The 114,843-nt window shown below is 60.2% G+C and carries 106 protein-coding genes (1 of these 106 cut by a window edge); 66 read left to right on the forward strand and 40 right to left on the reverse strand.

The features are described from left to right. The 7 genes from PL640_RS19430 to PL640_RS19460 all read left to right on the forward strand — a co-directional run. A protein-coding gene (locus tag PL640_RS19430) for an ABC transporter substrate-binding protein (protein WP_271363124.1) crosses the window boundary here: on the forward strand, positions 1–1,227 show its 3' portion. It extends 339 nt beyond the left edge of the window; only the last 1,227 of its 1,566 coding nucleotides appear in the window; its start codon lies beyond the left edge, outside the window; it ends in the stop codon at positions 1,225–1,227. Between the two features lie 261 nt (positions 1,228–1,488). Next, a complete protein-coding gene (locus tag PL640_RS19435) occupies positions 1,489–2,457 on the forward strand; it encodes an ABC transporter permease (protein WP_046801232.1) in 969 nt (322 codons plus the stop codon). 18 nt (positions 2,458–2,475) lie between these two features. Next, a complete protein-coding gene (locus tag PL640_RS19440; protein WP_271363126.1) occupies positions 2,476–3,423 on the forward strand; it encodes an ABC transporter permease in 948 nt (315 codons plus the stop codon). Positions 3,424–3,428: 5 nt separating this feature from the next. Continuing rightward, complete coding sequence (locus PL640_RS19445; RefSeq protein WP_271363127.1) at positions 3,429–4,622, forward strand: amidohydrolase family protein; 1,194 nt, start codon at positions 3,429–3,431, stop codon at positions 4,620–4,622. Continuing rightward, positions 4,622–6,115, forward strand: coding sequence for an amidohydrolase family protein (locus PL640_RS19450; RefSeq protein ID WP_271363128.1), 1,494 nt, complete (start codon positions 4,622–4,624; stop codon positions 6,113–6,115). Before PL640_RS19445 ends, PL640_RS19450 begins: the two co-directional genes overlap by 1 nt. Next, the gene (locus tag PL640_RS19455) at positions 6,108–7,091 is read left to right on the forward strand and encodes an ABC transporter ATP-binding protein (RefSeq protein WP_142841972.1); all 984 of its coding nucleotides are present in this window, start codon (positions 6,108–6,110) and stop codon (positions 7,089–7,091) included. Before PL640_RS19450 ends, PL640_RS19455 begins: the two co-directional genes overlap by 8 nt. Then, the gene (locus PL640_RS19460) at positions 7,088–8,095 is read left to right on the forward strand and encodes an ABC transporter ATP-binding protein (protein WP_262517246.1); all 1,008 of its coding nucleotides are present in this window, start codon (positions 7,088–7,090) and stop codon (positions 8,093–8,095) included. Before PL640_RS19455 ends, PL640_RS19460 begins: the two co-directional genes overlap by 4 nt. Before the next feature lie 9 nt (positions 8,096–8,104). On the opposite strand, the gene PL640_RS19465 is transcribed toward PL640_RS19460, so the two are convergent. Continuing rightward, entirely contained in the window at positions 8,105–8,782 is a 678-nt protein-coding gene (locus PL640_RS19465; RefSeq protein WP_065116831.1) for a GntR family transcriptional regulator, read from the reverse strand. A gap of 130 nt (positions 8,783–8,912) precedes the next feature. On the opposite strand from PL640_RS19465, the gene PL640_RS19470 reads away from it, so the two are divergent. Continuing rightward, positions 8,913–9,542 (forward strand): flavin reductase family protein, encoded by a 630-nt coding sequence (locus PL640_RS19470; protein WP_110759564.1) that lies wholly within the window; start codon positions 8,913–8,915, stop codon positions 9,540–9,542. A gap of 22 nt (positions 9,543–9,564) precedes the next feature. After that, a complete protein-coding gene (locus PL640_RS19475) occupies positions 9,565–10,281 on the forward strand; it encodes an aspartate/glutamate racemase family protein (protein WP_271363130.1) in 717 nt (238 codons plus the stop codon). Between the two features lie 65 nt (positions 10,282–10,346). Here the strand turns inward: PL640_RS19475 and PL640_RS19480 are convergent, their stop codons facing one another. From PL640_RS19480 to PL640_RS19495, 4 genes are all read right to left on the reverse strand, one after another. Next, on the reverse strand, positions 10,347–10,853 hold the full coding sequence (locus PL640_RS19480) for a DUF992 domain-containing protein (protein ID WP_271363131.1): 507 nt from the start codon (positions 10,851–10,853) through the stop codon (positions 10,347–10,349). After that, on the reverse strand, positions 10,850–11,197 hold the full coding sequence (locus PL640_RS19485) for a BON domain-containing protein (RefSeq protein ID WP_271363132.1): 348 nt from the start codon (positions 11,195–11,197) through the stop codon (positions 10,850–10,852). Before PL640_RS19485 ends, PL640_RS19480 begins: the two co-directional genes overlap by 4 nt. A 7-nt stretch (positions 11,198–11,204) precedes the next feature. Continuing rightward, on the reverse strand, positions 11,205–11,384 hold the full coding sequence (locus tag PL640_RS19490) for a CsbD family protein (RefSeq protein WP_271363133.1): 180 nt from the start codon (positions 11,382–11,384) through the stop codon (positions 11,205–11,207). 140 nt (positions 11,385–11,524) lie between these two features. Then, positions 11,525–13,003, reverse strand: a complete 1,479-nt coding sequence (locus tag PL640_RS19495; RefSeq protein WP_271363134.1) for a helix-turn-helix transcriptional regulator — start codon at positions 13,001–13,003, stop codon at positions 11,525–11,527. 190 nt (positions 13,004–13,193) lie between these two features. On the opposite strand from PL640_RS19495, the gene PL640_RS19500 reads away from it, so the two are divergent. From PL640_RS19500 to PL640_RS19555, 12 genes are all read left to right on the forward strand, one after another. Next, a complete protein-coding gene (locus PL640_RS19500; protein ID WP_271363135.1) occupies positions 13,194–14,129 on the forward strand; it encodes a LysR family transcriptional regulator in 936 nt (311 codons plus the stop codon). Between the two features lie 103 nt (positions 14,130–14,232). Further along, positions 14,233–14,712: a formate dehydrogenase subunit gamma gene (locus PL640_RS19505; RefSeq protein ID WP_271363136.1), complete on the forward strand. Its 480-nt coding sequence runs from the start codon at positions 14,233–14,235 to the stop codon at positions 14,710–14,712. Continuing rightward, positions 14,709–16,265 (forward strand): formate dehydrogenase beta subunit, encoded by a 1,557-nt coding sequence (locus tag PL640_RS19510; RefSeq protein ID WP_271363137.1) that lies wholly within the window; start codon positions 14,709–14,711, stop codon positions 16,263–16,265. The genes PL640_RS19505 and PL640_RS19510 overlap by 4 nt, the downstream gene beginning before the upstream one ends. A gap of 4 nt (positions 16,266–16,269) precedes the next feature. After that, complete coding sequence (fdhF, locus tag PL640_RS19515; RefSeq protein ID WP_271363138.1) at positions 16,270–19,152, forward strand: formate dehydrogenase subunit alpha; 2,883 nt, start codon at positions 16,270–16,272, stop codon at positions 19,150–19,152. Between the two features lie 68 nt (positions 19,153–19,220). Then, on the forward strand, positions 19,221–19,562 hold the full coding sequence (locus PL640_RS19520) for a formate dehydrogenase subunit delta (RefSeq protein ID WP_142841982.1): 342 nt from the start codon (positions 19,221–19,223) through the stop codon (positions 19,560–19,562). 114 nt (positions 19,563–19,676) lie between these two features. After that, a complete protein-coding gene (locus PL640_RS19525) occupies positions 19,677–21,329 on the forward strand; it encodes an OFA family MFS transporter (RefSeq protein WP_142841983.1) in 1,653 nt (550 codons plus the stop codon). A gap of 656 nt (positions 21,330–21,985) precedes the next feature. Continuing rightward, positions 21,986–23,011: a LacI family DNA-binding transcriptional regulator gene (locus tag PL640_RS19530; protein WP_269700066.1), complete on the forward strand. Its 1,026-nt coding sequence runs from the start codon at positions 21,986–21,988 to the stop codon at positions 23,009–23,011. A 34-nt stretch (positions 23,012–23,045) separates the two neighbouring features. Further along, a complete protein-coding gene (locus PL640_RS19535) occupies positions 23,046–23,999 on the forward strand; it encodes an ABC transporter substrate-binding protein (RefSeq protein ID WP_271363139.1) in 954 nt (317 codons plus the stop codon). Next, a complete protein-coding gene (locus tag PL640_RS19540) occupies positions 23,996–24,799 on the forward strand; it encodes an ATP-binding cassette domain-containing protein (protein ID WP_142841985.1) in 804 nt (267 codons plus the stop codon). The genes PL640_RS19535 and PL640_RS19540 overlap by 4 nt, the downstream gene beginning before the upstream one ends. Continuing rightward, entirely contained in the window at positions 24,796–25,800 is a 1,005-nt protein-coding gene (locus tag PL640_RS19545; RefSeq protein WP_269699981.1) for an ABC transporter permease, read from the forward strand. The genes PL640_RS19540 and PL640_RS19545 overlap by 4 nt, the downstream gene beginning before the upstream one ends. A gap of 4 nt (positions 25,801–25,804) precedes the next feature. Beyond that, a complete protein-coding gene (locus tag PL640_RS19550) occupies positions 25,805–26,872 on the forward strand; it encodes a phosphotriesterase family protein (RefSeq protein ID WP_271363140.1) in 1,068 nt (355 codons plus the stop codon). A 24-nt stretch (positions 26,873–26,896) separates the two neighbouring features. Next, a complete protein-coding gene (locus tag PL640_RS19555) occupies positions 26,897–27,667 on the forward strand; it encodes a glutamine amidotransferase (RefSeq protein ID WP_271363141.1) in 771 nt (256 codons plus the stop codon). 9 nt (positions 27,668–27,676) lie between these two features. Here PL640_RS19555 and PL640_RS19560 read toward each other — a convergent pair whose 3' ends face one another. Then, positions 27,677–28,573 carry a ribokinase gene (locus PL640_RS19560; protein ID WP_271363142.1) on the reverse strand — a complete coding sequence of 299 codons (897 nt, stop codon included), beginning with the start codon at positions 28,571–28,573 and terminating at the stop codon, positions 27,677–27,679. A 24-nt stretch (positions 28,574–28,597) separates the two neighbouring features. Between PL640_RS19560 and PL640_RS19565 the strand changes: the two genes are divergently transcribed. Together PL640_RS19565 and PL640_RS19570 are read left to right on the forward strand one after the other, a co-directional pair. Continuing rightward, positions 28,598–29,443: a BtpA/SgcQ family protein gene (locus PL640_RS19565; RefSeq protein ID WP_271363143.1), complete on the forward strand. Its 846-nt coding sequence runs from the start codon at positions 28,598–28,600 to the stop codon at positions 29,441–29,443. Positions 29,444–29,453: 10 nt separating this feature from the next. Continuing rightward, on the forward strand, positions 29,454–30,713 hold the full coding sequence (locus PL640_RS19570) for a Zn-dependent hydrolase (RefSeq protein ID WP_271363144.1): 1,260 nt from the start codon (positions 29,454–29,456) through the stop codon (positions 30,711–30,713). A 120-nt stretch (positions 30,714–30,833) separates the two neighbouring features. Here PL640_RS19570 and PL640_RS19575 read toward each other — a convergent pair whose 3' ends face one another. From PL640_RS19575 to PL640_RS19585, 3 genes are read right to left on the reverse strand one after another with little or no spacing between them, the layout of a single operon-like run. Continuing rightward, positions 30,834–31,730 carry a dihydrodipicolinate synthase family protein gene (locus PL640_RS19575; protein ID WP_142841992.1) on the reverse strand — a complete coding sequence of 299 codons (897 nt, stop codon included), beginning with the start codon at positions 31,728–31,730 and terminating at the stop codon, positions 30,834–30,836. A gap of 29 nt (positions 31,731–31,759) precedes the next feature. Beyond that, positions 31,760–32,641, reverse strand: a complete 882-nt coding sequence (locus tag PL640_RS19580) for an SMP-30/gluconolactonase/LRE family protein (RefSeq protein WP_271363145.1) — start codon at positions 32,639–32,641, stop codon at positions 31,760–31,762. A 55-nt stretch (positions 32,642–32,696) separates the two neighbouring features. Continuing rightward, positions 32,697–33,416: a FadR/GntR family transcriptional regulator gene (locus PL640_RS19585; protein WP_046801252.1), complete on the reverse strand. Its 720-nt coding sequence runs from the start codon at positions 33,414–33,416 to the stop codon at positions 32,697–32,699. Positions 33,417–33,718: 302 nt separating this feature from the next. On the opposite strand from PL640_RS19585, the gene PL640_RS19590 reads away from it, so the two are divergent. The 13 genes from PL640_RS19590 (at position 33,719) to PL640_RS19650 (ending at position 50,509) form a co-directional block, all read left to right on the forward strand. Further along, positions 33,719–35,668: an ABC transporter substrate-binding protein gene (locus PL640_RS19590; RefSeq protein WP_271363146.1), complete on the forward strand. Its 1,950-nt coding sequence runs from the start codon at positions 33,719–33,721 to the stop codon at positions 35,666–35,668. A gap of 122 nt (positions 35,669–35,790) precedes the next feature. Beyond that, positions 35,791–36,777 (forward strand): ABC transporter permease, encoded by a 987-nt coding sequence (locus PL640_RS19595; protein ID WP_142841996.1) that lies wholly within the window; start codon positions 35,791–35,793, stop codon positions 36,775–36,777. Positions 36,778–36,786: 9 nt separating this feature from the next. Then, positions 36,787–37,911, forward strand: a complete 1,125-nt coding sequence (locus PL640_RS19600) for an ABC transporter permease (protein WP_271363147.1) — start codon at positions 36,787–36,789, stop codon at positions 37,909–37,911. Between the two features lie 8 nt (positions 37,912–37,919). Continuing rightward, positions 37,920–39,644 (forward strand): ABC transporter ATP-binding protein, encoded by a 1,725-nt coding sequence (locus tag PL640_RS19605; RefSeq protein WP_271363148.1) that lies wholly within the window; start codon positions 37,920–37,922, stop codon positions 39,642–39,644. A gap of 44 nt (positions 39,645–39,688) precedes the next feature. Continuing rightward, entirely contained in the window at positions 39,689–40,876 is a 1,188-nt protein-coding gene (locus PL640_RS19610; protein ID WP_142857958.1) for a galactarate dehydratase, read from the forward strand. Then, complete coding sequence (locus PL640_RS19615) at positions 40,863–41,729, forward strand: aldose epimerase family protein (protein ID WP_271363149.1); 867 nt, start codon at positions 40,863–40,865, stop codon at positions 41,727–41,729. Before PL640_RS19610 ends, PL640_RS19615 begins: the two co-directional genes overlap by 14 nt. Positions 41,730–41,864: 135 nt before the next feature. Continuing rightward, entirely contained in the window at positions 41,865–42,665 is an 801-nt protein-coding gene (locus PL640_RS19620; protein ID WP_271363150.1) for a FadR/GntR family transcriptional regulator, read from the forward strand. A 78-nt stretch (positions 42,666–42,743) separates the two neighbouring features. After that, a complete protein-coding gene (locus tag PL640_RS19625; protein WP_174033654.1) occupies positions 42,744–44,252 on the forward strand; it encodes an ABC transporter substrate-binding protein in 1,509 nt (502 codons plus the stop codon). 67 nt (positions 44,253–44,319) lie between these two features. Next, positions 44,320–45,267 (forward strand): ABC transporter permease, encoded by a 948-nt coding sequence (locus tag PL640_RS19630; RefSeq protein WP_006311351.1) that lies wholly within the window; start codon positions 44,320–44,322, stop codon positions 45,265–45,267. Between the two features lie 10 nt (positions 45,268–45,277). Next, positions 45,278–46,150: an ABC transporter permease gene (locus PL640_RS19635; RefSeq protein ID WP_174030041.1), complete on the forward strand. Its 873-nt coding sequence runs from the start codon at positions 45,278–45,280 to the stop codon at positions 46,148–46,150. Positions 46,151–46,171: 21 nt separating this feature from the next. Next, positions 46,172–47,956 (forward strand): gamma-glutamyltransferase family protein, encoded by a 1,785-nt coding sequence (locus tag PL640_RS19640; RefSeq protein ID WP_271363153.1) that lies wholly within the window; start codon positions 46,172–46,174, stop codon positions 47,954–47,956. Between the two features lie 4 nt (positions 47,957–47,960). Next, positions 47,961–49,772, forward strand: coding sequence for an ABC transporter ATP-binding protein (locus PL640_RS19645; protein ID WP_271363154.1), 1,812 nt, complete (start codon positions 47,961–47,963; stop codon positions 49,770–49,772). A 125-nt stretch (positions 49,773–49,897) separates the two neighbouring features. Further along, positions 49,898–50,509 carry an ankyrin repeat domain-containing protein gene (locus PL640_RS19650; protein WP_271363155.1) on the forward strand — a complete coding sequence of 204 codons (612 nt, stop codon included), beginning with the start codon at positions 49,898–49,900 and terminating at the stop codon, positions 50,507–50,509. A 30-nt stretch (positions 50,510–50,539) separates the two neighbouring features. Here the strand turns inward: PL640_RS19650 and PL640_RS19655 are convergent, their stop codons facing one another. Beyond that, positions 50,540–52,657: a sensor histidine kinase gene (locus PL640_RS19655; RefSeq protein ID WP_142842005.1), complete on the reverse strand. Its 2,118-nt coding sequence runs from the start codon at positions 52,655–52,657 to the stop codon at positions 50,540–50,542. Then, entirely contained in the window at positions 52,654–53,400 is a 747-nt protein-coding gene (locus tag PL640_RS19660) for a response regulator transcription factor (protein ID WP_142842006.1), read from the reverse strand. Before PL640_RS19660 ends, PL640_RS19655 begins: the two co-directional genes overlap by 4 nt. A 240-nt stretch (positions 53,401–53,640) precedes the next feature. Here PL640_RS19660 and PL640_RS19665 point away from each other — a divergent pair, with 240 nt between their 5' ends. From PL640_RS19665 to PL640_RS19680, 4 genes are all read left to right on the forward strand, one after another. Then, a complete protein-coding gene (locus PL640_RS19665) occupies positions 53,641–54,639 on the forward strand; it encodes an ABC transporter substrate-binding protein (RefSeq protein WP_065116807.1) in 999 nt (332 codons plus the stop codon). A 115-nt stretch (positions 54,640–54,754) separates the two neighbouring features. Beyond that, positions 54,755–55,780 carry an ABC transporter substrate-binding protein gene (locus PL640_RS19670; RefSeq protein ID WP_046801267.1) on the forward strand — a complete coding sequence of 342 codons (1,026 nt, stop codon included), beginning with the start codon at positions 54,755–54,757 and terminating at the stop codon, positions 55,778–55,780. Positions 55,781–55,865: 85 nt separating this feature from the next. Further along, the gene (locus PL640_RS19675; protein WP_174033661.1) at positions 55,866–58,097 is read left to right on the forward strand and encodes an ABC transporter permease; all 2,232 of its coding nucleotides are present in this window, start codon (positions 55,866–55,868) and stop codon (positions 58,095–58,097) included. After that, positions 58,094–59,155 carry an ABC transporter ATP-binding protein gene (locus tag PL640_RS19680; RefSeq protein WP_065116804.1) on the forward strand — a complete coding sequence of 354 codons (1,062 nt, stop codon included), beginning with the start codon at positions 58,094–58,096 and terminating at the stop codon, positions 59,153–59,155. The genes PL640_RS19675 and PL640_RS19680 overlap by 4 nt, the downstream gene beginning before the upstream one ends. A gap of 6 nt (positions 59,156–59,161) precedes the next feature. Here PL640_RS19680 and PL640_RS19685 read toward each other — a convergent pair whose 3' ends face one another. Next, positions 59,162–59,362 (reverse strand): hypothetical protein, encoded by a 201-nt coding sequence (locus PL640_RS19685; protein ID WP_269700002.1) that lies wholly within the window; start codon positions 59,360–59,362, stop codon positions 59,162–59,164. Between the two features lie 185 nt (positions 59,363–59,547). On the opposite strand from PL640_RS19685, the gene PL640_RS19690 reads away from it, so the two are divergent. From PL640_RS19690 to PL640_RS19705, 4 genes are all read left to right on the forward strand, one after another. Further along, entirely contained in the window at positions 59,548–59,886 is a 339-nt protein-coding gene (locus PL640_RS19690; RefSeq protein WP_046801270.1) for a GCG_CRPN prefix-to-repeats domain-containing protein, read from the forward strand. A gap of 175 nt (positions 59,887–60,061) precedes the next feature. Beyond that, positions 60,062–61,051: a Bug family tripartite tricarboxylate transporter substrate binding protein gene (locus PL640_RS19695; protein ID WP_405049199.1), complete on the forward strand. Its 990-nt coding sequence runs from the start codon at positions 60,062–60,064 to the stop codon at positions 61,049–61,051. Between the two features lie 463 nt (positions 61,052–61,514). Continuing rightward, complete coding sequence (locus PL640_RS19700) at positions 61,515–63,305, forward strand: ABC transporter ATP-binding protein (protein ID WP_271363156.1); 1,791 nt, start codon at positions 61,515–61,517, stop codon at positions 63,303–63,305. Between the two features lie 180 nt (positions 63,306–63,485). Continuing rightward, positions 63,486–65,072, forward strand: coding sequence for an ABC-F family ATP-binding cassette domain-containing protein (locus PL640_RS19705; RefSeq protein WP_271363157.1), 1,587 nt, complete (start codon positions 63,486–63,488; stop codon positions 65,070–65,072). On the opposite strand, the gene PL640_RS19710 is transcribed toward PL640_RS19705, so the two are convergent. Both PL640_RS19710 and PL640_RS19715 read right to left on the reverse strand, forming a co-directional pair. Beyond that, a complete protein-coding gene (locus PL640_RS19710) occupies positions 65,053–65,382 on the reverse strand; it encodes a tetratricopeptide repeat protein (RefSeq protein ID WP_271363158.1) in 330 nt (109 codons plus the stop codon). The two genes, PL640_RS19705 and PL640_RS19710, sit on opposite strands and share 20 nt — an antisense overlap. Before the next feature lie 117 nt (positions 65,383–65,499). Then, the gene (locus PL640_RS19715) at positions 65,500–66,579 is read right to left on the reverse strand and encodes a LacI family DNA-binding transcriptional regulator (RefSeq protein ID WP_271363159.1); all 1,080 of its coding nucleotides are present in this window, start codon (positions 66,577–66,579) and stop codon (positions 65,500–65,502) included. A 237-nt stretch (positions 66,580–66,816) separates the two neighbouring features. On the opposite strand from PL640_RS19715, the gene PL640_RS19720 reads away from it, so the two are divergent. The 8 genes from PL640_RS19720 (at position 66,817) to PL640_RS19755 (ending at position 75,062) form a co-directional block, all read left to right on the forward strand. Then, positions 66,817–67,794, forward strand: coding sequence for a substrate-binding domain-containing protein (locus PL640_RS19720; protein ID WP_046801275.1), 978 nt, complete (start codon positions 66,817–66,819; stop codon positions 67,792–67,794). A 118-nt stretch (positions 67,795–67,912) separates the two neighbouring features. Beyond that, positions 67,913–69,403 carry a sugar ABC transporter ATP-binding protein gene (locus PL640_RS19725; RefSeq protein WP_271363161.1) on the forward strand — a complete coding sequence of 497 codons (1,491 nt, stop codon included), beginning with the start codon at positions 67,913–67,915 and terminating at the stop codon, positions 69,401–69,403. Continuing rightward, the gene (locus PL640_RS19730) at positions 69,396–70,412 is read left to right on the forward strand and encodes an ABC transporter permease (RefSeq protein ID WP_142842016.1); all 1,017 of its coding nucleotides are present in this window, start codon (positions 69,396–69,398) and stop codon (positions 70,410–70,412) included. Before PL640_RS19725 ends, PL640_RS19730 begins: the two co-directional genes overlap by 8 nt. After that, positions 70,409–71,404, forward strand: a complete 996-nt coding sequence (locus tag PL640_RS19735) for an ABC transporter permease (RefSeq protein ID WP_046801277.1) — start codon at positions 70,409–70,411, stop codon at positions 71,402–71,404. The genes PL640_RS19730 and PL640_RS19735 overlap by 4 nt, the downstream gene beginning before the upstream one ends. A 1-nt stretch (position 71,405) precedes the next feature. After that, positions 71,406–72,254, forward strand: a complete 849-nt coding sequence (locus PL640_RS19740; protein WP_271363162.1) for a sugar phosphate isomerase/epimerase family protein — start codon at positions 71,406–71,408, stop codon at positions 72,252–72,254. 29 nt (positions 72,255–72,283) lie between these two features. Next, positions 72,284–72,949 (forward strand): nucleoside triphosphate hydrolase, encoded by a 666-nt coding sequence (locus PL640_RS19745; RefSeq protein WP_271363163.1) that lies wholly within the window; start codon positions 72,284–72,286, stop codon positions 72,947–72,949. Between the two features lie 64 nt (positions 72,950–73,013). Beyond that, entirely contained in the window at positions 73,014–73,883 is an 870-nt protein-coding gene (locus PL640_RS19750; RefSeq protein ID WP_142842020.1) for a D-psicose 3-epimerase, read from the forward strand. A gap of 183 nt (positions 73,884–74,066) precedes the next feature. After that, entirely contained in the window at positions 74,067–75,062 is a 996-nt protein-coding gene (locus PL640_RS19755; RefSeq protein ID WP_271363165.1) for a hypothetical protein, read from the forward strand. Between the two features lie 95 nt (positions 75,063–75,157). Here the strand turns inward: PL640_RS19755 and PL640_RS19760 are convergent, their stop codons facing one another. The 3 genes from PL640_RS19760 to PL640_RS19770 all read right to left on the reverse strand — a co-directional run bounded on the left by PL640_RS19760 (position 75,158) and on the right by PL640_RS19770 (position 76,823). Beyond that, on the reverse strand, positions 75,158–75,556 hold the full coding sequence (locus PL640_RS19760; protein WP_271363166.1) for a hypothetical protein: 399 nt from the start codon (positions 75,554–75,556) through the stop codon (positions 75,158–75,160). A 214-nt stretch (positions 75,557–75,770) separates the two neighbouring features. Continuing rightward, complete coding sequence (locus PL640_RS19765; RefSeq protein ID WP_309578123.1) at positions 75,771–76,049, reverse strand: Atu4866 domain-containing protein; 279 nt, start codon at positions 76,047–76,049, stop codon at positions 75,771–75,773. Between the two features lie 51 nt (positions 76,050–76,100). Then, positions 76,101–76,823, reverse strand: a complete 723-nt coding sequence (locus tag PL640_RS19770) for an SDR family oxidoreductase (RefSeq protein ID WP_271363222.1) — start codon at positions 76,821–76,823, stop codon at positions 76,101–76,103. A gap of 116 nt (positions 76,824–76,939) precedes the next feature. Here PL640_RS19770 and PL640_RS19775 point away from each other — a divergent pair, with 116 nt between their 5' ends. Then, on the forward strand, positions 76,940–77,848 hold the full coding sequence (locus PL640_RS19775) for a LysR family transcriptional regulator (RefSeq protein WP_271363168.1): 909 nt from the start codon (positions 76,940–76,942) through the stop codon (positions 77,846–77,848). 33 nt (positions 77,849–77,881) lie between these two features. Here PL640_RS19775 and ehuA read toward each other — a convergent pair whose 3' ends face one another. The 11 genes from ehuA to PL640_RS19830 all read right to left on the reverse strand — a co-directional run bounded on the left by ehuA (position 77,882) and on the right by PL640_RS19830 (position 89,809). After that, entirely contained in the window at positions 77,882–78,661 is a 780-nt protein-coding gene (gene ehuA, locus PL640_RS19780) for an ectoine/hydroxyectoine ABC transporter ATP-binding protein EhuA (protein ID WP_271363169.1), read from the reverse strand. After that, positions 78,658–79,350, reverse strand: coding sequence for an ectoine/hydroxyectoine ABC transporter permease subunit EhuD (ehuD, locus tag PL640_RS19785; protein ID WP_046801285.1), 693 nt, complete (start codon positions 79,348–79,350; stop codon positions 78,658–78,660). The genes ehuA and ehuD overlap by 4 nt, the downstream gene beginning before the upstream one ends. Positions 79,351–79,362: 12 nt before the next feature. Next, positions 79,363–80,028, reverse strand: coding sequence for an ectoine/hydroxyectoine ABC transporter permease subunit EhuC (ehuC, locus tag PL640_RS19790; protein WP_271363170.1), 666 nt, complete (start codon positions 80,026–80,028; stop codon positions 79,363–79,365). A gap of 60 nt (positions 80,029–80,088) precedes the next feature. Then, positions 80,089–80,940 carry an ectoine/hydroxyectoine ABC transporter substrate-binding protein EhuB gene (ehuB, locus tag PL640_RS19795; RefSeq protein WP_142842029.1) on the reverse strand — a complete coding sequence of 284 codons (852 nt, stop codon included), beginning with the start codon at positions 80,938–80,940 and terminating at the stop codon, positions 80,089–80,091. 61 nt (positions 80,941–81,001) lie between these two features. Beyond that, positions 81,002–82,015, reverse strand: coding sequence for a N(2)-acetyl-L-2,4-diaminobutanoate deacetylase DoeB (gene doeB, locus PL640_RS19800; protein WP_271363223.1), 1,014 nt, complete (start codon positions 82,013–82,015; stop codon positions 81,002–81,004). A 4-nt stretch (positions 82,016–82,019) separates the two neighbouring features. Further along, positions 82,020–83,198 (reverse strand): ectoine hydrolase DoeA, encoded by a 1,179-nt coding sequence (gene doeA, locus PL640_RS19805; RefSeq protein WP_271363171.1) that lies wholly within the window; start codon positions 83,196–83,198, stop codon positions 82,020–82,022. Next, on the reverse strand, positions 83,195–84,208 hold the full coding sequence (eutC, locus tag PL640_RS19810) for an ectoine utilization protein EutC (RefSeq protein ID WP_271363172.1): 1,014 nt from the start codon (positions 84,206–84,208) through the stop codon (positions 83,195–83,197). Before eutC ends, doeA begins: the two co-directional genes overlap by 4 nt. Continuing rightward, complete coding sequence (eutB, locus tag PL640_RS19815; protein ID WP_271363173.1) at positions 84,205–85,224, reverse strand: hydroxyectoine utilization dehydratase EutB; 1,020 nt, start codon at positions 85,222–85,224, stop codon at positions 84,205–84,207. The genes eutC and eutB overlap by 4 nt, the downstream gene beginning before the upstream one ends. Before the next feature lie 70 nt (positions 85,225–85,294). Then, a complete protein-coding gene (gene ehuR, locus PL640_RS19820; protein WP_271363175.1) occupies positions 85,295–86,743 on the reverse strand; it encodes a MocR-like ectoine utilization transcription factor EhuR in 1,449 nt (482 codons plus the stop codon). 169 nt (positions 86,744–86,912) lie between these two features. Continuing rightward, positions 86,913–88,316 carry an aspartate aminotransferase family protein gene (locus PL640_RS19825; protein ID WP_271363176.1) on the reverse strand — a complete coding sequence of 468 codons (1,404 nt, stop codon included), beginning with the start codon at positions 88,314–88,316 and terminating at the stop codon, positions 86,913–86,915. Between the two features lie 14 nt (positions 88,317–88,330). Then, positions 88,331–89,809 (reverse strand): NAD-dependent succinate-semialdehyde dehydrogenase, encoded by a 1,479-nt coding sequence (locus tag PL640_RS19830; RefSeq protein WP_271363177.1) that lies wholly within the window; start codon positions 89,807–89,809, stop codon positions 88,331–88,333. Between the two features lie 121 nt (positions 89,810–89,930). On the opposite strand from PL640_RS19830, the gene PL640_RS19835 reads away from it, so the two are divergent. Continuing rightward, positions 89,931–90,398 carry an Lrp/AsnC family transcriptional regulator gene (locus PL640_RS19835; RefSeq protein ID WP_271363178.1) on the forward strand — a complete coding sequence of 156 codons (468 nt, stop codon included), beginning with the start codon at positions 89,931–89,933 and terminating at the stop codon, positions 90,396–90,398. A gap of 157 nt (positions 90,399–90,555) precedes the next feature. Here the strand turns inward: PL640_RS19835 and PL640_RS19840 are convergent, their stop codons facing one another. Together PL640_RS19840 and PL640_RS19845 are read right to left on the reverse strand one after the other, a co-directional pair. After that, positions 90,556–91,764 carry an MFS transporter gene (locus PL640_RS19840; RefSeq protein WP_271363179.1) on the reverse strand — a complete coding sequence of 403 codons (1,209 nt, stop codon included), beginning with the start codon at positions 91,762–91,764 and terminating at the stop codon, positions 90,556–90,558. A 137-nt stretch (positions 91,765–91,901) separates the two neighbouring features. Continuing rightward, positions 91,902–92,315: a tautomerase family protein gene (locus tag PL640_RS19845; RefSeq protein WP_271363180.1), complete on the reverse strand. Its 414-nt coding sequence runs from the start codon at positions 92,313–92,315 to the stop codon at positions 91,902–91,904. An 89-nt stretch (positions 92,316–92,404) separates the two neighbouring features. Here PL640_RS19845 and PL640_RS19850 point away from each other — a divergent pair, with 89 nt between their 5' ends. The 3 genes from PL640_RS19850 to PL640_RS19860 all read left to right on the forward strand — a co-directional run bounded on the left by PL640_RS19850 (position 92,405) and on the right by PL640_RS19860 (position 94,965). After that, the gene (locus PL640_RS19850) at positions 92,405–93,247 is read left to right on the forward strand and encodes a LysR family transcriptional regulator (protein WP_271363182.1); all 843 of its coding nucleotides are present in this window, start codon (positions 92,405–92,407) and stop codon (positions 93,245–93,247) included. Between the two features lie 192 nt (positions 93,248–93,439). After that, positions 93,440–93,643 (forward strand): CsbD family protein, encoded by a 204-nt coding sequence (locus tag PL640_RS19855; protein WP_142842040.1) that lies wholly within the window; start codon positions 93,440–93,442, stop codon positions 93,641–93,643. A 239-nt stretch (positions 93,644–93,882) separates the two neighbouring features. Then, positions 93,883–94,965, forward strand: coding sequence for a hypothetical protein (locus PL640_RS19860; protein ID WP_271363183.1), 1,083 nt, complete (start codon positions 93,883–93,885; stop codon positions 94,963–94,965). A gap of 56 nt (positions 94,966–95,021) precedes the next feature. Here PL640_RS19860 and PL640_RS19865 read toward each other — a convergent pair whose 3' ends face one another. Further along, entirely contained in the window at positions 95,022–96,791 is a 1,770-nt protein-coding gene (locus tag PL640_RS19865) for a diguanylate cyclase (RefSeq protein ID WP_271363184.1), read from the reverse strand. A 286-nt stretch (positions 96,792–97,077) separates the two neighbouring features. After that, a complete protein-coding gene (locus PL640_RS19870; RefSeq protein WP_271363185.1) occupies positions 97,078–97,929 on the reverse strand; it encodes a ferritin-like domain-containing protein in 852 nt (283 codons plus the stop codon). Positions 97,930–98,106: 177 nt separating this feature from the next. On the opposite strand from PL640_RS19870, the gene PL640_RS19875 reads away from it, so the two are divergent. The 7 genes from PL640_RS19875 to PL640_RS19905 are packed head-to-tail and all read left to right on the forward strand — an operon-like array spanning position 98,107 to position 106,934. Continuing rightward, a complete protein-coding gene (locus PL640_RS19875; RefSeq protein WP_271363187.1) occupies positions 98,107–100,380 on the forward strand; it encodes a NosR/NirI family protein in 2,274 nt (757 codons plus the stop codon). A 23-nt stretch (positions 100,381–100,403) separates the two neighbouring features. After that, a complete protein-coding gene (gene nosZ, locus PL640_RS19880; protein ID WP_046801298.1) occupies positions 100,404–102,317 on the forward strand; it encodes a TAT-dependent nitrous-oxide reductase in 1,914 nt (637 codons plus the stop codon). Beyond that, the gene (locus PL640_RS19885; protein ID WP_271363188.1) at positions 102,314–103,693 is read left to right on the forward strand and encodes a nitrous oxide reductase family maturation protein NosD; all 1,380 of its coding nucleotides are present in this window, start codon (positions 102,314–102,316) and stop codon (positions 103,691–103,693) included. The genes nosZ and PL640_RS19885 overlap by 4 nt, the downstream gene beginning before the upstream one ends. Continuing rightward, entirely contained in the window at positions 103,690–104,610 is a 921-nt protein-coding gene (locus tag PL640_RS19890; RefSeq protein WP_271363189.1) for an ABC transporter ATP-binding protein, read from the forward strand. The genes PL640_RS19885 and PL640_RS19890 overlap by 4 nt, the downstream gene beginning before the upstream one ends. Further along, positions 104,607–105,434, forward strand: coding sequence for an ABC transporter permease (locus PL640_RS19895; RefSeq protein ID WP_271363190.1), 828 nt, complete (start codon positions 104,607–104,609; stop codon positions 105,432–105,434). The genes PL640_RS19890 and PL640_RS19895 overlap by 4 nt, the downstream gene beginning before the upstream one ends. After that, a complete protein-coding gene (locus PL640_RS19900) occupies positions 105,431–105,979 on the forward strand; it encodes a nitrous oxide reductase accessory protein NosL (protein ID WP_137087952.1) in 549 nt (182 codons plus the stop codon). Before PL640_RS19895 ends, PL640_RS19900 begins: the two co-directional genes overlap by 4 nt. Continuing rightward, positions 105,972–106,934, forward strand: coding sequence for an FAD:protein FMN transferase (locus PL640_RS19905; RefSeq protein WP_271363191.1), 963 nt, complete (start codon positions 105,972–105,974; stop codon positions 106,932–106,934). Before PL640_RS19900 ends, PL640_RS19905 begins: the two co-directional genes overlap by 8 nt. Positions 106,935–106,945: 11 nt before the next feature. Here the strand turns inward: PL640_RS19905 and PL640_RS19910 are convergent, their stop codons facing one another. Together PL640_RS19910 and PL640_RS19915 are read right to left on the reverse strand one after the other, a co-directional pair. Continuing rightward, a complete protein-coding gene (locus PL640_RS19910; protein ID WP_271363192.1) occupies positions 106,946–107,215 on the reverse strand; it encodes a hypothetical protein in 270 nt (89 codons plus the stop codon). A 98-nt stretch (positions 107,216–107,313) separates the two neighbouring features. After that, a complete protein-coding gene (locus tag PL640_RS19915) occupies positions 107,314–107,709 on the reverse strand; it encodes a hypothetical protein (protein WP_271363194.1) in 396 nt (131 codons plus the stop codon). A gap of 391 nt (positions 107,710–108,100) precedes the next feature. Between PL640_RS19915 and catB the strand changes: the two genes are divergently transcribed. Beyond that, complete coding sequence (gene catB / locus PL640_RS19920) at positions 108,101–108,730, forward strand: type B chloramphenicol O-acetyltransferase (RefSeq protein WP_271363195.1); 630 nt, start codon at positions 108,101–108,103, stop codon at positions 108,728–108,730. Positions 108,731–108,826: 96 nt separating this feature from the next. Here catB and gstA read toward each other — a convergent pair whose 3' ends face one another. After that, on the reverse strand, positions 108,827–109,462 hold the full coding sequence (gstA, locus tag PL640_RS19925) for a glutathione transferase GstA (protein WP_269700037.1): 636 nt from the start codon (positions 109,460–109,462) through the stop codon (positions 108,827–108,829). A gap of 150 nt (positions 109,463–109,612) precedes the next feature. Between gstA and PL640_RS19930 the strand changes: the two genes are divergently transcribed. Continuing rightward, complete coding sequence (locus tag PL640_RS19930; RefSeq protein WP_161991371.1) at positions 109,613–109,942, forward strand: winged helix-turn-helix transcriptional regulator; 330 nt, start codon at positions 109,613–109,615, stop codon at positions 109,940–109,942. A gap of 92 nt (positions 109,943–110,034) precedes the next feature. Here PL640_RS19930 and PL640_RS19935 read toward each other — a convergent pair whose 3' ends face one another. The 5 genes from PL640_RS19935 to PL640_RS19955 all read right to left on the reverse strand — a co-directional run bounded on the left by PL640_RS19935 (position 110,035) and on the right by PL640_RS19955 (position 114,745). Further along, positions 110,035–111,282 (reverse strand): oxalate decarboxylase family bicupin, encoded by a 1,248-nt coding sequence (locus tag PL640_RS19935; protein WP_271363196.1) that lies wholly within the window; start codon positions 111,280–111,282, stop codon positions 110,035–110,037. Position 111,283: 1 nt separating this feature from the next. After that, complete coding sequence (locus PL640_RS19940; protein ID WP_271363197.1) at positions 111,284–111,763, reverse strand: hypothetical protein; 480 nt, start codon at positions 111,761–111,763, stop codon at positions 111,284–111,286. Positions 111,764–112,074: 311 nt separating this feature from the next. Continuing rightward, positions 112,075–112,449 (reverse strand): response regulator transcription factor, encoded by a 375-nt coding sequence (locus PL640_RS19945; RefSeq protein ID WP_142842055.1) that lies wholly within the window; start codon positions 112,447–112,449, stop codon positions 112,075–112,077. 66 nt (positions 112,450–112,515) lie between these two features. Beyond that, a complete protein-coding gene (locus PL640_RS19950; RefSeq protein ID WP_142842056.1) occupies positions 112,516–113,172 on the reverse strand; it encodes a response regulator transcription factor in 657 nt (218 codons plus the stop codon). Then, positions 113,165–114,745 (reverse strand): PAS domain-containing sensor histidine kinase, encoded by a 1,581-nt coding sequence (locus PL640_RS19955; RefSeq protein WP_271363198.1) that lies wholly within the window; start codon positions 114,743–114,745, stop codon positions 113,165–113,167. Before PL640_RS19955 ends, PL640_RS19950 begins: the two co-directional genes overlap by 8 nt. Positions 114,746–114,843 lie beyond the last annotated feature (98 nt).

Consider the following 114,843-nt stretch of genomic DNA (forward strand, 5'->3'; position numbering starts at 1 on the left):
GCCACCTCGCCATTGCGCGGCAATATTCCGGTTTTTGCCGGTGTGAAGAAGGTCGATGATTACACTGTTGATCTCGACGTCACCGCACCGACCTCGCTTTTCCTGAACGACATCACCAATATCTTCATTTTCAACGCCAAGTGGTTGAAAGATAACAATAGCGAGAAGCCGACCGACTTCGCCTCCAAGGTCGACGGTTATACGACGATGCACACCAATGGCACCGGGCCGTTCAAGCTCGAAAGCCGCGTGCCCGATAGCAAGACGGTTCTTGTTGCCAATGACGGCTGGTGGGATCAGAAAAAACACAATCTCGACCGTATCGAATTCGTACCGATCGCCTCTGCCGCGACACGTGTTGCAGCGCTGCTTTCCGGCGAAATCGACCTGATCGATTCCGCGCCGATCCAGGATCTGCCGCGGCTTGAATCCTCAGCCAATATCACGGTGAAGAAGCGCACCGAACTGCGCACGCTGTTCATCGGTTTCAACCGTCGTGAAAAGCTGGAAGACGGTAAGCCTAACCCGTTTAATGACCTGCGTGTGCGTCAGGCATTTGAGGCGTCGCTTGATCGCGATCTCATCAACAAGAAGGTCATGCGCGGCCTTGCAAGACCTTCAGGCTCGCTCATCGCGCCTGAAATCGCCGGTTATGCCAAGTCGCTCGATACCTATGAGCCTGCCGATCCGGCAAAAGCGCAGAAGCTGCTTGCCGATGCGGGCATGAAGAGCCTCGCTTTCACCTATACCTGCATGAATGATGAAAGCATCAATGAGGAAGATATCTGCTCCGGCGTTGCCAACATGCTGAAGCGCGGCGGTTTCCAGCCGACGATCGACATTGCACCGCGTTCCGTACAATCGCCCAAGCGCAATGGCGGCAAGGCCGATGTCTTCAACCTCAGCTGGGCGAACGAGCCGACGCTCGATGCCTTCTCGTTCCTGTCGCAGATCCTGTCGACCCGCAAGGGTGCGATGGGCGTCTCCAATTATGGCGGCTGGTCGAACCCCGAGATCGACAAGCTGGTCGATCAGGCAGCGCAGGAACAGGACAACACCAAACGCCTGGCGCTTGAAGAAGCCGCGTTGAAAATCGCCAAGGATGAAACCATGCTTGTCCCGCTGCATCAGCAGCCCATTGCATGGGCCATGCTCGGAAAGGTCAAGAGCGTCGATTTCCGTGCCGATAACAAGCCGCGTCACTGGCTGACACAGCTCGACAAATAATGCAGGACGCTGGAAGGGCGTCGGCCTGTCGCCGAACGTCTTTCCAGCCTTTCCGGCGCAGTTCGCCTCAGCCGTTGAAACCGTGATGCTCGCGGACAGGGACGGCCGAAATGCGATCCTCCGCCGGTGCAATTGTCGACAATGTGACGGGTTCAGGCGCGAGGCATCGTCGCATCGTTGCGAAAGCTCTACCCTGTCTCTGGAAGAGAATGGTCGAACCTGGCACGCCTTGTGGCGCGGGTTCGCATCCGAGAGGTAACCATGCTGGTTTTCATCATCAAGCGTTTGGGAAATGCCGTGCTCGTCATGCTTTCCGTCGCGCTTATCGCATTTCTGATTTTCCGGCTCGCGGGTGATCCCGTTGAGCTGATGGTCGGCGAACAGACCTCGCAGGAGGATCGGGCGGCCCTGCGTGAGCGCCTCGGCCTCAATGACAGCCTGCCGACGCAATATCTGCGGTTTGTGAAAGATGCGGCAGAGGGCAATTTTGGCGTTTCCTATCGCAACGGCCAGCAGGTGCTGCCGCTGATAGCGGAGAGGTTTCCGGCAACGCTGGAGCTTGTTCTTGTCGCCACTGTCCTTTCGCTGGTCGTCGGTCTGCCGCTTGGGGTGCTGACGGCAATCAGGCGCGGCAAGTGGTATACGGAGGGCCTGCAGTTCCTGTCGATCGTCGGCGTCTCCCTGCCAAGTTTCGTGGTCGGCATTCTGCTCATTCTCGTCTTTTCGGTGTCTCTCGGTTGGGCGCCGGCCTTCGGTCGCGGAGATGTGGTGCAGATCGGCTGGTGGTCCACCGGGTTGCTGACCTCATCAGGGCGTGCGGCCATCATTTTGCCGGCCATTGCGCTTTCGCTTTATCAAATCACGCTTGTCATGCGTCTGGTTCGCGCCGAGATGCTGGAAGTGTTGCGCTCCGATTTCGTGAAGTTTGCGCGGGCCCGTGGCATTCCCCGCTGGCGCATCTACTTCCGCCATGCGCTTCGCAACTGTCTCATGCCTGTCGTGACGCTGACGACGATGAATGTCGGCTCGCTCATCGCCTTTGCGCTGATCACGGAAACGGTGTTCCAGTGGCCAGGCATGGGCATGCTGTTCATACAGGCGGTGACGTTTCTCGATATTCCCGTCATGGCGGCCTATCTCTGCATCATTTCCTTCATCTTCGTTGTTCTCAACACGTTCGTCGACATTGCCTATGCGGTGATCGATCCGCGTCTGCGCACCGCGCGTTAACCGAAGGGAGCCGGTTTCATGACAGACCTTCCACAAATGGCAAAACCCGCCCGCCGGTCGCTTTTCAGCCGTATGCGCGACAGCGATCTCTACTGGTCCTTCAGCCACAGCAAATCGGCGAAGATCAGTGCGCTGGTCCTCTCGATCCTGATCCTCGCTGCCATATTCGCGCCGCTGATCGCGCCGCAAAACCCCTATGACGGCGCTTCACTGGACATGTGGAAGGCCGAGTTGCCGCCGGTGTGGCAGGAGGGCGGCGAATGGCCCTATCTGCTCGGCACCGATACGCAGGGGCGGGACATGCTCTCCGCCATTCTTTACGGCACCCGCATATCGATCGTGATTGGTGTCGCCTCCGTGGCGTTGTCGCTGGTCATCGGCATGACGGCCGGACTGGTCGCGGGTTATTTCGGCGGCTTTGCCGATAATCTCCTGATGCGGATCGGCGATATCACGCTCTCCATCCCGACAATTCTGGTGGCCATCCTCGTCTCGACAGTGGTGCGGCAGATGTTGCCGGACAGTCTGCGCGAGGTGGGGGCATCCGCCGTGCTCATTTTCGCCATCGCCCTTTCCGCCTGGGTGCAATATGCGCGCACCGTGCGCGCCCAGGCCATTGTCGAAACCGGCAAGGATTATGTGCAGGCGGCCAAACTCATCGGCGTTCCCGCCCGTCGCATCATGGCCAACCATATCCTGCCCAATACGCTCACACCGATCATGGTTGCCGCCACGCTCAATTTCGGCATGGCGATCCTCACCGAAGCGACGCTGTCCTTCCTCGGCATCGGCATGCCGCCCAGCCAGCCTTCGCTCGGAACGCTGATCCGTATCGGCAACCAGTTCCTGTTCTCGGGTTCGTGGTGGATCGTCTTGTTTCCCGTTTTCCAGCTCTGTCTACTCGTCGTCACCGTCAACCTTCTGGGTGACTGGCTGCGCGATGCGCTCAATCCGAAACTGAGGTGAGTTCCATGCACGATCTTCTGCTCCGCAACATCAGGCCCATGGCGGGCGATACCTGCGACATTCTGATCAGGCAGGGAAAGATAGCCGGTTTCGGAAAGTTCGAGGCCGAGCCGGGCATGCCGGTCGAGGAGGGGAATGGCGCGATTGCCGTTCCAGGCCTTATCGATGCCCATACCCATCTCGACAAGACGACATGGGGCATGCCCTGGCATGTCAATAATCGCGCCGCGATCCTGCGCCAGCGGATCGACTTTGAACGCGAAAACCGGACACAGATCGGCATCGATCCGCACCGCCAGTCCATGCGCCACGCCATCGGCCTTGCGGCGAACGGCGGCACCCATATTCGCAGCCACGTGGATATCGACCCGACCCATGGCCTCGCGCTTGTGGAGGGCATCTGGGAGACCCGCGAGAAACTGAAGGGCATCATCGACATCGAAGTCGTCGCCTTCCCGCAATCCGGCGTCATGGTCATGCCCGGCACCGTGGAGCTTCTGGATGAGGCCTTGAAACAGGGCTGCGAAGTGCTTGGCGGCATCGATCCCTGCGGCATTGACCGCGATCCGAAAGGCCAGCTGGATATTCTCTTTGCGCTTGCGGTCAAGCATGGCGTGCCGATCGACATCCATCTGCATGAGGCCGCCGATCTCGGCGCCTTCACCATGGAGCTGATCTTCGAGCGTATCCGGGCCAATGGCATGGAAGGCAAGGTTGCAATCAGCCATGCCTTTGCACTTGGCATGAATGATTACCTGCGGGTCGGCAAGCTGATCGAAGAGATTGCAAGGCTCGACGTAGCGATCCTGACGACCGGTGCGCCTTCGGCAAATGTGCCGTCGATCATGCGGCTGAAGGAAGCGGGTGTGCGTGTCGGCGGCGGTTGCGATGGCATTCGCGATACCTGGGGGCCATGGGGTCAGCCGGATATGCTCGACCGGGCGAAGATCATCGGCATGAAGAACGGCCTGCGCTCGGATATCGAGCTTGCCCATGTGCTGCATGTGGTTTCGCAGGGCGGAGCCGATGTCATGGGGCTCCATGATTATGGCCTGCGGCAAGGCTGCGCCGCGGATTTCACGCTGCTTACGGGCGAAACGCTTGCCCATGCCGTTGTCGATATCGCGCCCCGGCCTCTCGTCGTCAAAGGCGGCCGCGTTACCGCCAGAAACGGCAAAGCCATCGTGGAGGCGCCGTGATGAGTGCTGGTTTGCAATCTCTCGCACTTGGCGAACGTCCGTCGGGTCGCACGCTGCTCACCGCACGCTGGGTTGTCGGACACAAGGACGGATCACACCGGCTCTTGAAAAACGGCGAGGTGGTCTTTGAGAATGGTGAAATTCTGTTCGTCGGGCACGGTTTTCCCGGCGAGGTCGCCCGTCGCGTCGATTTCGGCAACGCCCTCATCAGCCCCGGCCTGATCGATCTCGACGCGCTTTCCGATCTCGATACGACGATCCTGGGGATCGATCACTACCCCGGCTGGGCCAAGGGCCGGGTCTGGCCGCGATCCTATGTCGAGGCTGGTCCTTACGAGATGTATTCCGAGGAGGAACTGGCCTTCCAGAAGCGTTTCGCTTTCGGCCAGCTGCTTCTCAACGGCATCACCACGGCAGCGCCCATCGCTTCCCTGTTCTACCGGCAATGGGGCGAAACCGTCGCCGAATTCGAGGCTGCGGCCGATGCTGCCGGCGAACTTGGCCTGCGCGTCTATCTCAGCCCCGCATACCGCTCCGGCGGCATGGTGCTGGAAGAGCCGGGACGCATGGTGCCTGTCTTTGACGAAGAGCGCGGCTTTCAGGGGCTGAAGGATGCGGTGTCCTTCATCGAAAAACAGAGCGGACGGCATGGTGATCTCGTGCGCGGCATGCTCGCGCCGGATCGGGTCGAGACATCGACACTCGCCCTGTTGCAAAGAACCGATGCGGCCGCTCGTGATCTTGGATGCAAGTTCCGTCTGCACATGGCGCAGGGCACGATGGAGGTCGATACCGTCCGCAGCCTTCATGGCTCCACGGCGCCCGTGTGGCTGGCCAAGGCCGGTCTCCTCAGCGACCGCCTTGTCGCGCCGCACGCCACCAATGCGACGGACGAAGATCTGACACTCTACGCTGAAAATGGCGTTTCCATCGTCCACTGTCCGCTGGTGTCGGCCAGAGGCGGCAGCAAGCTGTCGTCGTTTTCGTCGTGCCGGCAGCGTGGCATCAACGTCGCGATGGGCACGGACACGGCGCCGGCCGACATGCTGATGAACCTTCTGGTCGGGCTTATCACCTGCCGCATCAGTGATGGCGTGCCCGACAGGGTCCGTTCGGCCGATCTGTTCGACGCCGCCACGATCGGTGGCGCAAGGGCACTGGGCCGTGCCGATCTCGGACATCTCTCAAAGGGTGCCCGCGCCGATATCGCGGTCTTTGACCTCGATGATACCGTCATGGCGCCGAGCGTCGATCCCATCACGACCATCGTTACCGGCGGTTCGGGCAAGATCACGCGTGCGGTCTTCGTTGATGGCCGCCTGTCGATGCGCTCAAGGCAGGTCGCGAATATCGACATGGAGCAAGCTCGCTTTCAGGCGCAGGCACAGTTCGACGGGCTGATCGCGAAATATCCCGAACGAAGCTGGGCCAATCCGCCCGTTTCGGAAATTTTCCCCCCGAGCTACCCGGTGGAGGTTGACGCCAATGGATAACATGAACCAGTCGGTTATCGATGTTCGTAATCTGAAAGTCGAGTTTCCGGGACGCAGAGGCACGGTGACGGCCCTTTCGGATGTCAGCCTGTCGATCCGCCCCGGCGAAATCCTCGGTGTTGTCGGCGAATCCGGTGCCGGAAAATCCATGACCGGGCTTGCGATACAGGGCTTGCTGGAAAAACCTGGCCGCATCGCCGAGGGCGAGATATGGCTCGGGTCGCGCCGTATCGACAAGTTGGACGACAGGGCGATGGAAGGCATTCGCGGCCGCGAGATCGGTGCGATTTTCCAGGATCCGCTTACCTCGCTCAACCCGCTCTTTACGGTTGGCGCGCAGCTGGTCGAAACGATCCGCCAGCATCTGCCGCTCTCCAGGAAAGAAGCGCGGGGGCGGGCGGTTCAACTCCTGAAAGATGTCGGCATTCCGTCTCCGGAAGATCGCGTCGATCATTATCCGCACCAGTTCTCCGGCGGCATGCGCCAGCGTGTCGTCATCGCATTGGCGCTGGCAGCCTCGCCAAAGCTCATCATCGCCGACGAGCCGACCACGGCGCTTGACGTGTCGATCCAGGCGCAGATCATTTCGCTGCTGCGCAGGCTGTGCAAGGAGAAGCAGACGGCGGTCATGCTGGTCACGCATGATATGGGCGTCATCGCCGAAGCCGCCGATCGTGTTGCCGTGCTTTATGCCGGCAGGCTGATCGAGGTCGGGCCGGTCGAGCAGGTTCTGCATGCCCCGAAACATCCCTATACGCAGGGCCTGATGGCCTCCATCCCTTCGCTCGGCGCGCGGGTGGAGCGGCTCAACCAGATCGACGGGGCGATGCCGCGTCTTGATGCGATCCCGCCGGGCTGCGCCTTCAATCCGCGCTGTGGCTTTGCCGGCCCCCGCTGTCTTCGCGAGCGCCCGGAACTGGAAACGCAGGGCAACAGCGCAAGCGCCTGCTGGATGAATGCAGGAGGAACAGCATGAAAACCTCGGTGACAAAAACACCCGCACTGACGGTGAAGGGTCTGACCAAGACCTTCGATGTTTCCGCCCCGTGGCTCAACCGCGTCATCGAGCGCAAGCCCCGTCAGTTCGTGCAGGCCGTCAACGACATCGATTTCACGGTGCCAGCCGGTGGCTGTCTCAGCATTGTCGGCGAAAGCGGCTGCGGCAAGTCCACCGTCGCGCGGCTGGTGACGGGGCTGTTCCGTCCAAGCGCCGGTGACTTTCGTTTTGCCAAAGGGCGGAAGGATGCACCGCTTTCGGCGCAGATGATCTTTCAGGATCCCTATGCCTCGCTCAATCCGCGCTGGCGGGTGAAGAACATCATCGCAGAGCCGATCCGCGAGCTGAAACTGCGCGCCACCCGCGCAGAGACAATGGAGCGGGTGGAAGAACTGCTGCGAACGGTCGGCCTCTCTGCCTCCGACGGCGAGAAATTCCCGCACGAATTTTCCGGCGGCCAGCGCCAGCGTATTTCGATTGCCCGCGCCCTGGCAAGCGAGCCGGAGTTTCTGGTCTGTGACGAACCGACATCCGCGCTTGATGTATCGGTGCAGGCGCAGGTGCTGAACCTGATGCGGCGGCTGCAGGACGAGCTGGGGCTGACTTATCTGTTCATCAGCCATGATATGAGCGTGGTTCGCCACATGTCGGACCGTATCGCTGTGATGTATCTCGGTCGCATCGTGGAGGAGGGCGATACGGAGGAGCTGTTCGCCCGCCCGCGTCACCCCTATACGCAGCTTCTGCTGCAGACCATTCCCAATATCGAGGCCCCGCGCCGCGACCGGGAACTGGTGGCAGGCGAAGTCCCAAGCCCGCTCAGGCCGCCCTCGGGCTGCACCTTCCATCCGCGCTGCCCGCTTGCAACGGCGCGCTGTTCGGCGGAAGTGCCGCAGGTGCGCACGCTTGCCGGCGGCACACGCGTTGCATGTCATCTGGTGGAGGATGAAGAGGTGTTGACGCAGGAACGGGAGCGCGCCTGACCCGCAGGGTCAGGCGAGTGCCGCCCGCAGATCATGGGAAAGGTCGCGGATTTCGCTGAGGTCGAGTTCCGCTTCCACATGTTCGAGGTGATGGGTCATCAGATGCGTGGCCCTCGCCGGGTCGTTATTGGCGATCGCGTCGACAATTTCTGCATGTTCGTCGGGCCCGCAGTTAAAGCGGTCCGTGTTGCGGTAAACGGCAGTGATGAGGGAGGAACGCGAAATGAGGTCGCGCATGGTGGTGAACAGGAAATCGGAACCGACCGTTTCCGCAAGCAGCAGGTGGAAGCCGCCGGAAAGCTTGATGATGTCGGTGGTGATGTTGTGAGCGTTGGCCACGCGCTCCTTTTCGACATGGTCGCGAAGCCGCTTCAAAGCGGCCTTGGTGGTGGATTTGCAGAGCCGCTCAACGACGCATTGTTCTACCGTGCGGCGCACGAAGAACACGTCTCTCGCCTCTTCGACCGAGGGTTTGGAAACGAAGGCGCCGCGATTGGGAACGATGGTGACGAGACCGTCGCGCTCCAGCACGGAAAGCGCCTGGCGGATGCGCGCGCGGCTGACACCGAAAATCGTGGCGAGCTGTTCTTCTTTCAGCTGCACGCCCGGGCGAAGCCGTCGTTCAGCGATCGACAGCCAGACTTTCTCGACAATTTGCTGCGTGGACTGGCCGTTCTGTTCGGTCATCGGTTTCGCTCTCCATTGTGGGTAGAGAAGCGTGATGCGGTGGAAAAAGTCAACCGTTTCAACAGAGTTTTGGTTGCAAGATTGTCAACAATCTGAAATAATATTGTGTACCATAAACAGGGCAGTTGTCATGGAATTCGACTTCACCACGCTCGAGCCGCAGAGCCGTTACCGTCTGCTGACGAATTTTATCGGTCCCCGGCCGATTGCGCTCGTCACGACGCGTTCGGCTGCCGGCCACAACAATGCGGCGCCGATGAGCTTTTTCAACGTTTTCTCCCATGATCCGCCGATCGTCGTCCTCGGTATCCAGCCGCGGGTGACGGGTGAGGAGAAGGACACGATGGTCAATATTCGCCGCACCGGCGAATTCGTCATCAACATGGTGGACATGGCCCTGTCGGAACAGATGCTCGTCTGCGGCCTCGGCTTTGACAGCGAGGTGGACGAACTTTCCATGGCGCGGCTGACCGCGACCCCCTGCAACAAGATCGATGCAAGCTTTGCGGCGGAATCACCCTGCGCCTTTGAGTGCCGGGTGGAGCGCCTGATCGATTATCCGCGCCGCACGCTGGTTCTGGGTGAGGTCGTGCATATGCATGTGCACAAGGATTGCCTCGATGAAGAGGGGCGTTATGTCGATCCGGACCGCTACCAGCCGATCGCACGTCTTCACGCCGACAATTACATTACTTCGGACCGCCAGTTCGTCCTCAAGGCGCCAGCGATTACCGACTTCATCAAGCCAGATGGCGCGTGAAGGTCCTGAAAGGCTTACCCCGATGCATATTCGCCTGATCAACCCGAACTCTACGGCCTCGATGACGGCGCAGGCGCTCGACAGTGCCTTGCGCGTCAAACACACGGATACCAAGATTTCCGCTGCAAATCCCCTCGATACGCCCGTCAGTATCGAAGGTGGAGCGGATGAGGCGCTGGCCGTTCCGGGCCTGCTGCAGGAAATCCGCAAGGGTGAACAGCTGGGCGTTAACGCCTATGTCATCGCCTGCTTTGACGATCCGGGACTGCATGCGGCCCGCGAAGTCGCGCGCGGGCCGGTCATCGGCATCTGCCAGGCCGCCGTGCAGGTGGCCATGACGATCAGCCGCCGATTTTCCATCATCACCACCCTGCCGCGTTCGATCCCCATCATCGAGGACCTTGTCGGCAACTATGGGGCGGAGCGGCATTGCCGCAGGGTTCGTGCCATTAATCTGCCGGTGCTTGGTCTCGAAGAAGACCCTCTCGCCGCTGAAATGATGCTGATCCGCGAGATCGAAGCGGCCAAGAAGGAGGACGCGGCGGAAGCGATCATCCTTGGATGCGCCGGCATGTCGGCTCTGTGCGACAGGCTGCGCGAGGCAACCGGCGTGCCTGTTATCGATGGGGTTACAGCGGCGGTGAAACTGGCAGAGGCGCTGGTGGGGGCAGGTTACAGCACTTCGAAGGTCAATGCCTATGATTATCCGCGTATCAAGGAAGCCATGCTGGTTGCCTGAGCCGGGGGACGGCATACGGTTTCGGGCAATGTGGATGCCCGAAACCGCGCCATTTTCGACCTGAATTAGCGGGCGTGCTTCAATTGCAGGCGTGATACGCCGGCTGCGATGTTCACGCCAGTGCCAACCTCCGCGCTGATCGGCTGAAGCGCGAAATTCTTGGCATTGCCGCCGATCAGGGCGTTTGCGCCAATACCGATGCCGACAGAGGCTGCGGCGGAGGCGCCGACATATTCGCCGCCAAGCGCACCGTCGCCGATGCGGCTTGCCGCCGTGTTGAACACGATCCAGCTCATATAGGTCTTGCCCGTCACGCCGATATCGAGGCCGAGCTTGCCGATGGTGCCGGTGTAGCGCTCGGTCTTGCCGGAACGCTGGCGAAACTGGCAATCGACATTTTTGCTGGAGCCGATCACAAGTCCGACTCCGCCGGCGATTTCGCAGGACAGGGTACCGATACGTTCCTTCTGGACGGTTTCAGTCGCACGCTTCGAGTTATGCTTGGTTTCGGCTGAAGCGAGCGGGGCAAGTGCCAGGGTTGCGATGGCGGTTGCGAGAACGAACTTCTTCATTGTTTATCACTCCTGTTATTGTTGACGAGGTGGAGGCGCGGGGAGGCCGCGTCCAGCCTGATCGACGGCCGCTGGCGGATCGCCAGATCGGCGATGATGGGTCGCGATGCGAAACATTCGGCGATGATAACCGCCCGTTCGAAGGCAGAGAGTGTTTCAACTTCCCCTGTAAGGACGATGCACCCATCAGAGGAACTGACGGAGATGCAGCTGTTTTCCTGCCCGTCCGCATAGGCGATCAGTGCCTGCAAGGCGGCGCACAGGCTGATTTCCTGGGGATTGCAGCCCGGTGCCGTATCTGCGTTCCATGAAAGCATGATCGTGAAACCTCCCGCCTTGAACATTGACGGATCACTTCAGGGCTTTGGCGATGGCGTCTTTCGCCCGGCCAAGTTTCTCCTGTGCGTGGCCGGCCACTTTTTCGGCCTTGCCTTCCGCTTCAAGTCGCCCATTACCGGTGATTTTTCCGGTCGCTTCCTTGATGGTGCCCTTTGCCTGGCGGGCAATGCCTTCGATACGGTTTTTGTCCATGATGCACTCCTTCCATCGTTGGATCGTGCCGCTGCTGACAACGGCATGATGGGAAGGTAGTGCGGCGCAATGGCCTGAAGCAGAGCATTTTCTACTAGTTGAACTGGTATAAAGTGACCTATTTTCGCAAAAGCGGGCCGCTATTTTTCCCTGCGGCCGGAAAAGCCCCGTTCGCGTGCCCAGATAACCGCGGCGGTCCGGCGGTTCACGCCGATCTTGCCATAAAGCGACGCGATGTGATTGCGGATGGTGTGTTTGGAAAGATGAAGCCTGTCGCTCATTTCCCTGTCGCTGCACCCGTCACAGATCAGCGACAGGATTTCCTCCTCGCGATCCGTCAGGTCCTTCAGCGATGCCGACGGCGTCGCGCTGCGCGCGTTCTGGCGCAGTCCCGCCAGTCTTTCGACGACGGTTCTGCTGAACCATGAGGTATCGGTCATCACGCTTTCGATCGCTTCGATCAGTTCATTTTCCGAGCGTCTGCGCTCGGTCACGTCCTGTATCGCCCAGATGACACATTGCTGGTCATTGATCTCGGCGCGTTCGGCAGAAACGATGCATTCGGCCGTGCCGCCATCGCTCAGCTTCATACGCATATTTTCGTTGCGGATGGGGATGTTGTCCTTCAGCCGCTTCTCAATATCCCGGCGCGCCGCCACATCTTCCCAAAGTCGCAATTCGCCGGCGGTTTTTCCCACCACCTCCGGCTCCTTGCGGCCGCATAGCTGCAGGAAGGCGTCGTTGACTTCAGTCAGCACGAAATCGTCCAGCCGCGAAACGGCAGCGGGTGCGGGCGAAAGGCGGAAAGACTTGAAGAACCGTTCCTCGCTCTGGCGCAGCGCGTTCTGTGCCCTGCGACGCCCGTCAAGGTCGGCGAAGGTGAAGAGCATGCAGGGCTCTTCGGCAACCGCGATGGTTTCGCCGGCGACGATCACCAGCCTGTCGCCTCCCGGTATGGGGATGAGCGCCTCCCGCTGACGGATGATCCTGCCCTCATGCAGCCGCTTCAGCGCGTCCTCGCCGGTGTCGCATTCGGAAAACAGTCCAAGCTCCTCAACGCTCACGCCGATAATCTCCTCACGCGTGAAGCCGGTCATTTCAAGAAAGCCCTGATTGACGCGGATGAAACGTTCGTCTTCCAGCCGGCAGATCAAGCCCGGGGCAGGGTTGGCATTAAAGGCGCTTTCAAAGCGGGCTTCGGCCTCGAAACGGGGTGTCTCATCCCGGATGATGAGGACGAGAACATCGGGCCTGGCACCCGCATCCTCAAGAACGAGGCCACGTATCGTATGGACCCAGCACTCCTCCTCATTGCCGCTCGGCGACACTTCAACCGTCACGTCGTCGAAATCATCGCCGGCCAGAAGACGCTCAAGCGGGTATTGTCCCTCCTCGAGCAGATGGTTGTTGCGATAACGAAGCGTGAAATTGCGCCTGTAGGCCGCGGCATCCTCTCCGAGATCCGCAAGTGCCTCGATCCGGTGCATACGAAGTGCCGCCCTGTTTGCCCAGGCAATCGTTCCGTCGTTCTCTAACAGGATCAATCCGTCGCTCAGCCCGGCGATCAGATTCTGCAATACCAGCCGGTTGATCTTCGGAACCTCTGCGATCGCGTCCATGCTTCCCCCGATATCCTGATCCTTGACCCGATTATAACGCATGGTTGCGGCAAGTGTTGCAATGAGGTCCTGCCTGTGTTTCCGCGATCCGGCAGTCTCCTGTTGTTGCCGGATTTGCGACAAGGCGCGTCAGGCACTAGTGTCCGGTTGCGTGCTGTCGCGCGCAGCGACACGTGTCATGGGAGGACGCATGATCGACAAGCTGGAATTTTTCATCGCATTGGCGCGCGCGGAGCATTTCGGGCGGGCCGCGGAGGAATGCGGTATTTCTCAGCCCAGCCTCTCGGCGGCGATCCGGCAACTGGAGGATCAGCTGGGTGTCGTTCTGGTGGTGCGCGCCGCCCGTTATCAGGGGCTGACGCCGGAGGGCCAGCGTGTGCTGGAATGGGCGCGCCGCATCGTTGCCGATACGCGCACCATGCGCGAGGAAATGCGCGCCGCCCGCAAGGGTCTGACCGGCCATATCCGCCTTGCGGTCATTCCCACCGCGCTTGCGATGGTGCCGCGATTGACGGAACCGTTTCAGGCGCGCCATCCGGATGTTACCTTTTCCGTGACATCACGTACCTCGCTTCAGGTCTTGAGCCAGATCGAGAATCTCGAGATCGATGCGGGAATCAGCTATCTCGACAATGAGCCGCTGGGGCGTGTGACGACGGTACCGCTTTATTCGGAGCGATATCACCTGATTGCAGCGGCCGGAACGCCTTTGGCCGATCAGGAAAGCGTTACCTGGAGGCAGGTTGCCGGTCTTAGGCTATGCCTATTGACTTCGGACATGCAGAACCGCCGTATCATCAACAAGCACATGGCGGAAGCGGGTGTGGAGGTGAAGCCAACGCTCGAATCCAATTCGATGATCGTACTTTTTTCCCATATTCGAACCGGACAATGGGCTTCAATAATGCCGCGTAACATAGCGGAATCATTTGGTTTTCCAAAGCAGATAAAAATGATCCCGATCATCGAGCCCGATGCTGAGCATCTCGTGGGGTTGATTGCGACTTACCGCGAACCGCATACGCCGCTGGTTTCGGCGCTTCTTCATGAGGCGCGGCAGCGCGCTTCGGAGCTGGTTTTTGATAGGAAATCCCTATCGAGCGACGGAAACACCGTATTGACCTGATCCTGCCGCTCTCGCCATTCTCGCTGTCAATGCAGGGGCTGCGAAAGGGCTGAAAATGTCCCGCCCGCCATCCTTGCCCCTGTCGGTTTGGGAGGACTGGCTTATGAATATCCAGGCGGTTGCCGCAGATGAGGCGGCCCGTGTTTCCGCGGTTATTGACGACTTTCTTCACCTCGAAGGGCCGATGCTGCCCATCCTGCACGCAGTTCAGGAAGAATTCGGCTACGTTCCCGAAAGCGCCAAGCAGATCATCGCCTCTGCACTGAATGTGTCGCGGGCGGAGGTGCATGGTGTCGTAACCTTCTATCCCGATTTTCGTGATCATCCTTCCGGCCGACATGTCTTGAAGCTCTGTCGCGCCGAGGCTTGCCAGTCGATGGGTGGCGAGCCTCTGGCGGATACCATAAAGTCCCGGCTCGGCCTTGACTGGCACGAAACCGCCGCTGACGGCTCTGTCACGCTGGAACCGGTTTTCTGTCTCGGGCTTTGTGCGCAGGCGCCGGCCCTGATGCTGGACGGCGAAGTCCATGCCCGCCTTGACGAGGACTGTCTTGGCGACATTCTGACGGAGGCGCGCCGATGAGTGTCACCGTTTTTGTTCCCGGCGATTCCGCCGCGCTTGCCGTTGGCGCAAACCGCGTGGCCGACGCCATTGCCCGGGAAGCGGCCAGCCGTAATCTTGATGTGCATGTTGTCCGCAACGGTTCGCGCGGCATGCTCTGGCTCGAAGTGCTGGTCGAAGTGCGCACCGACCATGGCCGCATCGCCTACGGGCCGGTGAACGCCGGCGACGTCGCCTCGCTTTTCGATGCGGATTTTCTGACTGGCGGCGAGCATCATCTCTGTCTCGGGCCGACCAAGGACATCCCGTTCCTGAAAAGCCAGACGCGCCTGACATTTGCGCGCTGCGGCGTCACTGATCCATTGTCGCTGGAGGATTATCGCGCCTATCAGGGCATGAAAGGCCTCGAAAAAGCCGTCGCCATGGCGCCGCTCGACATTGTCGCCCAGGTGACCGAAAGCGGCCTGCGCGGACGCGGCGGCGCAGGTTTCCCCACGGGCATCAAATGGAAGACCGTTGCCGATGCGGTGGCCGACCAGAAATATATCGTCTGCAATGCGGACGAGGGCGATAGCGGCACCTTCGCCGACCGCATGATCATGGAAGGCGATCCCTTCGTGCTGATCGAAGGCATGGCGATTGCCGGCCTTGCCGTTGGTGCGACGAAGGGCTTCATCTATACGCGCTCGGAATATCCGCACGCGATCAAGGTCATGGAGCAGGCAATCGAAATCGCCCGGCGTGAAGGCATCATCGGCGCATCTGTCCTCGGTTCCGGGCGGGCCTTTGATCTCGAAGTGCGCATGGGTGCCGGCGCCTATGTCTGCGGCGAGGAAACATCACTTCTCAACAGCCTGGAAGGCAAGCGCGGCACCGTGCGTGCCAAACCGCCGCTACCCGCCCTGCAGGGCCTGTTCGGAAAACCCACCGTCGTCAACAATGTGATTTCGCTGGCATCCATTCCGGTCATCATGGATCTCGGTGCCGCTTTCTACCGCGATTTCGGCGTTGGCCGTTCGCATGGCACGATCCCCATCCAGCTTGCCGGAAACATCCGGCATGGGGGGCTTTACGAGACCGCCTTCGGCCTGCCGCTCGGCCAGCTGGTCAATGATATCGGTGGCGGCACGATCACCGGCCGTCCCGTCAAGGCGGTGCAGGTGGGCGGTCCGCTCGGCGCCTATTTCCCGGTTTCGCTGTTCGACACGCTCTTCGACTATGAAGCCTTTACGGCGGCTGGTGGCCTTATCGGGCATGCCGGTATCGTGGTGTTTGACGATACCGCCGACATGCTGCATCAGGCACGGTTCGCGCTGGAATTCTGCGCTGTCGAAAGCTGCGGCAAGTGCACGCCCTGTCGCATCGGCTCGACGCGCGGCGTCGAGACGGTTGACAGGATCGCGCTCGGAATCGAGCGGGAGAAGAACACCGCGCTCCTCGCTGACCTCTGCGAGACCATGAAATTCGGTTCGCTTTGTGCGCTTGGCGGCTTTACGCCCTATCCCGTCATGAGCGCGCTCCGGCATTTCCCTGATGATTTTGCCCCCATCCCACGTGTTGAAGCGGCGGAGTAAGACCATGGCCCTTATTTCTGAATTCGACTACGGAACCCCGAAATCCCGCGCAACGGACATGGTGACGCTCACCATCGACGGGCGGCAGATCACCGTACCGGCGGGAACGTCGATCATGCGGGCCTCACGCGAAGCGGGTATCGACGTGCCGAAACTCTGCGCCACCGATATGGTGGATGCTTTCGGCTCCTGCCGGCTCTGTCTTATCGAGGTGGAAGGCCGCAACGGCACTCCCGCCTCCTGCACCACGCCTGTCGCCGCCGGTCTTGTCGTGCATACGCAGACGGAGCGGCTGAAGCAGATCCGCAAGGGTGTGATGGAGCTTTATATTTCCGATCACCCGCTCGACTGTCTGACCTGCGCCGCCAATGGCGATTGCGAATTGCAGGATATGGCCGGTGCCGTGGGCCTGCGCGATGTGCGCTACGGTTATGAAGGTGACAACCACGTCAAGGCACGCACCGGTGATGGCGATCTCAATGCCCGCTGGATGCCGAAGGACGAAAGCAATCCCTATTTCACCTATGATCCTTCCAAATGTATTGTCTGCTCCCGCTGCGTGCGCGCCTGCGAGGAAGTGCAGGGCACGTTTGCACTGACGATTGAAGGGCGTGGTTTTGAAAGCCGCGTGTCACCCGGCGCGCATGAGGCCTTCCTTGATTCCGACTGCGTTTCCTGCGGTGCCTGTGTGCAGGCCTGCCCCACCGCGACACTGACGGAAAAATCGGTGATCGAGATCGGCCAGCCGGAACATTCGCTGGTCACGACCTGCGCCTATTGTGGTGTCGGCTGTTCCTTCAAGGCGGAAATGCGCGGCGAAGAGCTGGTGCGCATGGTGCCATGGAAGGACGGGCAGGCCAATCGCGGCCATTCCTGCGTCAAGGGCCGTTTCGCCTATGGTTATGCGACCCACAGGGACCGTATCCTCAACCCGATGATCCGTGAAAAGATCAGCGATCCATGGCGGGAAGTCACGTGGGAGGAGGCCTTCTCCCATGTCGCGTCGGAGTTTCAGCGTATTCAGGGCCAATATGGCCGGGAATCCATCGGCGGCATCACCTCGTCCCGCTGCACGAACGAAGAAACCTTCCTCGTCCAGAAACTCATCCGTGCCGGTTTCGGCAACAACAATGTCGATACCTGTGCCCGCGTCTGTCACTCGCCCACGGGCTATGGTCTCGGTCAGGCTTTTGGCACCTCGGCCGGCACGCAGAATTTCGACAGCGTGGAGCATTCCGACGTCGTCGTGGTCATCGGTGCCAATCCGACGGATGGGCATCCGGTCTTCGGTTCCCGGCTGAAAAAGCGGCTGCGGCAGGGCGCAAAACTGATCGTCATCGATCCCCGCCGTATCGATCTCGTGCGCGGCCCGCATGTGGAGGCATCCTTCCACCTGCCGCTGAAGCCCGGCACCAACGTGGCGGTGCTGACGGCGCTTGCACATGTGATCGTCACCGAAGGCCTGTTCAACGAGGCCTTCATCCGCGAGCGTTGCGACTGGTCGGAATTCGAGGATTGGGCCGCTTTCGTTGCCGAACCTCAGCACAGCCCGGAAGAAACCGAAAGTTTCACCGGTGTTCCGGCGGAAGAACTGCGCGGGGCCGCCCGCCTTTATGCCCGTGACGGCAATGGTGCGATCTATTACGGCCTTGGCGTGACCGAACACAGCCAGGGGTCGACCACGGTCATGGCGATTGCCAATCTGGCCATGGCCACCGGCAATATTGGCCGCCCCGGCGTGGGCGTCAATCCGCTGCGCGGGCAGAACAACGTTCAAGGCTCCTGCGACATGGGCTCGTTCCCGCATGAGCTTCCGGGTTACCGGCATATTTCCGATGACGCCACGCGTGACATCTTCGAGAAACTCTGGGGTGTAAAGCTCAACAACGAGCCGGGGCTGCGTATCCCCAATATGCTCGACGCTGCCGTGGATGGCAGCTTCAAGGGCATCTACATTCAGGGCGAGGATATTCTCCAGTCCGATCCGGACACGAAGCACGTGTCCGCCGGTCTTGCCGCCATGGAATGTGTCGTGGTGCACGATCTCTTCCTGAACGAGACGGCGAATTATGCGCATGTCTTTTTGCCCGGTTCCACCTTCCTCGAAAAGGACGGCACCTTCACCAATGCCGAGCGCCGCATCAACCGCGTGCGCCGGGTCATGTCGCCGAAGAACGGTTTTGCCGACTGGGAGGTGACACAGAAGCTGGCGCAGGCCATGGGGCTTTCATGGAACTATGCACATCCGTCGGAAATCATGGATGAAATTGCGGCGACGACACCGAGTTTCGCCAGCGTTTCCTATGATTATCTCGAGCGGAACGGTTCGGTGCAGTGGCCCTGCAACGAGAAGTTCCCGCAGGGGTCGCCGATCATGCATGTCGACGGCTTCGTACGCGGCAAGGGCAAGTTCATCCGCACGGAATATGTGGCGACGGATGAACGCACCGGCCCGCGCTTCCCGCTGCTGCTCACCACCGGCCGCATCCTGTCGCAATACAATGTCGGCGCGCAGACACGGCGCACCGAAAACGTCGTGTGGCATGAGGAGGATCGGCTGGAAATCCACCCGCATGATGCCGAACAGCGCGGCGTCAAGGATGGCGACTGGGTGAAGCTTGCCAGCCGCTCCGGAGACACGACGCTGAGGGCGCTGATCACCGACCGCGTCGCGCCGGGCGTGGTCTATACGACCTTCCACCATCCCGGCACGCAGGCGAACGTCATCACCACCGACTTCTCCGACTGGGCGACCAACTGTCCCGAATACAAGGTGACCGCCGTGCAGATATCACCTTCCAACGGGCCGACGGAATGGCAGGAGGAGTATGATGCGCTCGGCCGCCGGTCGCGGCGGATCACCGGCAAGCTGGAGGCAGCCGAATAATCGGGGCCGGGGGGTGCCCCGGCCACTTGAAACATGGACGCCGACCGGCAGGCGGCGCGGGGAACAGTATGTTGCTAAATCACACCGACGAAAAACTGGTGAGAATGGCGAACCAGATCGCGACTTTTTTCCTGTCTCAGCCGGAGGATGTCCGCATTGACGGTGTCGCCACCCACATCAACAAATTCTGGGAGCCGCGCATGCGCCGCCGGTTTTTCGAGATCGTGGATGCCGGTGCCGGCGATTTTCTGCCGCTGGTGATCGCAGCCTCAGCGGAGATCAAGAGACCCGGAACACCCACCGCCGATGCGGTGGGGCTTGGGGAGGATGCAAAGGGTGCGCCGGGAGGCAAGGGGCCGGCTGCGGGTGAGTCCCTGTCCGAGCCGAGTATTCCCGAAACCAGACACTGAACGCGGCGAGGGTCGCCTTTTACCAATTGCCGCATGGGAGAGCATTCGGCGGTTTCGCCCTGTCACATGGGGCGTATGAAATTTGTCCAGACATCCACGAGGGAGGTAATGTCGATGGCAGTAGCAGGCGTATCTGCGGGAGAACCGGTGCAGGCCGGAATTCTGGACCGCGAACGGATCATAGCAAAACCCGGATTTAACCGCTGGCTGGTGCCACCGGCAGCATTGGCCATTCATCTATGCATCGGCATGGCCTATGGCTTCAGTGTTTTCTGGCTGCCATTGTCGAAGGCCTTGCCGGCGACGGACCCCAGCTGCTCCAGTCTTACCCTTGTCGGCGCTTTGTTTACCACGCAGTGCAACTGGCGTGTGGCCGATCTTGGCTGGATCTACACGCTGTTTTTCGTCCTCCTGGGTTGCTCGGCGGCAATCTGGGGCGGCTGGCTGGAGCGGGTGGGACCACGCAAGGCTGGTTTCGTTTCCGCCTGCTGCTGGTGCGGCGGCATTCTGGTTGCAGCACTCGGCGTCATGACGCATCAATTATGGCTCATGTGGGTGGGCGCGGGTGTCATCGGAGGTATCGGTCTCGGCCTTGGTTACATCTCGCCGGTCTCGACCCTGATCAAATGGTTCCCGGATCGTCGCGGCATGGCGACGGGCATGGCCATCATGGGCTTCGGCGGTGGGGCGATGATCGGTGCGCCGCTTGCCAATATCCTGATGAACACCTTCAAGACGGATGTTTCCGTCGGCGTCTGGCAGACTTTCGTCGTCATGGCGTTGATCTATTTCGCCTTCATGATGGCCGGCGCCTTTGGTTACCGTATTCCGCCGGCCGGCTGGCGTCCGGAAGGCTGGACGGCGCCTGCGGCCAAGAGCGCGATGATAACCCATCGTCACGTGCATCTGCGTGACGCGCACAAGACACCGCAGTTCTGGCTGATCTGGGCGGTTCTGTGCCTGAACGTCTCGGCCGGCATCGGTGTTATCGGCATGGCCTCGCCGATGCTGCAGGAAATTTTCGCCGGCTCGCTGATCGGCCTGCCGGGCGTGGGCTTCGCCGAGCTGGATGCGGGGCAGAAGGCGCAGATTGCCGCCATCGCGGCAGGTTTCACCGGCCTGCTGTCGTTGTTCAACATCGGCGGGCGGTTCTTCTGGGCCTCCATGTCCGACAAGTTGGGCCGCAAGAACACCTACTTCTGCTTCTTCATCCTCGGCATCATTCTTTACGCGCTGGCCCCGACACTGGCGACGATGGGATCCAAGGCATTTTTCGTTCTGGCTCTGGGCATCATCCTGTCGATGTATGGCGGTGGTTTTGCGACCATTCCAGCCTATCTTGCCGATATCTTCGGCACGCAGTTCGTCGGCGCCATCCACGGCCGGCTGCTGACGGCATGGGCAACGGCGGGCATTGCCGGACCGGTGGTGGTCAATTACATCCGTGAAGCGCAGATAGCCGCCGGTGTTGCGCCTGGTCCGGCGCTCTACACCAGCACCATGTATATTCTGGCAGGCATGCTGGCGATCGGCCTTGTCGCCAATGCGCTGGTGAGGCCGTTGCCGGAGAAATGGTTCATGTCGGATGCGGAGGTTGCCGCACTTCAGGCAAAAACCGCTGCCGCCAGCGCCGGCCCAACCGGTTCCTTCGGCATCGGCAGGGGCGGCCTCGACACCAAGGCCGTCTTTGCCTGGCTCGCTGTCGGCATACCGCTCCTCTGGGGCGTGTGGGTCACGGTAAAGAGCAGTCTGGCGCTGTTCGGCTGAGCGTTCATCACATTCGGGTGGCGCTAATCAACGTGCCACCCGGAGAAGTGCGTGCCAGCCCACGGTCGGCATATCATTTGATCAGGCCATATCAGGGGGCGGCTCGGACCCATGTCCGATGAGCCGCCCCCCGTTTGCGAAAAACTCCGGTTCACGGCGGGTTCAAATCCCGCTCCGCAATCATCTGAACCTGGAGAATTTGTCAGCCAAGCCACGTCTTGGAGCATTTTTCAGTAAAAGTGCTTAGCTGTTTTACGTCCGGAAAATTTGGAAAAACAAAAGGATAGAGCACGTCCAACGATTCCGTTTGGATTGGACGTCCTTTAGAAATTTCCCGCCGTCAGGCGTGCGGGAGACCTTGTTCTTCCCAAGTTATCTCACGGTCGGCAGCAGGCCGGTTCTCCCGGCGATTGCGGGTTTTCGGCTTAACCTTTGATCGGTCACCTGAAATCTAACCTTTTCACGCCTGTCGATCCGATCGGGAGATCGAAACGCGGGCGACACCCTTGCTACGCAGCAATTTTCGTGGCGGCGACGAAACCATATTGACTCCGTTCGAATTTTGGATTTCTTTGTAAACCGGTTTAGTAAAGCGATTTACAAACCGAAGAGAGGTCGAAAAAGACCCGATGAGTGGAACAGGAAATGGGAATATGATGGCGCGAAATCATGCGACCAGTCTGAAGGACGTTGCCCGGGCCGCGGGTGTTTCCGTTGCGACGATATCACGATTGCTGAACGGTACGCTGGAGCTGCCGGCAGAGACGAAAACGCGCATCGAGAGCGCCATTCGTGAGCTCAATTATGTCCCTAATCCCCATGCCCGACGTTTGAGCCGTGGGCGCTCGGACACGATCGGCCTCGTGGTTCCAGATATCGGCAATCCGTTTTTCGGCATGCTCGTCGCGGCCGTGGAAGAAGAGGCGGATCGACGCGGTCTTGCCGTATCGCTGTTTGCCACGCTGAACCGCACGGGTCGCGAATTGTCATATCTGCGACTGCTTGCCCGTAACCATGTCGATGGGCTCGTCTTCATCACCAACCATCCCAATACCGATGAACTGGCAGAACTGATCAACACCACCGGCAAGGTTGTTGTGGTGGATGAAGATGTGCCCGGCGCAATCGTTCCCAAGCTCTTTTGCGATAATGAGCAAGGGGGGCGCCTCGCGGGCGCGCATCTGGCGGAGCACGGACATCGCCGGGTGCTTTACGTCGGCGGTCCCGAGGACATGATCAGTACAGAACGTCGTTTCAGCGGGTTCAAATCCGCACTCTCCGAAAGGGTGGCGCAGGCGGAGCTTTCGATTTCCAGATATTGCGGCGCATATACAGTCGAATTCGGCCGGGCGGCTGCCCGACGCTTTCTGGAGGAGGGGCGTCCGGCGACGGCGATATTCGCAAGTTCGGACGAAATCGCCATCGGGTTTATCGAGGTCCTGCGTGCTGAAGGCGTGCGCATTCCGCAGGATGTCTCGATGATCGGCTTCGATGATGTCGGGCCACTGCATCTTTTTGCACCGCCGCTCACCGCCATTCGCCAGCCTGTCAGCGCCATTGGCCAGCGCGCCCTGTCGCTTTTGCTTGAAACCAATTGGGATCAGGACCCTCCGTTTCCATCGGAGGAGTTGCTGCCCGTCGAAATCGTCGTGCGTGAATCCGTTGCGCCGCCCGCGATCTAATAAAAAGCAACGAACCAACAGAGGAAGAACGATAATGCCAAATTTGAAACGTCGATATTTTTCTGCGGCTCTCGCTGCGACCGTCCTTTCCGGCGCGACCTTGTCTGCCGGTCTGGTCCATGCCGCTGAAAAGACCATTGCCCTGGTGCAGATCAATCAGCAGGCGCTGTTTTTTAACCAGATGAACGAAGGTGCGGAAAAAGCGGCGAAAGAGGCCGGTGTCAAGCTGGTAATCTTTAATGCCAATAACGATCCCGCGGCCCAGAACAGCGCGATCGAAACCTACATCCAGCAGAAAGTGGACGGCATCGCCGTCGTCGCCATTGACGTCAACGGCATCATGCCGGCCGTAAAGCAGGCGGCTGCCGCCAATATTCCCGTCGTTGCGATTGACGCCATTCTGCCGGAAGGCCCGCAGAAGGCGCAGATCGGCGTGGATAACGGCAAAGCCGGTGCCGACATGGGGACATTCTTCCTCGACTACGTGAAATCAGACATGGGCGGCAAGGCCAAGATCGGCGTCGTCGGCGCGCTGAATTCCTTTATTCAGAACATTCGCCAGAAGGGCTTTGAAGAAACCATCAAGGACAAGTCCGGCATTACGGCTGCCGGTGTTGTCGATGGCCAGAATGTTCAGGACACCGCACTTTCCGCAGCGGAAAACCTGATCACCGGCAATCCGGACATGACCGCAATTTATGCCACGGGTGAGCCGGCCCTTCTGGGCGCGGTCGCTGCCGTTGAAAGCCAGAGCAAGCAGAAGGACATCAAGGTCTTCGGTTGGGACCTGACCAAGCAGGCGATCGCCGGTATCGATGCGGGTTATGTCGCAGGTGTCATCCAGCAGGATCCCGCCGCAATGGGTGCGGCCGCTGTCAAGGCGCTCAAGACGGTTGCCGATGGCGGCACCGTCGAAAAGACGATCGCCGTGCCGATAACCATCGTCACCAAGACCAATGTCGAACCCTACCGCGCGGTTTTCAAATGATTGCCGCCGGACAGCACACAGGCGCTGTCGACGGCACCGGGGGAGATATTCTCTCCCGGCAAGCCGATCGTGAAGCGCGTATCTCGTTGCGTAACATCCGCAAGACATTCGGGTCGCATCAAGCACTTCGGGGTGTCGATCTCGACATTTTTCCCGGTGAATGCCTCGGCCTCGTCGGCGACAATGCCGCGGGCAAATCGACCCTGACCAAGGTGATCTCGGGAACTTACATTCCAGATGAGGGCACGATCACAATGGAAGGCGAAACCATTCGCCTTTCGGGCCCGGCCGACGCCCGCAATCGCAACATTGAAATGGTCTTTCAGGACCTGAGCCTGTGCGACCATATCGATGTGGTGGGGAACCTCTTCCTTGGACGTGAAATCACCAAGGGACCTTTCCTCGACCGGCAAACCATGCTTACGGAAGCCCGCAAGATGCTGGATGCGCTGGAAATCCGCATACCGCGTCTTACCGCCAAGGTGGAAAAGCTCTCCGGCGGCCAGCGCCAGGCGATTGCCATTGCCCGGGCGGCCTCTTTCAATCCGAAGGTCCTGATCATGGATGAGCCCACCTCGGCGCTTGCCGTTGCGGAGGTGGAAGCCGTGCTTTCGCTCATCAATCGTGTCAAGGCGAAGGGCGTATCGGTCATTCTCATCACCCATCGCCTTCAGGATCTCTTCCGCGTCTGCGACCGCATTGCTGTCATGTATGAGGGCACCAAGGTGGCGGAGCGCCAGATCAACGAAACCGGCCTTGAAGACCTCGTCCGGCTGATCGTGGGAGGACAACGCCATTGAACGTCTATACTGAACGCGCCAAGGGCTCACCGCTGTCGGATTTCATCGCGGAAAATGCGCAAGTCCTGTCTATCGCGGTATTCTTCGCCCTTTGCCTGGTGTTTTTCTCCGCCACGACGGATACGTTTCTGACGGCCGGCAATCTGTTGAATGTCATTCGTCAGGCCGCGCCGATCCTGATCGTCTCGATTGCCATGACACTGGTTATCATAACCGGCGGTATCGACCTGTCGGTCGGTTCCATGGTGGCGCTTATCAATGCCGTTGGTGCCATTCTGCTGGCGGCGGGTTACGCCTGGCCGCTGGTTCTGGTGGCCATGCTGATGCTGGGTGGGGTGCTTGGCCTGCTGCAGGGCTGGTTCATCGCCTACCAGGGCATTCCGGCATTCATCGTCACACTGGCCGGCCTGTCCATCCTGCGTGGCGTGGCACTGTACATCACCCAGGGTTATTCCATACCGATACCTGACGCGCCGGGCTTTTTCTATCTCGGTCGCGGCGATCTGCTGGGTATGCCCGTTCCGGCATTGATCGGAATATTCATGACGGCGATCGCCTATGTCATTCTCTCGAGCACACGATATGGACGCCGCGTCGTGGCCGTCGGCTCCAACCTTGAGGCGGCGCGGCGCGTCGGCATGCCGGCGAAGTGGATTCTCGCTTCCGTCTATCTCGGCGCCGGGGTGGCGTCCGCCATTGCCGGTCTCCTGATTGCGGCCCGGCTGGGTTCGGGTTCCTCCAATGCGGCGGTCGGCTTTGAATTGCAGGTCGTGGCGGCGGTGGTTCTCGGCGGCACATCACTGATGGGCGGCCGCGGTACCATTCTTGGCACCGTGCTCGGTACCATGACGATCGCGGTGATCGGTAATGGCCTCATCCTCATGCATATCTCGCCGTTTTTCACCCAGATCGTCACCGGTGCGATCATCCTTGCCGCTATCTGGCTCAACACGCGCATCTTCACCACCAATTTCCGTTTCGGCGTGAAAAGAAAGGGTTGATGCCATGACCTCAGAATTGTCCGAAGGACATGTCCGTTCCGGCAAGGTCATGACCGTACGTGGGCCCGTTCCGGCAGAACAGCTCGGTGTGACGTTGATGCACGAGCATATTCTCAATGATTGCCGGTGCTGGTGGCATGCGCCGAAGACGCCGGAGCGGCAATATCTGGCCGATGGTTTCGTCTGTATGGAAATCCTCGGCGAGTTACGCCAGGACCCTTTCGTCAACAAGCATAATATTACGCTGGATGACGAGCCGCTGGCGATTGCGGAATTGATGGATTTTGTCAGTGCCGGCGGGCAAACAGTCGTCGAGCCCACCTGCCAGGGGATCGGCCGAAACCCGGCGGCGCTGAAAAGGATATCCGAGGCCACGGGGCTCAACATCGTCATGGGAGCGGGCTATTACCTCGCCTCATCCCATCCCGGCAAGGTGGCGAACCTCAGTGTCGAGGCGATTGCGGACGAAATCGTCGGCGAGGCGCTTCATGGTGTCGATGGCACTGGCATCAAGATTGGCCTGATCGGTGAAATCGGCGTCTCCGCCGATTTCACACCGGAAGAGGAGAAATCCCTGCGCGGCGCGGCACAGGCACAGGTCCGTATCGGCCTGCCGCTAATGGTACATCTGCCGGGATGGCTGCGGCTGGGGCACAGGGTTCTCGATATCGTCGCCGGGGAGGGGGCGGATTTAAGGCATACCGTTCTTTGCCACATGAACCCTTCGCATGACGATCTTGCCTATCAGGGGGAGCTTGCCGCGCGCGGCGCCTTCATCGAATACGACATGATCGGCATGGATTTTTTCTATGCCGACCAGCAGGTGCAATGCCCGAGCGACGAGGATGCAGCCCGCTCCATCGTCGCGCTGGCGGAACGCGGTTACCTGGATCGTATTCTCCTCTCCCATGACGTCTTCCTGAAAATGATGCTGACGCGATATGGCGGCAATGGCTACGCCTATATTCTCAAGCATTTCCTGCCGCGCCTGAAACGGCACGGTCTTGGCGACACCGCTCTTCAAACCCTTATGCGGAATAATCCGCTCTCGGTCTTTCAGGCAAAGGCCTGATGAACTTATGGAAATGGAAAGATCATGACAAAAAAAGTGCTTCTCGTCGGTGAAAGCTGGGTCAGCTCGGCTACTCACTACAAAGGTTTCGATCAGTTCGGCAGCGTCACCTTCCACCTCGGAGCCGAGCCTCTGGTCAAGGCGCTGGAGGGCAGCGACTATGAGCTGACCTATATGACAGCCCATGATGCGGTGGAGAAATTCCCGTTCGAGATGGCCGGACTGGACGTCTATGACGCGATCATTCTTTCAGACATCGGCGCAAATTCGCTTCTATTGCCGCCAGCCGTCTGGCTGCATTCCAAAACGGTGCCGAACCGGTTGAAACTGCTGAAGGCCTGGGTCGAAAAGGGCGGTGGCCTGCTGATGGTCGGCGGTTATTTTTCCTTCCAGGGGATCGACGGCAAGGCCCGCTGGCGTCGTACACCGGTCGAAGATACACTGCCTGTGACCTGCCTTCCCTGGGATGACCGGGTGGAAATTCCGGAAGGCTCGACCGCAGATATTCTGAAACCCGACCATCCGACCGTCGCGGGCCTTTCTGGCGAGTGGCCGCTTCTGCTCGGGGTGAACGAGGTCGAGGTTCGCGATCGCGCCGATGTCGAGGTGGTTGCCCGGCTGCCGGAAGATCAGGGTTCCCATCCCCTGCTCGTGACCGGACGTTTCGGCAAGGGCCGCACGGCGGCATGGACCTCCGACATTGGTCCGCACTGGCTCTCTCCTGCCTTCTGCGAATGGGACGGGTATGGTCGCCTGTGGAAGAATATTCTCGGCTGGCTGACGGAAAAGCCGTGATCGGAGGGGCTAAGTCCGCAGAATGGCCATCAGCTCTTCATGGCTGGGAAAGGCATCCTGCGTACCACGGCGACCGACCGTGATGGCGGCGGCCCTTGAGGCATCCTCAAGGGCGCGCGCATCCACGGCGACACCGCGAAGCATGGCGGAAGCAAGCGCTACGCCCGTGAAGCAATCGCCGGCACCGGTTGTGTCGACGATTGCGGCGGGTGCGGCCGGCACTTCGGTAGCACCATCGGTGGACACGAGCACGCAGCCCTGTCCACCAAGTGTGACGATGACGAGACCGACACCGGCACGCAGCAGAAAAGCGCCAGCCTCGGCACCGTTCTCGCCGGTCAGCGCCTCAGCCTCGATACGATTGAGAACGGCGATATCGATAAGTGGCAGGACGCTTGTGAACCAGGGTTGCAGGGGTGAAGGATTGAAGGCCGTATTTAACCCCTTCGATCTCGCCGCATTGAGAATGGCGAGGGTTGTTTCTTCCGAGAGATTGCCCTGCAGGACGAGGAGGTCACCGGGTACGGCGTTGCCAAGCGCGTCCAAGGCTGCGTTTTCATCAAGCGCTGCTGCTGCTGAACGGGTGGTGATGATCGAGTTTTCGCCGTCCGGAGTTGTCAGAATGATGGAAATATCGCTGGTGGGGCTGTCGACGGGAATGAGATTCGGTGTCAGGCGCTCGCGGGTGAGCGCTCTTCCGATCGCAATGGCGCGATCGTCCTTGCCGACGGCAGCGACCAGGGTGGTTTCGACGCCGCATCGTGAAAGAACAATGGCCTGATTGCAGCCTTTTCCACCGAGACTGCGCGAGGCCTGCTCGCCAAATATCGAAGCGCCTGCCTCGGGCAGCGCTGAAATGGAATAGGTTTCATCGAGTGCGATATTGCCGATAACAAAGGCGCGCATGAAGAACTTTCGAAAGGGATTTAAATGCAGACCATATCCGACAACACAGCCAATGCCATTCAAGAAATTTTCGGCCGAAGCAAGGCATTGATCGGCATGGTTCACTGCCCGGCCTTTCCGGGAGCGCCGCGTTATCGGAACGCGAACATGGATGCCATCTATGATACGTGCATGCGCGATGCGGAACGCCTTGTCGAGGGCGGCATGCATGGTCTGGTCATCGAAAACCACGGAGACGTGCCATTTTCCAAGCCGGACGATATCGGACCGGAAACGTCAGCCTTCATGAGCGTGGTGACGGACCGTATCGTTCGCGCCGCGGGCGTGCCGGTTGGCATCAACGTGCTGGCCAATGCGCCCATCCCGGCCTTCGCGATCGCAATGGCGGGCGGGGCAAAGTTCATCCGCGTCAACCAATGGGCAAATGCCTATGTGGCCAATGAAGGTTTCATGGAGGGGCGAGCGGCCGAGGCGATGCGCTACCGTTCGCTGCTGAGGGCGGAGCATATCAAGGTTTTTGCAGACAGCCATGTCAAGCACGGCGCCCATGCCATCACGGCGGATCGCAGCATTGATGAGCTGACGCGCGATCTCGCCTTCTTCGATGCCGATGGTGTCATTGCGACGGGCCAGCGCACCGGCAACAGCGCATCCCTTGAGGAAATAGAGGAAATCGGTGCGGCGACGCATCTGCCGCTGCTGGTCGGATCGGGTGTCAATGAGGGCAATATCGTCGAAATCCTCAAACGTACCAATGGCGTGATTGTCGCCTCATCGCTCAAGGAAGGCGGGGTGTGGTGGAACCCTGTGGAGCTGTCGCGCGTGCGTTCTTTCGTGGCGGCTGCCCGGCCCGCCCTTGATGCCCGATGAGGAGATAAAGATGGGACAATTTGCGATCAACGGTGAAAGACTTCTGGCAAACCTGGATCGTTTCGCAGCAATCGGCGCCACCGACAGGGGAGGCGTGAATCGGCAGGCCCTTACACGGCTTGATCGCGATGCGCGACGGCTGTTGACGCAACTTGCCCTGGAGCGCGGATTTTCCGTGTTTCAGGATCCCATCGCCAATCTTTTCATTCGCAGAAATGGGCGGGACGACAGTCTTTCACCGCTGGTGATCGGCAGCCATCTCGACAGTCAACCGTCGGGTGGCCGGTTTGATGGCGCGCTTGGAACGCTTTCAGCTTTTGAGGTTCTTGAGACCCTTGAAGATTTCGGCGTTGAGACGGAGCGTCCCGTTGAGGTCGTAGCTTTTACCAATGAAGAAGGCTGCCGCTTCGCGCCCGGCTGCATGGGGTCGACGGCCTTTGCGAGCGGGACCATACCAACGAACTGGTCAAGCCTGCCGGCAACGGATGATGGCGCCGAATTTGCAGGTGAGCTTGCCGCAACCCTGCAAAGCCTGCCCGAAGCAACCATGCGTGGCCTCGGGTTTCCGGTCTTTGCTTTTCTTGAGGTCCATATCGAGCAGGGGCCGTCTCTCGAAAAAGAGGGGCTGCCAATCGGCATCGTCACGGGGATACAGGGTACACGCTGGCTGGAAGTGACGTTGACCGGACAGACCGCTCACGCCGGGACGACGGCACTCATGTACCGACGCGATCCGTTTCATGCCGCGGTGAATGCGCTTGGATCCCTTTTTCCCGCTATCATGCCGTCAGACCCTGACGCCCGCTTCACGGTCGGTCGAATTGCGTTGCAGCCCGGCGCCGTCAACGCCATTCCGCAAACCGCCACCTTCACCGTGGATCTCCGACACCCGTCTTCCGAAAGGCTTGACGACATGGAGGAGAAAATCCGTGCGGTTGTGGGGGATGCTGCATTGGCGCAGGGCTGCGAAGCGACAATCCGTCAGATATTCGACATGCCGCCCGCAAATTTTGAGGAGGGCATTCTATCGGCCCTCGACCGTGCTGCGCTGGAGCGCGGTTTTGCGACGCGACGGATGTTGTCGGGTGCTTTTCACGATGCGCTGTTCATGAACCGGGTCGCGCCATCGGCGATGATTTTCGTTCCGTGCCGCGATGGTCTCAGTCACAACGAAGCGGAACATGTTGAACCCGAGCATAGTATTGCCGGCTGCAACATGCTTTTGGCCGCGCTCCTTCAATTGCCATCACTGGCGACAGTCGAGGGGTGAGATCAGACTGCCACTCGTTTGATGGAAACGTAACCGGCAACCGGCGAGTTGCCTGTCACAAGCTGGCCCATCAGGTCAGATTCGAACCCGGAAACATGCGGCCCGCGGGCGGTGCGTCCGTCAGCGCCAGCTGGCAAGCAATCCTTCCAGCGTTGCGCGATCCTCCTTATCGAGGCGCGCAAGTCCGGGTGCGCGAACGGGACCGACAGCGAGGCCGAGGATTTCCATCGCCTCTTTCACCACCGTCACATTTGCGCCATTGCGATAACGTGTCCGCAACCGTTCGAACAACTCGATCTTTTCGACGATCTTGCGCGCCGCGTCAAAATCCCCTGATGTCAGTGCGTCGAGGACCTGCAGTGAGAATTGCGGCGCAACGTTCACCAGACCGGATGTGAAGCCGCGTGCACCGGCGGCGCAAAAGGCGGGTGCCCAGCTTTCAGCCAATCCGCAGACATATAGTGCGCCGTTCGGATCGGAGGCGGCGATCGCGCGCGACAGAAGCATGATATCCGTCGTTGCGAATTTGATGCCGGCGACATTCTGGTGGCTGGAAAGCCTTACCATGTCATCGACCGAAAAACCGTCGGCCCTGACATAGGCCACCAGCGGCAATTCGCTGCCCTCTGCGAGGCCGAGAAAGTAGTCGATCTGCGATTGCGGGGCTGCAAACGGGTCGACCGGCTGATGCGACATGACGGCGGAAGCCCCCATGTCCTTTGCCTGCCGCGCCATGGACAGCGCTTCGCGCTGCGAGCGTCCGATCGCCGCCGTCACCGGGGCCTTCCCGTTTACGCCTTTTATCGCGGCCTCAAAAACCCGTAGAATTTCAGCCGGCGTCAGGGCGTAGAACTCGCCGGTATTGCCCGCCGCGACGATGTTGTGGATGCCTGCCTTTGCCACGCGGGCGTAAACCTCGGCGGTGACACCGGCGTCCACTTCGCCGCCTGCATCATAAGCCGTCACGGGAACGCCGGAGATACCCTGCAGGGCCTGGCGAAAATCGAATGTCGTCATCAATTTGTTCCTCAAGGTAAAAGGGCGTCTCAGATGGAGAATGTGTGAACGGGCGTGCCGGCGACAGGCGCATCGAACGCAACGACGGTGCCGGCCGTGGAGACACCGTCGGTTTCGGTCACCAGACTGGTGAGATAGATCGTCTTAAGGTCCGGACCGCCGAAACATGGCATGGTCGGCCCCTTGAAGGGCAGCGTGTAGATCTCGAACAATTCGCCTTCAGGCGTAAAGCGGTTGAGCCGTCCGCCCTGAACGCCGGCGCTCCAGTAGCAGCCGTCGCTATCGGTCGCCGCGCCATCCGGCCTGCCTTCCTCTGGCGCAAAATTGTGAAGGCGTTCGGCCGGGCCGAGCCTGCCGGTTGCGACATCGAAATCGAATGCCTGATACATGAGCCCGCTGCTGTCGGAATGATACATCCGCTTTCCATCCGGGCTCCAGGCGAGGCCGTTTGATGTGAACATATTGCCGTCGATGATACGCTCGATGCCGCCGTCAGGTGCTACCCTATAGAGGCGTGCATTGCCTGTAGGCACGGCGGCCTCGTCGCGGGTTCCCACCCAGAAATGCCCGTCCGGGCCAACCTTGCCGTCATTGAGGCGGCTGTCGGGTCGTCCTTCGTCGGGGTCGCATAGAAGGTCGAGCCTGCCGCTTGCGGGGTCGAGCAGATGCACGCCCGTCTTGAGGCCCGCCACAACAAGGCCATTGTCACACAGACCAAGACAGCCCACCTGGGCGGGCATGTCGAACCTGTCCAGCTTTCCGTCCGGATGCAGGCGGAAAATCGCCGGGGCAAGAATATCGACGAACCACAGATTGCCCGTCCGCTCGTCCCATGCGGGCGATTCGCCAACCTTCAAAGGCGTATCGACGAGGGGACGGAGTTTCGGTTCTATGATGCGCGGCTGGCTCACTGATTATTCTCCATCGCCCTTTCAGGCCTCGTTCTCTTAAGATTGCGGGATCGGTCTAGCCACCGACGCCCTGAAACATGCGGGCGCGGGCTTTGAGGATGTGGTCTTTCATCGCGTCATGCGCCGCCTGCTCGTGGCGCGCAAAAATCGCTTCGACGATGGCGGTGTGCTCGTTCTGCACTTCGCGCACATGCTGCGGCGTACGTTTGAGGCTGAGACTGCGTGTCACCGACTGGCCAATGGCGAAATGTGGTTTGAACCAGATGCGTACGGTGATGTGGAACTGGTTATGGCTAGCCCTGGCAATGGCTTCGTGCAGGGCGAAATCTTCCTCTGCGCCAAGATCGTTGCGCTCGAGACATTGTTCCAGCGCTGCGATGGCTTGCTCGATCCGCGTCTTGTCGGCCGCCTGCCAGTTGCGCGCCGCAAGTTCGGCTCCCGAGGCCTCAAGGCCTGCCCGGAACTCGAAGAAGCGCTGCACGTCGGCGAGTGACCCGACCGGCACCTGCTGCAACACAGAAGAGTCGGGTTGCTGGCGCACATAGGAGCCGGAGCCTTTTTGCGAAACGATAAGCTCGTCATTGCGCAGCCTCTCCAGCGCTGCGCGCACCACCGGCCGGGAAGCCCCGAACAACGAAGCCAGGCTTTGTTCGGACGGTAGCCGCTCGTTTATGGGAAATCGCCCGTCCGAAATCATGCCGACGATCTTTTCGTAGACGATGTCGCTGAGCCGGGTCTCGCCGCGTGCGGCCGACGATGTGGTCGTATTGTCCATCAGCACACCTTTCGTTGCAAATCGCTGAAGTTGAACGGTTTCCTGTATGTCATCCGCAACAGAAATACCGGGGTTTTATCAGCGTGGAGCGCTGCCGTTCCGATCTTTATCGTCGAACCTGTCTTCGAAAATCGCTCTACGAATAAAAAATATGTAAAAAGCTGTCAATACTTGTAATCATCTGAAAACGCCCATATGGTCTGCCCCTGCCGGTGGAGGATCGGCGTGCTGGCTGGCCGGGAGGGCCGCTGCGACACAGTGAAGGCTGTTTTGCTGCCGGTGATTTTTTGGGAGGATAATCGATGCGCGATGGGGATAAATTTTCGCTTGGCGTGACGCGCCGGACCTTTATGGCGGGGCTTGGCGGCGTCGCCGCCCTTTCCGTCATCGGGACTTCGGCGCGGGCCGCCACCGGCAAGGAAGCGCCGGAACTGGCTGCCTTGGTAAAAGACGGCAAACTGCCGCCCTTGGCCGAGCGCCTGCCGAAAAATCCAATGGTGGTGACGCCGCATGAAAAGATCGGCACCTATGGCGGTACATTGCGCCGCGGCCTGCGCGGTTCGTCGGACCATAACGGCATTCTGCGCATGGTCGGCAACCAGGGGCTGGTGCGCTGGAACATGGACTTCACCGAAGTTCTGCCGAACCTTGCCGAGAAATGGGAGGTCAATGACGACGCCTCGCAGTTCACCTTCCATCTGTTGCAGGGCGCGAAATGGTCGGACGGCCACCCCTTCACCGCAGATGACGTGGTGTTTGCCATCGAGGACTGCATCAAGAACAAGGAGCTTTACAGCGCCACCCCGGCCCAGCTTTCCGTTGCGGGTGAGGCCGTCGACGTCGAAAAGATCGATGATTTCACGGTAAGGTTCAAATTCGCGGCACCGAATGCCCTCTATCTCGAGAACCTCGCCACACCGCTCGGCCAGCATCCGACGCTGTTTGCCAAGCACTATTGCAGCAAGTTCCTGCCGAAATACAACACCTCGCTCGATGCCGATGTGAAGGCAGCTGGCGTATCCAGCTGGACGGAGCTGTTCCGCGCCAAGTGCGGCGATATCGAAATCCCGTCGCGCTGGTCGAATGTCGACAAGCCGACACTTGATCCGTGGGTGGTGAAGGAACCCTATTCCGGCGGCGCGACCCGCGTGGTCATGACCCGTAACCCTTACTTCTGGCAGGTCGATACCGAAGGCAACCAGCTTCCTTACATCGACGAAGTCAATTTCGGCATCTCGCAGGATGTCGAATCGCTGATGCTGAACGTCATTTCCGGCAAGATCGACATTCAGGAGCGCCATATCAGCGTTCTCGCCAACAAGCCGACGCTGTCGCAGAACATGAAAAAAGGCGATTATCGCCTGTTGACGCTGGTGCCGTCTGCTTCACAGCAGTGCCAGATTTACCTGAACATCACCCATAAAGACCCGGCAATGCGCAAGATGTTTGCCGACAAGTCCTTCCGCCAGGCGCTGTCCATTGCGCTCAACCGGCAGGAAATCATCGACATCGTCTATTTCGGCCAGAGCGAGGGATATCAGGCCGGGCCACGCCCGACCCACCCCTGGTACAATGAAAAGCTGGGGCGCCAGTACACCGAATATGATGCCGCCAAGGCGAATGAACTTCTCGACAAGGCCGGTTACGACAAGAAGAACGGCAATGGCATGCGGCTTCGTCCCGACGGCCAGCCGATCTTCTTCTCCATCGATGTCATCCCGACGCTTTATCCCGATCTGGTCGATGCGCTGGAACTGGTGAAGGCGCAGTGGGCGCAGATCGGCGTCGATATCAAGGTCAACACCATCGAACGCGCGCTCTATTACACGCGCGGCGATGACAACGCCCATGATGCGGCGGTCTGGCCTGGCCCGGGTGGCCTCGATCCAATGCTCGATCCGCGCGATTTCTTCGCCTTCCACCCGCAGGGATCGCGTTACGCCATTCCATGGGCGCTTTGGTATACGTCCAACGGCCAGAAGGGCGAGGAGCCGCCGGAAAGCCAGAAGAAACGCTTCAAACTGTTCGATGAGGCGCGTTCAACGGCCGACCTTGCCAAGCGCGGTGAGAAGATGAAGGAAATCTTCGATATCGCGGCGGAAGAGTTCGAGACGATCGGCCTCTGCCTTGCTGTCGGTGGTTTCGGCATCATTCGCAACAATCTGCGCAACGTGCCCGAGACCGAACCCGACAGCTGGTCGTGGCCCAATCCCGGCCCGGCGCTGCCGCAACAGTTCACCTTCACAAGCTGACACCACCATATGGGCGTCGCTGCCTCATCGCGGCGACGCCTCTCAGGTTGTTTCCACCGCCCACAATCCGTCTCCCAGGTTGGAAGGCGGCGGGTGCGGTCCAATGTGATTGCGAGAACGACATGCTGCTTTTTATCGTAAAACGCCTGCTGTGGATGATACCGTCCCTGTTTGCCGTCAGTTTCCTTGCTTTTGTCCTGATCCAGCTGCCACCCGGCGATTATGTGACGACCTATATCGCCACATTGGCCGCGTCCAACGAGGTCATCGACCACAATACGGCGGCGCAGCTGCGTGAACGCTTCGGTCTCGATGACCCGATGATCGTGCAATATCTGAAATGGATATGGGGCATCATCAGCCGCGGTGATTTCGGCATTTCGTTCGAATGGCAGCAGCCGGTTTCCGGCCTCATCTGGGAGCGCATGGCGCTGACGCTGGTTCTGGCCGTCGCCAGCCTTCTCGCCACCTGGGCCATCGCTCTTCCGATCGGCGTCTTCTCCGCCGTGCGCAAATATTCGATCGGCGATTATCTCTTCACCGCCTTTTCCTTTTTCGGCCTGTCCATACCGTCGTTCCTGCTGGCGCTGGTGCTGATGTATGTGGCGGCGGTGGAGTTCGGGGCTGATGTCGGCGGGCTGTTTTCGGCGGAATATGAAACGGCGTCCTGGAGCATTGCCAAGATGATCGACCTGATGGCCCATATCTGGCTGCCGGTCGCCATCCTTGCCGTGTCTTCCACCGCCAGCCTCATCCGCGTCATGCGCGCCAATATGCTGGACGAATTGCCCAAGCCCTATGTGACCACGGCGCGTGCAAAGGGATTGTCCGAGTTCAAGCTGCTGACGAAATATCCGCTCAGAATTGCGCTCAACCCGTTCATTTCCACCATCGCATGGCTGCTGCCCAATCTCATTTCGGGCTCTGTGGTGGTCGCCATCGTGCTCAATCTGCCGACGGCCGCACCGCTGCTTCTGCAGTCGTTGATGGCGCAGGACATGTATCTCGCCGGCGCTTTCGTGCTGTTGATCTGCGCGCTGACGCTGATCGGTTCGCTTATCAGCGACATCCTGCTTGCGCTGGTCGATCCGCGCATCCGTCTCGAATAGGAGGGCGCCATGAGCGATATCACTATGACCACCAATGCCCGGCAGGACCGCGCCGCCGTCGCTTCGCAGTGGCAGCTTATCTGGTGGGCTTTCAAGCGCCACAAGCTGGCCATGGCCGCCCTGTTCATCACCATCGCCATGTATATCGTCGCGCTGGTGCCGGGCTTCTTCGCCATCAACGATCCGGTGCTGCAGAATGCCCGCGCCACCTTCCATCCGCCGCAGCGCGTCCACTTCATCGATACGACCGAAGGTTTCTCGCTCGGGCTGCATTATTATCCGCTGAAGCTGACCCGCAATCCCGAGACACTGGCGGCGGTGTTCGTCGAAGATACGGCGACGAAAATCCCGGTCCAGCTTTTCGGTCGCGGTTACGAATATTCCGTGTTCGGCCTGTTCACCACGGATATCCATCTGCTTGCTTCTACCGACAAGACGCGGCCGCTGTTTCTTTTCGGCGCGGATCGTCTCGGCCGTGATGTCTTCAGCCGCGTCGTACAGGGGTCGCAGATTTCGCTGTCGATCGGTCTTGTCGGTGTGTTCTTCTCGCTATTGCTTGGTGTCGTTCTCGGCGGCATCTCCGGTTATTATGGCGGACGCATCGATTTCGTCATGCAGCGCGTGATCGACTTCGTGCTCTCGCTGCCCACCATTCCCATCTGGCTGGCAATGGCCGCCGCGCTGCCGCAGGGTTGGCCGGCGACGCTGCAATACATGATGATCACCATCATCCTGTCCTTGACCGGCTGGGCGCAGCTTGCCCGCGTCGTGCGCGGCCGTTTCCTGTCGCTCAGAACCGAAGAGTTCGTGGCTGCGGCCCGGCTGGATGGCGTGCCGGAAGGGCGCATCATCTTCCGCCACATGCTGCCGAGTTTTTCGAGCCATATCATCGCCTCGGTCACGCTTGCGGTTCCAGCGATGATCCTTGCGGAAACCTCGCTGTCTTTCCTTGGCCTAGGCCTTCAGCCGCCGACGATTTCCTGGGGCGTTTTGCTTCGCGAGGCTCAGAACATCCGCTCGATCGCAACCGCACCCTGGCTGTTCCTGCCCGGCGTCGCTGTTGTCGTTGCCGTCATGGCGCTCAATCTGCTCGGTGACGGCCTGCGCGACGCAGCCGACCCCTATAACAAGTGAGGCCCCGGATGAGCGATATTCTCTCCATGAAGCCAGCAAAGCCGCTGCTTGAAGTCCGCAATCTGGTCACCGAATTTCCGGTCAGAAACGGGGTATTCCGGGCGGTCAACGATCTGTCTTTTTCCATCGATCGTGGCAAGACACTCTGCGTTGTCGGCGAAAGCGGTTCGGGCAAGTCCGTCACCGCCCGCTCGATCCTGCAGATCATCGACAGCCCCGGCTCCATCGCGTCCGGGTCGATCATCCTCAACCGCGCCGATGGCACGTCGCTGGATCTCGCAAAGCTCGATCCGCGCAGCCGGGCAATCCGCTCGGTACGCGGTGCGGATATCGCGATGATCTTTCAGGAGCCGATGTCGTCGCTTTCACCCGTGCACACCGTGGGTGACCAGATCACCGAAGTGCTGCGGCTGCATCTGAAGATGAGCAAGGCGCAGGCGCGGGCCGAGGCCATCGAGCTGTTGCGGCAGGTGGAAATTCCCAATCCTGAAAAGGCGCTGGATCGTTACGCCTTCCAGTATTCGGGCGGCATGCGCCAGCGCGCCATGATTGCCATGGCGCTGGCCTGCAAGCCGCAGCTTCTGATCGCCGACGAACCGACGACGGCGCTTGACGTGACGACACAGGCCGAAATCCTCGACCTGATATCGCGGCTGCAAAAGGCGCATGGCATGGCGGTGCTGTTCATCACCCACGACATGGGTGTGGTGGCGCAGATTGCCGATGACGTGCTGGTCATGCATCACGGCGTTGCCAAGGAATATGGCACCGTCGAGCAGATATTCCACAGCCCGCAGGACCCCTATACCCGCATGTTGATCGGCTCGGTGCTGAAACTGGAGCAGAAAGCGGAAATCCGGCTTGCCCGCCCGCCGCTCGATCTTGCCGCAGCGCCCATCCTGGAGGTCAACGACCTCTCCATGCATTTCGGCGAGATGAAGGCGCTGGATGGCGTCTCGATCAAGCTGTTGCCCGGCGAGACGCTCGGCATCGTCGGCGAAAGCGGTTCCGGCAAGACCACGATGGGCCGCTCCATCATGCGCCTTTACGATCCGACCAGCGGCGAAATGCGCTATCGCCGGGCGGATGGCACGGTGGTCGATTTGGCCAAAATCGAAGGTGCCGAGCTTAAAGCCGCGCGGCGCGAATTGCGCATGGTCTTCCAGGACCCGTTCGGCTCACTCAATCCGCGCATGACGGTGGCGCAGGTGATCGGCGAGCCGTTGCTGGTCAACGGCATTGCCAAGGGCAGGGAACTGGATGAACGCGTCTGCGCCCTGATGGAGCAGGTGGGGCTGGATCCGACCGGACGTGAGCGTTACCCGCACGCCTTTTCCGGCGGCCAGCGCCAGCGCATCGGCATCGCCCGCGCCATCACGCTGAAGCCGCGCATCATCGTGGCGGATGAGGCGACCTCGGCGCTGGATGTTTCGGTGCGGTTCCAGGTGCTGGATCTGCTCATGCGGCTGCAGGACGAGCTGGGGCTCGCTTACATCTTCATCAGCCACGATATCGGCGTCATCAGATACATGTGCGACCGCGTCGGGGTGATGTATCGCGGCAAGCTGGTGGAAGTGGGAGAGGCGGAAAAGGTCTGCAACGCGCCGGACCACCCTTATACGCAGGCGCTTCTTTCCGCCATTCCGCGCCCCGACCCACGCGACCGGGATCGCACCCGAAGGTTCCGTTATGTCGAGCCATCCGAGATCAAGAATGGGGTTGCGGCCCGATAACGTCGCGGCCGTTGCATCCTGCAATTCACGAGGAAGACTAAAGCATGAAAATCGATCGCATGCGGGTGTTCGTCACCCGCGACAAGGACCGTCCCCGCGTTGTCGTCGCTCTCGATACCGATGACGGTCTGACCGGCTGGGGCGAATGTTACAATCACGGCCCGGATCTCGCCCTGCCGCCGTTGCTGGATTACCTCTACGGCTTCCTTGCCGGGCAGGACCCGACGCGGGTTGAATATCTCTACAATCTCCTTCTGCAGCAAAACCGTTTTCCGCCCGGCGCGCTCGGTCTCTCGGCCATCTCGGCGCTGGACCATTGCCTCTGGGACCTTGCCGCCAAGGCGGCGGGGGTGCCGGTCTACAAGCTGCTTGGCGGTGAAGTGCGCGACCGTATCAAGGTCTATGCCGGGGTCTACACGGCTCCGGACGCGCCGGCTGCAAAGGAAGAGTTCGATCGTCTGAATGAGGACTGGGGCTTCACGGCCTTCAAGCTCAGCCCGTGGCGCCTCGATATCCACGCGCATCGCTGGGGTGAGGTGGTGCGCAGTTCTGCCGAATATTTCCGCTCGCTTCGCGAGACCGTGCGGCCCGATTACGATATCGCCTTCGATGCCCATGCCAAGATTTTCGAACCCGCAGCCGCCCGCCAGCTCGGCAACGCGCTTGCCCCTTACGATCCGCTGTTCTTCGAGGAGCCGTTGCGTCCGGAAAACATCGAGATGTGGGGAGACCTGAAACAGGGGCTGAACTGCACGCTGGCAACGGGAGAAAGTCTGTATAATCGCAACGAGTTCCTACGCCTTCTTCAGGTAAAGGGTGCGGATATCATCCAGCCCGACATCTGCGTCGTCGGCGGCATTTCGGAGATGCGTCGCATCGCCACGCTTGCGGAAGCTCATTTCGTCAGCATCGCGCCGCATAACCCGATGGGGCCGCTCGCCACCGCCGTCAATGTGCATTTTTCCGCCGCCCAGCAGAATTTCCGTATTCTCGAATACCGGCTGCCGAAAGGGCAATGCTACGTTTATGGCGGTACCGATCTGGAAAAACGCGAGGATGAAACCCGTTATGTCGTCGACCCCTATCTGCCGAAGGACGGATATCTGGAACTGAGGCCGGATCGCCCCGGCTGGGGTGTCGAGATGGATGAAAAAGCCATGCAGGAAGATGGTTATGTTCACTGGCAAAGACGGGTGCCGAAACGGCCTGACGGATCCTATGCCTTCGCCTGAAACGGTTGCGATAAGCTGCGGGCCGCTGTCGGCCCGCCTGCGCCCCGCATGGGGCGGCAGGATGACCCATCTGCACCATGCAGACCACGGCGATATTCTGGTGCCGACAAGCGAGGAGGGTTTCGAGCCGCTCAACTGGCCGCGCGCCGGCGCATACCCGCTGTTTCCTTATCACAACCGGCTTTATGGCGGCTCATTCATTCATGCCGGCATCCGCCATGACCTCCTGCCACACCCCGCGCTCGCGCCGGATGCCATGCATGGACCTGCTCACCGGCGCACATGGGAGATTTCCGATCTGGATTTCGATCGGGCCGGGCTGGTACTCGACTATGAGGCTGACGGGGAATGGCCCTTTTCCTTCCGCGCCGAACAGCATTTTTTGCTTGAAGACTCTGGCCTCACCGTGGACCTGTCGATCACCAATCTGGCGGACGTGCCCGCGCCGATGGCGCTCGGATGGCATCCCTATCTGGCCGCCGGCCTTGGTTGCGACGCGCGCACGGATGCCAGACTGCAATATCTGCTGGACCCGCAGAACGTGCCGACCGGCCAGCCGGCAGTCCCTCGCCACAACACCGCCATTCCCGCCGCAACGGGATACACGTTGCATTATACCGACTGGTCAAATGCACATGTGCAATTTGACAGGTTTTCGCTGCGGATCGAGGCCGATCCTATTTTTGGCCATCTCGCCGTTCACCGCATGGACCGCTATCTTTGCCTCGAGCCCGTTTCCATGGCCGCCGGAGCGCTTGGCGTGCCGGAGACGCAGCAGGAAGTGTTTGGTGTCAGGATCATCCCGCCCGGAGAGCGTCTGTCGGGACGCATCCGGCTTTCCATCGGGCCTTGAGGAGCACAGGGCAGGTGAGAACGTCATGCGCCTGCATCGCACTTCACTCTCAAAAAAACGCCACATGCCCATATTTTGAGCGTGAAAAATCGTCGCTCAAAAATGCGCTTGACGTCGGCAAAAATTTCTCACCAAATGAACCAATATCAGATTGGTTCACACAAATGGTGCGGCGTGGCAGCAGGCCCTAACGACAATTCCAACTACGCCTTGGCGCGGTTACGTGACTATATTCAGGCGAATCATCTCGCGAGGGATGGGCGTCTGCCGACGGAACGGGCCTTTGCGGAGACTTTTAACGTCGGCCGCCGGTCGATCCGCCGGGCGCTGGAGGTTCTGGAAGCCGAAGGCCTGATCTGGCGGCGGCAGGGGGCCGGAACCTTTGTGGGTGAAAAACCGGATGATTGGTCCGCCCAGGTCACGGAACTGGTCGCTGGAACGGATTTCATGGAAATCATGGAAGTGCGCCTGCGCATAGAACCGCAGCTGGCGCAGCTTGCGGCCATGCGCGCCAAACCGGCCGAGGTGGAGCGCATGCGCGCGCTAGTTCAAAAGACCGGCCAGAGCACGGATGCCGACGCCAAGGAATTATGGGATGGCTCGCTCCATCGCCAGATCGCCCAGAGCGCCGGCAACAAGCTTTTCCTGTCGATCTTCGATGTCGTCAACCGCATTCGCCAGGACGATGCATGGCAGTCGATCCGCGAGCTTGCCCGGCGCAGCGGCACGAATGGCAGGGCGTCTTTCGAACAGCATATGGCCATTGTCGAAGCCATTGCCGACCGTGATCCGGCGCGCGCCGGTGAAGCCATGCGCCAGCATCTTCTCATGCATCAGGAAAGGCTGATCCGCGCCACCTCGCTCGGCTTTCTGGAGGAAAACACCGGGGAGGGCAATGCGGTTGAGGCCGATAATTCGCTGACCGAGGCCTCCTGAGGCCACGGATGAAAACTGTCGTCCCGCAAGGGGCGGCCAATGACAAAAAGTCAAAATAACCAGACCAGAGGAACGAACATGAAAAAGATCCAGACACTGACTGCGGCGCTATTGGCAAGCGCATTGCTCGCCGCACCGGCGCTATCTTCCGAATTGCGCATCGGTCTCAATGACGATGCCGATGTGCTCGACCCCGCGCAATCGCGCACCTTCGTTGGCCGCATCGTCTACACCGCGATGTGCGACAAGCTGGTGGATATCTCGCAGGACATGAAGATCGTGCCCCAGCTTGCCACCGAATGGGCCTGGTCCGAAGGCGGCAAGGTGCTGACCATGAAAATCCGCGATGGTGTCAAGTTCCACAATGGCGAGACGCTTGATGCGGCTGCCGTGGTCGCGACCATCGAGCGCAATATGACGCTGCCGGAATCGCGCCGCAAAAGCGAGTTGTCCTCCGTCGAGAAGGTTGAGGCGACGGGACCGCTGGAGGTGAAATTCACGCTGAAGACGCCCGACGTTACCCTGCTGGCGCAGCTTTCCGACCGCGCCGGCATGATCGTTGAACCGAAGGCGGCCAAGGAACTGGGCGCGAATTTTGGTTCGAAACCGGTTTGTGCCGGGCCGTTCAAATTTGTCGAGCGTATCCAGCAGGACCGTATCGTGCTCGAGAAATTCGCTGACTATTGGGACAAGGACAAGATCCTCGTCGACAAGGTCGTCTATCTGCCGATCCCCGATACGACCGTGAAGCTTGCAAACCTTCGCGCCGGCGACCTCGATATTGCCGAACGTATTTCGGCATCCGATGCGGAATCCGTCAGGAACGATTCCAAGCTGACCTATGCCGATATAATCGGGCCGGGTTACATGGCCATGTATGTCAACATGAACAATGGCGCGCGTGCGGATAATCCGCTCGGCAAGGACAAGCGCCTGCGGCAGGCGTTCTCCTATGCCATCGACCGCGAGGCGATCGGCCAGATCGTCTTTGAAGGCACCTCCAAGGGTGGTAATCAGGCCTTCCCGCCGACGAGCCCCTGGTTCAACCAGAGCCTGCCGGTGCCGCCGCGCGATATCGACAAGGCCAAGCAGCTGATGAAGGAGGCGGGTTACGAGAAGCTCGACGTCGAGCTTCAGCACGCCAACAACACCACGCAGACGCAGATGATGCAGGTCATCCAGTCCATGGTGGCCGAGGCCGGTTTCAACGTCACCCTGAAGGCGACCGAATTTGCGACGCTGCTGTCCGAACAGACCGCGGGCAATTACCAGCTCAGCCGTTCCGACTGGTCGGGGCGCATTGATCCCGATGGCAACCTGCACCAGTTCGTCACCTGCAAGGGCGGCATCAACGATGTGAAATATTGCAATCCTGAAGTCGACAAGCTGCTGAACGAGGCCCGCGCCTCGACCGAAGATGCGGTGCGCAAGGAAAAATACGATGCCGCAAGCGTCATCCTCAACGATGACATGCCGATCATCTATCTTGGCCACCAGCCCTATGCCTATGCCATTTCCAACAAGGTCAAGGGCTGGGCGCCATCGCCCGATGGCATGATCCGCCTTCTCGGCGTTTCCAAGGACTGACAGCTTTGAACAGGTCGCACGGCTTGCCGTGCGGCCCCCAGCACCGGACTCAAACGGGGGCAATGCCATGCCTGTTTATATCGGCAAGCGACTGCTGGTCGCGATCCCGACGCTTCTGATCATTTCCATCTTCGTCTTCTCGCTGCAGAAACTCCTGCCGGGCGATCCGGTTCTTGCCATGGCGGGTGAGGAACGCGATCCCGCGACGATTGAATTCCTGCGCGAGAAATATCGCCTCAACGACCCCGTGCCGCTGCAATATCTCAACTGGCTGGGCGGCGTGGTGACGGGTGATTTCGGCATTTCGCTGCGCACCAACCAGCCGGTGCTGGAACTGATCGGCCAGAAGCTGCCGGTTACCATTCAGCTGGCTGTCATGGCGATGTTCTTTGCCATGGTCATCGGCATTCCCATCGGCATTCTGGCCGCCGTCAAGAAGAATACGTGGATCGACTACACGGCCAATATCGTGGCGCTTTCCGGCCTCTCGATCCCGAATTTCTGGCTCGGTATCATGCTGATCCTGCTGGTGTCGGTGAAGCTCGGCTGGCTGCCGGCATCCGGTTATGAATCGATCTTCGTCGACCCTGTCCGTTCCATCGAAACCATGATCATGCCGGCCTTCGTGCTGGGCAACGCGCTTGCGGCAACGCTGATGCGTCATACACGTTCGGCGATGGTGGCGGTCTTGAGTTCCGATTATATCCGCACCGCCCGGGCCAAGGGGCTTTCGCCGCGCGAGATCATCCTGTCGCACAGTTTCCGCAACGCGCTGCTGCCGGTCATCACGCTGCTGGCGCTGCTCTTCGGCGAACTACTGGCCGGCGCGGTCCTGACGGAGCAGATTTTCACCATTCCCGGCTTTGGCAAGATGACGGTCGATGCGGTGTTTACCCGTGATTATGCCGTCGTACAGGGCATCGTGCTCTGCACCGCAGTTGGTTTCATTCTCATGAACCTTCTGGCCGACATTGCCTATGTCCTGCTCAACCCCCGCCTCAGGGCGACCATCTGAGGCTGATATCATGACCGTTCTCGATCAAAACCTATCCGTACCGGCGACACGGCAGGAAAGCCGCGCCTGGAAAAAAATGAAGCGCAACAAGTCGGCGCTTGTCGGCATGGTCATCGTGCTGTTCTTCGCCGTGCTTGCCATTGCCGCGCCGATCCTGCCGATTGCCGACCCGGTTGCGACCAGCTGGTCGGCCATTCGAAAGGCGCCATCGGCGGCGCACTGGCTCGGCACCGACGATCTCGGCCGCGACATTCTTTCGCGCATGATCTATGGCGCCCGTGCGTCGCTGATGGCAGGTGTCGTCTCGGTGATGATCGCAGTGGTCATCGGCGTGCCCTTCGGCCTGATTTCGGGCTATTTCGGCGGCTGGGTGGACATGGTCATCTCGCGCATCACCGAAGCGCTGCTCGCCATGCCCTTCCTGATCATGGCGATCGCGCTTGCCGCCTTCCTCGGCCCGAGCCTCACCAATGCGATGATCGCCATCGGCCTTTCCGCCATGCCGATCTTCGTGCGGCTGACGCGCGGGCAGGTGCTGGCGGTGAAGATGGAGGATTATGTCGAAGGCGCGAGGTCGATCGGCCTCAACCACATCGACATCATGACCCGTTATATCCTGCCGAATGTCTTTGCGCCGATCATCGTGCAGGCGACACTGACGGTGGCGACCGCCATCATCGCGGAGGCGAGCCTTTCCTTCCTCGGTCTCGGCCAGCAGGCGCCGGCGCCGTCCTGGGGTTCGATGCTGAACACCGCGAAGAATTTCCTCAGCCAGGCGCCGTGGATGACGATGTGGCCCGGCATCGCCATCTTCCTCGTCGTTATCGGTTTCAATCTTCTGGGTGATGGCCTGCGTGACGCGCTCGATCCGCGCGAAGCATGATTTTTTACAAGGAATATCGGAATGACTGAATTCACCACACGCCCTGAAATTCTTGGCACCTTCGGCGTCGTCACCTCAACGCACTGGATCGCCTCGGCCGTTGGCATGGCCATTCTCGAAAAGGGCGGCAATGCTTTCGACGCCGCCGTCGCCACCGGCTTCGTGCTGCAGATTGTCGAGCCGCATCTCTGTGGCCCCGGTGGGGATATGCCGGCCGTGTTTTATTCAAAGCAGAAGGACAAGGTGGAAGTCATCTGCGCACAGGGCCCGGCCCCGAGCGGTGCGACGATCGAACATTACACCTCCGAAGGACTGAAACTGATCCCCGGCGACGGGCTGCTCGCCACCGTCATTCCCGGCGCTTTCGATGGCTGGATGCTGATGCTGCGCGACTATGGCACGATGAGCGTGCGCGACGTGCTGGAACCGGCCATCTATTATGCCGAGCAGGGGCATCCAACGCTGCCGCGTGTCTCCGCCACCATCAAGGGGCTGGCCGATTTCTTCGAGAAGGAATGGCCGACATCCCATGAGACATGGCTGCCGGGCGGCGCGGCTCCCGAGCCTCACGCCAATTTCCGTAACCCGGTTCTGGCTGCGACCTATCAGCGGATCATCACCGAAGCCGAAGCGCGCACCGGCCGCGAAAACCAGATTGAGGCGGCGCGCGATGCCTTCTACCGGGGTTTCGTTGCGGAAGCTATAGACAGTTACGTAAAGACGACGGAAGTGATGGATGCCAGCGGCGCACGGCACAAGGGTGTGCTGACGGCGCAGGATATGGCCGGGTGGAGCGCGACCGTCGAAGCGCCGCAGACGCTCGACTATCACGACTGGACGATTGCCAAGACGCCCGCCTGGGGACAGGGTCCGGTTCTGCTGCAATCACTTGCGCTTCTGAAGGGCTTCGACATTGCCGCCATGGACCCGTCCGGGCCTGATTTCATCCACACCATCGTTGAGGCCATGAAGCTCGCCTTTGCCGACCGTGAGGTCTATTACGGCGACCCGGAATTTGGTCAGATACCAACGGAATATCTTCTCTCCGAGGGTTATAATGCCGGACGCCGGGCGCTGATCGGCCGCGAGGCCTCGCTGGAACTACGCCCCGGCACCGTGCCTGGGTACGAAAATCAGGTGGACGCCACCATGGCCATGCTGGCCGAGATGAGCGGCAAGGGCACCGTCTACGAGCCGACCATGTCGCACCTGACGGAGAAGCGCGGTGACACGGTGCATATCGACGTCATCGACCGCTGGGGCAATATGGTGTCCACCACGCCGTCGGGCGGCTGGCTGCAATCGTCGCCGGTCGTGCCGGGCCTCGGTTTCGCACTCAATTCCCGCGCCCAGATGTTCTGGCTGAAGGAAGGCCTGCCGACCTCGCTTGCGCCGGGCAAACGCCCGCGCACCACGCTGACGCCCTCGCTTGCGTTGCATCAGGGGCGGCCCTCGATGGTCTTCGGCACACCGGGGGGCGATCAGCAGGACCAGTGGCAACTGCCTTTCTTCCTGCGTTATGCCCATCACGGCAAGAACCTGCAGGCGGCCATCGACATGCCTTTGTTCCACACCTCGCATTTTCCGGGCTCGTTTTATCCGCGCACCAGCTCGCCGGGTGAAATCATGGTGGAAAGCACAGCGGGTGAGGCGACGCTCGATGAGCTTCGCCGTCGCGGCCACCGGGTCACGGTTGCCGATGCCTGGTCGGTCGGGCGATTGACAGCAGCAAGGCGCGATGTGGACGGCCTGCTGCGCGCCGCCGCGACACCGCGGCTGATGCAGGCCTATGCGGTGGGGCGGTGAGACCATGGAAACAAAACCCGTCCTCTCCGTCCGTAACCTGACCACGTCCTTTCTCGTTGATGACGAATGGAAAAGCGTCGTGCGCAACGTCTCCTTCGATGTTGCGCCCGGTGAAACCGTTGCGATTGTCGGCGAATCCGGTTCCGGCAAGTCCGTCACTTCCCTGTCGCTCATGCGTCTGCTTGCGCCTTCCTCCAGCCGGATCGAAGGCGAAGTGCTGCTCAATGGGCGCAATCTGCTGGCGCTTTCCGAAAAAGAGATGCGCGGTGTGCGCGGCAACGATATTTCGATGATCTTTCAGGAGCCGATGACCTCGCTCAATCCGATCTTCACCATCGGCCGCCAGATTTCCGAAGTCCTCATCAGGCACAAGGGGCTTTCGAAACAGGAGGCGCGGGCGGAGACGGTGCGGCTTCTGGAAAAGGTGCGTATTCCCAATGCGGCCAGCCGTTTTGACGAATATCCGCACCAGTTTTCCGGCGGCATGCGCCAGCGGGTGATGATTGCCATGGCGCTCGCCTCGCGGCCGAAGCTGCTGATCGCCGATGAGCCGACGACGGCGCTCGACGTCACCATTCAGGGGCAGATCCTCGATCTCATCAAGCTGCTGCAGGAAGAGGAGGGCATGTCGGTTCTCTTCATCACCCACGACATGGGCGTGGTGGCCGAAATCGCCGACCGGACAATCGTCATGTATCGCGGCGACGAGGTCGAGACCGGCCCGACCGAGGAGATATTCAAACGCGGCAAGCACCCCTATACGCGGGCGCTGCTTTCGGCGGTGCCGAAGCTCGGCTCGATGCGCGACCGGCAATGGCCGACGCGTTTTCCGGTGCTCGACATGAAAACCGGTCTTTCAACCGAGCCTCAGGAGGTGGCCGAGACCGTGGCGAGCGGGCAGACGCCGGTCCTGTCGGTCAAGAACCTTGTCACGCGTTTCCCCATCCGCTCCGGCCTGCTGGCGCGGCAGACGGGTGCGGTTCATGCCGTCGAAAACGTCTCCTTCGATCTGTTTCAGGGTGAGACGCTGGCGCTGGTCGGTGAATCCGGTTGCGGAAAATCCACCACCGGCCGCTCGATCATGCGCCTCGTGGAGCCGTCGTCCGGCGATGTATCGCTCGATGGCTACGATGTAATGCGGCTCGATACCACCGGCCTGCGCAACATGCGCAAATCCGTCCAGATGATCTTTCAGGACCCGTTCTCCTCGCTCAATCCGCGCATGACGGTGGGCACGGCGATTTCCGAACCCTTCATCAAGCACAGGCTGGGAACTACGAAACAGGCGAAGGAAAAGACCGCCGATCTTCTGGAAAAGGTTGGCCTGTCGGCCGATATGGCCGGCCGCTACCCGCATGAATTTTCCGGCGGCCAGCGCCAGCGCATCGCCATCGCCCGGGCGCTTGCGCTTGATCCCAAGGTCATCGTTGCCGATGAAAGCGTCTCGGCGCTCGATGTCTCGATCAAGGCGCAGGTCTGCAACCTGTTGCTCGACCTGCAGCAGAGCCTCAACCTCGCTTTCCTGTTCATCTCGCATGACATGGCGGTGGTGGAACGCGTCAGCCATCGCGTCGCGGTGATGTATCTCGGCGAGATCGTCGAAATCGGCCCGCGGGCGGCGGTCTTCGACAATCCGCAACATGCCTATACGAAAAAGCTGATGGCGGCGGTGCCGGTACCCGATCCGGCGCGGCGCGGTATAAGACGCAGCGTTTCCAATGACGAGCTGAAAAGCCCCATACGGGCAATGGGTTATGAAACACCGGAGCGGACTTACAGGACCGTTTCACCCGGCCATTTCGTTCAGGTGGCCTGAGGCGGCAAAAAGCGGGTCTTGAAGCGAATGCCGGTCGTCTGGAATAATGGTGCTGCCCGCACCACCGGTGCCGGCATTCTTTCGAGGTGGTGATGCGACGACTGGTTTTATGTGGAGTGCTGATGATGACCCTTGGCGCAAATGCTCAGGCTGCCGTTCTGGAAGCGGTAACGGCGAAGGATCACGTGCGGCTTGAACAACTGCTGAAAAACAGTGGCGCCACCGAAGAGCGGAACGCGCAGGGCCAGACGCCGCTGCTGGTGGCCGTTTGGCAGAACGACGCGGCGGCGGCGCGCCTGCTTCTCGATGCCGGTGCCGATGTCGATGCCCGCGACAATATCGAAGACAGCCCCTTTCTGGTGGCGGGTGCACAGGGCAGAACCGAAATTCTGCGGATGATCCTGAAAAAGGGTGCAAATCTTGAAAGTACCAACCGCTTTGGCGGTACCGCCCTCATTCCAGCCGCAGAAAAGGGGCATCCGGAAGCTGTCGATATGCTGCTTGCAGCCGGTGTGGATGTCGATCACGTCAACCGGCTCGGCTGGACGGCCCTGCTTGAAGTCACAATCCTGAGAGATGGCGGGGCGGTATCGCAGCGGATCGTCCGGTCGCTTCTTGCCGGTGGCGCTGACGTTGCGGTGAAGGATTTTGATGGAAGGACCGCGCTTTCCCATGCCCGCGAAAGAGGGCTGACGGAAATCGTTGCACTGCTGGAGGCCGCCGGCGCGAAGGATTGACCGGCCGCCTGGCCGGGCGCGGAAGCCGCTTCAGGCCGACCTTTGCGCCAGCCCGGTGCCTGCCGGAAATGTCAGCTGCACCTTCGCCCCTTCACCGGGCTTGGAACTGATATGCGCCTCGCCGCCGCTCTGGCGCACGAAACCATAGACCATGGCAAGGCCAAGGCCCGCGCCGCCATGGTCCCCGCGGGTGGTGAAATAGGGCTCGAACGCCTTGTCCACCGCCTCCGGCGTCATGCCGATGCCTTCGTCGGTGACTGATATCACCAGTGCATCCTTTTCGCAGGCCGCCTCGATCGAGATCAGACCGCCATCAGGCATGGCAGCCGCCGCATTGAGGCAGAGGTTGAGGATGGATTGCTCGAAAAGCGCCGGGTCGAGCGGGATTGTGGGAAGATTGTCGTCGAGATCGAGCGCGATCCGGCATTTGGGGCCGACCGCGATCTCGAGAATATCGGCCATGCCGCGCAGCAGGTTGGCGACATTGATTGAGCTTGGATGGATCGGCTGCTGGCTGCCGATGGTCAACATGCTGCTGGCGAGAGACCGGCCGCGATCCGCTGCCTTGCGGATGCGGGCAATGTGGCGGTTCTGGCGGTCGTTGAAGCCCGCCTCGCGCTCCAGCAGGCCAAGGCTGCCGGTGATGATGCCGATCATGTTGCCCACCTCATGGCTGACCTGGTGGGTCATGCGCATGATGCCGTCCAGACGCTGGGCCTTTACGGCTTCCGCCTCCTGCCGGTCGAGTGCTGTGACGTCGCGGGCAAGCAGCACGATGCCGCCATCCGGCTGGCGCGACATCGATACTTCGATTACCCGCTCGTCCGTGGTGCGGTGGCGCACGACGGCGCGCTCCATCAATTCGCCCTTTTCGCTCTCGAAGGGCAGCAGCATGGGATCGATTTCCGGGACCGGCTCGACAAACCGACGAATCGGCAGTTTTCGCGACGAGCCGGAGCGCCCAACCAGTTCGATGATGCGGCGGTTCATGGTGATCGGCCGGCCGGTTGCATCAAACAGTGCTATGCCCTCATTCATGTTGCGGAAGGTGGAGCGGATGGTGCGGGCCGCCGCTTCCGCCGTGCGCCTGAGGCGCGAGACGCGGTCGACGCTGTCGTGAAAGGCGCGGAATGCGTCGAGCAGGCGGATCAACTCCGTTTCCGAGCCGCTATAAGAGGGCGGGCCGACATCCTTTTCGCCTTTGGCAAGCGCATTCATGCCATTGGAGAGCGCCGCGATCCCGCGTGACACCCGCATCACCGAGCGGATGGAGAGGATCGCCACCACCAGAACCAGAAGGGAGGCGACGGCCACGATGACCAGCAGGCGGCTGAGCGCATCGGAGGTGGAGATCAGGTCTTCGTTCAGGCTGCGGGCAACCGCATCGCCCTGGGTTTCCGTGACATGGGAAAGATCGCGCGACACGGTGTGAAGCCGCGATACCGAGGCGCGGATGGCAAACATTTCGAGGAGATAACGGCTCTGGGCTGCAAAGACCCGTTCATAGGGCTGCATTTCGGCCAGAGGCAGCCGCTCGCCGGGGTAACCCTGCTGGCGGGCCGTGGTTTCTGCGACATAACGGCGGCGCAGTTCGCCCAGCTGGAAAAGACTGTCGGATGCGGATGCGGCCTGTACGATGCCGTTCATTCGCCGGCGCAGTTCCGGATCGAGGATGCCCTGACCGGTGGCGATTTCGCCGAGCGCCGCCGCCGCTTCCGCCTTGTGCGCCTGCGCGGCATCGGCATCCTTCGCAAGATCGAGCGTCTGCGCCCGGATAAGCTGGAGCAGTTCAACGATGCGTTCGCTCGCAAAGCCGCGCGCGGCCCGTTCGCCGCTGCCCGGCCCGGTCATTTCCAGCAGCAGGTCGACCTGCTGGACGACGGAGCGGCTTTCGCTGGAAACGCGATAGGGCGAGGCGGCATTCATCAGGAAAGGTGCGCTAGAAACTAGATCGGAGACCTGCCGCGAGACCAGCGACGCCTTGGCGAGACTGGAAAAAGCCTGCAAGCCATAGGCCGCCATCTCATCGCGGGCGCGCTGCAGGCCATAGATGGCGATGGCCGACAGGCTGAAGACGAGGACGCAGGTAAAGACGATCGCAAAGGGCAGCCGAAAGGCAATCGAGGAAAGGAAGGAACGGCTGATCACGGGGAAAGCTCGCCCTCATCGGTGTGGAGCACATATCCCTTGCCGCGCCGCGTCTTGATATGGCGCGGCAGGTCTGGGTTTATCTCGATCTTGCGCCTCAGCCGCAGCACCAGCACATCGACATTGCGGTCGATATAACGGTCGCTTTCCGAACCCAGCCGGTCGAGGATCTGCGAGCGGCTGACGGGCTGGTTGGGGGTTTCGGCCAGAATTTCCAGCAGCGCGAATTCGGCGCTGGTCAGCGTGCGGCTGCGATCCGCGAGGCAGACGGCCCGGCGGGCATCGAGATCGATCGCCCAGTCACCGAGGCGAAGGGCCGTGCGGCCATGATCACGCTCGCTGTCCTTGTCCTGTTTCAGCGAGGGAATCGTCCGGCGCAACACGGCCTTGATCCGCGCCGTCAGTTCGATGGGTTCGAAGGGTTTGACGACATAATCGTCGGCGGCGGTTTCCAGACCGAGAACCCGGTCGGCGGCGCTGCCGGCGGCCGTGACCATGACAATGCCGATATCACTATCGACCTTGCCGCGCAGCCGCTGGGCGAAGGTGCGGCCGGATGTACCGGGCAGATTATGGTCAACGAGCACCAGCTGCATCCTGTCCCGCGCCAGTATCTCGTCCGCTTCCTCGGCGGAGCGGGCGCAGGTGGGCAGCCAGCCCTCGGCCTCGACGAGGTCCGAGATAAGCTCGGCCATATCAGGATCGTCCTCGACGATCAGAATGCGAACCTTCTGATTAAGCACTACATCTTCCTCCCGCCGTCATCATAGGCGCGGCTGCGGCGATCTTCAAAGGCTCGCTGGTTATCTACCCTGTCATAATTGTAATATCTGTAATCTTGTTCGGCGGTGCGGTGAAAGATTGGTAACCATTCTTCGATTGCGGTACGGGCCGAATGTGACATGCTGTTGGTGGAGACTGGAACGGGGAGGTTCCAGGCAGGGAGGCTTTAAGTGAAACGATTGACCGCACTTGCGGCGAGCATGGCTTTATGGCTGTGCGGCGCAGGGCATGGCATGGCCGAGCCGAAGTTGAACGTCCTGTGCGGCGTCGACGAGGCCTGGTGCGTGGCCATGCAGCGGGCTTTCGAGGCAAAAAGCGGCCTTGAGATTTCGATGGTTCGCAGGAGCACAGGCGAGATTCTCGACCAGATTCGTGCCGAACGCTCTCACCCGACAGTCGACGTCTGGTGGGGCGGCACCGGTGATACCCATCTGCAGGCCGGCTCGGAAGGGCTGCTGGACGAATATCAGCCGCGGCACCCGCAGGATCTGTTGCCCTGGGCGCAGAATTTTTATGCGATGTCCGGATCAAGGTCCGCCGGCATTTATGCAGGGGCGCTGGGTTTCGCTTATAATTCTGAACTGCTCGCCAGAAACAATCTGCCGGCTCCCACCTGCTGGAAGGATCTGGCCAAGGATATTTATCGCGGCCATATCCTGACCGGCAATCCGAACTATTCCGGCACCGCCTTCACCATGCTCGCCACGCTGGTCCAGCTGTTTGGCGAGGAGGAGGCCTTCGGTTTCATGACGAAACTGAACCAGAATGTCGTGGGTTATACCAAGGTGGGTGCAGCGCCCGTCAAGGCGGCGGCGCGGGGCGAGGTGCTGATCGGGATTTCCTTCATGCATGACGCGGTGACCCAGAAGATCGAAGGATTTCCGCTGGTCATCGTCGCCCCCTGCGAAGGCACCGGTTACGAGATCGGCGCGGTCAGCATCGTCAAGGGCAACCGCAATACGGCCCTTGCGCAGGATTTCGTGGAATTTGCGCTGAGCCCGGAAGGGCAGGCGACCGGGGCTGCGGCCGGCCAGAACCAGGTGCCTTCCAATGCCCGGGCGACATTGCCGCTGACCGCACCCGATATATCGATGATCAAGATGGTGGATTACGATTTTGCCACTTTTGGCCAACCTGAAGAGCGAAGTCGGTTATTGAGCCGCTTCGACAGCGAAATCCACCCGAGCCAGACCCAGTAGGGGGTCAGAAAACCGACATCCCAAACGACAGCGTGCGCGCCGCAGGGCGCCGCGACCGGCAGCGCCATGTCCGCGCGTGCCCAAGAATTCAGACGCAAGCTACAGGAGGATAACCATGCGACTGACGATACTTTCCACCCTGCTTTTTGCCGGCACGGCACTGAGCGCCGTTTCCGCGCAGGCGGCGGGCGAACTGAACCTCATCTGCTCGGCCGATGTCGTGATCTGCGAACAGATGAAGGGCGATTTTGAAAAGTCGCACGACATCAAGGTCAATATGGTGCGCCTATCTTCTGGTGAAACATATGCCAAGGTGCGCGCGGAAGCCCGCAACCCGAAGACCGATATCTGGTGGGCCGGTACCGGCGATCCGCATATGCAGGCGGCCTCGGAAAACCTGACGCTGGAATACAAGTCGCCGATGCTCGACCAGTTGCAGGACTGGGCCGTGAAACAGGCCGAAAGCACCGGTTACAGGACTGTCGGGGTTTATGCCGGTGCGTTGGGCTGGGGCTACAACACCGAAATCTTCAAGTCGAAGGGTTACAAGGAGCCGAAGTGCTGGGCCGACCTGCTGGCGCCGGAACTGAAGGGCGAAATCCAGATCGCCAATCCGAACTCTTCGGGCACCGCCTATACCGCGCTCGCCTCGCTCGCACAGATCATGGGCGAAGATCAGGCGATCGACTATCTGAAGAAACTCAACGTCAATATTTCGCAATATACCAAGTCGGGTTCCGCACCGGTCAAGGCGGCGGCGCGTGGCGAGACGGCGCTCGGCATCGTCTTCATGCATGATGCGGTGGCGCAGACGGCGGAAGGTTTCCCCGTCAAGTCGATCGCGCCTTGCGAAGGCACGGGTTACGAGATCGGCTCCATGTCGATCATCAAAGGCGCACGCAACCTCGACAATGCCAAGACCTGGTACGATTGGGCGCTGAAGCCGGAAGTGCAGTCGCGCATGAAGGACGCCAAGTCCTTCCAGCTTCCCTCCAACAAGACGGCGGAAGTACCGAAGGAAGCGCCGAAGTTCGAGGACATCAAGCTCATCGACTACGACTTCAAGACCTATGGCGATCCGGCCAAGCGCAAGGCGCTTCTGGAGCGCTGGGACCGTGAGGTTGGTGCGGTCGCCAACTGATCTTAACTCCGGCGACAGGCATCCCGGCTTTTAAAGCCGGGGTGTCCGCCACTCTTTCATCGGCATGAAATAAGCGAGGTCGGCCATGACACGTGGCAATCGCAGGCTGGACATCGTCCTGGCGCTTGGGGCTTTTGCCCTCATTCTTCTCCCCTGGTATCGCATCGAAGGCGGCTTTTTCAGCTTCCGCTGGCTGTCCGGATTTTTCTCCACCGCCAGCAATGCGCCAGGCGTGCTGCAGATACTGTCCTATGGAAAACCATGGCTTGTCGGCATCGTTCTTTTCTTCCTCGCCGCATGCCTTGTCCGGCCGATGCGTGATCCGATGCGCCGGGGCGGGTTGCTTGCCTTTATCGGTGCTGCCGGTCTCGTTTTTCTTGCCTTGCAGGGGCTGGCGATCGGTTTTACCGGCTGGACCTGGACGGTGAGTGAAAACCTCTTCGGCATGCTTGCCGATGGTCAGGCGTCCATGGGGGCGGGTGCCGTCGTCATGTCGTTCGTCTTCGTGCTTCTCTTTGCCTTCGGACTTGCCGAACGTGGCGTCATGAAAGGCGACGCCTTTGTCGTCGGCGCCATTTCCGTTCTGGTCTTCCTCGTTGCGGTTTTTGTCTTTTATCCGATCGGGAGCATGTTGATCGCCTCCGTTCAGGATTTCGACGGCTCCTTCAATGCCGATGGCTTTATCCGCAATATCAAGGATCCCGGCATCTGGAGCCTTGGCTGCGTCACGGGTGAAGAGCGTTGCGGCGTTGCCTGGCGCACATTGTTTCTGGCCCTGATGACCGCCTTCGGCTCGACCGTGCTCGGGCTTGGCTTTGCGCTGATCGCCACCCGCACCCGCTTTCCTTTCAAGAAGGGCCTGCGGCTTCTCACCGTTCTGCCGATCATCACGCCGCCTTTTGTCATCGGCCTTGCGCTGACGCTGCTGTTCGGCCGCGCCGGCGTCGTCACCGAATGGCTTTCCTATCTTTTCGGCATCGAACCCGGTCGGTGGCTTTATGGCATGACCGGCATCTGGATCGCGCAGGTTCTTTCCTTCACGCCCATCTCGTTTCTGGTGCTGATCGGCGTGGTTGAAGGTGTCAGCCCGTCGATGGAAGAAGCCTCGCAGACATTGCGGGCCGATCGCTGGCGCACCTTCTGGCGGGTATCGCTGCCGCTGATGAAGCCCGGTCTCGCCAATGCGTTCCTTATCGGCTTCATTGAAAGCATGGCGGATTTCGGCAATCCGCTGGTGCTTGGCGGCACCCATGGCGTGCTGTCGACGGAAATCTTCTTTGCCGTCGTCGGTTCGCAGAACGATCCCTCCCGCGCTGCGGTTCTGGCGATCATCCTCCTGTGCTTCACGCTTTCGGCCTTCCTTGCCCAGCGTTTTTGGCTGGCAGGCAAGAATTTCGCCACGGTGACGGGCAAGGGCGACAGCGGCGCGCATATTGCCCTGCCGCGTGGCCTGTCCATCGGCGTTCACGCCATCGTCGTGCCGTGGATGGTCTTCACCATCGTCGTTTATGGCATGATCCTCGTTGGGGGTTTTGTGAAGACCTGGGGTCTCGATAATTCCCTGACCTTCGATCACTACATCCGCGCCTTTTCCGTCAGCTTCTCGAACGGCTCAATCGCCTGGACGGGCGTTGCCTGGAATTCGTTCTGGACGACGATGGAGATCGCGCTGGTTTCGGCGCCGCTCACCGCTGCCGTCGGTCTTCTGACCGCCTATATCATCGTGCGGCAGAAATTTGCCGGGCGGAACCTGTTTGAATTTGCGCTGATGATGAGCTTTGCCATTCCCGGCACGGTCATCGGCGTCAGCTACATCATGGCCTTCAACCTGCCGCCGGTTGAAATGACCGGTTCGGCACTCATCCTCATCGCCTGCTTCGTCTTTCGCAACATGCCGGTCGGCGTGCGCGGCGGCATCGCGGCGATGAGCCAGCTCGACAAGAGCCTCGACGAGGCATCGCTGACGCTGCGGGCCAATAGTTTCCGCACCATCCGCAAGGTCATCCTGCCGCTCTTGCGACCCGCGATCACGGCCGCACTGGTCTATTCCTTCGTGCGCGCCATCACCTCCATCAGCGCCGTCATCTTCCTTGTCAGCGCCCAGTACAACATGGCGACGTCCTACATCGTCGGCCTTGTCGAGAACGGCGAATATGGTGTGGCGATCGCCTATTCCTCGATGCTGATCGTGGTGATGATCACCGTCATTACCGGCTTCCAGCTCATTGTTGGTGAGCGACGCCTGCGGCGCGAAAACCGCGTCGCCGGCCTGCCATCCGCTTCCTCCGTTCCTCTTGCCCAGGAGAAAACCGCATGATTTCCGTAAAACCCGGCTCCGTCACCTTTCAGAATGTCCGCAAGACCTTCGGCGCCTTCACCGCCATTCCCGACCTGTCGCTCACCATTGAGCCCGGTACGCTGGTAACCCTGCTTGGCCCCTCCGGTTGCGGCAAGACGACGACGCTGCGCATGCTGGCGGGTCTTGAACATCCGACCTCCGGCCGCATCCTCATCGGTGACAAGGATGTGACCATGCTGCCTGCCAATGAGCGCGATGTCTCGATGGTCTTCCAGTCCTATGCGCTTTTCCCCCACATGACGGCGCTCGATAATGTCGCCTACGGCCTGCAATCCTCGGGATTGCGCAAGGCGGAAGCGCGGGAGAAAGCGGAAGAGGGGCTGAAGCTCGTCGGCCTCGCCGGCATGGGCCACCGCCTGCCCGCCGAACTTTCCGGCGGCCAGCAGCAGCGCGTGGCGGTCGCCCGCGCTTTGGTGCTGGAACCGCAGGTGCTGCTGCTGGACGAGCCGCTCTCCAATCTCGATGCTCGCCTTCGCCGCCGGGTGCGTACCGAAATTCGCGAATTGCAGCAGCGGCTCGGTTTTACCGCCGTTTATGTGACGCATGATCAGGATGAGGCGCTGGCGGTTTCCGACCGGATCATCGTGATGAAGGATGGCGAGATCGCCCAGTCGGGTGCACCGCGCGATCTTTACGAGGCCCCGGCCTCCGCCTTCATCGCCGATTTCATGGGCGAGGCGAATGTCGTCGGCTGCGAGGTGATCAGCATTGAGGGGCCAGATGCACTGATTCGCGTCGGCGGTATCGATCATCGCGTTTCGGCGCGCAATGCCCGGCCCGGTCCGGCCAAGCTTGCCGTGCGTCCGGGTTCGATTGCCATCGGCCAGCCGGGCGGGCAAGGGGTTGCCGGCCGGGTGCTGCACAGCGCCTATCTCGGTGGTCATGTCGAATATGAAGTCGAGACCGATATCGGCACGCTCTTCATCGTCGACCATGCGGTCGAGACCAGCCTGCCGCCGCAAAGCGATGTCACCCTCGGATTTAAGAACCGCGGCATTGCGCTGATCCAGTCCTGACGGGCGTCAGTCCTGCGGATCGGGCACGATCCACCAGAATAGCTGCACGAGGTCGCTCCAGGTGCGGGCGAGATCGTCGATCGCGGCATTCACCTCCATATAGAGGTGAATGCCGAGCAGCGTGAAAAGCCCCAGCAGCAGCCATGGCCAGATCGGGCGTCTGCCCGCTGGCTTCGGATCGTGCTTTTCGTCCTGATCGATGTCCAATCGCTGTCTCCCCGTCGCCTTGAGACCTAGGGCCAAAACCACGCGGCTGCAACCATGCATCAGGCTGCGTGGCCTCATCCTCGCCATGAAGTGCGATTTCCTGCCACGAAAACACCCAGATTCATTCAGCCGCAGTTCACCCGCCGGAGCGCTAAATCCCTCCATCCCATAAGGAGGGAGATGACATGCGTAAGATGATTTTTGGCGCAGGAATGATTCTCAGCGCCCTGTTCGGCACCGGCGCGAACGCCATGCCCGTGGGTCAGCCATCGGCACCCGCGACATCCAATGTGCAGACCGTCGACTATGCCTGCGGACGCGGCTTTCATCTGTCGCCGCGCGGATATTGCCGTCCGAATGGTCCACCGCGTTACGAGCGTGGCTGGGACAGGCGCGACCGCTGGGAAGGTCGCCGCGAATGGCGCGAACGTCAGGCCCGCAGAGAATGGCGGGAACGGCGAGACCGCCGCGACTGGCGGGAACACCGTGAATGGCGTGACCGTCGCGATTATTATCGCTGGTAACAAGATAAGGCCCTTCCTTAACTGGGAGGGCCTTTTTAGTTGTGATCCGCCCGCAAAAACGGTGCACGGCGATCCCCCCGAACCACTTTTGCTGCAGCAGCGGCCATGGCTTGCTCTCGAGGGCTTTTGAGCTACTATGCCGACATGGCGGGGAGGCCATGTTAAAGGAGGGTTCATGAATTACCGGTTTTCGAAACGGCGTATGGTGTTGAAGCTTGCCGCTACGGCAGCTTCTTTTTGCATGCTGGGAATGACGGCGAGTGCCGAAGGTTTTCCCGATCGGACCATTACGCTGGTCGTGCCTTTCGCGGCGGGCGGCTCCACCGATGTGGTGGCGCGCGTCATCGCGCAGAAGATGGGCGATGAGCTTGGCCATCAGATCGTCGTTGAAAATGTTGCCGGTGCCGGTGGCAATCTCGGTGCCGACCGTGTCGCCCGGGCCGAGCCAGACGGCTATACGATCCTGATGGGCACGGTTGCGACCCATGCGCTCAACCCGCTTATCCTCAAAACAAAACCTTACGATCCGGAAAAGGATTTCGCCCCGGTTTCCTTGCTGGTGGTGGTGCCGAATGTGCTGGTCGTCAATCCGAAGCTCAACGTCAACAGCGTTGCGGAACTGATTGCGCTTCTCAAGGCCGAGCCGGACAAATATGCCTATGCCTCTTCCGGCAATGGCACGCCTCTGCATCTTTCGGGCGAGTTGTTCAAGAGCATGGCTGGTGTCAGCATGCAGCATGTTCCCTATAAGGGGGCTGGTCCTGCGCTCAACGATCTGCTTGGCAACCAGATTTCGATCATGTTCGACAATCTGCCGTCGTCATCAGGCCACATCAAGTCCGGCACGTTGCGGGCACTTGGCGTAACCACGGCCGAGCGCGCCTCATCCTTCCCGGACCTGCCGACCATTGCCGAGACCGTGCCGGGTTATGAAACCTATACCTGGAATGCGCTCTTTGCGCCGGCAGGCACACCGGACGAAGCGATCGACAAGCTGAATGCCGCCGCCAAGAAAGCGCTTGCCGATCCGAACGTGGCCGCGCGCATGGCGGAGTTCAGCGCCAAGATCGTCGCGTCGTCACCCGATGAGCTGAAAACCCACGTTGCGGCCGAAATCGCCAAGTGGGAACCGGTCGTCAAGAACGCCAATGTGCAGATGGATTGATCGGGAACGGGATCCCGATCCGTTGATATCACGTTGCGCGCCCCCTCCTGGGGTGCGCAGCATGACCTGCCAGCTATAATACCCGTGGACGAAGCTGTCATTGCCCGAGCAGGAACGGGCCTGTCGCATCGGCCAATGTGTCGTTTCCGCATCACTTGCCATAAGGTTGCAAAAATCGGCTTGGCAAGCTCAAATCACTCAGCTACAAAACGTATCACCGCGTCAGATCAAACAAAGGGAGGCGTTGCATGACACCAGCATTCACCGAAATCCTCCCGCAGGGAATGACCCGACACTAGGTCATATCCATTCGCGGCCCGCCCTGCGCGCGCCGGACATGCGGTTTATTTTCCTTCATGGCCCGATTGATCTGACGGGATCATTTCGTCTCCCGTCCGGGCTGTGCCATCCAACTTCCGTTTTGAGGACCGGTTGCCGATTTTCTGGCGCCGTGCTGGTTAAAATGTCTCGCAAGAAGCTCGATTTCCGCGCCGATGCCTATCGTCATGTGCTCGGCTTTGTTTTTCACCACTGGAGCCACCGGCCGGCACTGGTGGGTTTCATCATCGTGCTGGTCATTGCCAGCACGCTGGCCGAAGTCATGGTGCCGGTTTTTTCCGGCCAGATCGTTGATGCCATTGCTGGCGGCAACGGGGCGGACAAGGCGCTGCACGCTTTTGTCATCGTGGTGTCGCTTGGTCTCACCAGCGTGGTGCTGCGCTGGTTCATCTTTAACGGCATCATCAGGCTCACGCTGAAAACCATGGCTGACGTCACCAATAACGGCTTCCACAAGGTGCAGCGGTTCTCCACGGACTGGCATGCCAACAGCTTTGCCGGCTCTACGGTGCGCAAGATCACGCGCGGCATGTGGGCGCTGGATTCGCTGAACGACCTGTTGCTCATCGCGCTTCTGCCGTCGCTGGTGATGCTGGTCGGCGCCACCATCGTGCTCGGCAGCTACTGGCCGGTCATGGGCCTCATCGTCGGCCTCGGCTCACTGATCTATGTCGGTGTCACCGTGGCTCTTTCCATGGGTTATGTGTCGCCTGCGGCGCGGCTTGCCAATGCCTGGGATACAAGGCTTGGCGGCGCGCTGGCGGATGCCATCAGCTGTAACTCGGTCGTCAAGGCCTTTGGCGCTGAAATGCGTGAGGAAACGCGGCTGGGCCACGTGCTGGTGAAATGGGATAACCGCACGCGCAGAACATGGCGGCGCGGCACGCTGAATGGTACCATTCAGAGCTTCATGATGGTGTCCATGCAGGCCGGCATTCTCGGCACCGGTCTCATCATGTGGCGACAGGGGCTGGCGACGCCGGGTGATATCACCTTCGTGCTTGCCATGTTCTTCGTGCTGCAGGGTTACCTGCGTGATGTGGGGCAGGATATCCGCAACCTGCAACGCGCCGTCAACGACATGGAAGAGTTGGTGCTGCTGGACAAGATGCCGCTTGGCGTCGAAGACAGGCCGGATGCCGCGCGGCTTGATATCGGCAAGGGCGAGATCGTCTTCGATCACGTCACATTCCAATATGGCGCGCATCCCACCCCGCTTTATGATGACTTCTCGGTCACCATCAAGCCGGGCGAGCGTGTGGGGCTGGTCGGCCATTCCGGCTCGGGCAAGACAACTTTCGTCAAGCTCATCCAGCGCCTTTACGACATCAAGTCGGGCGCAATCCGCATCGACGGGCAGAATATCGCCGGTGTCACGCAAGCGAGCCTTCGCGGCCAGATCGCCATCGTGCAGCAGGAACCCATCCTGTTCCACCGCACGCTGGCGGAAAACATTGCCTATGGCCGGCCGGATGCCACGCGGCGTGAAATCGAGCAGGCGGCAAAACAGGCCAGTGCCCATGAGTTCATCATGTCCCTTCCAAAAGGATATGAGACCATGGTTGGCGAACGAGGCGTCAAGCTCTCGGGCGGGGAACGCCAGCGCGTCGCCATTGCCCGCGCATTCCTCGCCGATGCGCCGGTGCTGATCCTTGACGAGGCCACCTCGAGCCTCGACAGCGAAAGCGAAGTGCAGATCCAGCAGGCCATGGAACGGCTGATGGTTGGCCGCACGACGCTGGTCATCGCGCACCGGCTCTCCACCGTCAGGGCGCTGGACCGGCTGCTGGTGTTCGACAGGGGCAAGATTGTCGAAGAAGGCGACCATCAGGCGCTTATCCGCCTCAATGACGGCATCTACCGCCGGCTGTTCGAGCGGCAGGCGCTGGAACTGACCAAGGGCCTGGTGGCCTGAAACAACGAGACGCCGGAGTTCATCCTCCGGCGTTTCATCCGCAACTTCTAACCAGTGCCACGAACGCGCCGCTTTTTTCCATTAATGGCGTTCTCTCCGCAATACCAACAGGATGGTGAACCATGGATTTCAACCCGATCACAAAGCCGCAACGCCTTGTCATCAGGGGAAACCATATCCATGCCTTGTTCCATCACCCTTTCAGACCTCTCATGGTCCACGCCTGACGGTCATCCGCTTTTTTCCAACATCAATCTTCGCTTCGGTCCCGAACGGGCCGGGCTGGTCGGGCGCAACGGCGTCGGCAAGACCACGCTTCTGAAGCTGATTGCCGGTGAATTGTCGCCGTCCGCCGGCACGGTCTCCGTCTCCGGCAGGATCGGCGTTCTCCGGCAAATCGTGCAGGTCATGCCCGGGGAGACCGTCGCGGATCTTTTCAACGCGCGTGAGCCGCTCAAGGTTCTTTCCAGCGCCCAGGCGGGGCTGGCCACACTCGAAGAGCTTGGCGACGTTGACTGGATGCTGGAGGAAAAAATTGCCGATGCGCTGGCTGCGGTCGGGTTGGACGCTTCGCCGTCAACGCTGCTTTCGGCACTGTCCGGCGGGCAGCGCACACGGGCGGCACTTGCAGCCCAAATCCATGCCGCCCCGGACTTCCTGATCCTCGACGAACCGACCAACAATCTCGACCGTGACGGTCGTCTGTTCGTCGCCGATTTTCTGGCGGGTTGGCGTGGCGGAGCGATTGTCGTCAGCCATGATCGGGAACTTCTCGATACACTTGATGCGATCGTCGAAATGACGACGCTGGGCGCAACCCGTTATGGCGGCAGCTGGAGCCATTACCGCGCGCAAAAGGCACTGGAACTGGCCGCCGCCGAACAGGATCTCGCCAGCGCCGAGAAGCGCCTTGCCGAGGTAAAACGTCGGTCGCAGGAAGCACTGGAACGCAAGGCCCGGCGCGACGCAAAGGGCGCCGCCAAAGCGGCAAAGGGGGATATGCCCCGCATTGCCGCCGGCGGCATGAAAAGACGAGCCGAAAAGACCAGCGGCGACAATGCCAATCTCGCCAGTCGCCTGAAAGCCGAAGCGACCGAGGATTTGCAGACGGCGCGACAGCGGATCGAAGTCCTTCAGGACCTCACTGTCACCCTGCCACCCAGCGGGTTGCACAAGACCAGGACCGTGCTGAGCCTGCAAAACCTGACCGCGGGTTATTCGGGAAAACAGCCCGTATTTGCCGATCTGTCCTTCGAAATCACCGGCCCGCAGCGCGTGGCAGTGACAGGCCCGAACGGATCGGGAAAAACGACGCTGCTTTCCGTGATCAGGAATGAACTGATGCCATTGTCAGGGACGGCCCACCTCGGTGTGACGTCCGTCTTTCTGGACCAGCAGGTTAGCCTGCTGGATCCGAAGCTGTCGATTCGCGACAATTTCCTTCACCTCAACCCGCAGGCCGGGGAGAACGCCTGCAGGGCAGCGCTTGCCCGCTTCATGTTTCGTGCCGACGCCGCCTTGCAGATTGTCGGAACGCTTTCGGGCGGCGAGATGCTGCGCGCGGGTCTCGCCTGTGTTCTTTGTGGTCCACAGCCGCCGCAACTGCTGATCCTCGATGAACCGACAAACCATCTGGATATCGATTCCATTGCGGCCGTGGAGGCCGGCCTGCGGGCCTATGACGGCGCGCTCCTGGTTGTCAGCCATGATGAAGCGTTTCTCGGCAAGATTGGCATCGACCGGCGGCTTACCCTTGGGCGGCCGTGAGGCGCCGTGATTGCGCACGCCGAAGCCGGACGTCCATCTGCCGTTTCGCCTGGATGTCTCCTTTTTTCATGGCGACCGCGCTGCCTTCAGTCCACGCGGCAACGGCACCGTCGTCGTCTTTGAGATGCATAAGGCATTCGCCAAGTGCAGCCCAGGCTGCCGAGTAGTCGGGGTCCTGGTGAACTGCCTCGCGCAGATGTTGCGCCGCATCGTCGAATTGCCGCGCGGCCATCAGGGCCTTCGCGAGTGAAAAGCGCAGGAGAGGAGCATCTTTACCGTCTTCCAGCATCTTCAGGAGTTTCTCGATCATCGTCATTCCATTGCAATGGTGGGCTTCATGCAAATCGATACGACGTCAAGCGCGGTTGAGGTCAAGCGGAGATTGGCGCCTCTGCGGAGGAAACCTCCGCTGATGGAGCGGAGTGTTTCATCTTGATATGCGGCGTACCGCGACCGGATCCCAGATGTCATCAAGCGGCCCTTCAAGGGCGGTGCGCGGGGGAATGAGCTGCGGTTCGATAATGGTGACTTCGGGCTCTGCGCGGTTCTCTTCCAGCAGTTCGAACCCTTTTTCGAGCATTTGCGCAATATCGGGTTTGATCATGTAAACGGGAAAGGGAAGAAATGACGCGAATGGGTCGTAGTCAAAACAGCCGACGACGATGTCGCCAAACGCTTCCCCGTCGTGACGCCCCATGAAACGAAGCAACCCTTCAAAGTTGATCGATGAATTGACGAAGAAACAGCGGGGAAGACGGCCCCTGCGCTCGAAGAAGCGTTCGAAGGCCAGTTCCGTCATGCGCGGCGAATAACCAGTGATCTCGATATCGTCACCACTCTGCACGCCGAAATAATCGGCTTTCGCGGCATGAAAGCCATCAATACGCTCGCGGCTGGCGTGGTCGTCATGACCACCGAACAGGATGACGTCGTCAGGGCCGAGCGACCCACCCTTTGCCGCATGGGTAAGGATTGCCGATGTCAGGATTTCCGCGCCGTGCCGGTTGTTGGAAATGACGGACGACGCAAATTTGCCGGGCAGGTCGATATTGACGTGCGGAAGGGCGGCGCGGGCGCAGACCTGGTGAACGCCATCGGGATCGGTGACGCCGGCGATGAACAGGGCATCAATCGAATAGGCGATCAGCGTCTCGACGGTGCGACGTTCCTCCTCGGGGTCGCGCCGCCCGGAAACCACCATCGGCGACAGGCCGCGTTTGCGTGCCTGCCCCTCGAAGGTCTGCGCCATGGATGAAAAGAACCGGTTGTCATAAACCGGCACCAGGAGCCCGACGAGACCGGATTTTGAGCTCCTGAGGCCACGGGCCTGCAGATTGGTGGTGTAGCGCTGTGCCTTGGCGAGCGAGAGAATCTTGTCTGCGGTTTCCTCCGAAATCCGCCGCTTGCGCCACGATCCATTCAACACTGCGCTCACTGTCGAGGCTGATGCGCCAGACAAGAGCGACAAGTCATAAATGGTGGCTTTCTTGGAACTTATGCCTGTCACTTCGATCTCCCCAGCTGATTCCGATTATTAGAGCACGCATCCCCTTGACGGAAGGGAGCTTCATGATATGGTTATTGCACCATCGATTGTGCAGTTTGGCAATATCGATTGTGCAGGATGGTTGCTATGGGAGTGGCAAGGGAGAGTCTCGAATAAGCGAGATGAGAGATTTGAAGCGCGGCAGGGAAAAACTGGCTGCGGCGGATTTCGTTTGCCGATTTTTTGAGGAGGAACATCATGAAGAAAATTATTGCTGCGGCGCTCGGCCTGTCGCTTGCGCTGCTCTCATCCGCGGCCTTCGCCGAAGGGCCGAAGGTTGGCGTCGTCGTCAAGATCGGCGGTATTCCGTGGTTCAATGCCATGGAGGCTGGCATCAAGGAGCAGAGCAAGAAGCTCGGCGTTGACGGTTTCATGGTTGGCCCGACCAGCGCCGACCCGGCCCTACAGGTTCGTGCCATCGAAGACCTGATCGCCCAGAAGGTCGATTTCATTGGCGTTGTGCCGAATGATGCGAAGGTGCTTGAGCCGGTGCTGAAGAAGGCCCAGGCCGCCGGCATCAAGGTCATCACCCATGAATCGCCCAAGCAGCTCGGCGCCGACTGGGATTTCGAACTGGCTTCCGCCAAGGGTTTTGGTGAAGCGCATGGCAAGCTTCTGGCGGAAAAGATGGGCGGCAAGGGTTCTTATGCCGTCTTCGTCGGTTCGCTCACCGTGCCGCTTCACAATGCCTGGGCCGATGCCGCCATCGCTTATATCAAGGCCAATTATCCGGACATGAAGCTCGTCGGCGATCGCTACGGCGTCGCCGAAGATCTCGACAAGAGCCGGTCGACGGCGCTCGATCTGATGTCCGCCAATGCCGACCTGAGCGGTTTCCTTGCCTTTGGTTCGCAGGGACCGATCGGTGCCGGGCGTGCCGTCGAAGAGCGGCGCAAGGATGGCAAGGTCTTCGTCATCGGCCCGTTTTCGCCGGGGCAGGGCGCTAAGCTGATCAAATCGGGCGCGTTGACAGGCGGATTCATGTGGAACCCGAAACAGGCCGGTGAGGTCTTCATCACGCTCGCCGACCGTATCGCCAAGGGCGAAACGCCCAAGGCCGGCGACAATATCGAAGGTCTCGGCACCATCAATCCCGAGGGTAACACCATCGTCGTCGATCAGCTTTTGAAGATCGACAAGGAAAGCATCGACAAGCTCGTTTCCATGGGCCTCTGATCCTCCCCGGAGCCGCAGGCGTCGCGCGAGACGAAAAGCTCGCGCGACGCCCATCCCAAGAAACATGCCGAGCGCCACGTCTGCGATGCTTTCGCGGCGAAAGGAGAGATACGCTATCATGAGCGCAGAACCGCTCCTGTCCCTCAAGAATGTCAAAGTCACCTTTGGCGGCGTGCGCGCCCTGAAAGGCGTTTCTTTCGAGGTCAATCCCGGTGAAGTGCATTGCCTGGCCGGTGAAAACGGCTGTGGCAAAAGCACGCTGATCAAGGTCATAACAGGCGTTTATACACCCGAAAATGATGCTGAACTGTATTTCGACGGCAAGCCGATAGCCGCAATGACCCCGACACTTGCGCAAGCGCTTGGCATTCAGGTGATCTGGCAGGATCTGGCGCTGTTTGATGAAATGTCGGTGGCGGAAAATATCGGATTTCAGTACGCGGTGAATGGAAAATATGGGCTGGTCGACAAGCGCGCCATCGAACAGGCGGCCGAAAAGGCGCTGGCCCGGCTCGGCGTCGAGATCGATCTCGACAAGCCGCTCAAGGAACTGCCCATTGCCCAGCGTCAGATCGTGGCGATTGCCCGTGCACTGGTCGGGGAAGCGCGCCTCGTTTTCATGGACGAGCCCACCGCGTCGCTGACGCAATCGGAAACGGACTACCTGATCGATATCGTCCGCAACCTCTCCGCCTCCGGCGTTGCGGTTGTCTTCGTCTCGCACCGCCTTGCGGAAGTGCTTGAGATTTCGGACCGCATCACCGTGCTGCGCGATGGGTCGCTTGTCGGGGTCTTCCCGGTTGAAGGCATGACCCAGTCACGCGTGACCGAACTGATGACCGGCCGCAACTTCGACAGCGCCGTCATCGCTGCCGATCACGATGACAAGCCGGTCGTTCTGTCCGTCCGCGGGCTCAGCCGGGTCGGTGAGTTTGAAGATGTGTCTTTCGATCTGCGGCAGGGCGAAACGCTGGGGATTACTGGCCTGCTGGGAGCCGGACGCACCGAACTGGCCTTGACCCTTTTCGGCATGCATCGGCCGCAATCGGGTGAAATCCTGATCGACGGGAAGAAGGTGAATTTCCACTCCAACCGGGATGCGATCCGGGCCGGCGTTGCCTATCTTTCCGAAGACCGGCTGGCGCTTGGTCTCAATCAGCCCCAGTCGATTGCCGACAATCTCGTCATGGCCTCGCTGGACCGTTTGCTGACGGGTGGCCTTATCTCGCCATCGAAAAAGGCGGATGTGGTTTCCCGCTGGATTTCAGCGCTCGGTGTCAAGATCGGCCTGCCGGAAGACCCGATCCGTACGCTTTCGGGCGGAAACCAGCAGCGTGTCGCCATTGCCAAGTGGCTGGCGATCGGGCCGAAAATCCTCATTCTGGATGCGCCGACCGTGGGTGTCGACGTCGGCGCGCGTGCCGGCATTTTCGAAATCGTCCGCAAGCTCGCGGCCGAAGGTCTTTCGATCATCGTTATCTCCGACGAAGCCCCAGAAGTCTATTTCAACACCGACAGGATCATTCACATGGTCGAAGGTCGGTTCCACGCCACCCATGATCCGCGACATGTGTCGCTTACCGAACTGGAGTCCGCCATCTATGCGTAGGCTCATCCTCGGACATACGACCGAATTCACGCTGCTTGTGGTCATGGTGCTGCTCTGCACGGGCCTGTCCTTTGCAACCGACCGTTTCCTCACCATCTCCAATGCCTTCGATGTGCTGAATGTCTCGGCGGTCAACATCATCTTTGCGGTCGGCCTGCTTGTCGTGCTGATTTCGGGCGGTATCGACATCTCCTTCGCGGTTGCCGCTTCCGTCGTGCAATATGTCACGGTGCTGGCGCTCAATGCGCTCGGCGGCGGCAACTGGGCGGAGGGTTTCATCATTGCCGGCGCCGTCGGCCTTGGTCTCGGTTTCGTCAACGCCTTCCTCGTCTGGCGGCTCAACATCATTTCCATCGTCGCGACCATTTCCACTTTCAACATCTTCTTCGGGCTGTTGATGTTCTTCACCAAGGGCGTGTCGATCTACGATCTGCCGGAATGGCTTTCGACCCGCGTGGTGTTTTATGAGCGCGAGATGCCGGATGGTTCCTGGGTCGAGCTGACATTGCCGGTCGTTGTCATGATCCTCTGCTGCTTCGCCACCTGGTTCATGATTTCTCGCACCACGGTCGGCCGCAAACTTTATGCTTTCGGTGACAATCCGGAAGGCGCACGCCGCTTCGGCATCAATATCGGCGCCATGCATTATATTTCCTTCGGCTGGCTCGGCCTGATGGCGGGCATTGCCGGGCTCATGCAGGCGCATTACGCGCAGGAGGTCGTGCCCAACGCGCTCTATGGCCGCGAGCTGGATGTTCTTGCTGCCACCGTGCTTGGCGGCGCGCGGCTTGGCGGCGGTAAGGGTTCGGTCATCGGCTGCGTGCTTGGTGTGTTGATGGTGTCCATCACCCAGAACGGCCTCAACCTGATGGGCGTGTCTCCCTTTGCATTCAAGATGATCGTCGGCGCCATCATTCTCATTGCAATCACGCTGTCCTCCACCCGGTTCGACAAGCTGCTGCCGGCAGCCTTGCGGACCTCCGCTAAAAAGGGGAGTGCGCAGCGATGAGCAGCTTCGTTCGGAAATTCAACGCGATTTTCGGTGCCGACATGGCCGGGCCGGTGATTGCCTTTGTCGCGGTCATGCTCATCTTCGGGACGCTGGCGGATAATTTCCTGTCGCTCGCCACATTCGGTTCGGTCGCCTTCCAGCTGCCCGAACTCGGTCTTTTGACACTGGCGATGCTGCTGCCGCTGCTGACCGGTGGGATCAATCTTTCCGTCACATTCGCCGCCAATCTGTCGGGGCTGGCGGCAGCCTGGGTGCTGCAGGCCCATGGCGGCGTGGACGCACCGCCGAGCGCCTTCCTGCTCGCCTGCCTTGCCGCCCTCGCCACCGGTGGTGCTGCCGGCGCCATGACCGGCGCGGCGATTGCCTATACCCGCGCGCACCCGATCCTCGTCACCCTGTCGATGATGATTTTCCTGCGCGGGCTCGGGGAGTTCCTGACGCGCGGCGGTGATGTTTCCGGTTTTCCGGCCTATATGGCGCCGCTTGGTCACGGCACGCTTTTCGGGCTGCCCATCCCGCTGCTGATCTTCATCGCCTGCGTCGGGCTGTGGCATGTGCTCCTGACCCGCACGAAGCTCGGTTTCGGTCTGCTGATGATCGGCTCCAATATCGAGGCGGCGCGTTATTCCGGTCTCAACACCCGCAAGATCCAGGTGCTCGTCTACACGCTCTCGGGTCTCATGTGTGCCGTCGCCGGCATCATCATGCTTGCCCGCTTCAACTCGGTGCGTGTGGGACACGGTGAATCCTACCTGCTGATCACGGTACTGGCGGCGTTCCTCGGCGGCATCAATCCATTCGGCGGCTTCGGCCGTGTGCTGCCCGTCTTCGTCGCGCTGATCGTGCTGCAGCTCCTGTCGTCCGGGCTAAACCTTCTCGGCGCCAACCAGCATCTGGCAACGGCGCTGTGGGGTGTGCTGATGATTGTCGTCATGGCGGCGCGCGGCCTGTTTTCAGGTTACTTCGCATCTCTCAGAAAGAAGGTATGACGTGCAAGGCTTCGGTGTTCACGCAATGATGTGGTCCCTCAACTGGGATCATGAAAGCGCCAGGCGGGCCATTGCCGGTGCTGCGGATTATGGGCAGGATTTCATCGAGATTCCGCTTGTCGATCTCCCATCCGTCGATACGGCGCATACCCGCGCCCTGCTGGAGAAATACGGTCTGCGGGCTGTCTGCTCGCTGGTTCTGCCGGAACCTGCCTGGGCCTCCGTCCGCCCCGAAGCAGCCATCGCGCATCTGAGGGCCGCGCTGGACAAGGCCTCCGAAATGGGGGCGGAAGCGCTGACGGGCGTCACCTATGGCGGCACCAGCGAGCGTACGGGTTTCCCGCCGACACAGGCTGAATACGACAATCTGACACGCGCACTATCTCAGGCTGCCGGCCACGCGAAGACGCTTGGCCTGCAATTCGGTATCGAGGCCGTCAACCGCTACGAAAACCATCTGGTCAACTCAGCCGAGCAGGCCGTGGCGCTGGTTGAGCGTATTGGCGCCGACAATATCTTTGTCCATCTCGATACCTTCCACATGAACATGGAAGAGAAGGGCATCGCCAGTGGCATCATCGCTGCCCGTAACCATCTGAAATACATGCATATGTCGGAGAGCGACCGCGGCACGCCGGGTTTCGGCAACGTTTCCTGGGACGCGGTGTTTGCCGCACTCGCGGCCATTGGCTTCAAGGGCGTGCTGACGCTCGAGAGTTTCGCCGCGATGCCGCAGGAGATGGCGGGTGCGATTTCCACCTGGCGGCCGGTTGCTTCAGGCGCAGACGAGGTCCTCGACAAGGGGCTGGCCTTCCTGCGCGACAAGGCAAGCCAGTACCGGATTTTCTGACCGCAATCATTATCGGGGCGAGGAACACCTTGAGCACAATTGACGATAATGCCCGTGAGATTGCGGGCTTGGCCCTCCAGCGTCTGGAAAGGGCAAAAGGCCGACGTGTGATGATCGCGATTGCCGGTGCCCCGGGATCGGGAAAATCGACCATTGCCGAAGGTGTGGTGGATGTGTTGAACGCCGGCAGAGGCGAGCCCGCCGCGCTTTTTCCGATGGATGGTTATCACTATGACGATGCCGTGCTCGAAGAGATGAACCGCCGACCATTCAAGGGCGCCATCGATACGTTCGATGCCCACGGGTTGCGACACATGCTCGAGCGCCTCAAGGCCAATGAGGATGATGTCATCGCCGTTCCAGTCTTTGACCGGTCAATTGAAATTGCCCGCGCCGGCGGCCGGCTGATCCCGCAATCCGTCGATATCATCGTCTGTGAAGGCAATTATCTCCTCGCCGGCCAGTCGCCGTGGAACCGCCTCAAGCCGATCTTCGATCTGACGGTTTTCGTCGATGTCGGCGAGGACGATCTGCGCGCGCGGCTGAGAAACCGCTGGCTGGGCTTCGGCCTTGCCGAGGACGAGATCAACCGGAAGGTCGAGGAGAACGATCTTCCCAACGGCCGTTTCATCATCTCGACGAGCACCGAACCCGATCTTCGCATCGGCAATCCGGGAAGCGGGGCCACCTCCTGAGACGCCCTGAACGACCGCGTGCGCCACATCCCAACCAAGTGAAACAGAAGCGAAAGAAATCCCCATGAAACACGGCATCTATTATTCTTACTGGGAACATGAGTGGAGCGCCAAGTTCGGCCCCTATATCGAAAAGGTCGCCAAACTCGGTTTCGATATCATCGAAGTCGCCGCCCACCATATCAACGAATACAGCGACGCCGAACTCGCCGCGATCAAGCAGAGCGCGAAGGATAACGGCATCATCCTCACTGCCGGCATCGGCCCGTCGAAATCAAAGAACCTGTCGTCGGAAGATGCGGCCGTGCGCGCAGCGGGCAAGGCTTTTTTTGAGCGGACGCTCACCAATGTCGCCAAGCTCGACATCCGCACCATCGGCGGCGCATTGCATTCCTACTGGCCGATCGATTATTCGCAGCCGGTCGACAAGCCGGGTGATTACGCGCGTGGTGTCGAGGGTATTCACGGCATTGCCGATTTCGCCAATGATCTCGGCATCAACCTGTGCATCGAAGTCCTCAACCGCTTTGAAAACCACGTGCTCAACACGGCGGCCGAAGGCGTCGCCTTCGTCAAGGATGTCGGGAAGAACAATGTGAAGGTCATGTTGGATACCTTCCACATGAACATCGAGGAAGACAGTTTCGGCGAAGCCATCCGCACGGCCGGCCCGCTGCTGGGTCACTTCCACACCGGCGAGAGCAATCGCCGTGTTCCAGGCAAAGGCAGGATGCCCTGGCAGGAAATCGGCCTCGCTCTTCGCGATATCAACTACACCGGTGCCGTCGTCATGGAGCCCTTCGTCAAGACCGGCGGCACCATCGGTTCTGATATCAAGGTGTGGCGTGATCTGAGCAACGGCGCTGATGTCGCCAGAATGGACGAGGACGCCCGCAACTCCCTGGCATTTTCCCGTTTCGTCCTCGGCGGCTGATGTCCGGTACGTGGCGCTGACCATGCGGCCGCCATATGGTGCCGCCTGGTCTCGCAGGGATAACGCATGAGCGCCGGCGGCTGGGAGAGATCGCGATCCGCGAGTTGAAGAAAACACCTCTTATGCGCTAAAGCTCCGGGATATCCCGGGATCGGAAACGATCCGCCCAAGGCCATTATTCGCATGATCCCTGTCGCACTCCCGTCCGTCGAAGCGGTGCTTCTTGTCGCCTTCCTTCTTGCCACGACCTTTGTCTGGGCCGTCTGGACGCTGGGGCTGCTCATTCGATATGCGAGCGGCCGGCGGAAGCGCCCGGTGATCTTGCCCTACGGGCTGGTGACCGCCATCGCGGTTTTCACCCTGTGGCAGATCGCTGGTTTTTGGCTCGAGATGCGGGCCTATGACAGGGAGAGGACGGCAAACTACCTGCCGGAACTGCTTGAACCAACCCGGCTTGGCCAGATCGATATGCCCAAAGGCACGAAACTCGAGCTTGCCATTGCCAATAACCGGGATGCCTTCAGCCGCGCGGTGTTTCCGCATCCCGTGCGGGTTGCAGATATCGATGCCGTCGAAATCGCCCGCTATATCGCGATAAAAACCAACGACAACTACGAAACCATTGGCTTCACCCCCGACAACATGCGGATAACCGGCAATGGCGTAACCACCCAGAGCGGCTGGCGTTGCGACGCGACCCGACCGGTGGAGTTTGATCTGCGGCCCGATGGCGGCATATCCGCCTTCAGCAGATGCATTCTTGCCGATGGCAATGTCGTTGATGGCATCACGCTGCCGATGGGCACCTCCCTGTACGCCTCTACCGGCAATGTCTATATCGACGGCTTCGTCGATTCCGACAGATGGGTTCTCGGCACGCCGCAGGGTCAGGCCATTCACGTCGATAATTTCGATCTCTCCGATGCGACGATTGCCCTTGATGACGAACGAAAACTCTACGAAATCAAAAGCGCGGTCCTGTCAAAGGAGGCGATGCTCGGCACGCGCCGCCATGCGGCCGGAACCCATGTTCGCTATAATGCCCGGCACCTTCGGAAAGATTACCCAGCCGCATGGCTGCTCACCCCACCTCTGCCCGATGCTGATCCTCAGCCGGCATCGCCTGCAAGCCTCGTGCAGAACAGGGAAGGTGAGGTTCTGGCCACCCCGGCGGATTGAACAGGACCGGGCAGGGATGCGGCGAAATGGCCCGCCCGCGAGCACGCGCTGAACGCTGGGATCAAGCAAAATCCAGTCCTGTTAAAAGGCCGTGGTCATGCCTTTTTGCGATTGGCCGTTGCCGCTTCGATGCCTGAAGCCAGGTGGCTATCGAACCAGGCGATCATTTTGCGAAGCTTTTCTTCGGCGGGTGTGACGTCACCTGCGTTCACGAGTTCAGCCGCAGCCTGAGACATGGCCAGCAGAATGCGCGCGGTTTCTGGCACATAGGGCAGATCGACCCCCGCATCGTGGCGTTCGCGTATAATCTGATAACGTAGCTTCTCAGGGTAAGTCCATGCACTCACAAGCAAATCTTGGACGCTGACCTCTTGGCCTGCGATATCGATCACCGCGTCGCGGTCAGCCTCGACATATCCTGACGCCTCTATGCGCTCGCAGGCATTGATTGCGGCATTCATCAGGTCCCTGACCACGTTCCAATCTGTTTTCATCGCATCCTCCTTACCAACTGCGCAGGCCGGTCGACGGTATGTCGATGGTCCGTCGCATGCAATGTCCACAGAAAGTGACCGGCGAAATCGCTTTTCCCACGTGTATCGCGAACGATCTCAAACGCCGCGAACAGCTGTCAAAGATACTGCGATGTCGCAGGTGTCTGCCGGTGATGGATCGCGGGCGGGCGCGATCCATCATTGCGATCCTGTTTCACCGCTCCCGGTAAAAGATCATGCCGCCATGGTGGAGGACATCATCTATGAACGTTCCATCTGCGGTAAAGCCGGTATCGTCCCGGTAATCGATGTGATTGCCGGTCACGACGTAACGGCCCTGATAGGCGCTTTTGCGGTTGCCGCGGGCTTCATCATAACGCCCATTGGCCAAAAGCTCCTGACGGACATGGCCGTCACCTGTCACCCACATGCCGACATAGGGGTGAGCTTGCGGGGGCGTGGAACCGGCGCTGGTTTCGCTCCCCGTCAGCATGGCGATGGCAGCGGCAACGGGTATTGTCATGTTTTTCATCTGTTTTCCTCCTCAGGCGGCAGCCGTTGGGCGAACAACGATCTCGTTCAGATCGACGTCATCAGGCTGCTCGATGGCGAAACGCACCGCGCGGCCGATGGCATCGGGCTTCAGCGCAATGGCGCGGTAGGTTTTCATGGCCTCGGCTGCTGCCGGATCGGTGATCGTTTCCGCCAGTTCGCTTTCCACCACACCGGGATGAATGCAGGTGACGCGCAGATCCGGCCGTTCCTGCCGCAACCCGTCTGAAATCGCCCGGACGGCAAATTTCGTGGCGCAGTAGACGGCCGCGGTTGGCACCACCGACAGCGCCCCGATGGAGGCGATATTGATGATGTGGCCGGAACCGCGCGACGTCATTTCCGGCAGCACGGCCGCGATGCCGTGCAATACGCCCTTGATGTTGACGTCCACCATGCGGTCCCATTCGTCGACCTTCATCGACGCCATCAGGGAAAGCGGCATGACGCCGGCATTGTTGATCATGACATCGACCCGGCCGAAGGTTTCGCGGGCCTTCTCCGCGAAATCTGCCACGTCGGCACGGTTGGTGACATCCAGTCGGCTGACCGCCACCTGGACGTTGCCCGCTTCCCGGATCTCCTTTGCGAGTTCTTCCAGCCGCTCCGTGCGGCGGGCGCCGAGCATGAGTTTTCCACCAGCCTTGCCGAGTTCACGCGCGATACCCGCGCCAATGCCGCTGGAGGCTCCCGTGATGAGAACAACCTTGTCCATCATTCTGTCTTCCTTTTTGAAACCACCGCTCGATTGCGGTTGCATGCAAGATAGACAGGCAGCATTGTTGAGATAAGATGCCTATTAATTTCCATAGTGGTAAGGAGAGCTAAACAGTGACGCTCGATCTGAACGCTCTCTCGGTCTTTGCGCTGGTGGCGGAGCTGAAGAGTTTTAGCGCTGCGGCCGACCGTATGGGCGTGTCACGTTCCGCCGTCAGCCAGACAATTCGGCGGCTGGAGGAAATGCTCGGCCTGGCGCTGGTGCTGCGCACCACCCGCAGCGTCAGTCTCACCGAGGCGGGTGAGGGGCTTTATGCCAATATCGCGCCGGCCATAGCCGAAATGTCGGCGGCGGTGGAACAGGCGGGCGAATTGCGCGAAAGTCCGAACGGGCTGTTGCGGCTTGCCGTTTCTTCCATTGCCGAAAACTTCCTGTCCGGCCCGCTTCTTGCGGGTTTCACCGCCACCTATCCCGACGTTCACCTCGATGTCGTGGTGACCGATGAGGAGTTCGATATCGTTGCCGAAGGCTATGACGCAGCCGTGCGGCTGGGCGAAGTGATCGATGAGGACATGATCATCGTGCCGATATCCGGGGATGTGCGGCAGCTGGCAGTCTGTTCGCCTGATTATCTCAAAGGCAGCGGCAAGCCCACCCACCCGAAGGAACTGGCGCATCACCGGTGCATTGGCTGGCGGCCGGCCCCGCGCAGCGCACCCTATCGCTGGGAGTTTGCGGAGGCCGGGCGGGAATTCAGCGTCGCGGTCGCGCCGGAGATCACCACCAACGACATGGCACTGATGATCCGGATGGCGGTGGCGGGAGCTGGGATCACCTTCGGCATCGAAGATACATTCCGCAGCTGGATCGATCGCGGCGAGCTGGTGCCGCTGCTTGAAGATTACTCGCCTTATTTTCCCGGCTTCTACCTCTATTATCCGAACAGGCGTAATCTGGCGCCCAAACTCCGGGCGCTGATCGATCACGTCAAGACATCAAGACAACGCACGCGGTCGCTTTAAACGATGATGGCGTGCCTTGGCTTCGATGCTGCTTTAGCGCAAAACCGATGACAGAAATTCGCGGGTCCGCTCTTCTTTCGGCTCGCCGAAAATTTCCTCCGGTGCTCCCTGCTCACAGATGCGGCCCTTGTCGAAAAAGCAGACCCGGTCTGACACTTCGCGGGCAAAACGCATCTCATGGGTAACAAGCAGCATCGTCAGATCGTGTTCATGGGCCAGATCACGAATGACTGACAGCACTTCGCCCACCAGTTGCGGGTCAAGCGCCGAGGTCGGCTCATCAAAAAGCAGGACACGCGGACGCATGGCAAGCGAGCGGGCAATGGCGACGCGCTGCTGCTGACCGCCGGAAAGCTGCACCGGATAATGATCCTTCTTGTCGGCCAGCCCGACCATCTTCAGCAATTCGATTGCCCGCGCTTCCGCTTCTGCGCGGGCGATGCCCAGCACCCGCACCGGCGCTTCCACGATGTTGCGAAGCACCGTCATATGCGGAAAGAGGTTGAAGCTCTGGAAGACCATGCCGACGTGATTGCGGATCTGGCGAAGGTGCTTCTCCGAAGCCTGAAAGGGGCCTTTGCCGCCCTGTTCATGATAGGAGATGTCGGCAAGGGTAAGCTTGCCCTCCTGGAACGGTTCCAGCGTCATGAGAATGCGCAGAACCGTCGATTTGCCGGAGCCGGAGGGGCCGATAAGCGTTACTTTCTCGCCCTTTTTCACACTGAAATTGAACTGGTCGAGAACCGTCAGAATGCCGAAACGCTTCGTGACATCGGAAAATTCGATCAGCGGCTGATTGGTGGTGTTGGTCATCGCAAGGGTATTCCTGCTTTTGGAAGCGCCCTTTGCAGGCGGCTGAGGCCTGCCGAGCAGATTATTGTCAGAAGGAGGAAGATCAGGCCGACGAGCGTCAGCGGGACCAGATATTCGAATGTGCGCTCGCCGATCATGTTGGCAAGCCCCATCATCTCCAGAACCGTGACGACGGAAAGCACCGGCGTTTCCTTGATCATGGCGACGAGGTAGTTGCCCATGGCCGGAACGATGCGCGGGATGGCCTGAGGAATGATGATATCCCGATAGGTCTGCATGCGTGTGAGATTAAGTGCGGTGGCCGCTTCCCACTGGCCGTGATGCACTGCCTCGATGCCGCCGCGATAGACCTCGGACGTGTAGGCCGCATATTGCAGGCCGAGCGCCAGCGCGCCGGTCAGGAAGGCGGGCAGCACGATGCCGAAATCCGGAAGCACGTAATAAAGGAAGAACAGCTGCACCAGAAGCGGCGTATCGCGAAGGAACTCGACAACCAGGGCAGTCGGCCAGGAGATCATCTTGACCCGGCTGCGGCGCAGCAGCGCAAAAACAAGCCCCAGAACCAGCGCGATGGCGAAGCCGGCGGCTGCCGCCTTCAACGTTACCGTCAGGCCGATCAGGATGATCGGCAGGATCGAGGTTGTGTAGGTGAGCCAGGTGGTGGTGTCCCATTCGTAGCCATACATCATGAGAAGATATCCTTACGAATGGCGGGTGCGCGGAATGACGTTGCCGCGCCTGACGAAATGTTCGATCACCCGGATGATGACCATCAGGATCAGGGACATCGCGAAATAGCAGAGCAGCGTGATCGAATAGATGCTGGTGCTATCCAGCGTCAGGTTGCGGATCGACTGCGCCGCAAAGGTCAGGTCGGCAATCGAGATCAGCGACACGAGCGAAGAAAGCTTCAGCGTCTCTATCGCCAGATTGCCGAATGCCGGCATCATCTCGACGATTGCCTGCGGCAGCGAGATGCGAAACAGCGTCTGCATCCGCGTAAAATTCAGCGCACGGGCTGCTTCCAGCTGCTGCACGGAAACGGAGGACAACGCACCGCGCACGATCTCCGCGCCATAACCGCCTGCATGGGCGGCAAGCACCAGAATACCCGTGGTGATCGGATCAAAGCTCAGCCCCACCAGCGGCAGCGCGTAATAAAACCAGAAGAGCTGAACCAGCAACGAGGTGCCGCGAAACACCTCCGTATAACAAAGCGCGACCCTGGACAGGATCGGTCCGCCCTCGACACGCAGAATCCCGAAAAAGAAGGCAAGCAGCGTGCCGACCACAAGCGCTGCGAGCGTGATCGTCATGGTGACGACGGCACCTTGCCACATCATCGGCAGGTAGGCGGTCATGTCCATCTGGCGTTTTCCCAAGTTCCTGACGAGCGGCGCCCGGCGAAGACCGGGCGCCGATGAGCTTTATTTTCCGGCGCAGAGATCGGCGACCTTCTTTTCGGCCGCTGCCGCGATACTCTGTTCGGACAGACCGTATTTGGACAGGATTTTCTTGTAGTCATCCGTCTTGCGGAACTCGACCAGGGCGGCGTCAAATGCGTCGCGCAACTCCTTGTCCTCGGGGCGGAAGGCGAAGCCGCCATAGTTGCGGACCGGATTACCCTTTACCACCGGATCCTCAAATGGCGTGACCTGCTCGACATTGGCCTGGTTCTTGGCCAGTTCGGAGACGGTGAGCTCCGTGGCCGCATAGGCGTCCGCGCGGCTCTGGACGGTGGGGATCGCGTCGGCATTGGCCGGAATGAAGACGATCTGCTCGTCCTTGACGCCGACTGCCCGCAGGAAGTCGACATTGTTGGCCCCCGAGACGACGGCCACCTTCAAGGACGGATCCTTGGCGATATCGGCATAGGTCGTCAGCTTCTTCGGATTGCCCTTCTTCACCAGCAGGCCTTCGCCGTAGGAAGAATTCGGCTCGGTGAAGGAGACCTGCTTGCAGCGTTCGGGTGAGATGTTCTGTTCTGCCGCGGCGAAATCGAAACGGCGGGCCTTGAGGCCGGGGATCAGTGTGCCGAAGGGCGTCACCGTCCAGTTGACCTCCTCGATACCCATCGATTTCAGCACCGCATTTGCCACATCAGGGCCGATCCCGGCAGATGTGCCGTCGGGCTGCATGTAGGAATAGGGCACTTCGTTTGCCGTGGCGGCACGAATATATCCCTGGCTTTTGACCTCCTCGAGGGTCAAGGCGCTGGCCGACGTCATGCCGATGGCAAGGGCAAGGGCGGAAAGCCCGGCGATTTTGGTGATGTGCATGGTATTACTCCTCTGGTTGGGTTGCGTGGTCCGTTTTCGGATCTCACGTGGGTTCGTTTGACTATGCGTTCTCCGTTACCGTGGCGATGACGGAGAGGCAGTCGCCGGCCTTGATCAGGCCGGGAACGTGGCGCGCCGCGAGCACGCCATGCATGGATGCGCGATAATCGACCGGCGCGAGGCCGGTTTTTCCAACCGGATAGACCCGGGCGATGATTTCACCTGCCGTGACCGCGTCTCCCAGATCGCGGACAAAGGCGACGAGCCCGTCATCCTCGGCAAAGGTGAAGCAATCGCTCGAGGGCATGTCCAGCCAGCGGCTTGGTTGAACATCCAGCGAACCGGCCAGTATGCCGGCGTGGCGCAGCAGGTTGAGGCTGCCTTTTCGGGCGATGTCGATCGATCTAGCGCTCGCCGTGCCGGCCCCGCCAAGTTCGGTCGTGACAAAGACCTTGCCGAGTTCCTCGACGGTCGTATCGAGCATGCCGACCGCGTCGATTTCCAGCATCTTCATCGAATAGGGCGCTGCAAAGGCCGCCACAGCCTCAAAACAACGGGTCTCCTGCGCCTTGTCGGACAGTTCGTGAGCGGCGGCATAGGGCAGGAAGTCAAGTGTCCTGCCGCCGGAATGGAAATCGAGAACGATATCCGCAAGCGGTATCAGATGGCGGGTCACGTAGTCGGCGATCTTCTCCGTCACCGTGCCGTCAGGGCGGCCGGGAAAACTGCGGTTCAGGTTTCCCCGATCAATGGGCGACGTCCGTGTGCCCGCGCGAAAGGCCGGATAGTTGAGCGCCGGCACGATGATGATGCGCCCGCTTACCTCACCCGGATCAAGCGTATGGGCAAGCTCGAAAAGTGCCGCCGGCCCCTCATATTCGTCGCCGTGGTTGGCGCCGGTCAGAAGTGCTGTCGGCCCTTCGCCATTGGCGATGATGCAGATCGGTATCATCACCGAACCCCAGGCGCTGTCATCGCGGCTATAGGGGAGCCGCAAATGACCGTGTTGTACGCCTTTCGCGTCGAAATCGACGGAGGGCGTGATCGGCGAGGGGCGAGGAGCGGTGCTCAACATCATCTCAGCCCTTCACGAAGAGTTGCCGCGGCACATTAGACAGGCACTCGACGCCCGTTTCGGTGATCGCGATGCTTTCGGTGATTTCGAGCCCCATGTCCTCAAGCCACAGACCCGTCATGAAATGGAACGTCATGCCGGGTTTCAGCTCGGTGCGATCGCCGGGCCGCAGGCTCATGGTGCGCTCGCCCCAGTCAGGCGGATAGGACAGGCCGATCGGATAACCGGTACGGTTGTCCTTGATGATCCCGTATTTTTTCAGCACGGCAAAAAAGGCATTGGCGATGTCTTCGCAGGTGTTGCCCGGCTTCGCTGCCGAAAGTCCGGCCTCCATGCCTTCGAGCGTTGCTTTTTCCGCATCGAGAAACGCCTGTGTCGGCTTGCCGAGAAAAACGGTGCGCGACAGCGGGCAATGATAACGCCTGTAGGCGCCGGCGATCTCAAAGAATGTCCCTTCTCCCAGGCGCATGGGTTTGTCGTCCCATGTCAGATGCGGCGCGGATGCGTCGGCTCCGGACGGCAAAAGCGGAACAATGGCGGGATAGTCACCACCGAATTCGGCGGTGCCGCGAATGCCGGCATCGTAAATCTCGGCAACGAGATCACATTTACGCATGCCGGGCTCCACCACGTCGACGATGCGCTTGTGCATCAACTCGACGATCCTGCCTGCCTTGCGCATATAATCGAGTTCAGTCGGGCTCTTGACCGCGCGCTGCCAGTTCACGAGACCCGCCGCATCCTTGAAGCGGGCGTTCGGCAGATGTTTCTGCAGCGACGCAAAGGCGGCGGCGGAGAAATAGTAGTTATCCATTTCGACGCCGACGGTGAGGGCGGACCAGCCCCGGTCTTCGATGATCTGCGACAGCAGATCCATCGGGTGCCGTTCGGTCGATTGAACGTAATGATCGGGATAGCCGATAATATTGTCATGGGCGAGGTAGGCCGTGCGCTTTGCGCCATTGGCGTCCTGTTTTCGGCCATACCAGATCGGCTCGCCATCCGGCGGCACCAGAACGCATTGATGCACATAAAAGGACCAGCCGTCATAACCGGTCAGCCAGTGCATGTTGGAGGGGTCGGTGACCACAAGAAGGTCGATGCCGGACTTTTCCATGGCTTTGCGGGTTTTGGACAGGCGCGCGGCATATTCCTCGCGCGTAAAGTTCAGCGTTATGCTCACGCTGCGTCTCCCATTTTTATGCTGTTTTCGATGATCTGGCCGCTCTTGGCTTCCCGTGCGCGGGTGAAGGCGAGATTGGCGATGGCGGTATCCTGCACGCCGGTGCCGGTCAGGTCGGCAAAGGTAATCTGGTCGCGGTTCACTCTTCCCTGCGCCTTGCCGGCGATGATGGCCCCAAGCTCGGCGAATTGCTGATCCGGCATGACACGCCCTGTGGCGATGGCATGGTGCAGCTCGCCGAGAATGCGGGTCTGGGTCAGACGGTCTGCAACATAGGTTGTCCGGGCAAAGACGCCGGGATCAATCTCGTTCTTGTGTTCGGCGTCCGACCCCATCGCGGTCAGATGCTGGCCCGGTTCCAGCCAGTCGGCAAACAGGATCGGCTTTTCGGATGGCGTTGTGGTGATGATGATGTCAGCGCCTCGTATTGCGTCACGCGGGTCGGGTAAGGCGGTGACCTCGATACCGTGTTCGCGAGAGAAATCGCCGGCGAGTTCCTGCGCCCTGTCATGGTTTCTTGCCCATATCCGGGCTGATCTTATCGGGCGCACCAGCATCAGGGCTTCCAGCTGCAACCGTGCCTGCATGCCTGCGCCGAAAATCGTGGCGGAGGAGGCATCCTCGCGCGACAGGTGGCGCGCAGTGACAGCGCCGGCTGCGGCGGTGCGAACATCGGTGAGATAACCATTGTCGAGAAGCAGCGCCTCCACCAGTCCCGTTTTCGCACTGAAGAGGATCATCAGGCCGTTGAGGCTCGGCAGGCCAAGCTTCGGATTATCGAAGAAGCCGGGGCTGACCTTGATGGCGAAACCTTCAAAGCCGGGCACGTAAGCCGTCTTTACATCCACTTCGCCGCGGAACTCCGGAATGTCGAGACGCAAGATCGGCGGCATGGCGACGGCTTCGGTGGCCAGTGCCACAAAGGCCCGCTCGACACAGTCGATGGAAGACAGGTCGAGCTTGATGATGGCGCGAAGGTCGTTTTCGGTCAGGATGGTGATGCGGCTCATGCGGCAGCTCCCTCGACGATCGTCTTGTGAATGGCCGGGTCGATATTGCCGCCGGATACGATAAGGGCGGTGGGGCCGGTGATTTTGATCTTGCCCGACAGGATCGCAGCAAAACCAACGGCGCCGGCTCCTTCCACGATCAAACCTTCTTCGCGTGCCGCATGGCAGATCCCGGCAGCTATCTCGGCCTCGGAAACCAGCACGATCTCGTCAAGCAGCGCGCGGCACAGTGCAAAAGTCACGCGGTTTTCCAGCCCGATGCCACCACCCAGCGAATCCGCCAGTGTTTCCTCTTCCCGCACGGAGACAGGCCTTCCGGCCGAGACCGATGCATGCATGGCCGCGCCGCGCTCCATGGAAATACCGATGATACGGGCCTGCGGCCGCAAAGCCTTGATGGCCACCGCAATGCCGCCTGCCAGGCCGCCACCGGAGAGGGGAATGAGGATGGTTTCCAGATCAGGCATGTCCTCGACAATTTCGATACCGATCGTGCCCTGACCGGCCACGACATTCACATCATCAAAGGGCGGGATCGACGTCAGGCCGTGGCTGCCTGTCAGGCGTTCAACTTCCTCCTGTGCGTCGTCCTGCGATGTGCCGACGATGCGAATATCGGCACCAAGGGTACGGATGGCTTCGACCTTGTTCGCCGGGACGAGCGTCGACATGCAGACCGTGGCGGGGATGCCGAGTTTGCGCGCGGCAAAGGCGACAGCGCGGCCATGATTGCCCGTCGAGGCGGTGACGAGGCCCCGCCTGCGTGCCTCGTCGTCAAGCGACAGGATCGCATTCATCGCACCGCGCAGCTTGAAGGCGCCAACCGGCTGAAGGGTTTCCAGTTTAAGATGGACCGGCGCGCCGTGACCTTGCGACAGGACATCGGAGCGAACCAGCGGCGTCCGCTCCACGTGGCCGAGGATACACATGGCAGCCTGCTCGATATCTGTCAGCGAGACCGGCAGCAGGAATGTGTCAGCGGATATGGAAAGGTTTTCGCTCTTCATGATTGTCATGTTGAGAGCGAAGTAAAATCATGTCAATTATTATATTGTAATGATTCAATGATTTTCGGGCAAGGGCGTTTCAACCGATGGAACCGATGTCATAAACCGGCGGCAATTGCTCGAAGGCCTGGCGTACCGTCGTCAGTGCCTTGGCGAGGCTTTGATGGTTGAGGCGTCCACCGAGACATATGCGGATGCCGTCGCCATGGCCGGGGCCGGCAACAAAGGGCTCCGATGGCGTGACAGCAACGTTCTGGTTGGTCAGGGAGCGGACCAGGCCCTCTTCCGTCCAGTGCGGCGGAACCTTGAGCCAGGCGCAGAAGGAGAGAGGATGGCTTGAGGCGATATGGTCGCCGAGGATTTCCATTGCAATGGTCTGTCGGGCGCGGGCTTCGGCGCGCTGGATGTCCAGCAGCCGGCGCGCGGTGCCGTTTTCAACCCAGCGTGTGGCGATTTCGGCGGTCAGATATGTCCCGCTCCAGCTCGAAACCCGCAGGATGGAGGCGGCGCGGATGGAATAGGCCGGTGGTACGACGAGGTAACCGACGCGCAGCCCTGTCAGGACCGTCTTGGTAAAGCTGGTAACGAAAAAGCCCAGATCCGGCAGCATCTCGGTGATGGACGGCAACCCGTCTTCGATCATCGGGCGATACACTTCATCCTCAATGACGAAGACGCCGTGTCGTTGTGCAATCGCGGCGATGTCGCGCCGGCGTTCTGCGCCCGCGACGTGGCCGGTGGGATTGTTGAGGGTGGGGATGAGAACGAGCGCCCGCACCCCGCCCGCAGCACAGGCGGCCTCCAGCGCATCGGGCAGAATGCCCTCGCCATCGGTGGGCAGTCCCTTGAGACTGAACCCCAGAATGTTCGAAAGGCCGATAATGCCGTGGTCGGTAAGGTTTTCGCACAGCACGACGTCGCTCGAACGGACGATGCAGCTGAGCGCGAGGAAAATGCCGTGCGCGGCGCCGTTGGTGACAAGGATACGCTCCGCACCGGCCGTGACGCCCATCATGCCGAGCCAGCTGCGTGCCGTCTCGCGATGACTGTCCAGTCCCGCGACTGGACGGCAGGGGCGCATGAAACCTGAATTGTCACTATCCGCCAATTCGCGCAGGATCGCGCGCGAGGCAGTTTCGTGCTCCTCGAGATAGACGCCGCGGATGATGGAAAGATCAAGCACCTCGGTCGGGCTGTGATCCAGCATCATGCGGCCCGCCCGGTCGGTTACCCGCGCCTTGACGAAGGTGCCGCGGCCGATTTCGCCGCTCAGATAACCCAGCCGTTCAGCCTCCTTGTAGGAGAGGCTGACGGTCTGGACGGAAAGGCCAAGATCACGGGCCAGATCACGATGGGTCGGCATGCGGTCCATCGGCTTCAAGACGCCGGCATCGATATCGGCGATGATCCGTTCCGTCAGTGCCGAATGTTTGGTCTCGCCCTTCTGCTTGGTCAGGCTTGGCCGCCATGCCACCGGTTTTGTTGCGGGAACCGGATCGAGGCTGAGCGGATTGGCTTGACGACGCATGAAATTGTCTCGTTTTTAGCGAAGGTAATTTCATGACATTATGCACGGTTCTTCAAAAAGATGAAGCCTTATGCATTGCCGGTGACGATTGCACGGCGAATATGCGCAATCGTCACGCTGTTGCCGCTCAAACAGGCATTGATGGCGGAAGCCGGGATGGCGCGGATCCTCAGATTTTTTCGCCCGCCTGTACCAGTTCATCCATGACGCTGCGAACAGCAGCTTCGGCGATGGCGATGATCTCGTCCACCTCTGCCTTCGTCGTGACGAGTGGCGGCGCAAAACCCAGAATATCGCCATGCGGCATGGCACGTGCAATGAGACCGCCGTTGCGCGCCGCCTTGGAAACGCGCGCGCCGACGGCAAGACCGGGGGCAAAGCGGGTTTTCCTGTCACGATCGGCGACAAATTCGATTGCGCCCATCAGGCCTACACCGCGCACTTCACCGACGATTGGCAGCTGGGCAAACTTCGCCTTGAGCTGTTCCTGGAAGTAGCTGCCGACGGCCCGTGCATTGCCCGGCAGGTCTTCCTTTTCCACGATGTCGAGCACGGCATTTGCCGCTGCCGCACCAATCGGATGGCCCGAATAGGTATAGCCGTGCGAGAAGGCGCCGACGCGATCAGCGCCTTCTTCCATCACCTTGTAAACCTTCTCGCCGACGATTGCGCCGGAGAGCGGGAAATATGCGGAGGTCAGGCCCTTGGCGACGGTAATCAGATCCGGTTCGATGCCATAATGCTGCGAGCCGAACATGGAGCCGGTACGCCCGAAACCGGTGATCACTTCATCGGCGATCAAGAGGATGTCGTACTTCCTGAGGACAGCCTGTATCGCCGCCCAATAACCTTCCGGTGGCGGTGTAATGCCGCCGGTGCCGAGCACCGGTTCGGCAATGAAGGCGCCAATCGTATCGGGATTTTCCCGAAGGATAAGGGCCTCGAGCTCGTCGGCGCGCCGTTTTGAAAATTCCAGTTCGGTTTCACCTGCTTCCGCGCCCCAATAATGATGGGGAGCGCCGGTGTGCAGGATGCCCGCACGCGGCAGGTCCATATGGTCATGATAGAAGCTCATGCCGGTCATGGAGCCGGAGACGACGCTGCAGCCGTGATATCCGCGCTCACGCGAGATGATCTTCTTCTTTTCCGGCTTGCCGCGCAGGTTGCTGTAATACCAGACAAGCTTTGCCTGGGTCTCGTTGGCATCCGAACCGGACATGCCATAAAAGACCTTGCTCATCCTGCCTGGCGCCATTTTCACCAGCCGGTCAGAAAGGATTGCCAGTTCGTCGGTCGTGTGGGCGGCGTAGGAATGGTAATAGGCAAGGCGATAGGCCTGACGGGAAATAGCCTCGGCCACCTCGGTGCGGCCATAACCGACATTGACGCAATAGAGCCCGGCAAAGCCATCGATCAATTGTTTGCCATGCGCGTCCTGAATGCGAATGCCCTTGCCGGTTTCAACGACCGTCGGTTCGCCGAGCTTGCCGCTGGCGAAATCCTTCAGCTGCGTAAAGGGGTGCAGAACCGCGTTGCGATCCATTTCGGCGATACGTTTGATATCGATGGTCATGACAGAAATTCCTTTCAGGCAGCAAGATTGCCGAAGCAGACATATTTGGGTTCGAGATATTCCAGGAGACCATGGCGCGACCCCTCGCGGCCAAGCCCGGATTGTTTCCAGCCGCCGAATGGAATGGGCGCGCCGGTGAATTTCGGCGTGTTGACGGCCACCATGCCGTATTCCAGCTGGTTGGTGAGACGCATCGCGCGGCCGAGGTCGTTGGTGTAGAGATAGGCTGCGAGCCCCATTTCCGTCGCGTTGGCGCGGCGGATCACCTCCTGCTCATCGTCGAACGGCAATATGGCGGCTACCGGCCCGAAGGTTTCCTCGCGGGCGATCAGCATGTCGTCGGTAACGTCGGCAAGAACCGTTGGCGTAACAAAATTGCCGCCCAGAGGACTATCCTGCCCACCGCAGACCAGGCGTGCGCCGGCTGACAGAGCCTGGGCGATCTGCTGACGGCATTTCTCGGCAACGGAGGCGCGCGTCATCGGGCCGATATCGATATCGGGTTCAAGACCGTGGCCGACCACAAGTTCGGACGTCGCTTTGGCAAACTGGTCGATGAACCGTTCGTAAACCGCGCGTTGAACGTAGATGCGGTTTGCCGCAAGGCAGTCCTGTCCTGATGTGGCGAATTTGGCACCGACGCAGCCTTTGACCGCCTGGGACAGGTTGGTATCCTCGAACACGATGAAAGGTGCATGGCCACCAAGCTCAAGCGATGCTTTTTTGACGGTTGCCGCCGATTGTTCGAGGAGGATCCGTCCGACCTGCGTCGAACCGGTGAAGGAAAATGCGCGAACATCCGTGTGGTCCAGAAGGCGGCGCGCCAGCGGGGCGGCTTCGCCGGGCAGCACCTGTAAAACGCCTGATGGCATTCCCGCCTCTTCTGCAAGCTTTGCCAGAGCCAGAGCCGAGAGCGGCGTTTCCGGTGCCGGTTTGACGATCATGGTACAACCGGCGGCAAGAGCGGCACCTGCCTTGCGGGTTATCATGGCGGAAGGGAAGTTCCATGGGGTGATTGCCACGGTAACGCCGATTGGCTGCATCTGCACGGACAGGCTGCCGCCCTTCAAATGGCTCGGGATGGTTTCACCATAGGATCGTTCGCCTTCGCTTGCGAACCAGTCGAGAAAATTGGCGGCATAGGAAATCTCGCCAAGGGATTCAGAAAGCGGTTTGCCCTGTTCGGCGGTTATGATGGTGGCGAGATCGTCCGCGTTTTCACGCATCAACCTGCCCCAGGCGCGCAGGATGTCGCCCCGTTCGACGGGCAGCCGTTCGCGCCAGTCGAGGAAGGCTTTGCCGGCGGCATCGATTGCGACATCGACATCGTCGAGCGAGCAGGATGTCACGCTGGCGAGGTGGTCGCCGGTGGCCGGATCGATAACGCTCAGTTTCTCGTCACGCGCCACCCATGCCCCATCAAGAAAGGCACGATGCTCGACCAGATCGGGCCGATGCAGACTTTTTAGCGCCGCGCTGGCGATATCTTTCATGAGGAGGCTCCCTTTTTATTTGCAAGGAGCTTAACGGCGCGGCATCATCGATCGGCGGCGTTTATTTCTGTCATTACGCAGGAATAGTGCTTAGTTTCTCATATTGACGCAGGAATTCTGCATGACCACCATAGATCGAGCCGACAGGGCGCTGCTTGACGCCGTGCAGAAGAACAACCGCCTGACGTCGGAGGAACTGGCGCAGATCGTCAACCTGTCGCCCACGGCATGTCAAAGGCGGCTGAAGCGCCTGCGGGAAGAGGGGGTGATTGAAGCGGATGTGGCAATCATCTCACCCAAAGCCGTCGGGCGCGGCATCACCATGATCGTTCTGGTATCGCTGGAGCGCGAGCGGGCGGACATCGTCGATCGCTTCAAGGCCGCCATTCGCGCCACGCAGGAAGTCATGATCGGCTATTATGTCACCGGCGACGCCGACTTCATCCTGGTCATCACGGCAAAGGACATGGAGGATTACGAGGCCTTCACCCGCCGGTTCTTTTATGAAAACCACGACATTAAAGGCTTCAAGACCATGGTTGTGATGGATCGGGTTAAAGCCGGTTTTGCCTTTCCAATCGAAGCGTGATTGGAGCGCCTCTGGTTTTCCGCTGAGCGTTTCGGGTGCCGTTTGAATGAACCCGCACCCGCGGTCTTAAACTCTTTTGAAGGAAAGCGTTAAAAACGCGCGTGCTGGCGTATGTAACGCCAGCACAATTTCTGGATCAGCTCCGGGCTCCGAATGATCAGTCGGGACGCTGCAGCAGAGCGAGACCGACCGTGGATGCGGCGAGGATGGCTGTGAGAGCCAATGGCGCAGTAGCCCCATAGGAATCAACGATGTAACCACCGAAAACCGCACCGATACTGATGGCCACCTGAAAAGAAACGACCATCAGGCTGCCGGCTGCCTCCAGGGCGTCGGGTGCGCCACGGGAAAGGTTGGTCGGCAGCACCACGGGCGCCATGCCGAAGGCAAGGCCCCAGAGGGCGACGAGTGCAAATGCGGCACTGGTATGAGCACCCCAGACAACGAGGGCGATCGTCGCAAATGCCATCAGGGCGGCGGTGACGATGAGTGCAAGGCGGATACTGGTGTCAGCCATTCGGCCGCCCAGCACATTGCCGATCACCGAAGCGACGCCAAAGCCGAGCAGGGCAAGAGCAATCGGCGTGGTTTCAAGCAGCGTCACCTGTTCGAGGAACGGACGCACATAGACCGAGCCGGCAAAATGCCCCGTCATTAGCAGCAGAATCGCAAGCATCCCCAATTGAACGCTGCGTCGCCGCGTCAGCCGCAGGACATCGGAAAGACTGTTGCTCGTGCTTGCCGGCAGCGACGGCAGGCTGAGGATCTGCAGCAGCATGGCAATGATGGCAAGTCCCGCCGTCATCGACATGGCGATGCGCCATCCCAGCCAGTCGCTGATCAAGGCACCCATCGAGGGTGCTGCGATGGTGGCAAGCGAAACGCCGAGGGTGACGATGGCCATGCCGCGCCCGGTGGAATTTGCGCCGACGAGCCGCGCCACGACGGCAACGGAAAGAGCCCAGAAGCCGCTGAGCGCGATACCCAGTCCGGCCCGGCCCACCAGCAATAGCCAGAAATCGTCAGCAACTGATGCGAGAATGTTGGAGCCTATCGCCAGCGCGCTAAGACCGACAAGCACGGTCTTGCGGTTCAGTTTGCCGATGAGAACATTGCTCAGCAAAGCCGTCACGGCGCCCACGGAAGCTGTCGCCGTGACGACCTGCCCGGCGGTTCCCTCGGTGATGCCGAGATCGCGCGCCATGGGCGTCAACAATCCCGCTGGCAGGAACTCCGCCGATACCAGCGCAAAGCTGGTGGCCGCCATCGAAAGAACCGCAAACCAGGTCGCAGCCGTCCATGCGGGTTCCTCGGCGGCCTCCAGGCCAATTGTTGCCCCATCAAATTCTGATGTCGTGTCCGTCATGGTGTCTCTCCTTGAGTTGGGAGAGTTTTAGACGAATTTTTCCGGATGATATGTATCTAAAAATCCGAATTTCATGCCTATTCCTCCGAAATTTGTGCGTTGCACAACATTCGGCACGTCGATCCAAAGTGATCCTTTCACTCTCTCACATTCGTGCGGCTGCGCGCCCATCGCTGATTCTGGGTTTGCCCGCCATAACCATAGGCGTCGCCATCAACGGCGTGAACCAGAACATAGCTGGCCTCATGCACCGGGCCAACCAGCGCATTCATTTCGTCATAGACGCGCCGGACCCATTCGGTCGTTTCATCCTTGATATTGGTGTGGTCGGTAATCGAAACCTCGACATAAAAGGTGCCGATCTTCTGGTCTGCGACACTCGATCCGGCAATGATCCAGTCGGCGGGATCAGCACTTTCGACGAGGACTGCGGTGACGCCCGGATCCTTGTGCAGGATTTCCGCCGTGAGGCGAGACAGCAAGGCTGCGACCTCCTGCTTTGGGTCGTTTCTGTTCTGTGGTCTGGTGTATCGGGCTTTGATCATGGGCATTGGTCTATCTCCTTGTTGTGGGATGACCTTGCGCAAATTTCATCATAATGAGAAGATGATGATAAATATTCCATACATAGTGATTTCATATGATTGATCTCGAAAGCGTTCGCCTGTTCATTCTCTGCGTCGAACTCGGCAGCCTGACGAAGGCGGCCGAGGCGGCGGGAACCGTGCAACCTGTCGTCAGCCAGAAACTGAAGTTGCTGGAACAGCGCATCGGCAGAAGGCTCATCGACCGCTCGCCCCGCCACCTGCGGCTCACGGAGGACGGTCAGGTCTTCCTGCCGAAGGCGCGCGAGCTACTTGCCAAACACGAGGAAGCGCTTGTTTTCAGCGATGAAACCCCGCTGCATTTCAGCCTCGCCGCCAGTGACCACGCGATTGGCAGCCGTCTTTCGACAGCCATACGGGCGATGCGCGCGGCGCTGCCCGCCAATGCGGTGATTGAGGTGGAAATCGGCTTTTCGCGGCGCGCGAAGGATCGTTTTGCGTCCGGGCAGGCCGACGCCGCCATCATCCGGCGCAATGGCGGTGGCCCCGAGGGAGAAATCCTTCGCACCGACAGGATGGGATGGCGGGCCGCGCCGGACTGGCGGCGGCGCGCAAACGGCGCCGTCCCACTGGTCTCACTGGGGTCTGAATGCGCAGTCCGGGAAATCGCGGTATCGGAGCTTGGAAGGGCAGGCGTAGAATGGCGTGACGCCTTCACGGCCGGAAGCTGTTCGGTGCTGCATGAAGCACTTCTTGCAGGGGCGGGCGTCGCGCCGCTTGGCGACATCAGCGCCCGTGGGCTGCCCGACAGGGGTGCCGAGCTGGGGTTACCAACACTTCCACCCTCCGACATCGTCCTGCTGTCGCGAGCGCGAACACCAGCCCACGCGTCGGCAATCAGGGCGCTGGCCGCTGCCGTATCGGGCACTGGCGACTAGGCAAGGCAGCCGGGGTCTCTTCCCTGTTCGGCTATGGTCCATCTCTGGTGCGTCGTCCCGCTATTCACGCATATGCTCAGACTGCCTGCCCACATATTCCACGATTGAAATGTCCCGCCGGTGATCTATTTCGGAACCTCTGCGATGTGCGGTCATTTACATGGCGTAACCACAAAGCAAAGGGAGGCCCAAATGGATTGGAATCGTGTCGAAGGTAACTGGAAGCAGATGAAGGGCAAGGTCAAGGAGCAGTGGGGCAAACTCACCGACGACGACCTTGACGTCATCAACGGCAAGCGCGAGCAGCTCGAAGGCAAGCTCCAGGAACGTTACGGTTACGAGAAGGATCGTACAAAGAAGGACGTTGACGACTGGTATGGTCGTCAGAACTGGTAACCAACAGACCCCGCTTCGGCGGGGTTTTCTTTATCCGAACCTGCCGTCGTGAAACTTTTTCAGGCGCTACGAGTTTGGTCTGTAGAGCAATCAGCTCGCACCTGTCACCAGCACATAATCAACCGCTACGCGGAGGATTTATCGTCCTTTCGGAGGGGATACCCTATGAACTCTATCATCTATCTCGTCGGGCTCGTCGTAATCGTCTTGTTCATTCTTTCACTGCTGGGGTTACGCTAATGGTCGATTCAATCGGTACTGAAACCAATCGCAGCTATGTCGACTGGCCTGCCATTTTCGCCGGCGCGGTCATTGCATCTGGGGCCATGGCGGTACTCACCACCTTTGCCGGCGGATTGGGCCTGAGTTCAATCTCGGTGGATGATGGCGGCGAGGTCAGCTCGATCTGGCTGATCATAACCGGCCTGTTTGTTATTATTTCCATGGTCGGTTCTTACATGCTGGGCGGCTACATCACCGGCCGGATGCGTCGCCCAGCCGGTCAGGCTGATCGAAACGAACAGACTGTTCGAGACGGTCTCAATGGCCTGGTGGTCTGGGGGATCGGCACGGTCGTCTCTGCGTTCCTTGCGCTCGGCGTGTTGTCCGGCGGAGCGAAAGCCGTGGGAAGTGTGGCGCAAACCGCAGTTGAAGCCACCGGATCGGCTGTTGGCGGAGTGGTGCAAGGCGCCGGTCAGGTTGCAGGCGGCTTGATTTCGGGAGCTGGCAGTGCCGCGGGCGGTATCGCGCAAGGTGCCGGTCAGGCTGCAGCGCCCAGCATTGAGCAGATGCTTCCGCAGGGCATGAGGGCAAATCCCATCGACTACTTCACCGATACATTGTTGCGAACGGATGCGCAGGCCGCCCAGCCGCAGGGTGATCAAACCGCTGGCGATTATCAGCGGCAGATCAGCGGCATTCTCGGCAATCTGCTCACGACCGGTGAGATTTCCGATGCAGACAGAACTTGGCTCACAAATCAGATCGCGGCTCGCACCGGCATCAGCCAGACCGATGCGCAGGCAAGGGTAAACGAGACGGTTGAACGTGTTCAGGCCGTGCGAACCGAAGCGCAGAAAAAGGTCGATGAAGCTCAAAAGCAGATCGATGACATGAAGGCCCAGGCGCAGAAGGCACTGGACGACGCCAAGACAAAGGCAGCTGATGCGGCTGAGAAGGCACGCGTTGCAGGCATCCTCACGGCATTCCTGCTGGCGGCTTCAGCCATTGTGGCATCTGCCGCGGCCTATATCGGTGCCGTTCATGGCGGTCGACATCGGGATGAAGGGCGGATTTGGGGCGGTCTCGCCTATCGAAAATGATCGGCTTTGAATAGCAGACAGGAGCCTCCAGCCTAACGGGTTGGAGGCTCTTTAGTTTATAGTTCGTCCGATGAAACCCACCGGTTTCGGCCTGTCTGCTTGGCGTTCAGAAGCGCGGCGTCCGCGCGTTCCAACACGCTGCTCACTGTCCCCGCATCCGGTGATGTCGCGATACCGATCGATATGGTGATTGGGTCAAGCAGGCGACCTCGGTAGGTGAAAGGCGCTCGCTCGACGGCGTGCCGCAGTTTCTCCGCCACCTTGATGGCATCTTCAACACCGGCAGCCGGCATGAGCACGGTGAATTCCTCGCCGCCAAAACGGAATAATTCACCCAGACCACCGATCGCTTCTGACAGGACCTGGGCGACATATTGCATCACCGCATCTCCGGCGTCATGGCCAAAGCGGTCATTGAAGCGCTTGAAATGGTCTATGTCGAGCATCAGGCAGGCGAGATTTTGGCTTGGCTTCCCAATATGCCTGTTCAGTTCCTCATCAAGAGACCGGCGGTTCAGGAGACCCGTCAGGGCGTCCTGTCTCGCCATGCCGACCAGTCGCTGCCGAAGCTGGAGATTTGCGACGGCAAGGCCGACATTCTCGGCGAGGAGTTCCAGATATAGTCTCTCGGTCTCCAGTGTCTCGTTACCCTGCGGAATTTCAAGATATAACAGGCCAACGGTGTCACCCAGTGCCGTGAGTGGTATACACAGGCCTGTTCCGACATTGCCCTTGATGTGATGGCAGGCGACGTCGTCTCCATCAGGGTTACTGGCATGGGGACGCCCGCGCCGGAGCGCCCAGCAATCGTCGATCGAAAACTCCGGAGCGGAAAACGACGGATTGGACCATTGCCCCGTCGATTGGAGGACCGAGCTGTGTTCTTTGATGACAAGCAGGCGGCCGGCGATGGCGGGAAAAATCTGCGGCATGAATTTCGAAACGACGTCGGACAATTCATCCTGATTTTGACATGCCTGAATCCGATGCATCATTTGCAGGATCAGGTCCTTTATGCGCTGGTTCTTGCGGTGCTCCGCGTCAAGCCGGTCCCGCTCAAGCCCGTTGCTGCGGAAGATGCGGATGGCCTGGTTCATGTCGCCGATTTCGTCACGACGTCCCTCGTCGGGCACATCGATACTGTAGTCCTGCCTGGCAAGGCGCGTAACGATATTGCTCATCCGGATAAGCGGCGCGGCAACACGTCTGGTCAGGACGAAATAAAGTACGGCCACAAACATCAGGGCGGTGAGCGCAAGCATCGCCTTGGCGATCGATCCATAGAAATCGCTCCGGCTTTTTGCCTGGTCAACCGCTGCCTGCGAGCGGGCCGCGATACCCTCTCTCAAACCAGCGACGGTGTTTATCAGCCCCGTATGCAGCCGATAATGCTCATCGCCGAACAGAATCTGCTGTGCATCGTTCTGGCGGCCGGATCGATAGAGGCTGATGGCCTCTCGCTCCATCCTGTCCAGCGCGTCAGCGCTCTTGCGGATCTCCTGAAATGAGCCTGCCTCTTCCGGCGAAACACCGAGCGCGGAGAGCTTATCCACGGCGTTTTCGAGGTGCTTTTCCTGATCTTCGTCGACGTAGAATTTCGCCAGGTGCTGCTCGTCACCGCGCATGACGTAAAGACGAGCCTCCTCGGTACGCTCGTCCGCAATGAGCGCCAGTTCCTCGGCAAGATCATTCAACTGGAGGTGATCCTGGATGGCCACCCGTTCTTGAGAAGCGCTTCTGGCTGACAGAATGAATGTGGTCGCCGATACCGTCGTGAGCACGAGGGTCACGGCATAGGCCAGGTTCGTGATGGTGCTAAGTCGCATGATGGCACCGTGTGCTTGCCGCAAGCCATAACAACCGGGTGCGGCGAATCCAATATCAGAGTCCGCTTATTTTAGTGCATCTCGTCAAAACGGGAAGTTAACCTGCTGGAGATTATCGGGTGAGCACCGATCGCCTGAAAATCCGCCAGGGATTTCACTTTCACATGGCGGTTTCGGCAGGGCTATCTCGCCCAGCGGCTTGTCGCGGTCAATGACATCCGGCTGCAGGGTACAGGTGGAGTTTCGAGTGCTTCTGCCGCATGTTCGCGACGGGCGAGGAACGTCATTAAGCCGCGGAAGCGAGGCTGCGCAAGAAGGTGAGGCAACGGACGAGCTGCGACGCGGCGGCAGCGCAGAAGTCCAGAGCCGGTTCGGATTTCTCGCAGTTCATCCCGTCGAGATAATAGTCGAGCAGGATGCCGCAAAGCGCAACCGGCTGACCAAGCACCAGATTCAGTTGCCCGGACAATCGTGGCTTGCGACGGAATGCCAGACCGGGGATGGAGCTGATACGCGCCTGCGTTTCCTCGATAAATGCCCTTGAGGACTGATCGTCCTGCCATTCTGCCACAGCGGTGAGGAGTTTTAAAAAATGCTCCTCCAGCCCGAGAATATCCGGCGTGTCTCCCGGTGGTGCGGCGACCCTTGCGGCATGAAACGCCTGACGCCTTTCCCGGCGCATCGTCGCGACATGGCCGAGTTCCTCGCGCGCCATTTTTTCCGCCGCCTGCCGCACGTCGGCGCTGGGCGCCTGGGCGGCAACGTAGCTCCAGAACATAAATGCCCGTTCCTCGTTCCTGACGGCGGCCGAAAAAGCGCGGTAGGCGTCGAGCGTTTCCGGCGGCACCATATCGGCGCCTTCGGCATCGAACATGGGTGAAAGGTCCGGGGCGGCGATGGTGGCCGCAGTGTCGGTCGGCACCGTCTCGGCAGCCCATACGCCGACCTGACGCAGATGCGTTTCCTCCTCGGCAATCAGCCGTTCGAAAACGGCGGCAAGCGCCGGCTGGTTTTCATCCAGCATTCGTTGTCTGAGGGCGACATAGCCATCGATTGCTTCCTGTTCCATGCGGGCTGCGGTTTCCAGCACGGCGTGCATCGTCGTCAGAACGGGCGGTTCGGCATTCAGTCTAGACATGGGTTTCTCTTCAAAATCCTTGTCCCACACTGCCACATCAAACAACGCGGTATTTGTTCTGGATCAATGAGGCATCCGGCGGCGCGACTATTTTGCATTCAACCCACCGAGGCCCGACCGATGCGACATGGCCGAGCGTGGGAGTGAAGGTCGTGTCGCACCCCGATGGAATGCCCAATGCCGAAAAATACTCATATCGGGAAACAAGGTCTGGCTGTTTTTCTTTCTTTTCTGATCGCGCTTTTCACCCTCGCAGGCCAGGCCTTCGCTGCCGGCAGTCTTGTCGATTATCTCGCCAAGGTTCAGCCGGCGGAGCTGTTTGCCGCAGCCGATCGTTTCGGCGAGCCGGTGGGGGAGCCTGCCATCGTGCCCGTCTACAAGGGCAACGATATCGCCGGTTACGCTTACCTCAACTCGGATTTCACCAATTCGACCGGCTATTCTGGAAAACCGATTCACATCGTTGTCGGCATTGACAGGGCCGGCGTCGTGCGTGGTCTGAAGCTTGTCGATCACAAGGAGCCGATCGTGCTGATCGGCATACCGGAAACCCGGGTCGTGGCTGCGCTGAATTCGGTGATCGGCCGAGATCTGGCCAAGGTCGCTGCCGGTGCGGAACGCCCGCCACAGGTCGATATCGTCAGCGGCGCGACGGTGACCGTTCTTGTAATGGGCGACAGCGTCGTCCGCTCGGCGGTCAAACTCGTTCGCAGTGGCAGGCTGGGAGATGGCACAAATGCTGCAGTCGCGGCTGCGTCGCCGCAGCCGGTCAAAAAACTCGACGTTTCGAAACAGGAGGTTTCCGACTGGCAGACGCTGCTCGGCGATGGTTCCATCCGCGCCCTGCGCCTCAGTGTCGGTGAAGTCTCGGATGCCTTTTCAAAGGCCGGCCAGCCGGATGCGGCCCGGACACCGGAAGCGCCCAATCCGCAGGACCCGTTCATCGATCTCTACGTCGCTCCGGTCAGCGTTCCCGCCATCGGCCGCAGCCTGCTGGGTGAAGAAGGTTACGGAAGGCTGGTAAAACGCCTGAAGCTGGGTCAGTCCGCCATTCTCGTGGCGGGTGACGGCGCCTATTCGTTCAAGGGGTCGGGTTATGTACGAGGCGGCATTTTCGACCGTATCGAGCTGCTTCAGGACGGGCAGGGCATTCGCTTCCGCGATCGGGATCACACGCGGCTGACGCAGATCGCCGCCGAGGGCGCGCCGCATCTGCGTGAAATCGCCCTTTACGTGATCCCTGACAGTTTCGCTTTCGACGTGACGGAGCCGTGGGAGTTACAGTTGCTGGTGCAGCGCACCACGGGTGTGCGCGACAAGGCGACGATGCCATACGATCTCGGTTACACGCTGCCCGCCGGCTACGTTAGCATCGAGACGCCCGCAGCCCCACCCGTGGCCCCACCGGCGGCCGCAGCAACGACGCCGGCAGATGTGCCGTTCGATCTGGAAAACGCGCCGCTCTGGGTCAGCATCTGGGAAATGAACCGCGTCTCGGTCGCCGTAACCTTTGCCGGGCTGCTGGTTCTCACCGCCATCTTCTTTTTTCAGGACTGGCTGGTCAAACGTCCCAGGCTGTTCGGCTGGATCAGGCGCGGCTATCTGGTCTTCGCGCTGGTCTGGCTCGGCTGGTATGCCAATGCGCAGCTTTCGGTGGTCAATGTCCTCACATTCATCAACGCGCTGATCTCCGGTTTCCACTGGGATTTCTTCCTGTCCGCGCCGTTGATCTTCATTCTCTGGGCAGCGGTTGCAGCGGGTCTGCTGTTCTGGGGGCGTGGGCCCTTCTGCGGCTGGCTTTGCCCCTTCGGTGCGCTTCAGGAACTGACCAACGGCGTCGCGAAATGGCTGAAGGTGCCGCAGGTCAAGCTGCCCTGGGGGCTGCATGAGCGCCTCTGGCCCGTCAAATACATCATCTTCCTCGGCCTCTTCGGCCTGTCGCTTTATTCACTGGCGCTGGCGGAGACCTTTGCCGAGATCGAACCGTTCAAGACGGCGATCATCCTGAAATTCGCCCGCGAATGGCCCTTCGTGATCTTTGCGCTGACGCTGCTCGCCGCTGGTCTTTTCATCGAACGTTTCTATTGCCGGTATCTCTGCCCGCTGGGTGCAGCACTCGCCATTCCCGGTCGCCTGCGCATGTTCGAATGGCTGAAACGCTGGCCGGAATGCGGCTCGCCCTGCCAGCGCTGCGCCAAGGAATGTCCCGTGCAGTCGATCCACCCCGAAGGGCAGATCAACGTCAACGAGTGCATCTACTGCATGCATTGCCAGGAGCTTTACCAGGACGACCACCGCTGTCCGCACATGATTCAGGTGCGGCTGAAGCGGGAAAAATTCGTGGCGCTCTCCACCCCTCCGGAAAAGGGAAAAGAGCGTCCGAAAACCGTGGTTACCCACAAGGGCAAACCGATCGGCACAGATGAAGGAGTGGCTGGCGAACAGGCCTGAGCCACCATCAAAGGAGAGAAGACATGTCGGATCGAAATATCGAAACTGGCCTCAGCAGGCGCCAGCTTCTCGGCTCCACGGCGGTTGCCGCGGTGGCGGGCGCGGCGACGGTCGGCGGCGCACTGGCGGTTTCCAGCATCACGGCGGCGCCGGCGCTCGCCGCAGGCGGACAGGCCTTTGAGGTCAAGCCCGGTGAACTGGACGAATATTACGTCTTTTTCTCAGGCGGCCACAGCGGTGAACTGCGCATTCTCGGCCTGCCGTCGATGCGTGAACTGATGCGTATTCCCGTCTTTAACCGCGATAGCGCCACCGGCTGGGGTCAGACCAATGAAAGCCGCAAGATCCTGACGGAGGGGCTGCTGCCTGAAACGAAGGAATATCTGAAGGACAAGGGCGACATCTATCTCAACGGTGACCTGCACCACCCGCATCCGTCCTTTACGGAAGGCACCTATGATGGCCGTTATCTCTTCGCCAATGACAAGGCCAATACCCGCGTCTGCCGCATTCGCCTCGACGTGATGAAATGTGACAAGATCATCCAGCTGCCCAACCAGCACACAGTTCACGGCCTGCGCGTGCAGAAATATCCGCGCACCGGTTATGTCTTCGCCAATGGCGAGGACCGGGTGCCGATCCCCAATGACGGTTCGGTTCTCGATGATCACAAGCAGTATCACGCCATCTTCTCGGCCATTGACGGCGACACGATGAAGGTTGCCTGGCAGGTCATGGTCGACGGCAATCTCGACAATGTCGATGCCGACTATCAGGGCAAATATGCCTTCGCCACCTGCTACAATTCCGAAGAGGGCGTGAACCTCGAGGAAATGATGGCGAAGGATCAGGACTGGATCGTCGTCTTCAACCTGAAGCGCATCGAGGAAGCTGTCGCCAAGGGCGAATTCAAGGAAATGGGCGGTGTGCCGGTTGTGGATGGTCGCCATGGCTCGCCATTCACCCGCTACATCCCGGTGTCCAACGGCCCGCACGGCATGAACACCGCGCCGGATGGCATCCATGTGGTCGCCAATGGCAAGCTGTCGCCGACGGTCACCGTCTTCGACGTCCGGCTGTTCGACGACCTTTTCGCCGACAAGATCAAGCCGCGTGATACCGTCGTTGCGGAACCCGAACTCGGTCTTGGGCCGCTTCACACGGCCTATGACGGTCGCGGCAATTGCTATACGACGCTGTTCATCGACAGCCAGATCTGCAAATGGAACCTTGAGGATGCCAAACGCGCCTACAAGGGCGAGAAGGTCAATCCGGTCCGCCAGAAGCTCGATGTGCAGTATCAGCCAGGCCACAACCACACATCCATGGGCCAGACCAAGGATGCGGACGGCAAATGGCTGATCTCGCTCAACAAGTTCTCGAAGGACCGGTATTTGAACGTCGGTCCGCTGAAACCGGAAAACGATCAGCTGATCGATATTTCCGGCGACGAGATGGTGCTGGTTCACGACAACCCCACCTTTGCCGAGCCGCATGACGCCACCATCGTCCATAATTCCAAGATCAACCCGGTCAGCATCTGGAGCCGCGACGACAGCTTCTTTGCCGATGCGGTGGCCCAGGCGAAGGCCGACAACATCGATCTGCTGATCGATTCCGAAGTCATTCGTGACGGCGACAAGGTTCGCGTCTACATGACATCGGCGGCGCCCGCTTTCGGTCTGGAAAGCTTCACCGTCAAGCAGGGTGATGAGGTGACCGTCTACGTCACCAATATCGATGAGGTGGAAGACCTGACCCACGGCTTCTCGATCATCAATTACGGCATCAACATGGAAGTGGCGCCGCAGGCCACGGCATCCGTCACCTTCAAGGCCGATAAGCCCGGTGTGTGGTGGTATTATTGCTCGTGGTTCTGCCATGCCATGCACATGGAAATGAAGGGCCGCATGCTGGTGGAGCCGAAAAAGGCATGAGGCATCCAAAAGATGCGGCGAGATGGGGGATGGTGGCGGTTGTCGCCGCCATTCCCGGCCTGGCGGGTGCTGAAACCATCCGCCTTTCCGCTGCCGCGACCCCAATACTTCAACAGGCCATCGACCGCGCACAGACGGGCGACGAACTGGTGCTGGAAAGCGGCGATTTTTCCGGGCCGGTGACCATTGGCACGTCCATTACGCTGCGCGGCGAGCCGGGTGCGGCCATTCGCGGCACCGGTCAGGGCAGTGTCGTCACCATCACCGCCGAAGACATGATCTTCAGCGGCATTATCGTATCCGGCTCCGGCGGTTCGCTGGAAGACATGAATTCGGGCGTCTTCGTCGCCCGCACCGCCAAACGGGCGATTGTCGAAAACAGCCGCTTTGAAAGAAATCTGTATGGCGTCTATCTGCATGGCGCAGACGATTCCATCGCGCGCAACAATGTCATTATCGGTACGGGCGAAGGCCGTTTAAGCGAAACCGGCAACGGCGTGACCCTGTGGAACGCGCCCGGCGCACGCGTCACCGGCAATGACATCAGCTTCGGGCGCGACGGCATCGCCACCAATGCCAGCAAACGCAACGTGTTCAGCGGTAACCGGTTCAGCAATCTGCGATTTGCCATCCACTACATGTACACCAACGATAGCGAGATCAGCGATAATGTCTCCACCGGCAATTCGGTGGGATATGCCATCATGTTTTCCAGCCGCCTGAAGATCACTGGAAACGTCTCCGACGGAGACCGGGACCACGGCCTGCTTTTGAATTACGCCAACAGTTCCACCGTCACCGGCAACACGGTGCGCGGCCATATGCAGCCCGCATCGCGCTGGAGCGAACGCGGTATCCGCTCGCAGGAACATGGTGTTCCGCCCGCCGATGACGAGACTGCCGCGGATACCTCGGGAATGCGGCCCGGCCCGGAAAAATGCGTCTTCATCTACAATGCCAACCGCAACCGCCTGCGCGACAACCGTTTCGAAGGTTGCGATATCGGCATTCATTTCACCGCCGGTTCGGAAGGCAACATGATGAGCGGCAATGCCTTCATCGCCAATCGCAACCAGGTCAAATATGTCGGCACGCGTTATGTCGACTGGTCGGAAAAGGGGCGCGGCAATTACTGGAGCGACAACCCCGCTTTCGATCTGGATGGTGACGGCATAGCCGACAATCCCTATCGCCCGAATGATCTGATTGACCGCGTGCTGTGGACCGCGCCGCAGGCGCGGGTGCTGACCAGCAGCCCCGCCGTGCAGGTGGTACGCTGGGCGCAGGCGCGGTTTCCAGCCCTTTTGCCGGGCGGGGTCACCGACAGTCATCCCTTGATGTCGCCGCCGCAGCCTCCCAGGGAGCCACGCTCATGAGCACGACCGTAAGCGTTCACGATGTGACCAAGACCTATGGCGGCAAGGTCAATGCCCTGCGAGAGCTGAGCTTTAACCTTCATGAAGGGGAGACCGTAGCTCTGGTCGGCCACAATGGTGCCGGAAAAACCACGCTGATCAAATTGTTGCTCGGGCTTATTCGCCCGACGTCGGGGCATGTGGAGGTGCTGGGCGAGAACCCGGCGAATGGCGATTTCGCCGTGCGTCAGGCGCTTGGCTACCTGCCGGAAAGCGTGTCTTTCCATCTGGCGCTGACGGGGCGGGAAACACTTGCCTTCTACGCCCGCCTCAAGCGGGTGCCCATGCAATCCGCCGACAGCCTGTTCGAGCGTGTCGGCCTTGCCGCCGTGGCCGCCGACCGGCCCATTCGTACCTATTCCAAGGGTATGCGGCAGAGGCTTGGCCTTGCCCAGGCATTGCTCGGTGCACCAAGGGTTCTGCTGCTCGATGAACCGACCAGCGGCCTCGACCCAGCCCTGCGGCGCAATTTCTACAACCTCGTCGATGAATTGCGGGCAGGCGGCGCGACGATCCTCCTGTCGTCGCATGCGCTGGGGGAACTGGAAGACCGGGCCGGACGCGTCATCATCGTCAATTGTGGCGTGCGCATTGCCGATGGCACGCTGGATGATCTGAGACGGATCGCCAGCCTGCCGTCGCGTATCCGTACCCGCCCGACGGGGGGGGGGGGGGCCGCAGCACCCGCCGATCCCGCGGGGCAATGGACCCCGACCGGAGACGGCGCTTACGAGACGGAGGGGGCGCATGCCGCGAGGCTGCCGCTGCTGCACCGCCTCACTGCTGCTGCCGCCGGTATCGAAGCCCTGAGCCTCATCGAGCCGACGCTCGATGATCTCTATGCCCATTTCCTGAACAGCCAGGAGGCCGCGTCGTGAGCAATATCCTGATCATTGCCGGCAAGGAAATTCGCGAAGGCATGCGCAATCGCTGGGTGCTGGCCACGACATTGCTGCTGGCAATGCTCGCCCTGACGCTGACGTTTCTCGGCAGCGCACCGACCGGCAATGTCGGCGCCAGCCGCATGGATGTGGTCATCGTCAGTCTCTCCAGCCTGACGATCTTCCTTGTGCCGCTGATTGCGCTGCTGATTTCCCACGATGCCATCGTGGGTGAGGTGGAGCGTGGCACCATGCTGCTGCTGCTCGCCTATCCGGTGGGGCGCAGCCAGATCGTTCTGGGCAAATTTCTCGGCCACATCGCCATCCTCTGCTTCGCCACCACCTGCGGATATGGCACGGCGGCGCTTGCGCTGGCGCTGATGGGCGGCGCCACCGGTCTTGAGGGCTGGCTGTCGTTTATTTCCATGACGGCATCGTCCGTGCTGCTTGGTGCGGTCTTCGTCGCCATCGGTTATCTCGTCAGTGCGCTATCTTCGGAACGCAGCACGGCCGGCGGCGTGACGATCGGCATCTGGCTGTTCTTCGTGCTGATCTACGACATGGCCCTGCTTGGCGGGCTGGTGGCGGCGCAGGGCCGTTCGCTGCCCGGCGGATTGCTGGATTTCCTGCTGCTCGCCAATCCGACGGATGCCTATCGGCTCCTCAATCTCGGCAGCGGCGGGGCGGCGGCCCTTTCCGGCATGGGCGGGCTTGCCAAAAATTCCATCCTCACCGGTGGCGTGCTGCTTGCCGCCCTTTGCGCCTGGACGGGTGTTCCGCTCGGCCTCGCTTCGCTGTTTTTCTCAAGGAGGGACGTATGAAAACGGTCCGTTTTGCCCTTGTTCTTGTGGCTTCGCTGCTGCTTGCCGCCTGCGAAAATGAGCAGCAGGCGGAAACGCCGCCGCCCTTTTCGCTCACCGCCGAGGCCATGGGGCGATATTGCGGCATGAACGTGCTGGAACATGCCGGGCCGAAGGGGCAGATCATCCTGCGCCAGATACCGGAAGCCATATGGTTCTCCTCAGCCCGGGACACGGTGGCCTTCACCATGCTGCCGGACGAACCGAAGGAGATCGCGGCGATTTACGTGTCCGACATGGGCAAGGCTGCAAGCTGGGAAAAGCCCGGCGCGGAAAACTGGATCGACGCGCGCAAGGCCTTCTTCGTGATCGGCAGTTCCCTGCGCGGCGGCATGGGCGCGGAGGAAGCCGTGCCTTTTTCCGAGGAGGCGGCAGCAAGGCAATTCGTCGGCAAGAACGGCGGCGAAGTCGTTAAATTCAACGATCTGCCCGAGAATTACATTCTTGGCGCCGGTGGCGAGGCGGCGGACGATCCGGCCGCGGAAGGGGCGCATGATCATGGATAACAAACCAGGCCGTCGCCGCTTCATCACGCTCATGGCTGCCTTTGCGGGCCTGCCGCTTTTACCTGACAGGGGTTTTGCCTCAGTCTCCCCCGTTGTCTGGCGGGGACAGGCACTCGGCGCGCCGGCAACGCTTGTGCTCAATCATCAAAACCCAGCAGAGGCGGAGCGCCTCGTGCGCAGGGTGGTGGTCGAAGTGGCGCGCCTCGAAAGTATTTTCAGCCTGTTTCGACCGGAATCGGCGCTGAGCGAGCTTAATCGCACCGGTGCCCTTGCCACGCCGCCCTCCGAAATGGTGGAGCTGCTGGAATTGTGCCGCAGCTTCCACGGGCTTGGGGACGGACGTTTCGATCCGACGATACAGCCGCTCTGGCTGCTGCATGCCCGGCATTTTTCGCGCGACGGTGCCGATCCCGCCGGCCCATCCGCACGGGATATGAGAAAGGCATTGGCGCTGGTGGGCTTCGACAAGGTAAGTTTCGACGCGAACCGTATTGCACTGGGGCAGCGCGGCATGGCGTTGACGCTGAACGGTATTGCCCAGGGTTATATTACCGACCGCATCGTTGCCCTGTTGCGGGATGCGGGTGTGACGAGCAGCCTGGTGGATATGGGCGAAAATCGCGCCATCGGCAATAATGCGCAAGGCGCGCCGTGGCGCATCGGTCTTGCGCAATCGGAAGATGCCACTTTTCCTGACATGGTTCTCGATATCACCGACCGTGCCGTGGCGACCTCGGCGGGCGCCGGGTTCCAGTTCGACCGCGCCGGCAAATTCAGTCATATCCTCGATCCGCGAACGGGCCTCAGCGCGCGCCGTTATGCGCGGGTCTCCGTGGTTGCCGACGATGCGGCCACGGCCGATGCGCTATCGACCGCCTTCAGCCTGATGGATGAGCGGGAGGTGGAAACGCTGCGCGCATCGCTTCGCAATGTCGAGGTGTATCTGCGCGCCTGAACCCGCAGGTTTCAGAAGCGGTTTTCCGGACGTGGCGCGTGTCGCGCCGCGAGATTGAGGTCGTGCATCGCCATCAGAACCAGTGTCGAGGGATCGTCACTTCCCGGTCCCGCAGGCCTTTTGCGGTAATATTGGCCTATGCCGGAGATGCAAGGAGCACGCCAGCAAGTGCCAGCCGGAAAGTGCGTGTCGCCTGCCAGCCCGTCCGATCCCGGCGCCCCGCCGATCAACGTGGCGGAAGAGCCGGAAATCCGGCACCGTTCCGGAAAAACGGCTGCCATGGCCGGCCTTTGGGGCGGCATCGGGGAGGGAAGGAGAGAAACCCATCTGCCGGCCCGCAGGACCTCAGGGCTGTCGCAGGGACACGCCTTTCATGCGGTCAGGCGGAAAGAGGTGGTGCGCGCGGCGCGGCGCTCATCAGAAGAACTGTTGGCCTGAACGCGGCCGTATCCGCCACGAAACCTTCACCGGTCTCGATGAGGAGCGGCCTGCCGGTCATATCGGCCGGTTGCGGCAGCAGGATGCCGGCCACGATCCGGCAAACCTCGCAGAGGGGAACAACGGCGTGCCGGTCGGGGTGGGACTGGCCATCGTCGTGATCGAAAATGTGGCAAAGATCCGGCAGGCTGCCATCAGGCAGCATATAGGCGGAGATTTCAGTTGCGGCAAAACCGGCTTCTGTCACCGGCACGCGATGGGCGAAACCGATGGCGAACAGGGCAAGCGCGCACAGAATTCGCATCCCCTTCTGCCATGTCGTCGCCTTTGTGATCATTGCCGGAATTCCCGCCCGAACACTCTCTGAAATTCGCTTTATATTCCCATCCTGCCGATTCACCCAAGACGGACAATTGCCACGGTGGGGATGACATGAGGTTACGGAGGCACTCTGTGGCATCGCGTGTGCTTCGTCTGTGCGATAGGTCAAACAGCTCCGAGTTTGGTGACGAGCGCCAGGCGATTTCCCGCACACTGCCGGTCAGCATGGCTTGGCCTTCGAGGCTTTTTGCGCTAATCAGATCGGATGATAAAAACCTCGAGTATCACCTGCATCTAGCTCCCGCCGCAGCGCGAGGAGCATCGAGCGGGAAGCCGGCCGGCTTCACGCTTGGCGTCGGCTTGCCTGAAGGCAGGCGAATGCGAACATATGCAGTGAGACTAACTCGATGGAAAATTATTTCGAAAGCCCCTTCCGGGGCATCACGCTCGACAGGCAGGTAAAGAGCCCGAACCTCGTCGTCGGTAAATACAGCTATTATTCCGGATATTATCACGGCCACAGCTTTGAAGATTGCGCCCGTTATCTGCTGCCGGATGAGGGTGCGGACAGGCTGGTGATCGGAAGCTTCTGCTCCATCGGCTCAGGCGCCGCCTTCATCATGGCGGGCAATCAGGGCCATCGGAACGAGTGGATCAGCACCTTCCCGTTCTTTTTCATGCCGGAGGTGCCGGAATTCGAGAAAGCCGAGAATGGCTATCTGCCGGCGGGCGACACCGTCATCGGCAATGATGTCTGGATAGGTTCGGAAGCGATCATCATGCCCGGCATCAAGATCGGCGATGGCGCCGTCATCGGAACCCGGGCGCTGGTGACGAAGAATGTCGAACCTTACGCCATCGTCGGCGGCAACCCCGCCAGAACCATTCGCAAGCGGTTTGATGACGATGACATTGCCCGCCTGCTGGAGATGAAATGGTGGGAGTGGCCGGCGGAAAGGCTCAAGGCCGCAATGCCGCTCATGACCAGCAGCAATGTCGCGGAGCTGTATCGGTTCTGGCAGTCTGACACTCTGTAGGTTTGAAGCTGCCGGCTCGTCTCCTTGAGGCGGGCCGGCGATCGCGCCTGATCCCTGAGCTGTTTCCGGATATGTGAAGGCCAGACACGCACCCTGTCAGTGCAATTCCAGGCCCTCCTGAAGAATGGATTTTTGAACCGCCTCGCGCCCTTTCACGCGGCTGTACCAGGCTTGCAGGTTCTGCAGGTGATCGAAGTGGATTGGCGCATTGTAATAGGATTTCAGCCATGGGGCCTGCCCCCAACCCGCCAGGGCAAACAGATAAGCATCAGCGACCGTGAACCTGTCCCCCATCAGAAAATCCTTGTCGGCAAGATGCTCGTTGATCCACGCGAAGCGTTTCTCCAGCTTCGGCCTTGCCGTCTCGATATAATCACCAGCCTGACGCGCATAAAGGAGCGGGATGAAGCCCTTGTGGATTTCGGTCGAAAGAAAGCTCAGCATCTCCTGCAGCCTGTATCGCGCAAAGGTTCCATTCGCCGGTGCAAGGCCCGCCTCGGGCTTCTGGTCTGCAAGATATTGAACGATGACGGGACCTTCCCGCAGCACGTTGCCGTCTTCAAGCTCCAGCGCCGGAATATAGCCATGCGGGTTGATGTTGTAGAAGTTCTTCCCCTGATCCGTTGTGCGATCATTCTGATCGACCTTGATGAATTCGACGTCGAGACCCAGCTCGTTTGCGACGATATGGGGAGAAAGCGAGCAGGCGGCGGGCATGAAATACAACTTCATTCTGATTGGTCTCCATGGATTTCGGCACCATTCTTCCGTTGCAGGAAAGGCGTGACTTCCATGTAGGTCAGGCGGTATAAAAACGTAAGAACGCAAAAACTTGTCATCTAGGTACATAAATTATACCTGGTAAAGCTGAGAGGTTAACCGATGAAGGACACCGTATCGGGCTGCTCCGTTGAACAAGCCATGCATCTGCTCGGCGGGCGCTGGCGTCTGCTCATCGTGTCTTATCTCGTGGACGGGCCGAAGCGGTTCAACGAACTCAGGAGACTGGTGCCGGGCATTTCCCAGAGAATGCTCACCCTCGATCTCCGCGCACTTGAAGACGCAAAACTCGTGGCGCGCACGGTCTATCCGACCACGCCAATCAAGGTGGAATATGCTCTGACGGAGGAAGGCCGGCGGCTGGAGAAGGTGGTGGCCGTTGTTCAGGAATTCGGCCTGTGGCTGAAGGCGCGGGACGCTGCGTCAAGTTGAATGGCCATTCGGGTCAGATGTCGCCTTGTCTCGGTAGGCAAGGACCGGCGGATCGGACATGCCGAAACGCCGGTCTTTGGGCTCATGGATGTTCAGCCCGGCATCATCGCCGGCTGGTTTGCGGGAAATTTCGCCACGTCCTCAATGCTGACATTGAGATGCTGGGCCACCAGCGCCGGCGGGGTGTGCGTGAGCCATGAGGACAGGCTGACCTCCTGATATTCGGCAGTCTTGAAGACCGCGACGAATTGCAGGTCGGTCGTCCCGGTATTTTCGATGATGTGGCCCTGGCTTCTTTTCACGTAACCAATATCGCCGGGGCGGAAGTCGGCCGTCTGGCTGCGCGGGCCCGCGTCGAACACGGTCATCCGGCCTTCGCCCTTGATCCAGTATTGCCATTCATCCGCATTGGGGTGCCAGTGCATTTCGCGCACACCGCCGGGCTTGATCGTTTCAATGGCGGCGGCGATGGTTTTGGACACGGTGAAGGCACTGCTGTCCGCAAGGCGAATAATGCCGGCGGCATTTTCCTTCAGCGGTTTTGATGCAGCGAGTTTATAGGTGAACGGGAACGGGGGAAGACCGGCACCGGCAACGGCCTCCTGGTCTCCGGAGAGTGGTCCCGGCTCCTTGCCCTGGAAAATCCAGAGGTTCTGCAGCGGAATGTTCCGGAACACGTCCTGCGCGACGCCGAAATTCTTGGCCAGCAGTTCCGGTGAGGTATGCGCCAGCCAGTCAGTGAGAAGCAGGGTGCCATATTCGGACTGATCGCCTTCATCGAATACGATGACGAATTCGCATCCTTCAGGGCCAAGCCCCTGCAGCGAATGCGGGTAACCGGCCGGAAAATACCAGAGATCACCGGCCTCGACATCCTGTACATAGGCGCGGCCCTGCGTATCGAGCACAGTGATGCGGCAACGCCCATTGGTCATGATCGCCCATTCTGCGGCGCGGTGCCAGTGCATCTCGCGAATGCCGCCCGGTCCCAGCCGCATGTTGACGCCGGACACGGCATCCGAAATCGCGAAGTCCGACTTGGTGACCTGGCGTGCCCATCCGCCGTTCTGGATACGTTTGGCGGCGTTGTTGAACGAGCCCCAGAAGAGCTGCATGTCGCCCACATCGGTCGCCGGCGGGCTCTGGAAGGATGGGAACTGGTCGTTGATCGCGGGGTTCTTCGGGCCGGGATCGCTGAGGCCCGCGGCATTGGCATTGATTGCTCCTTCGGCGGGCTGATCAGGATTGCCGAAAGATGCTGCTCCGGCCGTGCTGGCGGCAAGAGCAGTGCCGCCGACGGCGCCGATTGCGAGGACTGCGCGTCTGGTCAATGTTTCCATTTCAGAACTCCTTGTTCATGGCGAATTGGGCCGAGGTATCGGCCGAGGTGTCGATAGAGCGGGTCTGCGATGCGAGCTGGAGCACGGCGATGCGGTCGATCAGCTCGGCATTAAAAAGGCGGTGTTGCAGCTGGCAGAAGGCTTTTGGATCGAGCGCGTCGCGCCGGTCGGTTTTCCGCGTGGCGCGGGTGGCGATGCAGGATGTCTTGTCCAGTGCCGGAACAGCCTGTGTGCCTTCGGACGTTTCACTGAGCGCCGGCACGGGAGCGGAAAGTCCGCCCAGCCTGTCAATCGTCTGCGGTGTGAGGATGCGGAAGGCGCTGGCTGATGCGACGTCTTCGGAGGCCGCAAGCGCCGGTTCGCTATTCCTGATCAGAAAAGCATTGCCACCGAGCACGGCAACCGTACCCAGTGCCAACACCGCTGCGACTTTGAGACGACGGGGTCTCTGCTGGTCGGCATTCTTGCTGATGGAGGTCATACCCTGCTCCTAAAAAGGGGTGATGGTGTCGTCAGGAACGTTCGGTGGGGAAGCGCTTGACTGGAGCAAAGGCTACGGCGGAGAAGCGGAGCCGGCATCTATACAGAGGTCTAATTCGTATAGCGGAAGGTGTTGGCGGCGGGGTAAGCGCCGTGAGGTATCCGCTCAACGGCAATGCCTGCCCGGACGCCAGGCGTCGGAGCATGAAGTGGCGACGAATTTTACCTGAGAGGATGCAGTTAAAGCGATGGAAGGCTTGTCTGCGAGCGGATATGGGCTGGCTCACTTGCCCGGTGGCGAAGCGTCAGCCGTCAGGACGGCCGGGCGAGAACGGATTCCAGGCATCCGATCAGACTGACGATATTCACCGGCTTGCCGAGAAAGGCCAAAGCGCCGCCGTTCAAGGCCGCATTCCGGGTGCGCTCATCCTGATAGGAGGTGACGAAGATCATCGGCGCATGCTCGCCGCGCCGGTTCAACTCACTCTGCAATTCGATGCCGGAGAGTCCGGGCATCTTCACATCCACGATGATGCAGTCGATGTCCGTCTGCTGCTGCGCTTCCAGAAAGTGTTCGGCAGAAGCATACAGGCGGCATTCGTAACCGAAGGACATGATGAGATCATCCATGGCTTCGCGAATGGCGGGATCGTCGTCGACGACGGCAATGACGGGAACGGGGGGCAATGAAAGCGACCTTTTCTGTTTTTCTTTCATCTTCTATGCGCGCGTGCCCCTGCGAAAGATACCATACTAAGATACAGGTGGCCTGGGCTTCTCGCCGATCAGCTCTGCTTTCCGCACGAGGTCGGCGACCGATCTGGCCTCCATTTTTCGCATGACATTGCCACGGTGCAGTTTCACGGTAACTTCGCTGATGCCGAGTTCATAGGCGATCTGCTTGTTCATCAGGCCGCGGACAACAGCCCCCATGACCTCGCGTTCCCTTGGTGTCAGCTGTTCGGCAAGGGAGGTGACGGCCTCATTCTGGGCGCTTTCGCGGCGTTGCGACGCATCCCTTTCCATCGCCGCCGCAACGGCGTCAAGAATGTCCTGTTCCTTGAAGGGCTTGGTCAAAAAATCGACGGCGCCGGCCTTCATCGCCCGTACGCTCATGGGGATATCGCCGAATCCGGTCATGAAAATGATCGGCATCCTGTTTCCGACGCGTTCCAGCTGCATCTGGAAATCAAGGCCGCTTATGCCCGGAAGCCGCACATCAAGCAGCAGGCAGCCGGGCCGGTTCAGATTGGCTTTTTCGAGAAAGGCGGCGGCGCTGTCGAAAGCTTCGGCATCGAATTTCATGGAGCGGAAAAGATCGGTAAGTGCTTCGCGCATCGACAAATCGTCGTCGACGATGAACACGATGGGTGATGGTGGCTCCTTTGCCGACTTGCGCAATTCAGGCATGTTCCATCTCCTGGCTAACCGGCATGGAAATGGTAAAGACCGCCCCGCCGAGAGGATGATTGTCACCGGTAAGCCTGCCGCCCCGCGCTTCCAGTGTCGTGCGGCAGATGGAAAGCCCCATGCCCATTCCGGTCTTCTTGGTCGTGAAAAACGGTGAGAACAGCTTTTCCTTCATCTGCACCGGGAAACCCGGTCCATTGTCGTGAACGGCAATATGGATATTGTCGCTGTCTTCGCGCTCCTTTCGCACCGTGATGGTGCGATTGCCGGTGCCCGCCTCGTCCATGGCCTGAATGGCATTGGTGAGAAGGTTGATGAGAACCTGCTGCAACTCGATCCTGACAGCCATTATCGGCGGCGTGGCGGTTTTTTCCACATATACCGTGGTTCCGCTGCGTTCCAGCTCATGTTCCAGAAGACTGAGCGTTTCATCGATGAATTCATCCAGGTCGAAGGTTTCCGTCTTGCCGCTCGTATGGGCGAGCAGGCTGCGTGTGTTCTGGATGATTTCACTGGCGCGCTGCCCGTCGCGGATCATGCGTTCGGCCGACCGACGGGCGGCGGCAATATCCGGCGGATCGCGATCGAGCCACCGCAGCAATGTCTGCGCGTTGACGATGATGGCGCCAAGCGGCTGGTTCAGTTCGTGGGAGAGTGATGCGGACATGGCGCCGACGGCCGCCGCCTTCGAGGCCTTTGTCAGCTCCGCCTGCGCCTCCGCCAGTGCCTTCAGCGCCATTTCGCGCTGGGTGATATCCACCATGCTGACCACCACACGGTTGAAGGAGGCCGCTTCCGCAGGAAAACTGATGGAAAGAAGCACCAGCTTGTCTTCGCCGGTGTCTGTGCGCACCACCACCCTGTCTTCGAAGACAGGCCGGTTGTCGATGATCGCCTGCAGGACATCGACGAATTTGCCGGAAGAAGAAACGATCGATTGCTGGAGAGTGCCGCGGATTGAGGAGTCGTAACCCAGCATTTCCTTTCCGGCCTCATTCGACGCAACGACGGTGATGAGATCGATGCATTGCTGCGTAAAGTCCGGATTGGCGCGGGCATGGGCGCGCATGTCGGTGATGCCCTGTTGCTTGAGGCCCATCAGCAGGGCGTGAAGTTTCGAATAGTCGCGTTCCCAGAGTGCGACGCGCGTACGGTCGAAGATAGAGCGATAACGCTCTTCGCTCTCCTTCAGTGCCGTATTGACCGACACCATCGCCAGCCGGGCGGTCTCCGTTTTCAGAAGCAGCACGGTCGTGACGGCAAGCGCTGCAAGGGCGACGACCAACCGAAGCGCCGACTGGAAATCCGCGTCCTGCGCATGGGTCGCTGCATAGGACAGGAGGGAGAGAATGGCGCAGGCGCAGGAGATCGCGATCAGTCCCGACCAGCTTACAGCCTGCGCGGCCAAAAGCATCGTGATGACATAAAGGACGGCAATCGCCCCTTCTATGTCGGTATAGGTATCGACGTAAAATACCGCGGCCGCCAGCGCCAGCGCCCCAAGGCCGAAGGCCAGGTGGTGCGTCCCGCCTTCCGGATCACGCGCGCGAAACATCCTTGACGCAATCGACATTGTTCCCCCGATGCGATTTTTGCCGACAATACGGTTTTTTCAGCACAACCTGACCTATACATAGGTCTTGGTTGTCTCCGTCGTCCAAGCATCAGGAT

Source organism: Agrobacterium sp. ST15.16.024 (genome assembly GCF_027956545.1).
GTDB classification, from domain to species: Bacteria; Pseudomonadota; Alphaproteobacteria; order Rhizobiales; family Rhizobiaceae; genus Agrobacterium; species Agrobacterium cucumeris.

Coding starts and splice junctions, on each gene's coding strand:
- PL640_RS19705 (WP_271363157.1), top strand. CDS start 63,486: ATGCCTTGTTCCATCACCCTTTCAGACCTCTCATGGTCCACGCCTGAC.
- PL640_RS19725 (WP_271363161.1), top strand. CDS start 67,913: ATGAGCGCAGAACCGCTCCTGTCCCTCAAGAATGTCAAAGTCACCTTT.
- PL640_RS19470 (WP_110759564.1), top strand. CDS start 8,913: ATGGAATTCGACTTCACCACGCTCGAGCCGCAGAGCCGTTACCGTCTG.
- eutB (WP_271363173.1), bottom strand. CDS start 85,224: ATGACAATCATGAAGAGCGAAAACCTTTCCATATCCGCTGACACATTC.
- PL640_RS19890 (WP_271363189.1), top strand. CDS start 103,690: ATGAGCACGACCGTAAGCGTTCACGATGTGACCAAGACCTATGGCGGC.
- PL640_RS19735 (WP_046801277.1), top strand. CDS start 70,409: ATGAGCAGCTTCGTTCGGAAATTCAACGCGATTTTCGGTGCCGACATG.
- PL640_RS19825 (WP_271363176.1), bottom strand. CDS start 88,316: ATGACCATCGATATCAAACGTATCGCCGAAATGGATCGCAACGCGGTT.
- PL640_RS19900 (WP_137087952.1), top strand. CDS start 105,431: ATGAAAACGGTCCGTTTTGCCCTTGTTCTTGTGGCTTCGCTGCTGCTT.
- PL640_RS19665 (WP_065116807.1), top strand. CDS start 53,641: ATGGCTTTATGGCTGTGCGGCGCAGGGCATGGCATGGCCGAGCCGAAG.
- PL640_RS19875 (WP_271363187.1), top strand. CDS start 98,107: ATGCCGAAAAATACTCATATCGGGAAACAAGGTCTGGCTGTTTTTCTT.
- PL640_RS19830 (WP_271363177.1), bottom strand. CDS start 89,809: ATGAAAGATATCGCCAGCGCGGCGCTAAAAAGTCTGCATCGGCCCGAT.
- PL640_RS19525 (WP_142841983.1), top strand. CDS start 19,677: ATGGCAGTAGCAGGCGTATCTGCGGGAGAACCGGTGCAGGCCGGAATT.
- PL640_RS19675 (WP_174033661.1), top strand. CDS start 55,866: ATGACACGTGGCAATCGCAGGCTGGACATCGTCCTGGCGCTTGGGGCT.
- PL640_RS19555 (WP_271363141.1), top strand. CDS start 26,897: ATGACAAAAAAAGTGCTTCTCGTCGGTGAAAGCTGGGTCAGCTCGGCT.
- PL640_RS19590 (WP_271363146.1), top strand. CDS start 33,719: ATGCGCGATGGGGATAAATTTTCGCTTGGCGTGACGCGCCGGACCTTT.
- PL640_RS19670 (WP_046801267.1), top strand. CDS start 54,755: ATGCGACTGACGATACTTTCCACCCTGCTTTTTGCCGGCACGGCACTG.
- PL640_RS19490 (WP_271363133.1), bottom strand. CDS start 11,384: ATGGACAAAAACCGTATCGAAGGCATTGCCCGCCAGGCAAAGGGCACC.
- PL640_RS19475 (WP_271363130.1), top strand. CDS start 9,565: ATGCATATTCGCCTGATCAACCCGAACTCTACGGCCTCGATGACGGCG.
- PL640_RS19440 (WP_271363126.1), top strand. CDS start 2,476: ATGACAGACCTTCCACAAATGGCAAAACCCGCCCGCCGGTCGCTTTTC.
- catB (WP_271363195.1), top strand. CDS start 108,101: ATGGAAAATTATTTCGAAAGCCCCTTCCGGGGCATCACGCTCGACAGG.
- PL640_RS19595 (WP_142841996.1), top strand. CDS start 35,791: ATGCTGCTTTTTATCGTAAAACGCCTGCTGTGGATGATACCGTCCCTG.
- ehuB (WP_142842029.1), bottom strand. CDS start 80,940: ATGCACATCACCAAAATCGCCGGGCTTTCCGCCCTTGCCCTTGCCATC.
- PL640_RS19710 (WP_271363158.1), bottom strand. CDS start 65,382: ATGATCGAGAAACTCCTGAAGATGCTGGAAGACGGTAAAGATGCTCCT.
- PL640_RS19505 (WP_271363136.1), top strand. CDS start 14,233: ATGAATATCCAGGCGGTTGCCGCAGATGAGGCGGCCCGTGTTTCCGCG.
- PL640_RS19565 (WP_271363143.1), top strand. CDS start 28,598: ATGCAGACCATATCCGACAACACAGCCAATGCCATTCAAGAAATTTTC.
- PL640_RS19450 (WP_271363128.1), top strand. CDS start 4,622: ATGAGTGCTGGTTTGCAATCTCTCGCACTTGGCGAACGTCCGTCGGGT.
- PL640_RS19435 (WP_046801232.1), top strand. CDS start 1,489: ATGCTGGTTTTCATCATCAAGCGTTTGGGAAATGCCGTGCTCGTCATG.
- PL640_RS19640 (WP_271363153.1), top strand. CDS start 46,172: ATGACTGAATTCACCACACGCCCTGAAATTCTTGGCACCTTCGGCGTC.
- PL640_RS19510 (WP_271363137.1), top strand. CDS start 14,709: ATGAGTGTCACCGTTTTTGTTCCCGGCGATTCCGCCGCGCTTGCCGTT.
- eutC (WP_271363172.1), bottom strand. CDS start 84,208: ATGAGCCGCATCACCATCCTGACCGAAAACGACCTTCGCGCCATCATC.
- PL640_RS19845 (WP_271363180.1), bottom strand. CDS start 92,315: ATGCCCATGATCAAAGCCCGATACACCAGACCACAGAACAGAAACGAC.
- PL640_RS19720 (WP_046801275.1), top strand. CDS start 66,817: ATGAAGAAAATTATTGCTGCGGCGCTCGGCCTGTCGCTTGCGCTGCTC.
- PL640_RS19865 (WP_271363184.1), bottom strand. CDS start 96,791: ATGCGACTTAGCACCATCACGAACCTGGCCTATGCCGTGACCCTCGTG.
- PL640_RS19730 (WP_142842016.1), top strand. CDS start 69,396: ATGCGTAGGCTCATCCTCGGACATACGACCGAATTCACGCTGCTTGTG.
- PL640_RS19935 (WP_271363196.1), bottom strand. CDS start 111,282: ATGGAAACATTGACCAGACGCGCAGTCCTCGCAATCGGCGCCGTCGGC.
- PL640_RS19910 (WP_271363192.1), bottom strand. CDS start 107,215: ATGGCAGCCGTTTTTCCGGAACGGTGCCGGATTTCCGGCTCTTCCGCC.
- PL640_RS19700 (WP_271363156.1), top strand. CDS start 61,515: ATGTCTCGCAAGAAGCTCGATTTCCGCGCCGATGCCTATCGTCATGTG.
- PL640_RS19455 (WP_142841972.1), top strand. CDS start 6,108: ATGGATAACATGAACCAGTCGGTTATCGATGTTCGTAATCTGAAAGTC.
- ehuD (WP_046801285.1), bottom strand. CDS start 79,350: ATGATGTATGGCTACGAATGGGACACCACCACCTGGCTCACCTACACA.
- PL640_RS19760 (WP_271363166.1), bottom strand. CDS start 75,556: ATGAAAACAGATTGGAACGTGGTCAGGGACCTGATGAATGCCGCAATC.
- ehuA (WP_271363169.1), bottom strand. CDS start 78,661: ATGACCAACACCACCAATCAGCCGCTGATCGAATTTTCCGATGTCACG.
- PL640_RS19905 (WP_271363191.1), top strand. CDS start 105,972: ATGGATAACAAACCAGGCCGTCGCCGCTTCATCACGCTCATGGCTGCC.
- PL640_RS19840 (WP_271363179.1), bottom strand. CDS start 91,764: ATGACGGACACGACATCAGAATTTGATGGGGCAACAATTGGCCTGGAG.
- PL640_RS19835 (WP_271363178.1), top strand. CDS start 89,931: ATGACCACCATAGATCGAGCCGACAGGGCGCTGCTTGACGCCGTGCAG.
- PL640_RS19530 (WP_269700066.1), top strand. CDS start 21,986: ATGGCGCGAAATCATGCGACCAGTCTGAAGGACGTTGCCCGGGCCGCG.
- PL640_RS19465 (WP_065116831.1), bottom strand. CDS start 8,782: ATGACCGAACAGAACGGCCAGTCCACGCAGCAAATTGTCGAGAAAGTC.
- PL640_RS19480 (WP_271363131.1), bottom strand. CDS start 10,853: ATGAAGAAGTTCGTTCTCGCAACCGCCATCGCAACCCTGGCACTTGCC.
- PL640_RS19770 (WP_271363222.1), bottom strand. CDS start 76,823: ATGGACAAGGTTGTTCTCATCACGGGAGCCTCCAGCGGCATTGGCGCG.
- doeB (WP_271363223.1), bottom strand. CDS start 82,015: ATGTTGAGCACCGCTCCTCGCCCCTCGCCGATCACGCCCTCCGTCGAT.
- PL640_RS19495 (WP_271363134.1), bottom strand. CDS start 13,003: ATGGACGCGATCGCAGAGGTTCCGAAGATCAACCGGCTGGTATTGCAG.
- PL640_RS19550 (WP_271363140.1), top strand. CDS start 25,805: ATGACCTCAGAATTGTCCGAAGGACATGTCCGTTCCGGCAAGGTCATG.
- PL640_RS19930 (WP_161991371.1), top strand. CDS start 109,613: ATGAAGGACACCGTATCGGGCTGCTCCGTTGAACAAGCCATGCATCTG.
- PL640_RS19610 (WP_142857958.1), top strand. CDS start 39,689: ATGAAAATCGATCGCATGCGGGTGTTCGTCACCCGCGACAAGGACCGT.
- PL640_RS19950 (WP_142842056.1), bottom strand. CDS start 113,172: ATGCCTGAATTGCGCAAGTCGGCAAAGGAGCCACCATCACCCATCGTG.
- PL640_RS19560 (WP_271363142.1), bottom strand. CDS start 28,573: ATGCGCGCCTTTGTTATCGGCAATATCGCACTCGATGAAACCTATTCC.
- PL640_RS19855 (WP_142842040.1), top strand. CDS start 93,440: ATGGATTGGAATCGTGTCGAAGGTAACTGGAAGCAGATGAAGGGCAAG.
- PL640_RS19535 (WP_271363139.1), top strand. CDS start 23,046: ATGCCAAATTTGAAACGTCGATATTTTTCTGCGGCTCTCGCTGCGACC.
- PL640_RS19870 (WP_271363185.1), bottom strand. CDS start 97,929: ATGTCTAGACTGAATGCCGAACCGCCCGTTCTGACGACGATGCACGCC.
- PL640_RS19755 (WP_271363165.1), top strand. CDS start 74,067: ATGATCCCTGTCGCACTCCCGTCCGTCGAAGCGGTGCTTCTTGTCGCC.
- gstA (WP_269700037.1), bottom strand. CDS start 109,462: ATGAAGTTGTATTTCATGCCCGCCGCCTGCTCGCTTTCTCCCCATATC.
- PL640_RS19645 (WP_271363154.1), top strand. CDS start 47,961: ATGGAAACAAAACCCGTCCTCTCCGTCCGTAACCTGACCACGTCCTTT.
- PL640_RS19885 (WP_271363188.1), top strand. CDS start 102,314: ATGAGGCATCCAAAAGATGCGGCGAGATGGGGGATGGTGGCGGTTGTC.
- PL640_RS19635 (WP_174030041.1), top strand. CDS start 45,278: ATGACCGTTCTCGATCAAAACCTATCCGTACCGGCGACACGGCAGGAA.
- PL640_RS19605 (WP_271363148.1), top strand. CDS start 37,920: ATGAGCGATATTCTCTCCATGAAGCCAGCAAAGCCGCTGCTTGAAGTC.
- ehuC (WP_271363170.1), bottom strand. CDS start 80,028: ATGGACATGACCGCCTACCTGCCGATGATGTGGCAAGGTGCCGTCGTC.
- PL640_RS19695 (WP_405049199.1), top strand. CDS start 60,062: ATGAATTACCGGTTTTCGAAACGGCGTATGGTGTTGAAGCTTGCCGCT.
- PL640_RS19600 (WP_271363147.1), top strand. CDS start 36,787: ATGAGCGATATCACTATGACCACCAATGCCCGGCAGGACCGCGCCGCC.
- PL640_RS19620 (WP_271363150.1), top strand. CDS start 41,865: ATGAACCAATATCAGATTGGTTCACACAAATGGTGCGGCGTGGCAGCA.
- nosZ (WP_046801298.1), top strand. CDS start 100,404: ATGTCGGATCGAAATATCGAAACTGGCCTCAGCAGGCGCCAGCTTCTC.
- PL640_RS19625 (WP_174033654.1), top strand. CDS start 42,744: ATGAAAAAGATCCAGACACTGACTGCGGCGCTATTGGCAAGCGCATTG.
- PL640_RS19460 (WP_262517246.1), top strand. CDS start 7,088: ATGAAAACCTCGGTGACAAAAACACCCGCACTGACGGTGAAGGGTCTG.
- ehuR (WP_271363175.1), bottom strand. CDS start 86,743: ATGCGTCGTCAAGCCAATCCGCTCAGCCTCGATCCGGTTCCCGCAACA.
- PL640_RS19445 (WP_271363127.1), top strand. CDS start 3,429: ATGCACGATCTTCTGCTCCGCAACATCAGGCCCATGGCGGGCGATACC.
- PL640_RS19520 (WP_142841982.1), top strand. CDS start 19,221: ATGTTGCTAAATCACACCGACGAAAAACTGGTGAGAATGGCGAACCAG.
- PL640_RS19650 (WP_271363155.1), top strand. CDS start 49,898: ATGACCCTTGGCGCAAATGCTCAGGCTGCCGTTCTGGAAGCGGTAACG.
- PL640_RS19690 (WP_046801270.1), top strand. CDS start 59,548: ATGCGTAAGATGATTTTTGGCGCAGGAATGATTCTCAGCGCCCTGTTC.
- PL640_RS19615 (WP_271363149.1), top strand. CDS start 40,863: ATGCCTTCGCCTGAAACGGTTGCGATAAGCTGCGGGCCGCTGTCGGCC.
- PL640_RS19540 (WP_142841985.1), top strand. CDS start 23,996: ATGATTGCCGCCGGACAGCACACAGGCGCTGTCGACGGCACCGGGGGA.
- PL640_RS19680 (WP_065116804.1), top strand. CDS start 58,094: ATGATTTCCGTAAAACCCGGCTCCGTCACCTTTCAGAATGTCCGCAAG.
- PL640_RS19850 (WP_271363182.1), top strand. CDS start 92,405: ATGATTGATCTCGAAAGCGTTCGCCTGTTCATTCTCTGCGTCGAACTC.
- PL640_RS19940 (WP_271363197.1), bottom strand. CDS start 111,763: ATGACCTCCATCAGCAAGAATGCCGACCAGCAGAGACCCCGTCGTCTC.
- PL640_RS19860 (WP_271363183.1), top strand. CDS start 93,883: ATGGTCGATTCAATCGGTACTGAAACCAATCGCAGCTATGTCGACTGG.
- PL640_RS19575 (WP_142841992.1), bottom strand. CDS start 31,730: ATGACGACATTCGATTTTCGCCAGGCCCTGCAGGGTATCTCCGGCGTT.
- PL640_RS19765 (WP_309578123.1), bottom strand. CDS start 76,049: ATGCTGACGGGGAGCGAAACCAGCGCCGGTTCCACGCCCCCGCAAGCT.
- PL640_RS19570 (WP_271363144.1), top strand. CDS start 29,454: ATGGGACAATTTGCGATCAACGGTGAAAGACTTCTGGCAAACCTGGAT.
- PL640_RS19750 (WP_142842020.1), top strand. CDS start 73,014: ATGAAACACGGCATCTATTATTCTTACTGGGAACATGAGTGGAGCGCC.
- PL640_RS19585 (WP_046801252.1), bottom strand. CDS start 33,416: ATGGACAATACGACCACATCGTCGGCCGCACGCGGCGAGACCCGGCTC.
- PL640_RS19630 (WP_006311351.1), top strand. CDS start 44,320: ATGCCTGTTTATATCGGCAAGCGACTGCTGGTCGCGATCCCGACGCTT.
- PL640_RS19955 (WP_271363198.1), bottom strand. CDS start 114,745: ATGTCGATTGCGTCAAGGATGTTTCGCGCGCGTGATCCGGAAGGCGGG.
- PL640_RS19485 (WP_271363132.1), bottom strand. CDS start 11,197: ATGTTCAAGGCGGGAGGTTTCACGATCATGCTTTCATGGAACGCAGAT.
- PL640_RS19915 (WP_271363194.1), bottom strand. CDS start 107,709: ATGATCACAAAGGCGACGACATGGCAGAAGGGGATGCGAATTCTGTGC.
- fdhF (WP_271363138.1), top strand. CDS start 16,270: ATGGCCCTTATTTCTGAATTCGACTACGGAACCCCGAAATCCCGCGCA.
- PL640_RS19500 (WP_271363135.1), top strand. CDS start 13,194: ATGATCGACAAGCTGGAATTTTTCATCGCATTGGCGCGCGCGGAGCAT.